Source organism: Apibacter sp. B3706, assembly GCF_011082725.1.
Taxonomy (GTDB): domain Bacteria; phylum Bacteroidota; class Bacteroidia; order Flavobacteriales; family Weeksellaceae; genus Apibacter.
On the sequence record NZ_CP049715.1, the window covers coordinates 634,385 to 749,727 of the forward strand.

Annotated in this window: 98 protein-coding genes and 1 tRNA gene (2 of these 99 running past the window's edge); 62 read left to right on the forward strand and 37 right to left on the reverse strand. The window is 29.7% G+C overall.

The features are described 5' to 3' along the window. From G8C41_RS02830 to G8C41_RS02845, 4 genes are all read right to left on the reverse strand, one after another. A protein-coding gene (locus G8C41_RS02830) for a DNA topoisomerase IV subunit B (RefSeq protein WP_166006039.1) crosses the window boundary here: on the reverse strand, positions 1-488 show its 5' portion. Its footprint begins 1,351 nt before the window's first position; the window shows 488 of its 1,839 coding nt (coding positions 1-488); the start codon lies at positions 486-488; its stop codon lies beyond the left edge, outside the window. A 130-nt stretch (positions 489-618) separates the two neighbouring features. Next, positions 619-1,311, reverse strand: coding sequence for a hypothetical protein (locus G8C41_RS02835; RefSeq protein WP_160566561.1), 693 nt, complete (start codon positions 1,309-1,311; stop codon positions 619-621). Beyond that, positions 1,301-1,801, reverse strand: coding sequence for an RNA polymerase sigma factor (locus tag G8C41_RS02840; RefSeq protein ID WP_166006040.1), 501 nt, complete (start codon positions 1,799-1,801; stop codon positions 1,301-1,303). Before G8C41_RS02840 ends, G8C41_RS02835 begins: the two co-directional genes overlap by 11 nt. A gap of 68 nt (positions 1,802-1,869) precedes the next feature. After that, on the reverse strand, positions 1,870-3,258 hold the full coding sequence (locus G8C41_RS02845; RefSeq protein ID WP_166006041.1) for an FAD-binding oxidoreductase: 1,389 nt from the start codon (positions 3,256-3,258) through the stop codon (positions 1,870-1,872). Positions 3,259-3,351: 93 nt separating this feature from the next. Between G8C41_RS02845 and G8C41_RS02850 the strand changes: the two genes are divergently transcribed. Together G8C41_RS02850 and G8C41_RS02855 are read left to right on the forward strand one after the other, a co-directional pair. Beyond that, positions 3,352-4,341, forward strand: coding sequence for a FecCD family ABC transporter permease (locus tag G8C41_RS02850; protein WP_166006042.1), 990 nt, complete (start codon positions 3,352-3,354; stop codon positions 4,339-4,341). A 4-nt stretch (positions 4,342-4,345) separates the two neighbouring features. Further along, positions 4,346-5,338 carry an ABC transporter ATP-binding protein gene (locus G8C41_RS02855; RefSeq protein ID WP_166006043.1) on the forward strand — a complete coding sequence of 331 codons (993 nt, stop codon included), beginning with the start codon at positions 4,346-4,348 and terminating at the stop codon, positions 5,336-5,338. Between the two features lie 9 nt (positions 5,339-5,347). Here G8C41_RS02855 and G8C41_RS02860 read toward each other — a convergent pair whose 3' ends face one another. Continuing rightward, positions 5,348-6,883 carry an anaerobic C4-dicarboxylate transporter gene (locus tag G8C41_RS02860; protein ID WP_166006044.1) on the reverse strand — a complete coding sequence of 512 codons (1,536 nt, stop codon included), beginning with the start codon at positions 6,881-6,883 and terminating at the stop codon, positions 5,348-5,350. Positions 6,884-7,062: 179 nt separating this feature from the next. Continuing rightward, a complete protein-coding gene (locus tag G8C41_RS02865; RefSeq protein WP_166006045.1) occupies positions 7,063-8,238 on the reverse strand; it encodes a MalY/PatB family protein in 1,176 nt (391 codons plus the stop codon). A gap of 154 nt (positions 8,239-8,392) precedes the next feature. Here G8C41_RS02865 and G8C41_RS02870 point away from each other — a divergent pair, with 154 nt between their 5' ends. Further along, entirely contained in the window at positions 8,393-8,815 is a 423-nt protein-coding gene (locus G8C41_RS02870; protein ID WP_160566541.1) for a DUF4359 domain-containing protein, read from the forward strand. A gap of 163 nt (positions 8,816-8,978) precedes the next feature. Here G8C41_RS02870 and surE read toward each other — a convergent pair whose 3' ends face one another. Continuing rightward, the gene (gene surE, locus G8C41_RS02875) at positions 8,979-9,755 is read right to left on the reverse strand and encodes a 5'/3'-nucleotidase SurE (protein WP_166006046.1); all 777 of its coding nucleotides are present in this window, start codon (positions 9,753-9,755) and stop codon (positions 8,979-8,981) included. A gap of 108 nt (positions 9,756-9,863) precedes the next feature. On the opposite strand from surE, the gene G8C41_RS02880 reads away from it, so the two are divergent. From G8C41_RS02880 to G8C41_RS02945, 14 genes are all read left to right on the forward strand, one after another. Beyond that, positions 9,864-12,008 carry a carboxy terminal-processing peptidase gene (locus G8C41_RS02880; RefSeq protein ID WP_166006047.1) on the forward strand — a complete coding sequence of 715 codons (2,145 nt, stop codon included), beginning with the start codon at positions 9,864-9,866 and terminating at the stop codon, positions 12,006-12,008. A 106-nt stretch (positions 12,009-12,114) separates the two neighbouring features. Then, on the forward strand, positions 12,115-14,172 hold the full coding sequence (ppk1, locus tag G8C41_RS02885; RefSeq protein WP_166006048.1) for a polyphosphate kinase 1: 2,058 nt from the start codon (positions 12,115-12,117) through the stop codon (positions 14,170-14,172). Next, positions 14,169-15,056 carry an exopolyphosphatase gene (locus G8C41_RS02890; protein ID WP_166006049.1) on the forward strand — a complete coding sequence of 296 codons (888 nt, stop codon included), beginning with the start codon at positions 14,169-14,171 and terminating at the stop codon, positions 15,054-15,056. The genes ppk1 and G8C41_RS02890 overlap by 4 nt, the downstream gene beginning before the upstream one ends. 488 nt (positions 15,057-15,544) lie before the next feature. Then, positions 15,545-16,330: a polysaccharide biosynthesis/export family protein gene (locus G8C41_RS02895; protein WP_105297832.1), complete on the forward strand. Its 786-nt coding sequence runs from the start codon at positions 15,545-15,547 to the stop codon at positions 16,328-16,330. Between the two features lie 12 nt (positions 16,331-16,342). Beyond that, positions 16,343-18,739 carry a GumC family protein gene (locus G8C41_RS02900; RefSeq protein ID WP_166006050.1) on the forward strand — a complete coding sequence of 799 codons (2,397 nt, stop codon included), beginning with the start codon at positions 16,343-16,345 and terminating at the stop codon, positions 18,737-18,739. 155 nt (positions 18,740-18,894) lie between these two features. Next, positions 18,895-20,346 carry a polysaccharide biosynthesis protein gene (locus G8C41_RS02905; protein WP_166006051.1) on the forward strand — a complete coding sequence of 484 codons (1,452 nt, stop codon included), beginning with the start codon at positions 18,895-18,897 and terminating at the stop codon, positions 20,344-20,346. Positions 20,347-20,487: 141 nt separating this feature from the next. Further along, positions 20,488-21,375 (forward strand): beta-1,6-N-acetylglucosaminyltransferase, encoded by an 888-nt coding sequence (locus G8C41_RS02910; RefSeq protein WP_166006052.1) that lies wholly within the window; start codon positions 20,488-20,490, stop codon positions 21,373-21,375. A 422-nt stretch (positions 21,376-21,797) separates the two neighbouring features. Next, entirely contained in the window at positions 21,798-22,775 is a 978-nt protein-coding gene (locus tag G8C41_RS02915; protein ID WP_166006053.1) for a glycosyltransferase family 2 protein, read from the forward strand. Positions 22,776-22,789: 14 nt separating this feature from the next. Then, a complete protein-coding gene (locus G8C41_RS02920) occupies positions 22,790-23,653 on the forward strand; it encodes a glycosyltransferase family 2 protein (protein WP_105297827.1) in 864 nt (287 codons plus the stop codon). Positions 23,654-23,678: 25 nt separating this feature from the next. Beyond that, a complete protein-coding gene (locus tag G8C41_RS02925; RefSeq protein ID WP_166006054.1) occupies positions 23,679-24,500 on the forward strand; it encodes a glycosyltransferase family 2 protein in 822 nt (273 codons plus the stop codon). 239 nt (positions 24,501-24,739) lie between these two features. Continuing rightward, positions 24,740-25,894, forward strand: coding sequence for a hypothetical protein (locus G8C41_RS02930; protein WP_166006055.1), 1,155 nt, complete (start codon positions 24,740-24,742; stop codon positions 25,892-25,894). A 122-nt stretch (positions 25,895-26,016) separates the two neighbouring features. Further along, on the forward strand, positions 26,017-27,114 hold the full coding sequence (locus G8C41_RS02935; RefSeq protein ID WP_221411735.1) for a glycosyltransferase family 4 protein: 1,098 nt from the start codon (positions 26,017-26,019) through the stop codon (positions 27,112-27,114). Positions 27,115-27,163: 49 nt separating this feature from the next. Further along, positions 27,164-28,291, forward strand: coding sequence for a glycosyltransferase (locus tag G8C41_RS02940; RefSeq protein WP_105297823.1), 1,128 nt, complete (start codon positions 27,164-27,166; stop codon positions 28,289-28,291). Between the two features lie 24 nt (positions 28,292-28,315). After that, on the forward strand, positions 28,316-29,668 hold the full coding sequence (locus G8C41_RS02945) for an exopolysaccharide biosynthesis polyprenyl glycosylphosphotransferase (RefSeq protein WP_166006056.1): 1,353 nt from the start codon (positions 28,316-28,318) through the stop codon (positions 29,666-29,668). Between the two features lie 68 nt (positions 29,669-29,736). Here G8C41_RS02945 and G8C41_RS02950 read toward each other — a convergent pair whose 3' ends face one another. Together G8C41_RS02950 and rseP are read right to left on the reverse strand one after the other, a co-directional pair. After that, positions 29,737-30,975, reverse strand: a complete 1,239-nt coding sequence (locus G8C41_RS02950) for an OmpA family protein (protein WP_160566494.1) — start codon at positions 30,973-30,975, stop codon at positions 29,737-29,739. A 555-nt stretch (positions 30,976-31,530) separates the two neighbouring features. Next, positions 31,531-32,859, reverse strand: coding sequence for an RIP metalloprotease RseP (gene rseP, locus G8C41_RS02955; protein ID WP_166006057.1), 1,329 nt, complete (start codon positions 32,857-32,859; stop codon positions 31,531-31,533). Positions 32,860-32,969: 110 nt separating this feature from the next. Between rseP and G8C41_RS02960 the strand changes: the two genes are divergently transcribed. The 4 genes from G8C41_RS02960 to obgE all read left to right on the forward strand — a co-directional run bounded on the left by G8C41_RS02960 (position 32,970) and on the right by obgE (position 35,733). Next, positions 32,970-33,428, forward strand: coding sequence for a universal stress protein (locus G8C41_RS02960; protein ID WP_166006058.1), 459 nt, complete (start codon positions 32,970-32,972; stop codon positions 33,426-33,428). A gap of 103 nt (positions 33,429-33,531) precedes the next feature. After that, complete coding sequence (gene hpt / locus G8C41_RS02965; RefSeq protein ID WP_160543158.1) at positions 33,532-34,074, forward strand: hypoxanthine phosphoribosyltransferase; 543 nt, start codon at positions 33,532-33,534, stop codon at positions 34,072-34,074. 14 nt (positions 34,075-34,088) lie between these two features. Continuing rightward, positions 34,089-34,667 (forward strand): adenylate kinase, encoded by a 579-nt coding sequence (locus G8C41_RS02970; protein ID WP_160543157.1) that lies wholly within the window; start codon positions 34,089-34,091, stop codon positions 34,665-34,667. A gap of 79 nt (positions 34,668-34,746) precedes the next feature. Beyond that, complete coding sequence (gene obgE / locus G8C41_RS02975) at positions 34,747-35,733, forward strand: GTPase ObgE (protein ID WP_166006059.1); 987 nt, start codon at positions 34,747-34,749, stop codon at positions 35,731-35,733. Between the two features lie 110 nt (positions 35,734-35,843). Here the strand turns inward: obgE and G8C41_RS02980 are convergent, their stop codons facing one another. Then, the gene (locus G8C41_RS02980; protein WP_166006060.1) at positions 35,844-37,397 is read right to left on the reverse strand and encodes a Do family serine endopeptidase; all 1,554 of its coding nucleotides are present in this window, start codon (positions 37,395-37,397) and stop codon (positions 35,844-35,846) included. Positions 37,398-37,627: 230 nt separating this feature from the next. Here G8C41_RS02980 and pdxY point away from each other — a divergent pair, with 230 nt between their 5' ends. Further along, the gene (pdxY, locus tag G8C41_RS02985) at positions 37,628-38,488 is read left to right on the forward strand and encodes a pyridoxal kinase PdxY (protein WP_160566476.1); all 861 of its coding nucleotides are present in this window, start codon (positions 37,628-37,630) and stop codon (positions 38,486-38,488) included. A gap of 119 nt (positions 38,489-38,607) precedes the next feature. Here pdxY and G8C41_RS02990 read toward each other — a convergent pair whose 3' ends face one another. Next, positions 38,608-39,057 (reverse strand): MarR family winged helix-turn-helix transcriptional regulator, encoded by a 450-nt coding sequence (locus G8C41_RS02990; RefSeq protein WP_166006061.1) that lies wholly within the window; start codon positions 39,055-39,057, stop codon positions 38,608-38,610. 147 nt (positions 39,058-39,204) lie between these two features. Continuing rightward, complete coding sequence (locus tag G8C41_RS02995; protein ID WP_166006062.1) at positions 39,205-39,417, reverse strand: heavy-metal-associated domain-containing protein; 213 nt, start codon at positions 39,415-39,417, stop codon at positions 39,205-39,207. Positions 39,418-39,674: 257 nt separating this feature from the next. On the opposite strand from G8C41_RS02995, the gene G8C41_RS03000 reads away from it, so the two are divergent. Both G8C41_RS03000 and G8C41_RS03005 read left to right on the forward strand, forming a co-directional pair. Next, positions 39,675-40,493, forward strand: a complete 819-nt coding sequence (locus tag G8C41_RS03000) for a helix-turn-helix domain-containing protein (protein ID WP_166006063.1) — start codon at positions 39,675-39,677, stop codon at positions 40,491-40,493. 50 nt (positions 40,494-40,543) lie between these two features. Then, positions 40,544-41,389, forward strand: a complete 846-nt coding sequence (locus tag G8C41_RS03005; protein ID WP_255467012.1) for a carboxymuconolactone decarboxylase family protein — start codon at positions 40,544-40,546, stop codon at positions 41,387-41,389. 333 nt (positions 41,390-41,722) lie between these two features. On the opposite strand, the gene G8C41_RS03010 is transcribed toward G8C41_RS03005, so the two are convergent. Next, positions 41,723-46,771, reverse strand: a complete 5,049-nt coding sequence (locus G8C41_RS03010) for a T9SS type B sorting domain-containing protein (protein ID WP_166006064.1) — start codon at positions 46,769-46,771, stop codon at positions 41,723-41,725. Between the two features lie 410 nt (positions 46,772-47,181). Here G8C41_RS03010 and G8C41_RS03015 point away from each other — a divergent pair, with 410 nt between their 5' ends. Then, positions 47,182-48,381, forward strand: a complete 1,200-nt coding sequence (locus G8C41_RS03015) for a DegT/DnrJ/EryC1/StrS family aminotransferase (RefSeq protein WP_166006065.1) — start codon at positions 47,182-47,184, stop codon at positions 48,379-48,381. Positions 48,382-48,466: 85 nt separating this feature from the next. Here G8C41_RS03015 and G8C41_RS03020 read toward each other — a convergent pair whose 3' ends face one another. Both G8C41_RS03020 and G8C41_RS03025 read right to left on the reverse strand, forming a co-directional pair. Next, a complete protein-coding gene (locus G8C41_RS03020) occupies positions 48,467-48,781 on the reverse strand; it encodes a hypothetical protein (RefSeq protein WP_160556773.1) in 315 nt (104 codons plus the stop codon). A gap of 3 nt (positions 48,782-48,784) precedes the next feature. After that, positions 48,785-49,780 carry a cation diffusion facilitator family transporter gene (locus G8C41_RS03025; RefSeq protein WP_166006066.1) on the reverse strand — a complete coding sequence of 332 codons (996 nt, stop codon included), beginning with the start codon at positions 49,778-49,780 and terminating at the stop codon, positions 48,785-48,787. 246 nt (positions 49,781-50,026) lie between these two features. Here G8C41_RS03025 and G8C41_RS03030 point away from each other — a divergent pair, with 246 nt between their 5' ends. After that, the gene (locus G8C41_RS03030; RefSeq protein WP_160556771.1) at positions 50,027-51,373 is read left to right on the forward strand and encodes an MATE family efflux transporter; all 1,347 of its coding nucleotides are present in this window, start codon (positions 50,027-50,029) and stop codon (positions 51,371-51,373) included. Beyond that, positions 51,370-51,657, forward strand: a complete 288-nt coding sequence (locus G8C41_RS03035) for a hypothetical protein (protein WP_160543145.1) — start codon at positions 51,370-51,372, stop codon at positions 51,655-51,657. Before G8C41_RS03030 ends, G8C41_RS03035 begins: the two co-directional genes overlap by 4 nt. Before the next feature lie 18 nt (positions 51,658-51,675). On the opposite strand, the gene G8C41_RS03040 is transcribed toward G8C41_RS03035, so the two are convergent. Further along, the gene (locus tag G8C41_RS03040) at positions 51,676-51,960 is read right to left on the reverse strand and encodes a hypothetical protein (RefSeq protein ID WP_166006067.1); all 285 of its coding nucleotides are present in this window, start codon (positions 51,958-51,960) and stop codon (positions 51,676-51,678) included. Positions 51,961-52,104: 144 nt separating this feature from the next. Between G8C41_RS03040 and G8C41_RS03045 the strand changes: the two genes are divergently transcribed. The 3 genes from G8C41_RS03045 (at position 52,105) to G8C41_RS03055 (ending at position 57,465) form a co-directional block, all read left to right on the forward strand. Continuing rightward, a complete protein-coding gene (locus G8C41_RS03045; RefSeq protein WP_166006068.1) occupies positions 52,105-52,539 on the forward strand; it encodes a helix-turn-helix domain-containing protein in 435 nt (144 codons plus the stop codon). Positions 52,540-53,119: 580 nt separating this feature from the next. Next, entirely contained in the window at positions 53,120-54,790 is a 1,671-nt protein-coding gene (locus G8C41_RS03050; RefSeq protein WP_166006069.1) for a site-specific DNA-methyltransferase, read from the forward strand. A gap of 11 nt (positions 54,791-54,801) precedes the next feature. After that, positions 54,802-57,465, forward strand: coding sequence for a DEAD/DEAH box helicase (locus tag G8C41_RS03055; protein ID WP_166006070.1), 2,664 nt, complete (start codon positions 54,802-54,804; stop codon positions 57,463-57,465). Positions 57,466-58,431: 966 nt separating this feature from the next. Here the strand turns inward: G8C41_RS03055 and G8C41_RS03060 are convergent. The 5 genes from G8C41_RS03060 to G8C41_RS03080 form a co-directional block, all read right to left on the reverse strand. Beyond that, a tRNA-Met gene (locus G8C41_RS03060) sits at positions 58,432-58,507 on the reverse strand. Between the two features lie 395 nt (positions 58,508-58,902). Further along, positions 58,903-59,583, reverse strand: a complete 681-nt coding sequence (locus G8C41_RS03065) for a hypothetical protein (RefSeq protein WP_166006071.1) — start codon at positions 59,581-59,583, stop codon at positions 58,903-58,905. Between the two features lie 93 nt (positions 59,584-59,676). Continuing rightward, on the reverse strand, positions 59,677-60,693 hold the full coding sequence (lpxK, locus tag G8C41_RS03070; RefSeq protein ID WP_166006072.1) for a tetraacyldisaccharide 4'-kinase: 1,017 nt from the start codon (positions 60,691-60,693) through the stop codon (positions 59,677-59,679). A 28-nt stretch (positions 60,694-60,721) separates the two neighbouring features. After that, positions 60,722-61,747, reverse strand: coding sequence for a UDP-N-acetylmuramate dehydrogenase (murB, locus tag G8C41_RS03075; protein WP_166006073.1), 1,026 nt, complete (start codon positions 61,745-61,747; stop codon positions 60,722-60,724). Continuing rightward, positions 61,744-62,943: a pyridoxal phosphate-dependent aminotransferase gene (locus G8C41_RS03080; protein ID WP_160566432.1), complete on the reverse strand. Its 1,200-nt coding sequence runs from the start codon at positions 62,941-62,943 to the stop codon at positions 61,744-61,746. The genes murB and G8C41_RS03080 overlap by 4 nt, the downstream gene beginning before the upstream one ends. A 234-nt stretch (positions 62,944-63,177) precedes the next feature. Between G8C41_RS03080 and G8C41_RS03085 the strand changes: the two genes are divergently transcribed. The 3 genes from G8C41_RS03085 to G8C41_RS03095 all read left to right on the forward strand — a co-directional run bounded on the left by G8C41_RS03085 (position 63,178) and on the right by G8C41_RS03095 (position 64,249). Beyond that, complete coding sequence (locus G8C41_RS03085) at positions 63,178-63,459, forward strand: YtxH domain-containing protein (protein ID WP_160543134.1); 282 nt, start codon at positions 63,178-63,180, stop codon at positions 63,457-63,459. Positions 63,460-63,528: 69 nt separating this feature from the next. After that, positions 63,529-63,867, forward strand: coding sequence for a phage holin family protein (locus G8C41_RS03090; RefSeq protein WP_160543133.1), 339 nt, complete (start codon positions 63,529-63,531; stop codon positions 63,865-63,867). After that, positions 63,854-64,249: a hypothetical protein gene (locus G8C41_RS03095; protein WP_166006074.1), complete on the forward strand. Its 396-nt coding sequence runs from the start codon at positions 63,854-63,856 to the stop codon at positions 64,247-64,249. The genes G8C41_RS03090 and G8C41_RS03095 overlap by 14 nt, the downstream gene beginning before the upstream one ends. Before the next feature lie 105 nt (positions 64,250-64,354). On the opposite strand, the gene G8C41_RS03100 is transcribed toward G8C41_RS03095, so the two are convergent. From G8C41_RS03100 to G8C41_RS03120, 5 genes are all read right to left on the reverse strand, one after another. Then, complete coding sequence (locus G8C41_RS03100; protein WP_105297795.1) at positions 64,355-64,627, reverse strand: HU family DNA-binding protein; 273 nt, start codon at positions 64,625-64,627, stop codon at positions 64,355-64,357. A 153-nt stretch (positions 64,628-64,780) separates the two neighbouring features. After that, positions 64,781-65,836, reverse strand: coding sequence for a diphosphomevalonate/mevalonate 3,5-bisphosphate decarboxylase family protein (locus tag G8C41_RS03105; RefSeq protein ID WP_166006075.1), 1,056 nt, complete (start codon positions 65,834-65,836; stop codon positions 64,781-64,783). Then, complete coding sequence (locus G8C41_RS03110; protein WP_166006076.1) at positions 65,829-66,842, reverse strand: SDR family oxidoreductase; 1,014 nt, start codon at positions 66,840-66,842, stop codon at positions 65,829-65,831. Before G8C41_RS03110 ends, G8C41_RS03105 begins: the two co-directional genes overlap by 8 nt. A 240-nt stretch (positions 66,843-67,082) precedes the next feature. Further along, positions 67,083-68,087, reverse strand: coding sequence for an acyltransferase family protein (locus G8C41_RS03115; protein WP_160566418.1), 1,005 nt, complete (start codon positions 68,085-68,087; stop codon positions 67,083-67,085). A gap of 248 nt (positions 68,088-68,335) precedes the next feature. After that, entirely contained in the window at positions 68,336-68,896 is a 561-nt protein-coding gene (locus tag G8C41_RS03120; protein ID WP_166006077.1) for a helix-turn-helix domain-containing protein, read from the reverse strand. A gap of 131 nt (positions 68,897-69,027) precedes the next feature. Here G8C41_RS03120 and rpe point away from each other — a divergent pair, with 131 nt between their 5' ends. From rpe to G8C41_RS03155, 7 genes are all read left to right on the forward strand, one after another. Continuing rightward, positions 69,028-69,681: a ribulose-phosphate 3-epimerase gene (rpe, locus tag G8C41_RS03125; protein ID WP_105297791.1), complete on the forward strand. Its 654-nt coding sequence runs from the start codon at positions 69,028-69,030 to the stop codon at positions 69,679-69,681. Positions 69,682-69,698: 17 nt separating this feature from the next. Next, on the forward strand, positions 69,699-70,577 hold the full coding sequence (locus G8C41_RS03130) for a diacylglycerol/lipid kinase family protein (protein ID WP_160566409.1): 879 nt from the start codon (positions 69,699-69,701) through the stop codon (positions 70,575-70,577). Between the two features lie 316 nt (positions 70,578-70,893). After that, positions 70,894-73,656, forward strand: coding sequence for a 2-oxoglutarate dehydrogenase E1 component (locus tag G8C41_RS03135; RefSeq protein WP_166006078.1), 2,763 nt, complete (start codon positions 70,894-70,896; stop codon positions 73,654-73,656). A gap of 28 nt (positions 73,657-73,684) precedes the next feature. Beyond that, positions 73,685-74,905: a 2-oxoglutarate dehydrogenase complex dihydrolipoyllysine-residue succinyltransferase gene (odhB, locus tag G8C41_RS03140; protein ID WP_166006079.1), complete on the forward strand. Its 1,221-nt coding sequence runs from the start codon at positions 73,685-73,687 to the stop codon at positions 74,903-74,905. 98 nt (positions 74,906-75,003) lie between these two features. Next, positions 75,004-76,314, forward strand: coding sequence for a S28 family serine protease (locus G8C41_RS03145; protein WP_166006080.1), 1,311 nt, complete (start codon positions 75,004-75,006; stop codon positions 76,312-76,314). A gap of 318 nt (positions 76,315-76,632) precedes the next feature. Continuing rightward, on the forward strand, positions 76,633-77,457 hold the full coding sequence (locus G8C41_RS03150) for a lysophospholipid acyltransferase family protein (protein ID WP_160543121.1): 825 nt from the start codon (positions 76,633-76,635) through the stop codon (positions 77,455-77,457). A gap of 86 nt (positions 77,458-77,543) precedes the next feature. Beyond that, complete coding sequence (locus G8C41_RS03155; protein ID WP_166006081.1) at positions 77,544-78,890, forward strand: UDP-N-acetylmuramate--L-alanine ligase; 1,347 nt, start codon at positions 77,544-77,546, stop codon at positions 78,888-78,890. Between the two features lie 63 nt (positions 78,891-78,953). Here G8C41_RS03155 and G8C41_RS03160 read toward each other — a convergent pair whose 3' ends face one another. From G8C41_RS03160 to G8C41_RS03195, 8 genes are all read right to left on the reverse strand, one after another. Beyond that, entirely contained in the window at positions 78,954-79,475 is a 522-nt protein-coding gene (locus tag G8C41_RS03160) for an NAD(P)H-dependent oxidoreductase (RefSeq protein ID WP_166006082.1), read from the reverse strand. Between the two features lie 304 nt (positions 79,476-79,779). Continuing rightward, on the reverse strand, positions 79,780-81,432 hold the full coding sequence (recN, locus tag G8C41_RS03165) for a DNA repair protein RecN (RefSeq protein WP_166006083.1): 1,653 nt from the start codon (positions 81,430-81,432) through the stop codon (positions 79,780-79,782). Positions 81,433-81,438: 6 nt separating this feature from the next. Then, the gene (locus tag G8C41_RS03170) at positions 81,439-82,347 is read right to left on the reverse strand and encodes a DUF4835 family protein (protein ID WP_166006084.1); all 909 of its coding nucleotides are present in this window, start codon (positions 82,345-82,347) and stop codon (positions 81,439-81,441) included. 3 nt (positions 82,348-82,350) lie between these two features. Beyond that, the gene (coaBC, locus tag G8C41_RS03175; protein ID WP_166006085.1) at positions 82,351-83,559 is read right to left on the reverse strand and encodes a bifunctional phosphopantothenoylcysteine decarboxylase/phosphopantothenate--cysteine ligase CoaBC; all 1,209 of its coding nucleotides are present in this window, start codon (positions 83,557-83,559) and stop codon (positions 82,351-82,353) included. Between the two features lie 15 nt (positions 83,560-83,574). Next, complete coding sequence (locus G8C41_RS03180; protein ID WP_166006086.1) at positions 83,575-83,892, reverse strand: DNA-directed RNA polymerase subunit omega; 318 nt, start codon at positions 83,890-83,892, stop codon at positions 83,575-83,577. 21 nt (positions 83,893-83,913) lie between these two features. Beyond that, positions 83,914-84,795: an outer membrane protein assembly factor BamD gene (locus tag G8C41_RS03185; protein WP_105297779.1), complete on the reverse strand. Its 882-nt coding sequence runs from the start codon at positions 84,793-84,795 to the stop codon at positions 83,914-83,916. 120 nt (positions 84,796-84,915) lie between these two features. After that, a complete protein-coding gene (dapA, locus tag G8C41_RS03190) occupies positions 84,916-85,803 on the reverse strand; it encodes a 4-hydroxy-tetrahydrodipicolinate synthase (RefSeq protein ID WP_166006087.1) in 888 nt (295 codons plus the stop codon). Positions 85,804-85,917: 114 nt separating this feature from the next. Beyond that, positions 85,918-86,952, reverse strand: coding sequence for an acyl-CoA reductase (locus tag G8C41_RS03195; RefSeq protein WP_166006088.1), 1,035 nt, complete (start codon positions 86,950-86,952; stop codon positions 85,918-85,920). Positions 86,953-87,017: 65 nt separating this feature from the next. On the opposite strand from G8C41_RS03195, the gene G8C41_RS03200 reads away from it, so the two are divergent. From G8C41_RS03200 to G8C41_RS03215, 4 genes are all read left to right on the forward strand, one after another. After that, on the forward strand, positions 87,018-87,368 hold the full coding sequence (locus tag G8C41_RS03200) for a 4Fe-4S dicluster domain-containing protein (RefSeq protein ID WP_105297776.1): 351 nt from the start codon (positions 87,018-87,020) through the stop codon (positions 87,366-87,368). Positions 87,369-87,429: 61 nt separating this feature from the next. Further along, positions 87,430-88,494, forward strand: a complete 1,065-nt coding sequence (gene serC, locus G8C41_RS03205) for a 3-phosphoserine/phosphohydroxythreonine transaminase (protein ID WP_166006089.1) — start codon at positions 87,430-87,432, stop codon at positions 88,492-88,494. Between the two features lie 22 nt (positions 88,495-88,516). Beyond that, positions 88,517-89,470, forward strand: a complete 954-nt coding sequence (locus G8C41_RS03210; protein WP_166006090.1) for a D-2-hydroxyacid dehydrogenase — start codon at positions 88,517-88,519, stop codon at positions 89,468-89,470. A gap of 63 nt (positions 89,471-89,533) precedes the next feature. Continuing rightward, complete coding sequence (locus tag G8C41_RS03215) at positions 89,534-90,784, forward strand: DUF1015 domain-containing protein (protein WP_166006091.1); 1,251 nt, start codon at positions 89,534-89,536, stop codon at positions 90,782-90,784. Between the two features lie 79 nt (positions 90,785-90,863). Here G8C41_RS03215 and G8C41_RS03220 read toward each other — a convergent pair whose 3' ends face one another. The 3 genes from G8C41_RS03220 to G8C41_RS03230 all read right to left on the reverse strand — a co-directional run bounded on the left by G8C41_RS03220 (position 90,864) and on the right by G8C41_RS03230 (position 93,991). Beyond that, on the reverse strand, positions 90,864-91,484 hold the full coding sequence (locus tag G8C41_RS03220; protein ID WP_105297772.1) for a DUF4230 domain-containing protein: 621 nt from the start codon (positions 91,482-91,484) through the stop codon (positions 90,864-90,866). A gap of 133 nt (positions 91,485-91,617) precedes the next feature. Then, positions 91,618-92,175, reverse strand: coding sequence for a hypothetical protein (locus G8C41_RS03225; protein ID WP_105297771.1), 558 nt, complete (start codon positions 92,173-92,175; stop codon positions 91,618-91,620). Positions 92,176-92,446: 271 nt separating this feature from the next. After that, positions 92,447-93,991 carry a bifunctional response regulator/alkaline phosphatase family protein gene (locus G8C41_RS03230; protein ID WP_160543106.1) on the reverse strand — a complete coding sequence of 515 codons (1,545 nt, stop codon included), beginning with the start codon at positions 93,989-93,991 and terminating at the stop codon, positions 92,447-92,449. A 57-nt stretch (positions 93,992-94,048) separates the two neighbouring features. On the opposite strand from G8C41_RS03230, the gene G8C41_RS03235 reads away from it, so the two are divergent. From G8C41_RS03235 to G8C41_RS03320, 18 genes are all read left to right on the forward strand, one after another. Next, positions 94,049-95,278 carry an HD domain-containing protein gene (locus G8C41_RS03235; protein WP_166006092.1) on the forward strand — a complete coding sequence of 410 codons (1,230 nt, stop codon included), beginning with the start codon at positions 94,049-94,051 and terminating at the stop codon, positions 95,276-95,278. Between the two features lie 41 nt (positions 95,279-95,319). Then, positions 95,320-96,339, forward strand: a complete 1,020-nt coding sequence (gene lpxD / locus G8C41_RS03240) for a UDP-3-O-(3-hydroxymyristoyl)glucosamine N-acyltransferase (RefSeq protein WP_166006093.1) — start codon at positions 95,320-95,322, stop codon at positions 96,337-96,339. 25 nt (positions 96,340-96,364) lie between these two features. Then, positions 96,365-97,768, forward strand: a complete 1,404-nt coding sequence (locus tag G8C41_RS03245; protein WP_166006094.1) for a bifunctional UDP-3-O-[3-hydroxymyristoyl] N-acetylglucosamine deacetylase/3-hydroxyacyl-ACP dehydratase — start codon at positions 96,365-96,367, stop codon at positions 97,766-97,768. 4 nt (positions 97,769-97,772) lie between these two features. Beyond that, positions 97,773-98,561 carry an acyl-ACP--UDP-N-acetylglucosamine O-acyltransferase gene (lpxA, locus tag G8C41_RS03250; protein ID WP_105297766.1) on the forward strand — a complete coding sequence of 263 codons (789 nt, stop codon included), beginning with the start codon at positions 97,773-97,775 and terminating at the stop codon, positions 98,559-98,561. A 33-nt stretch (positions 98,562-98,594) separates the two neighbouring features. Continuing rightward, on the forward strand, positions 98,595-99,161 hold the full coding sequence (gene efp, locus G8C41_RS03255; RefSeq protein ID WP_105297765.1) for an elongation factor P: 567 nt from the start codon (positions 98,595-98,597) through the stop codon (positions 99,159-99,161). A gap of 49 nt (positions 99,162-99,210) precedes the next feature. Then, positions 99,211-100,122, forward strand: coding sequence for a UDP-3-O-(3-hydroxymyristoyl)glucosamine N-acyltransferase (locus G8C41_RS03260; RefSeq protein ID WP_166006095.1), 912 nt, complete (start codon positions 99,211-99,213; stop codon positions 100,120-100,122). A gap of 35 nt (positions 100,123-100,157) precedes the next feature. After that, entirely contained in the window at positions 100,158-101,030 is an 873-nt protein-coding gene (gene sucD, locus G8C41_RS03265) for a succinate--CoA ligase subunit alpha (RefSeq protein WP_166006096.1), read from the forward strand. Between the two features lie 40 nt (positions 101,031-101,070). After that, the gene (locus G8C41_RS03270; RefSeq protein ID WP_166006097.1) at positions 101,071-101,652 is read left to right on the forward strand and encodes a porin family protein; all 582 of its coding nucleotides are present in this window, start codon (positions 101,071-101,073) and stop codon (positions 101,650-101,652) included. A 611-nt stretch (positions 101,653-102,263) separates the two neighbouring features. Continuing rightward, positions 102,264-102,485: a DUF2795 domain-containing protein gene (locus G8C41_RS03275; RefSeq protein ID WP_055424695.1), complete on the forward strand. Its 222-nt coding sequence runs from the start codon at positions 102,264-102,266 to the stop codon at positions 102,483-102,485. Between the two features lie 97 nt (positions 102,486-102,582). Further along, positions 102,583-105,915 (forward strand): preprotein translocase subunit SecA, encoded by a 3,333-nt coding sequence (gene secA / locus G8C41_RS03280; protein WP_166006098.1) that lies wholly within the window; start codon positions 102,583-102,585, stop codon positions 105,913-105,915. Between the two features lie 94 nt (positions 105,916-106,009). Then, positions 106,010-106,879 carry a peptide chain release factor N(5)-glutamine methyltransferase gene (gene prmC, locus G8C41_RS03285; protein WP_166006099.1) on the forward strand — a complete coding sequence of 290 codons (870 nt, stop codon included), beginning with the start codon at positions 106,010-106,012 and terminating at the stop codon, positions 106,877-106,879. Positions 106,880-107,224: 345 nt separating this feature from the next. Then, positions 107,225-108,823, forward strand: coding sequence for a bacillithiol biosynthesis cysteine-adding enzyme BshC (gene bshC, locus G8C41_RS03290; protein WP_166006100.1), 1,599 nt, complete (start codon positions 107,225-107,227; stop codon positions 108,821-108,823). 36 nt (positions 108,824-108,859) lie between these two features. Further along, on the forward strand, positions 108,860-110,593 hold the full coding sequence (locus tag G8C41_RS03295) for a LysM peptidoglycan-binding domain-containing protein (protein ID WP_166006101.1): 1,734 nt from the start codon (positions 108,860-108,862) through the stop codon (positions 110,591-110,593). A gap of 56 nt (positions 110,594-110,649) precedes the next feature. Beyond that, positions 110,650-111,537 (forward strand): ACP S-malonyltransferase, encoded by an 888-nt coding sequence (gene fabD, locus G8C41_RS03300; protein ID WP_166006102.1) that lies wholly within the window; start codon positions 110,650-110,652, stop codon positions 111,535-111,537. A gap of 374 nt (positions 111,538-111,911) precedes the next feature. Beyond that, complete coding sequence (locus G8C41_RS03305; RefSeq protein WP_105297756.1) at positions 111,912-112,607, forward strand: ABC transporter ATP-binding protein; 696 nt, start codon at positions 111,912-111,914, stop codon at positions 112,605-112,607. Positions 112,608-112,617: 10 nt separating this feature from the next. Further along, on the forward strand, positions 112,618-113,847 hold the full coding sequence (locus G8C41_RS03310; RefSeq protein ID WP_160566341.1) for an ABC transporter permease: 1,230 nt from the start codon (positions 112,618-112,620) through the stop codon (positions 113,845-113,847). Between the two features lie 31 nt (positions 113,848-113,878). Further along, positions 113,879-115,129, forward strand: a complete 1,251-nt coding sequence (locus tag G8C41_RS03315; protein WP_160543213.1) for an ABC transporter permease — start codon at positions 113,879-113,881, stop codon at positions 115,127-115,129. Positions 115,130-115,322: 193 nt separating this feature from the next. After that, positions 115,323-115,343: the 5' portion of a valine--tRNA ligase gene (locus G8C41_RS03320; RefSeq protein WP_166006103.1), read on the forward strand. Its footprint extends 2,598 nt past the window's final position; 21 of the gene's 2,619 nt are visible here — the first part of the coding sequence; the start codon lies at positions 115,323-115,325; its stop codon lies beyond the right edge, outside the window.

A 115,343-nucleotide genomic window follows, 5' to 3' on the forward strand; every position in this document is an offset into this window, starting at 1 on the left:
TCGGTACCTTTTCTTTCTTTGGATTCTGTTTCAGGGCTTTCGTATGTCAGTACACCTTTTGAAAATTCAGCATATCGTGAAACTCCGTCGCGTATGGATTTAACCTTAAAATAGGAGGATAACGCATTTACGGCTTTTGTACCCACTCCATTCAATCCAACGGATTTTTTAAAGGCTCTGGAATCATATTTTCCTCCCGTATTCATTTTAGAAACGGCATCAACCATTTTTCCTAAAGGAATACCTCTTCCGTAATCTCGTATTTTTATGATGGTATTATCAAGGGAAAGATCAATTTTTTTTCCTGCTCCCATAACATATTCATCGATAGAATTATCGATTATTTCTTTTAAGAGAATATAGATACCATCATCCGGGGAAGATCCGTCACCTAATTTTCCAATATACATTCCCGGACGGATACGAATATGCTCTTGCCATTCAAGAGTTTTTATGTTATCCTCGGTATATTGAGTACTTTGATTCATCTACTTCCAACTAAATATGTGCAAAAATACGATTTTTCATTTATAAAAAAAATCATACACAAATAGTATATTGTATATGATTTTGTAATAGGGTAGACTTTTTGTCTACCTCTTGTGTTTTTAAAATAAATTATTGATTGTCTTTTTCCAATTTTTTAATTTCGTTTAAATTTTTCTTTAATTTTTTTAGTAATATTCCATAAATTAATAAATAGTAGGCAATAATTATTAAAAATAAAATTATGCAAATGATAATAAAAACAAATATATTTTCAGGATAAGAGAAATTAAGTCTTATTTGATCAATATTTAAAATATCTGTAGAATTGAATCCTCGTCCCAATCTTTTTCCATACATAAATTCATAAAAGCCGGTTAAAATAAGTATTAATACACCCAGCAAAATATTAATACAAATGAACCAATTAACGCTTTTTCTAAATCTTAATATATTATTGATTAAATCTTTGGTTGAATATAGGAGATTGATTTTTTTATAGCATCTGTAAAAATAAAATATAAATCCAATGGAAGTTATAAGATTAAAATAGATGAGCAATCTGCTAATGTGGTAATTACGAATGTAAACTTTTAGAGCTTCCCCTCCCAAATTGGGCATAATAAGGTTCATATCCGCTGCTGTAAACAGTAGAGAAGTCATTAAAATTATAAATTCAATAACACTTATAATTACAATGTATTTTACATTATTACGCGATTTTTTATTAAGCATCAATAGTAATTCTGCCTGAGAATATTGATTGGTCTCACTTTGCTTTTGCCAAGATTTTTTTAGACTGTCTATATCCAATTCATTCTTCATTTTTGTTCATTATTTCTTTTAATTTGGTTTTCACGCGATTCATCTTTACCCGAGCATTAACTTCTGTAATACCCAAAGTCTCGGAAATTTCTCTGTAAGATAAATCTTCTAAATATAGCAACACTAAAGCTCGTTCTATTTCAGAAAGTTTTTTGATAGCCTCATAAAGCTTGTTGATTTGTTCTTGCTTTTCACTAAAATCATCATTTTCAGATATTTTATATAAAGTGTTATCAATTTCTTGGGTATTGATGGTTTTAGTTGATTTTCTAAAAAGAGTGATAGCCGTGTTTAGTGCAACTCTATACATCCAAGTAGTGAATTTAGAATTTCCTTGGAAACTTTTATAGGATTTCCAAAGTTGTAATAGAATTTCTTGAAATAAATCTTGAGAATCTTCATCATTGTTTGTATAAATTCGGCAAACTTTATGAATGATTCCCTGATTTTTTTCAATTAATTTCGAAAATTCTAATTCGATTTTTTTCACAGGTTTAGTTATTAAATTATAAGTAATTACATTAAAAATTTTGTTACTTAAATAGAATTTGGATTATTTTAATCGGGGATTAATTTTCCAGGATTCATAATATTTTTAGGGTCAAGGGCTTTTTTTATGTTTTTTTGGATTTGCAAATTAGCCTTTGAAAAAACTATAGGCAAGAATGTTTTTTGAAGCAATCCAATGCCATGTTCACCTGAAATTGTTCCACCAAGAGAATGGATATACTCAAATAATTCATAAAGCATAGCGTGGATAACCGGATTATTATACGAATTTTTATATTTCGGATGATTGAATCTAATGTGTAGATTTCCATCTCCTGCATGACCGTAACAAACTACTTTACATTCATTTTTTTCAGCTAATTGATGAGCAAATTTTATCAAATTAGGTAATTCAGCTCTTGGTACAACCGTATCTTCTTCAATAGTATACCCGTTTGATTTTACAATTTCAGCAACTTTTCTTCTTAGTTCCCATAAACGGTTTTTATCTGTTTCATTGTCGGCAAAGTAAATTTCTTCTGTCGGAAACGATTCAACAACCGCTATGGTTTGTTCAAGTAATGGTAATAATTCTTCTTGAGAATTTCCGTCGAAATTTATTAATAGATGAGCTTGTACATTTTCCTGTAAAATAATAGAATTTTCATCTAAATGCAATAAGGTTTGTTCCAAAGCATTTCTTTCCATAAGTTCAAGTGAACAGGGTAGTAAACCGCTTTTAAAAATTTCCGTTACAGCCTTTGCCGAATCCTCTAAATTGTGGAAAGGAATAAGCAAAGTTATATCGGTTTTGGGTTTTGTAAGAACTTTTAAAACGGCTTTGGTAACTATACCTAATGTACCTTCACTACCAATAAACAATTGGGTTAAATTATACCCTGTTGAATTTTTTAGCGTATTAGCACCTGTCCATATAATTTCTCCATTGGGGAGAACTACTTCTAAATTCAATACGGAAACAGAAGTGACTCCGTATTTCACCGCTCGTAATCCTCCTGCATTGGTAGCAATATTTCCTCCTATATAGGAACTGCCCCAACTCGAAGGATCGGGACCATAAAATAAACCGTGCGGTTCTAAGGCTTGTTGAAGTTGATAATTGATAACTCCTGCTTCAACAACAGCCTGGTAGTTCTGAATATCGATTTCAATAATTTTATTAAGTCTTTCCATGGATAAAACAATTCCTCCATGTATAGGTAAAGCTCCTCCCATTAGTCCGGTACCCCCGGATCTAGTTGTGATAGGTATCGTCTTTTCATTGCAGAATTTAACTATTTGAGAAATTTCTTCCGAATTTTCAGGTTTAACAACCAACAAAGGTTTAAAACTTAAATTTTCGGTATGATCATAAGAATAAAATTCAAGACTTTGTTCATCGTAGAAACAATGTTCAGGTCCTAATAATTCAACAAAAAAATCAATATATTCAGGCATAAAGTTAAAATTCAATGCAAAAATACTAATTTGATAACAGAATTTACTAGATTATTCACTACAAATGGTCGAGTAGTTTTTATATTTGTATTTATGTTTTCAAAAAGATTTATACTACTTATAGTTTTACTTTTTTTAAGTTGTATATTCTTATTTCTTATTAATTTATTGACCGGATTTGAAAATATTTCTTTATACGATCTTTTTTTTACTCAAGAAGAAACTAAAAAGTTAATTATATCGTATCGATTTTACAGGGCGGTAGCTGTAGTATTAGCAGGGATATCATTACCCGTTAGTGGATTTTTACTTCAAGAACTTTTTAAAAATCCTTTAGCAGAACCTTCCGTCTTAGGAATTACATCTGCTTCAGCTTTAGCTGTAGCATTGCTTATTTTTTTAGGTGGAGGACTATTCTTTCTTCAATACCAATGGCTAGAAGGTTGGTTACTTATCATAAGTGCTTTTACAGGTGCCTTGCTTACTTCACTCCTATTATTGTTTATATCCAAAGAAATTAAGAATATTTCAACATTTATTATTATTGGTTTTCTTTTATCCTCTTTTTGTGGGTCATTAATCAGTACTTTACAATTTTACTCACAATCTGAATCTCTGAAACAATACGTATATTGGTCTTTTGGTTCATTTGAAGGATTATCCGGAAATCAAATTTCAGTTTTTACAATTTGCACGATACTGGGACTATTTCCGGCTTTTATGTCGGTAAAAAAATTAATAGGTTATCTCATGGGAGAGGAGTATGCAAAGGTTTTAGGAGTGAATATGGCGAAGCTTAAAATTAATATTCTGATAGCCGTCTGCTTACTCACGGGAAGTACAACCGCTATGCTTGGACCGATTGTATTTGTAGGTATTATTATTCCGCATTTTTGCAGACAAATTTGGAATCCTGCCGCACTTTGGACTCAAATTAATTTAAATATTTTGATAGGCAGCGTATTTATGTTATTGGTAAGCCTTATTATGAGTTATACGCAATTGCCTGTAAATATACTTTCCTCTTTGATTGGTGTGCCAACAATATTATTTATAATTTTAAAAGACAGATTTAAAAATTAACCCTTTGGAAACAAACAGTAATTCTATACTTGAATTTCATAATCTATCCATAGGTTATCAATCGCCGGTTCTCTCAGGGATGAATGCTACCATGAAAAAGGGAGAAATTATACTTTTGACTGGAAAAAATGGAAGTGGAAAGACTACCTTATTAAAATCCATTTATGGTGAACTTCCTCTGCTTGAGGGCTCAATAAAAATTAAGGGTAAAAATATTTCTGAAATCTCACCCCTAGAAACAGGAAAATATCTAGCGGTAGTTCTTTCTCAAATCGCTGTCAGCCCCTCTCTACGGGTTTTTGATTTAGTGGCTTTAGGTAGATATCCTTATAAAAAATGGTATCAGAGTCTTACAAAAAAAGAGATTGAAGCTATTGACGATATACTGCACCTGTTGAATCTTAGCCAATATAGAGAATATAATATAACTAAACTTTCGGATGGTAATCTTCAAAAGGTGATGATTGCCAGAGCTTTAGTTCAAAATTGTCCAATATTAATTTTAGATGAACCTACCTCACATTTAGATATAGCTAATAAATTAGAAATCATGAATGTAATTAAAATGTATGCCCACGATCAGGATAAATCTATTTTATTTACTTCTCATGATTTATCCTTAGGCCTTGCTATAGCAGACCGATTATGGTTTATAAAAGATGATTTGTTACATACAGGTTTTACAGAAGATGTTGCTAACAGATACAACTTATATGATTATTTTGTAAACGATGCGATACGTTTTGATTATCAAGCCAATGAATATAATTTTTTCAATTCTCATACTTCTAAAACAGTACGAGTAATTTCCAATTCTCAATCTGCATACTGGTTAAAAAAAGCTTTGGTAAAAAATAATTTTGTTATTTCCGATCAAGCATCCATTCAGATTTTAGAAAAAGATTCCGTATTTTATCTTCTTGATAAGAATCAAAATGAATATAGTTTTATATCCATAGAAACACTTATCAATTTCTTGAGATTAAAAAATAGTTAATCATTTAATTTAATTAACTACGTAATAGGATAAAAATAAAGCAATGGCTGTAGCTGAAATTACACCGATTAAACCCGGTATCATAAAACTGTGATTAAGAATATATTTTCCGATATGGGTTGTTCCTGTTCTATCAAAATTTATGGTCGCTAAATCCGATGGATAAAAAGCAAAAAAGAAGTAAGCATAAGATGCAGGGATACATCCGATTAAAATGGATACAGGTATATGTAGCATAAATCCAATGGGCATCATAACTAATATTGTGGCTGCTTGACTTTTTAAAAACATAGACACACAGAACATGGCTATGGCAAATGTCCAGGGACGTTCTTTCACCATATCACTTATTAAAGATAATAAGTAGGATTCATTATTTTTTATTACGGTTTCACTCATCCAAGCTATTCCAAAAATCATAATTACAGCAATCATTCCCGCATTAAAAACCTTAGTATCCGATATAGATTTAGCTTTAACTCCGGTTATTAAGACAATAATAGCACCAACTCCTAACATGATAAATTGCAATACGCTGGTCATTGGAATGGTTTTACCGTTATTTTTTGGTAAAATTGAATCCGGGAATAAAGCAATTAAGATGATAAATAGGATGCCAATAAAGAATAAGCTTAGTGATATTTTAGCATCTTTTGAAGGTTTAGTACTTTCAGATCTTTCTAAATCGCCTACTATATAGGCTTTCATATCAGGATCTTCCATTTTCTTTAAAAATGCAGGATCTTTATCGAGATCTTTTCCTCTGTTTAAACTCCAAGTTGCAGCTAACATCACCCCTAAAAAACAAGAAGGAGCGGTAACTAATAAAATGTCAATTAAGTTTATGGTAACTCCGGCTTTATAGGCTACACCGATCATAGCTGCTGTTGCTGCTGCTATAGGACTGGCTGTAATTCCCATTTGACTGGCTATCGAAGCTACCGCCATAGGTCGTTCGGGTCTAATTTTTTGTTTAAAAGACACATCGTAAATAACCGGTAATAATGGATATACAGCATGACCGGTTCCTACAAGCATGGTTAAAAAGAAAGTGGATAAAGGAGCTAAATAGACAATATATTTTGGATTTTTACGTAAAATTCTTTCCGCAAAACTCACCAACATACCGAGTGCACCGGTGGCCTCTAAGGTTGAGGAAGCAGTAACTACGGCAAGTATTATAAGCATTACATCAATGGGAGGTAATCCGGGAGAATCCCTGAATAATAAAACTAATATGGCCACTCCAAATCCCCCTAATAAACCTAAGGAAACTCCTCCTTTTTTTATACCAAAATAAATAACGATTAATAATAACCCTAGTTGTGTGATAAATTTTAAAGGTGCGTTATTTTCATTGGTTGCATTCGAATTAGAAATGGTTTCTTTTTTAGTTTCCTCTGATTTTATTTTATTAGAATTCGAAGAAGCTTTTTGATTTACCTGAGTTGTTGAGGCAGTTGCAAGTAAACTTACATTCTGAGATTTAATAAATATTGGCGTGAATAAGATGAAAGTTAACAATATAATATAAATGTTTTTCATATAACTCCTTTTTCAAGGATAAAACTAGATAATTTATCATTTTTTATTTATATGATTTTTAACATGTATATATATAATATAATCTAACATGCTGATAATGTGATCGAAAAGTAAAAAGTTAACTACTAATTTATTTTAATTATAAATAAGTTAATGATTAGTTAAAATAATAAACCTAATTATAATTGACTGACAGCATCTGATAATTGTTTTAAAGCAACTTCAAGTACAGATCGAGGACATCCGACGTTCATCCTCATAAATCCTGTACCTTCCTTACCAAACATAGCTCCATCATTTAATGCTAAACGAGCTTTCTCTATAAAAAACCAATTCAATTCTTTTTGAGATAATTTTAATTCTCTGCAATCCAGCCATATAAGAAAAGATGCTTCCGGTATGATTACTTTGATTTTAGAACAGTTTGATTTTAGGAATTGGTCTACATATTTAGTATTTTCTTCAATATACCTTTTTAATTGATTCATCCATTCTTCCCCTTTTTCATACGCAATTTGTATGGCCAGATAGGCAAATATACTTCCTTGATTCAATTCATTGCTAACCAAATATTTATGATAACGCTCTCTTAAATTTTTGTTTTTAATAATGGAGTAGGAGGTAACCAAACCGGCTATATTGAACGTTTTTGAAGGGGCACTTAGGGTGATGCTGTTTAGTTCTGCTTCTTCTGAAACTGTTGCAAAAGGAACATGCTTATTTCCAAATAGAACTAAGTCAGAGTGTATCTCATCCGAGATAACCAGAACTTTATTTTTATAGCAAATTTCAGCAAGTTTTTTCAATTCATTTCGACTCCAAACTCTGCCTCCGGGATTGTGGGGATTTGAGAGTAATAAAATTTTACATTTGGTAGTCATTAATTTTTCCAAACCCTCAAAATCCATTCTGTATTGATCTCCTTCTAAAAGTAAGGGGTTGGTTACCACTTCTCTGTCATGTAATTGGGTTATAATGCGAAAAGGATGATAAACGGGCGGTTGAATTATAATTTGGTCTCCTTTTTCTGAAAAGACATCTATAGCAAAAGCAATTCCTTTGACTACTCCGGGTAAATAACTAATTTCTTCTTTGCTTACTTTCCATTGATGTTGTTTCCATTGCCAATTACAGATTGATTGATAGTATTCATTGGAAACATAAGGATATCCAAAAATTCCGTTCTTTGACCTTTCAACCATAGCATCAACAAGTTCCTTTGGAGATTGAAAATCCATATCTGCAACCCAAAGAGGGATAAGATCATCTCTTCCAAATCTTTCTTTAAGTACTCCAAATTTAAGTGAATCTGTATTTTTTCTATCTATGATTTGATCAAAATTATAATTGCCCATTTCCGAATAATATTTACACAAAAATATGAGTTTTATTTAAATGAATGAGGTGATTTTTTATATAAAATTTTATATTACTGTTTTGTTATTCAGAACAATAAAATAGTTTTATATAATTTTTAGTTTACCTTTACAAGTGTTAATTTTAAAAATTATGAAATTAAGGTATTTATTTATTTTTGTTATTATACTACTGAATGGTAGTCTTTTTTTTACTAATCCGGACAAAGAAATGCACCAAGCATTTATTAAAGATAAATTAACGTCCATTATCGATCAGAAAATGGGGGATGAACTAAATGAAAACAAAGATCCTAATCTTAAATTTCTAGCTGAATTTAGTAAGAATATTATTCCCGTTATCAGTGATAAGATCGTTACTTACATGATGGATACTCATATACGAAGAGAAAATTATTATCTGTTTTCTACCATTCAAATCTTATATCATGATCAATGGAAAACTATTGGATTAGGTATATTCGATAAAATATTCTTATTTCCTAAAGTAGAGGAAGAAATACAAAAAGTTGATTTTAAGAAAGAATTTAATAAACTATTGCAAAATAATCCTTAATATCAATATAATCTTAAATAGTTTAAGAGAAAAACTTAATATAGAAGCTATTTTTTATTATTCAATATAGCAAAAAGAATTATCCCCGAAATTGCAAAAATACATATACCGATAACAACTATCATTTGAAATATTTCTTTTTTAAAGTTGATTTAAAATTATGTTATTTTATTTCAAAATTCCATTGTTTAATTTTTTCCATAAAATGGTAAGCTGTTAAATCAAATTGAACGGGAACTATACTTATAAAATTATTATCTAATGCCCATTCGTCCGTGTCATCTCCCTTATCTGAATTGCACCAATTACCTGTCATCCAATAATAAGTTTTGCCTTTAGGATCAATCCGACGGTCAAACTCTTCGTCCCAATGAGCATTTGCCTGTCTGCAAATTTTAATTCCTTTAATATCTTTTTCTTCGGCTTTAGGAATATTTACGTTGAGAACGACCCCTTCCGGTAATCCATACTTTAAAATATTTTCACATATAGATTTTATATGTTTTCTGGCTGCTTTGAAATTTGCAGTATAAGAAAAATCGCATAGAGAAAAACCAACGGAAGGAATTCCTTCAATACCTCCCTCAATGGCAGCAGACATCGTTCCGGAGTAAATTACATTAATTGAGGAATTGGAACCGTGATTAATTCCGGAGACACAGATGTCCGGTTTTCGAGGTAATAATTGATCAATGGCTAATTTCACACAATCTACAGGAGTACCGCTACAAGCCCATTCTCTGCGGGTATCATTTTCAATATACATTTTTTCTGCACGAATAGTGGAATGAATGGTTACTGCATGTCCCATTCCACTTTGAGGCTTATCCGGAGCAACAACATATACTTCACCGATTTCATTCATAATATCAATCAACTCACGTATTCCCGGAGCATTGATTCCGTCGTCATTGGTAACTAAGATTAAAGGCTTTTCCATAGGATTTCAATGAAATTTAAAATTTATAACAAAACTAAGATTTTTCCTTGTAAAAATATAGTATCTTTGAATTTATTTTTTAAAATTACAAATAATATACGTAAACCGATGCTTAATTTAAAAAAGACCTGGATATTTTTATCGCTATGTTCCATGAGCCTGTTAGTGTTTTGTTTTAATGCTTCTTCTCATGCCGACAATGAAAGAGAGATAATTAAAAGAGTTAGAGAAACACTACTTTTTACAAGCTATGCGCCTAAAAATTTAGATGTGTCTTATTCAAGGGATGTTTTTAAAAAATATATGGAAGACTTAGATCCGTTTAAAAGATATTTTCTGGATTCTGATATGGATGAGTTTTCTGAATACAGAGATAAAATGAGTGATATGTTTATTAATAATGATGTTTCATTTTATCATTTAACTATCGATAGGTTGTATAAAAGAATTGATGAAACGGAACAATATGTTAATGATATTTTCAGTCAGCCAATTAGCTTTTCTAATGATGATTATTTTTATTCTGATGATAAAAAAAGAAAATTCCCAAAAAATAAAGATCAGGCAAAACAGTATTGGAAATCATACATTAAATATAGAATACTACAGGAAATATTTAATACTCAAAACGTAAAAGATAGCATAAATACTAGTGATTCCATAAAAACGGATTCGATCAGTAAAAAAGTTACTAAAAAAATCGAAAAGCCTAAAACAAAAGAAGAAATAGAAGCAGATGCCGTAAAAAAAGTTAAAGAAAACTTGTCAGAATACTTTAGACAAATAAAATTAAGAAAAAAATCTGATCTATTTTCCATATTTGTCAATGCATATACGGAAGTTTTTGACATTCACACTACCTACTTTTCACCTAAAGATAAAGAAAATTTTAACAGCTCTATAAGTGGTAAAATTATAGGAATTGGTGCAACATTACAAGATGTTAAAGGGTATCCTACGATCAGGGAACTAGTAATTGGTGGTCCGGCTTGGAAATCTAAAGAAATTGAGGCAGGAGATAAAATAATTAAAGTACAACAAGGTAAAAATGGTAATCCGGTAAGTGTAGTAGGAATGTTATTAGATGATGCTATCCGATTAATAAGAGGTGAAGAAAAAACTACGGTAGTATTAACTTTAGAGAAAAAGGACGGAAGTACCAAAACGGTAACTTTGGTAAGAGAAGAAATTGAAATTCAGGAAACCTTTGTTAGAAGCGCGATTATAACGGATGAAAAAGGTAATAAATTCGGTATATTGTATTTGCCAGAATTTTATGTGAATCTAGAGAGTAACAGTAAAGGCAGAGATTGTTCCGATGATATCAAAAGAGAAATTAATGAATTAAAAAAGCAAGGAATTACCGGTTTGATTATGGACGTAAGAAACAACGGGGGTGGATCATTGTCTGAGGTGGTTGATATAACCGGATTATTTGTAGGAAAGGGGCCCGTAGTTCAAGTGAAAGATTCCAGCGGAAAAATAAAAGTATTAGACAGCAAAGAAAAAGATATTGTTTGGGATGGGCCTTTAATTCTTATGACCAATGAACTTTCAGCGTCAGCGTCAGAAATACTGGCTGGAGCCATGCAAGATTATCATAGGGCTGTGGTTGTCGGACCTTCTCAAACATATGGTAAAGGAACGGTACAAACCATCTTTCCTTTGGATCGATTTGGTATGAAAGACGATAAGTTCGGAGCCTTAAAGGTAACTATTCAAAAATTTTATAGGATAAACGGAAGTTCAACTCAGTTGAAAGGGGTAAATTCCGATATAGTTATTCCCGGTATTTTTTCCTATTCTGATATCTTTGAAAAGTCTCAAGAATATGCTTTACCGTGGGATCAGATATCTCCAACAAATTATTCTACCTGGAAAGGTACACCTAAAATAGATTATGAATATCTTAAAGCAAGAAGTGCAGAAAGATTAAAAGGCAGTACCTATGTTTCGTCTATAGAGAAAGCAGGTAAATGGACAAAAGAATTGGAAAAGATTACTAAAATCCCGCTAAAGTATGATAAGTTCATGCAGGAAATGAATAAAAGAAGGGATCAAAGTAAAGTATATGAAAAGGAAACTAATTTTGATGCAAAAATAAAAGTAGAGGCTCCGGCTTACGAGTTAGTCAAGTTTAAAGAAGATACTGTCCTTAAAGCAAAACGTGAAGATTGGTACAAAGGAATGAAAAAAGATTTTAACCTTAGAGAATCTGTCAATGTTTTAAATGATATTATTAATAAAAAATAATTGAACAATAGCAAAAACAATCCATAAAAACTTATGGATTGTTTTTTTTTAACCCATTTGAAAATAGAATAAATTTTTTTAGATTTAATTATAATAAATTTTAGTCATGGATAGATCTAATTTTCGATATATCAATAGGGAAATAAGTTGGCTTAAATTCAACTCTCGAGTACTTCAAGAGGCAATGGATAAGAAAAATCCTTTATTAGAAAGACTTCGTTTTTTAGGAATATATTCTAACAATTTAGATGAATTTTATAAAGTTAGGTATGCTTATATAGCTCGAATGGTTCAATTCAACAGAAAATATAATAATATTGTTGAGAGTCAAGAAGATGTAAATTTATTGGAAGAGATTAATATGACAGTTGCTCATCAGCAAGAAAAATATGATAAATTGTATGAACAAATAATTAAAGAGCTGGCTAAAGAAAAAACTTTATTAGTTGATGATAAGACCTTACCCGAGAGCTTGAAACCTTTCGTTCAAGATTTTTTTGAAAATAAATTAAGTCATAATTTAACTATATTATATTGGAAAGAGGGAGATAAAACAATCAACCTTAGAGATAATGTTTTTTATTTAATAGTAACCATGACTAAAAAAAATGGAAATCAACAATATGCACTTATTGAAGTTCCTTCGGACAGATTTTCGCGTTTTTTAGTCTTACCTGATATTAATGATAAACATTATGTAATATTTCTTGAAGATATTATTAGATATCATTTAAAAGATATCTTTCAATTTTTTAAATTCGAGACCATCGAGGGTAAATCCATAAAATTAACAAAAGATGCAGATCTGTCCATTGATAACGATGTGCAAGTCAGTTATGTAGATAGTATAGCAGTGGCCTTAAAAGAAAGATTAAAAGGATTACCGGTCCGCTTAGTATACGATAAAACTATTGATCCTAAAACGCTCAGGTTTTTAAAGAAAATGTTTGATCTTGATGAATACGATAGTTTAGCACCCGGAGGAAAATATCATAATAAAAAAGATTTTATGAAATTTCCTACCTTAGGACGACAAGATCTGGAATATAAAAAAATAGAACCTGTTATACCTAAAATTTTAAAAGGAGAAAAAAACTATTTTAAGGCTTTTGCCAAAGAAGATACTTTACTTTATGCTCCGTATTATGATTATTCTGTTTTTTTGAAATTTTTAAGAGGAGCGGCTATCGATCCAAAAGTAAAAAAAATAAAAATAACCATATACAGGGTTGCCAGTGACTCTCAAGTTCTAAGTGCCATACTCAATGCTGCAAGGAATGGAAAAGAGGTAACGGCAGTTTTAGAATTAAGGGCAAGATTTGATGAAGCTCATAATATAAAATGGTCGAAGCAATTACAAGATGAAGGAGTCAAGGTAATTTTTGGAGTTCCCGGATTAAAAGTCCATTCAAAAATTGGAATTGTAGAAAGAGAACCTCAACGAGGTGCAGCAACTAAATATGCATTTATTTCAACAGGAAATTTTCATGAAGGTACCGCACGATTGTATACGGATTTCACTCTTTTCACAGCTAATGAAGCAATAGTAAAACAAGTGGACCAAGTTTTTGATTTTTTTAATGCCAATTATTTGGTAAAACATTATAAAGATATTGCAGTAAGCCCTTGGGGAATACGTCGAAAAATTATACAAGGTATTGAACGGGAAATAAACAATAAAAAAAACGGATTACCCGCGCAAATTAATATTAAAGTTAATAGTGTATGTGATAAAGAAATTATTGATTATTTATATGAAGCCAGTAAAATGGGAGTGGAAGTTCGAATGGTCGTACGGGGCATTTGTTCTATAATCCCTCAAGTTCCCGGTTTAAGTGATCATATAAAAATAATTAGTGTTGTGGATAAATTTTTAGAACATCCGCGAGTGTATTGGTTTAAGAATGGAGGTGATGACCTCATTTATATTTCATCGGCGGATATTATGGCAAGAAATCTTGATCATAGAGTAGAAGTTGCATGTCCTATTATTAGTACAAAAAATAAACAGGAGATTATGAAAATTTTCGAACTGGGTTTTAACGATAATGTCAAAGGACGTTTAATACAAGAAGGATTTGAGGAACCCTACCAAAAAAACAGAAAAAAGAAAAATCGTTCTCAAGAAACTATATATCAATATATTAAAGAGTTAAATAAATGATGAATATTTTAACCTATGCTGCTATAGATATTGGTTCTAATGCAGTACGACTACTAATAAATACCATTTATGAAACTAAAGAAACTGTAACATTTAATAAGACCAGTTTAGTTCGTGTTCCTATAAGATTGGGACAGGATGTTTTTACAGATAAGAAAATATCTAAAAAAACTATGGTGCGGTTAAATGATGCAATGACAGCTTATAGCTTATTGATGAAAGTTTATAATGTGGATGAGTATAGAGCATTTGCAACCTCTGCTATGCGAGAAGCATCAAATTCCAAAGATGTTATCAATTATATAAAAGACAAAAGTGGAATTAAAATAGATATCATCTCCGGAGAAGAAGAAGCAAAGATCATTTTTAGTTCGGAACTTAAAAATTTTTTGTATTCCGATAATTATTATTTATTCGTAGATGTTGGAGGGGGCAGTACGGAAATATCCCTATTAAATAAAGGTAAAGTTCTTCATAGTCAATCTTTTCCTATAGGAACCGTTAGATTATTAGATAAAAAGGTGGATGAAAATTATCTAACAAATGTTGTTAAACCCTGGGTGACTAAAATAACAAAAGGGAAATCCGTAGATGTAATAGGATCAGGAGGAAATATAAATTTTGTATTTAAAAATTCAGGAAAAAAAGAAGGTAAATTTCTTTCGGCTTCTTATATACATCATCAGTACGAACTATATAAAGGCATTTCTTATGAGGAAAGAATTGAAAAATTTAATATGAAACCGGATAGGGCTGATGTAATTGTTCCGGCATTATTAATATATAATTCGATCATGAAATTTGCACATTCCACACGAATTCATGTTCCAAAAATCGGTGCTGCTGATGGAATGATTAATTTAATGTATAAAAATAATCGTTGAAATTTAAAATAAATTATATTAAGTTCAATATTTGTATAATATTTATACTAATATTATTTTAAAAAAAATAATTTCTTTATAAATCATAAATAAATATATAATTCATTAATTTTTTTATATTAATAATATATATACTGTAATTTTTGCTATAATTTGTAAATTAATTTACTATTTACTGTAATTATTTTTATATAAATTAAATTTTTATTGTTAAAATGATTTAATTTAAGTTGTGAAAAAAAATAAAATGAATTATTTAAAGCCGTTAATATTTTGAAAATATGATTAAAATAGTTTAATTTTGTAAATTAAAATAAAATTTTAAAATTAAATAGTGAACAACCTATAAGATGATCTTTTATATACTTTTAAGAGATTGAATAATGAAATTATTAAATAAAGATTATGATTAGGTGATTTAAATATTTTGAAATAAAGACTTTTTAATTTTTAATAAATTTTGAAGTTTAAAACTAATAAATAAACTAATGAAAAAAACTAGATCTTATATTATTCCTTTAGTTATTATGATTATAATTTTTAGTTTAATGTCTTGTGCATCTAAAAAAAAACTATATTATTTTCAAGGAAGTGAAACCACGTTAAATGAAGTATATAAATATACGCCAACCTTAAAACCAGATGATTTACTTGTAATAACAATTTCAGCATTAGATTTAGAATCAACACTTCCATTTAATCAACAAAATCCATACAACTCTACTACATCCAGCTCTGAAAATATGACCTCTACTAATCCGAGATTGAAAACCTATTTGATTGATGAAAACGGTGAAATAGATTTTCCGGTTTTAGGAAAATTAAAATTAGGAGGCTTAACCCGATCTCAGGCTATGGATTTTATGAGAGAAAAACTAAGAGTTTATATAAAAGAACCTTCTGTCAATATTCATATTTCTAATTTTAGAATTACAGTATTAGGTGAGGTATCAAAACCGGGAACCTATACACTGTCTAATGAAAAAATTACCATTTTAGAAGCCTTAGGTTTAGCAGGCGATTTAACTATTTATGGAAAAAGAAAAGATATAATAGTGATTCGAGATAAGGATGGAAATAAAACTTTCACGCACGTTGATTTAACAACCAATGAAATTTTTAGATCTCCGGTATATTATCTATCTCAAAATGATGTGATTTATGTTCATCCGAATGGAGCAAAAACTAACTCCTCTGCATATAGTGCTACAAATTCTGTCTTTATATCTTTGGCAGGTATTATATTATCTGTGATTTCAATTATTACTCGTTAAATAATTAATATAATGAAAAAAAATCAGAAAAATTTATATTTAGAAAATGATGAGGATTTAGATATAAAAGAGTTAACCTATCGTTATTTAAAATACTGGAAATGGATTGTTTTATCGATTATATTAGCTATTATATTAGGTAAAGTATATTTAAATTTTACTCCAAAAAAATATTTATCTGAATCTAAAATTTTAATAAATGTTGGAAGTCATGATAATTTTACTTTATCAGGATTATCTGAAATATCTGATTTATCAGAATTATCAAAAAGTAATATAAATGATTGGATTGAAATGTTAAAATCTCGTCGTTTATTGTCAAAAGTAATTGATAAATTAGATCTTAATGTACAATATTATGAGAATAATAGATTTATATCAAAACAAATATATAAGAAGGATGCTAACATTTATATAAAGTTCGTTGATGAAAAATCAAAATATTTAATAGATAAATCAGTAAATCTTGAAGTAAATATTTTTGATAATAAAAAATTTATTTGTAAAGATGTTGATACTGACATCGAATTTGAAGGAAATTTTGGACAACCTGTTAAATTTCCTTTTGGTAATATCATATTTTATCGCAATTTATTGTCATCCAATGATGATAAAACGATTATATCCATTAGGCCGATTATAGATGTTACATTAGAATATATTAATTCATTGGAAGTAGAAAATATTTCCAAAAATGGTAATATTATTAATTTGGGAATGCAAAGTATTTTGCCTGAAAATGCTAATAATATAATTGATCTATTAGTTTTACAACTTCAAGAAGATATAAAAGATGATAAAAATAAGATAGGACAAAATACTGTATCATTTATTAATGATAGATTATCATTAATATCAAAAGATCTAGGTATTACAGATGATAATATGGAAAAGTATAAATCTGGTAAAAGAATTTTTAATGTAGAGACCGAAGGAATAAAAGATGTTCAAGAATCTTCGAGAATAGAAGAACAAATAAAACAGTTTTCAATACAATTAAGTTTGATTGATTATATGGAAAAATTTATTTCAAATAATAATAGTTCTTTATTACCATCAAATATTGGACTTACTGATGCATCTCTTATTTCCTCTACACAAGAATTTAATAAATTAATATTAGAAAGGGATAATTTGTTAAAAAGTTCAACACCGGAAAATCCTATAGTTAAAAATTTAGATCTACAAATTCGTGATTATAATAATAATTTAAGAAATAGTTTAAAAAATTATAAAAATACTACAAGCATAGCCATTAAGAACTTGCAAAAGCAAATGGGACATGTTTCAAATAAAATCACAGAATTGCCTTCTAAAGAAAGGGGTTTTAGAGATATTTTTCGAAAGCAGCAAACTATTGAGGCATTATATCTATTATTACTTAAAAAACGTGAAGAAACGGAGATTGCAACGGCATCCACACCCAATGTAGTGAAAGTAGTAGATAAAGCTTTTTATTATAATGATCCAATTTATCCTAAGTCGTCAATTATTTTATTACTATCTTCAATTATAGGTTTTATAATTCCTGTGGGAATTTTATATATCTGCTTCTTTTTTGATGATAAAGTAAAATCTAAAAAAGATATTGAAAAAGTTATTTCAAATATTCCATTTATAGGATATGTTCCTAAAGCAGAATCTAATGTAGTTGATATTCAAAGCATAAATTCATCTTCTGCAGAGGCTTTTAGGATATTGCGTACAAATATTAATTTTTTACTTCCTGAAATACAGTTTCAATCGAAATGTATTTACATTACATCTACTATTAGTGGAGAAGGTAAAACCTTTACTGCTATAAATTTGGCATATACATTAGCGTTAACTAACAAAAAAGTGTTATTGATAGAAGCTGATATTCGTAAACCTAAAGTCAGAGAAAATTTAGGTATTAAAGAAAAATTGGAAGGTATTACTGATTTCTTGTCGGAAAATATCACTATCGATGATTTATACAGTAAAATTACCTCAATTTCTTATAATAATGAATCCACAACTACTACAAAAATAGACATACTTCCTTCCGGTAAAATATCACCAAATCCTTCAGAATTATTGATGAATGGAAAATTTTCTGAAATAATTGATTTTGGTCGTTTACATTATGATTATATTATTGTTGATACAGCTCCGGTAGGGGTGGTAACGGATACCTTATTGATAAATAATCAGGCTGATCTATTGTTATATCTTATAAGGGTTAATTATTTGCAAAAGAATATGTTGGATATTTTAGTGCAATTGCAAAAAGAAGGTAAATTAAATCTTCATAAAACAGCTATTTTAATTAACACTGTAGATTCAAAAGAAGGTTATGGTTATGGACAAAATTATAAATACGGTTATAGTGATTCCAAAAAATCTTGGTTTAAAAAATTTTTTAAAAACTATATATCACAATCTTAAATTATTAATATCAAAAAGATAAATGTATGTAATTTATTTAAAATCATTTCATAAAACTTAAACTACAGCTAAAATTAACTAACTACTTATTTATGTCTAATAATAAACGTATATTAAAAAATACGCTTTTTCTCTACATCCGGATGATATTCACTATGGGAGTGAACTTATATTCTTCTCGTATAATCTTAGATACATTGGGTATTGAGGATTATGGGATATATAATATTGTAGCAGGAGTAATTGTAATGTTTGGTTTTTTGAATGCATCCATGAGTGGTGCAACGTCAAGATTTATAACCTTTGAACTTGGGAAAGGTAATAGGGATAGTTTATTAAAAACTTTTACTGCCTCTTTAACTGTACATATTATTATAGCAGGAATCATATTTATTTTAGGGGAAACTTTTGGTTTATGGTGGATGAATAATAAATTAGTTATTAGTCCAACTAAACTATATGCTGCACAATGTGTATATCAATTTTCAATTATAACCACTATAATTAGTATTGTTCAAGTACCATATAATGCAATGATTATAGCCTATGAAAAAATGAATATATACGCATTTATAGAAACTTTTAATAGTTTATTGAAGCTTATAATTATTCTATTATTAAATATTATTAACTATGATAAATTAATTTTATATGCTTTCTTAGTAATGTGCGTATCAGCTATCATTACTGTAATCTATAGAATATATTGTATAAATATTATAGGCCCATTTAAATTTAGATTTAAATGGCACAAGGAAGTTATTTTACCCATGTTAAATTTTTCCTCCTGGGATTTATATGGAAATATGAGTGTAATTGTAAAAACACAAGGTGTAAATATGCTTTTTAATTTATTTTTTGGGGTATTAGTTAATGCTGCTTATGGAATAGCTAATCAAGTTCAAGGTGCCATAAATAGTTTTTCCGGCAGCTTTTTGTCGGCGGTGCGTCCGCAAGTTGTAAAATATTATGCTTCTGAAGATTTAGAAAAAATGAAAAATTTAATGAATAATTCATCAAAATTTGCTTTTATTTTAATGTATATTTTAGAACTTCCTTTTATATTAGAATGTAATTTTATTCTAAATCTTTGGTTGAAAAAGGTTCCTAATTATGCCCTAATTTTTACTCAATTAAATTTAATACCAAGTTTAATATACACTTTATGTTCGCCTATGGTTTTTGCCATTCATGCAACAGGAAAAATAAAAAGTTTAAGTTTTATTACTGGAACTATTTATTTATTAGTCATTCCCTTTTCGTATCTTTTTTTTAAATTGGGATATTCGCCTATAATTTCGTATATAATAAATATCATTTTAATGATGTTTATTTACTTTGCAGTAACCATAATTTTGCAACAGTTATTACCTCAACTTTCTTATGGTATTATATCTTTAAAAAATGCAATTTTATCTTTGATTATGGTTGTAATTTCTTCAATAATTCTAAATTACTTTCACAACTGTTTTCCGGAAGGATGGATTCGATTAATTTCAACCTGTTTATTATCAGTACTAATAATCCCTTTATTGAGTTATTTTGTATTATTTGATAAGAATATAAGAAAAAAAATAATAAAATTAATTATAAATAAAATTTTTTAAATGAGAATGAAACTGTTGTTTATTTATCTATAAGTATATTTAAAACTGTAAATCATCTTTAATAACTCAAAAATTAATTATATAAATAACATTTAATTTTAAATTATGGACTTTTATTTAATGTTTAAATAAAAAATTTACATGAAACAAGCTATATTAATTATTGGATATAAATCTATTGATAATATAATTAGAATTATAAATTATTTTGATGATAATTTTCAGTTTTATATTCACATAGATAAAAAAAGTAAGGCCGACTTAACAGCTCTTTATGCCATTAAGAATAAAAATGTTAATATTTATAAAGAATATAAAGTTTATTGGGGTGGAGTATCTATAGTTAAGGTTACATTACAATTGGTCAAAAAAGCTTTAGAGAATAAGGATAATACATATTTCCATTTAATTAGTGAGCAAGATTTTCCAATAAAACCCGTACAATATTTTTATAAATTAGCTGAAGAGAATAAGAATTATTTAGATTATAAAGAATTACCTATTAAAGTATGGGATGGAAATGGGGGATTTGATCGTATTTATTACTACAATTTTTATGATAAAGTAAATGCTAGAAATTTTGGTATTGGTAGATTGCTTAGAAACATTGTCTACATTCAAAAAGCTATGGGAATAAAAAGAAAATATTCTCCACTTTTGCCTAAATTATTTGGAGGAAGCAATTGGTGGAGTCTTACAAGGGAAGTTTTGCAATATGTTATAAAAGCAAGTGAAAACAATTCTTTGTTAGATCGAATGAAGTATACGTTTGCATCCGATGAAATATATTTTCAAACCGTATTAATTAATTCCCCCTATTTTAAAGATATTATTAATCAAAATCTAAGATACATCGATTGGGAATTTAGGGATGGAAATTCACCAGCATTTTTGGATATAAGTGATTTCGATAAACTGATTTTATCGGATAATATTTTTGCCAGGAAATTTAATGAAAATTCAAACGAATTAATAACTAAATTATTAAAAATAAATAAGTGCGATATTAGTATTATAGAAAATAAATAAAATATTAAAGTTTACGTGTTTTAGTTATTTATATTTCTGAAATAAAAGTCTTATTAAGGGGGTAATGTTTGTGTTTTTATAACAAAAAAATTAATTAGATAAAATAATAATAAGTATTTAAATTTTTATTCAATTGTGGATGAAATGTTGTATAGATAAATCGATAAGCTTATGATACAATTTTTCAATTTTACGATAATTGTTTTTTAGAATACATAGTTAAATTTTAAGGTATAATAAAATTAAAAATTCTTAATTTCTTAAAGGATGATATAAAGTAAATAAATTAATGCAAAATTTTAAAGGATAGTCATTTTATTAGTTAGTATGTGTTACGTATAGCCTTATTTATTATAAGGATTTTTAACTATTTTATCTTTATTTTTCTTAGTTTATTTATTATAAAATGATTTAAACAAAAAATGAATTCACTAGTATCAATAATTATTCCTGTTTATAATGTAGAAGAGTATTTGGATGAATGTTTAAATTCAGCAATTACACAAACGTATTCTAACATTGAAATAATAATTGTTAATGATGGATCAACTGATCGTAGTACAGATATTATAGGCAAATATAAAAAGAAAGATAATAGGATAAAAGTTTTTTCTATTAATAATAGTGGGCAAGGTAAAGCAAGAAATATTGGTATCAATAATTCTTTAGGGAAATATATTTATTTTTTAGATTCAGACGACTTTATTGAGAAGCAAACAATAGAAATTTTACTAAATTCTATTCAATCAAATCATATTTGTATTTTTAATGCTATTTCATTTCTTCATGATTCCGGGAAAATTGTTTCTCAAAAATATTTTAACATTAGTAATGAGGCGATAAAAAACAATATTCAAAAAGGAAAGCAAATTGAATATTTAAAAGATTTTATTTCTCCGTGTTTAAAATTATATTCTAAAAAATTTATTCAAAACAATAAAATTTATTTTCCTGAAGGGATTTATGGAGAGGACGTTGAATTCTGGTTAAGGTGCATTGTATCTACTAACAAAATAAATTATGTAAACTACTATGGATATCACAGAAGATATAGAAAGAATTCAACTATGACCGGAGGTAGTATAAAAAATTTAAAAGATAGAATAGATTCTATTGATGGCTTATTAAGTATCGATTCGGATTCAGATCAACTTAAAAAATTTATCACACATTATCTTTTGGATGTTTGGTACCAAGCATATCAGAAAAATAATAAAAATTTAGTGGAATATGCAATAAATAAATTTTCAGAAAATAAAATAAAAAAAATATTTAAAAAGGAAAGAATTTTATATAAAATAAGATATTATTTATTTAAAAAACCTATGAGTAGTAATTATTTAATAAGTGTTTATTTAGATAAATTTTTAGTTAAATTAATAAAATATACTAATCTATAGACTAAATTCATCATATGATAAATTATACAATAATTATACCTCATAAAAACAGTAGTAAATTACTTAAACAATGTTTAAATTCAATTCCGGAAAGAGAAGATATTCAAATCATAATTGTTGATGATAATAGTGATGATCTTGAAATAAAAAAAATTCAAGAAATTAATAAAAAAAACACTGAGGTATATTTTACTAAAGAAGGAAAAGGAGCAGGGTATGCAAGAAATATAGGGTTATCTTATGTAAAAGGTAAATGGATATTATTTGCAGATGCAGATGATTTCTTTAATTCAGATTTTATTACAATTATTAGCAAATATTTAGAAACAGATAATGATATCATATATTTTTCGGCAACTAGTATAGATATTGATACTGGAAAAAAATCAGATAGAAATAAAAATTTAGTTGAGTCTCTAAATGAATATGTAAATAGTATTGAAAAAAATAGAGATATTTTAATATTTAAAAATTGGGAACCATGGAGTAAAATGTTTAATAAAAATTTTATCCAAAAAAATAATTTAAGATTTGAAGAAGTTAAGGTAGGAAACGATGCATTATTTGTAATTAATGCCGGAAGATTAGCTGATAAAATATGTGTTGATACCAGTTCAATATATTGTGTTACTTATAATAAAAAAAGTTTATCTTTTAATCAAAATTTGTTTGATGAACGATTCATGTCAAAAATTAGAATTAATAATTATTTGACAAAATTAAATAAAGATAAATATAAATTATCTTTAGGTGCAGATATTGTTGGTTCATGTCGTTATGGATTAAAAAAAATTTTAAGTGTTATTATAATAGCTAAAAAAAATAATAATAAAGTATTTCTTACAACAATTAGATCAATAATTGGTAAATTATTATGATTATTTAAATTAATAAACTAAAACTATGAAAATTTCTCTAATTACAGCTACATTAGGTAGAGTAGATGAAATTAAAATACTTTTAAATTCTCTTAAAGCTCAAACGTATACTAATTTCGAAATAATAATTATTGATCAAAATGAGCATTTATTAGTTAAAAATATTGTCGATAAATTTGAAACATTACATATTAAATACATAAGAAGTAACATTAAAGGTCTTTCATATAATCGTAATCTTGGTATAAAATTAAGTCAAGGAAATATAGTAGCTTTTCCGGATGATGATTGTTACTATGATAAAAACGTCTTAATGGAAGTTAATAATGCTTTTGAGTCTAATCAAAACTTAAAATTATGCGCATTTCCTGTTTTTGATACTATTAACACTGATATGTGTTATCTAAGTAAAAAAGGCCAAGCAATTAATAGATATGAACTATATAAATATTGTATTTCAATAAATTTTTTTCTAAAAAAAAATCCAAATATTTATTTTGATGAAAGATTAGGAGTAGGAACATATTTTTCTTCAGGTGAAGAAACTGATTTTTTGCTATCAAATTTAAAAAAACAAGATTTAGGAATATTTATTAAAAATTCGTCGATTTATCATATTTATAATAAACAAACATTATCAGCAGACAGAGCTTATAAATATGGTTTAGGATTTGGAGCTCTATTTAAAAAAGAAATTTATCTCAGAAAAAATTTATCATTTATCTTTATTTATTGGTATTATATAGTAAGATCAATAATAGGAATACTAATTATTCCTTCCAAATCTAATATATATTTCAATACTTTAAAAGGTCGAATATTAGGTTTTCTAAAATTTAAAATATGATAAGTAAAATTTTTGAATAATATTAATATAATATTTAACAAAACTAACTTTATTTGAATAGTATACACTCGTTAAACTACCTAACTTATGAACTTTAATATTTATTTAAATATAAATTATTATAGAAATAAAATATTTTTCAAAAAAGTCAAAATTTTAATTTAAATTTTCATAATGAGTTTGAGGATTTAATTTAATTTAAAAATAATTTTAATCTTAATTCTATAATAAATTAAAAAATGTATTATTTAAAAAAAATTTATATAATATTAATTATAATTTTTTTAATAATATTTCCAAAAGGAGGTTTCAAATTTGGAGACATTCCAATAACTTGGGGGTATGTATTGTTAATAATTTCAATTCCACTTTGTATATTAGGTAAAATAAGATTTATAAACAAAAATAGATATTATGTATTTATTTTAACATTGCCATTTATTATTTATTCATTTATAATATTAATATTGAGAATGGAGAAAATTGATTTAGCTTATACTTTATCATTTTGTCTAAGCATATTAATTTTACCATTTGTTTTTTTAATTTTATATGATAATATTTTAGATAGTGATATGTTTAATAAAACTTTTCCAAGAATATTTTTTTGGGGAATTAGGATTGTGATTATTTTCGGTTTATTGCTTTTTTTCTGTAAATTATGTTACGGTATTAATATTGAAATTCCTTATCTTACAGTAAATATAGATGATAATATGGAAGATAAAAACAATAATAGATCAGGTATATCAAAACTATATTCAACATATAATAATGGAAATTTGTATGGAATATGTATGATAATATTGGCACCTTTGTTTTTTAAATATGAAAAAAATAATATATATCGCTGTTTGTTTTTTATTTCTCTATTTTTGACTTTATCAAGAACTATTTGGATTGGGATAATTATCTATTTTATTATTTATATTTTTAAAAACTTTATAAAAGGTAAAAATATAATGATTATACTCCTTATTGTTATAAGTTTAATAATTGGTTTCCCCTATTTATTAAGATTTATGAATAAGGATATAAGTTTTATAATGGATAGTAATTTAGGAGGAAGAAGATATCAACTCAATTTTTTGAAGGACGCTTCGTTATTTGGACATGGCTCCTTTAAAGGTATCGTTGAAATTGTTTACCTCTCAATAATTGATATTTTTGGAGTTATTGGTCTATTATTATTTATACTATATCTAGCATCACCTATAATTGTTTATAAAATAAAAAAAAATAATAGTAATCTGTACTGGGGATTAATATTATATTCAATACTGTGTTTATCTGATGGGGCAATTTTATTAATTCCTGTTATGTCATTTTATTGGTTCATATCTTCTTATATGTTCAAAAATACAGAAACAGATATAGAAATAGATGGCTCATGAACTCTATATAAACTATTAAATGATGGAAATATTTTTTCAATAGAATTATTAAAAATATAATGTCGTTGAAAATTAATATAAACAACTTAATTATATGCGATTAAATTAGTAATGTTTATAATATGAGAAAATTGTTATGTATAGACTGTAGAATGATTTCAAATTCAGGAATAGGTCGATATATTTCAGAAATATTACCTTATATTATTGATAAATTTAAGGAAGAGGTAGTATTATTAGGCAAAAAAGAAGAATTACAGCAATATAATACACCCATTTTAGAGTTTAATGCACCAATATATTCTATTCAAGAACAATTAAAATATAGTAGAATTATACCTAAATCTAAGTTATTTTGGTCCCCACATTTTAATATTCCTTTATTTCCTATACACTCAGAAAAAAGAATCACAACCATACATGATGCTTACCATTTAGCCTATTATAAAAATCTATCTCTATTTCAAAAGATATATGCAAAAACTGTTATCAACGCTGCTTTAAAAAAATCAGATAAAATTATCACAGTATCTAATTTTTCTAAGAAAGAGCTCTTACAGTATACTCATTCAATATATAAAGATAAAATTGAAGTAATATATAATGGTATCTCAGATAAGAAATCAGATGAAAATAATAAAAATGTGAGTGTAATTCCTTACCCTTATATTTTGTATGTAGGAAATATAAAACCTCATAAAAATTTGGAAAATGCTCTTGAGGCATATGCTCTTTTTTTAAAAAAACATTCCGAAATTACGACTAAGCCATTATTTAAAATTGTTGGGAAAAAAGACGGATTTATAAACGGAAGTCAAGATCGATTAAAAAAAATACTTGATAATAATCCCGTGTTAAATGAATTTGTTGTTTTTACAGGCTTTGTTTCGGACATAGAATTAAATAAATTATATTCAGAAGCTTTAGCTTTCATATTTCCGTCTAAGTATGAAGGATTTGGTTTACCCCTTTTGGAGGCTATGAGAGCAAATTGTCCTGTTCTAGCATCTAATATTCCACCTATTAGAGAAATTTGTGGAGATAGTGTACTATATTTTGATCCGGAATCAATTAACGATATTTCTGAAAAAATAAGTTTGATATATTTTTCAAAAGATCTACGAAAAGAACTTATTAATAAAGGAGATCGAATATATAAAAAGTATTTATGGGAAGCATCAGCTAAAAAACATTTAAATATTATTATGCAATTATTATAAATTTTTTATATATTGCGGTTGCTAACAACTAGATATTCATTGTTTTTATATGAACAAAGCATTGATCCACGATTGGTATTGTACTATAGGTGGAGGCGAAATAGTAGTAAAAGCTCTCAATGAAATATGGAGCGATTTTGATCTTTTTTCTTTAATAGATACTTTTGATGAAACTAAAAGAAAAGAAATATTAAATGGCAAAAAGGTTACCACCAGTTTTATACAGAAATTACCCACAGCCAAAAGAAATCATAGAAAATTCTTGCAATTTTATCCTAAAGCCATTGAGCAGCTTGATGTAAGTAAATATGATTTGATTATTAGTTCTTCTTCTTCGTCAGCAAAAGGTGTGCTTACTTCCAGTAACCAATTGCATATATGTTATTGCCATTCGCCGGCAAGATATGCTTGGGATTTATATCACCAATATTTATTTGAATCAGGACTTACTCATGGTTTGAAAGGATTATATGCAAAATATGTACTTCATGAATTCAGAATATGGGATGTAATTTCATCCAATAGAGTAGATCATTTTATAGCCAATTCAAATTATATAGCGAAAAGAATTAAAAAAATCTATAACAGAGATTCTGTAGTTATCTATCCCCCGATTGATACGGATTACTTTAGCTATTACGATAAAAAAGAAGATTTTTATTTAGCTGCTTCAAGAATGGTTCCTTACAAAAAGATGGATTTAATAGTGGAAACATTCAATAACATGCCGAATAAAAAATTAGTTGTTATAGGAGACGGACCGGATTATAAGAAAATAAAAAAACTCGCTAAATCTAATATTGAACTAAAAGGATTTGTTTCGAACGAAAAATTAAGATTTTATCTACAAAGAGCTAAAGGGTTTGTGTTTGCAGCCGATGAGGACTTTGGCATGCTGCCTGTTGAAGCTCAATCATGTGGAACTCCTGTCATAGCATTGGCAAGAGGAGGAACTCTTGAAACAGTCATACCCCGAGTAACTGGAATATTTTTTAAAAATCATAGTGTTGAAAATTTAAAATCTGCTATAGAAGAATTTTCTGAAATTGAATTTAACTATAAAATAATAAGAGATCATGCATTAAATTTTTCTAAAGAAAAATTTAAAAATAAAATTAAAAGTTTTGTACTTGAAAAATATAAAGAATTTCAAAATACAAAACTATCTGAATATTAAGAAAACTGCAAAAAAAATTTTGTAATGAATCCCTATAAATCATTTATACCAGTGATTCAATTTCTAATTGATATTTTAATAATTATATATTGGTTCTTTTATTTTTTAAAAATACAATATGAAACACTAGGTGATAAATGGGATGTTGTATTATTAATAGAAAATCATTATAAAGCATTATTCCTATTAATTATAAGTTGGTATTTTATTTCAGAAAAAACCGGATTATATAAATTAAAAAAGAGCAATCTTTTAGAATCAATAAGAAAAGTTTTAGTACAGGCAATTATATTTACACTTATAGTATTTACTGTTTCAGAATTAAAAAGTAAATATTTATTTAATAACGATATAACATTGCTGTATAACATTTCAATATTTATATGCATTTCTATTCATCATATTATCGCAGATCAATTTCAAAATAAGAAATTTTCAAGGGTTGTATTTATAGACTCTAATAATAATACAAACAATGTTATAAAGCAATTTTTTCATGGTGAAAAGTTGTATAATTATGGGAACTTTGTTAAAGTTCCCCGAGAAAAAAATCAATATAAATACGATTTTGATAAATTAGACTCATTTATAAGAGATCATAACATACACATTTTATTTTTTTCATTAAACGGAGAATTAAGTAAAGAAGTTGAGGATGCCATTATCAAATTTTCAGAAAGTAAATTTTTGATTTATATTATTCCGGATATATCCTATGAGTTCTATAATAATTCAATCATAAGCTATTACGGAACATTTCCTATATATATTTATAGAAAAAAATCAAATATATTTAATAAAATTCTAAAAAGATTATTTGACGTAGCGTTTTCACTATTTTTTATCACATTTGTATTAAGTTGGTTATTACCAATATTAGCCTTAATTATAAAAATTACATCTAAAGGACCAATTATTTATAAACAAGAAAGAATAGGATTAAATGGAAAACCATTTAAAATAATGAAGTTTAGATCAATGTATGTTGATGCGGAATATAGTGGACCAAAATTGGCTACAAATTCAGACCCGAGAATAACATCTGTTGGTAAAATTATGCGAAAATACCGCATTGATGAATTTCCGCAATTTATTAATGTATTAAAGGGTGAAATGTCTATGGTAGGTCCACGTCCGGAAAGAAAATTTTTTATAGATAAAATAATAAAATTAAATCCCAATTATAAAAAATTACATAAAGTAAAGCCCGGTATAACATCCATAGGGCAAGTATATTTTGGCTATGCCGAAACAGTAGAAGAAATGTCACAACGTTTAAAATATGATTTATTGTATCTTCAAAATGAAAATTTCTTTTTTGATTTAAAAATCATTTACTTAACAATAATTGTTATGATTCAAGGTAAAGGCAAATAATTGATTGAAATAAGAAAAGCTAATCATTATATTACTAATGATTAGCTAAATTAAATTAAAATTAAAATCTAATTAGAATCAACTAGCGTTATTATAACTACACGGTTCCATTGATTTTTAGGATATGGTTGAACGGTATCACCTTTGCCAAAAGTAATTATGCGATTAGGTGATATACCATAATCTTTAATTAGCTTATTTTCAACCGCTTTTGCTCTCTTAATAGATAGAATTTCATTGAATTTAGGTGAGCCGGTGTTTTTGTCTGCTAATCCAACAATTTCAACTTTTAAGTCTTTATTCTTTTTTAATAAATCAGCGATATCATATATAACAGCTTCTTGTCTAGGTTTTATTAAACTACTATTAATATCGAAAGGTATTGAATAAGGATTGTTTTTAATTATAAATTCTTTAGAATAAATAGTATCAGGTTTCTTATTTCTGGCAATTTCTAATTCTCTAATTAAATTTTTATTCTCCCTAGCTAATGAATCTATTTGTTTAGATAATTTGCTTAATAATATTTCATCAATGTTGTTTTCGGGTTTATTGATAATTAGTGTGTCGCAACTTATTTTATCAAATTTTTGTTTACGACTTAAACCTATAATTAATCCGACATTTATGGAACCAATACAATCCCAGTCCTGTTTTTTATATGATTTTACCCACTTTCTTTGATATTGAGCATCATTAAATTTGGATTGGACCACTTGACCGGATATGTCGAAGCTTATAGCTAATTTTTCATTAATCCTAAAAGTATTAAGCAAACCAAGAACAATAACCGGTGAATTATTGTCTATGGCATTTCTATCCGTACCAATACCGGCTCCGGCATACGTAATTAAATTATATAATCTATCATTTTTATATCCGTAAAATAAATTTGAAAAATTAAACATAGCATCAGCATGTACTGTGATATAGTATCCGCGTGACATGTGATGTATTTTACTTGGGTCAAGAGTATTTAGATCAATAGGTTCACCGTTAATATCGAACACGGGTTTACCATTAACATTAAAAGTATGTTTTTTTCCTCCCTGAAATGTCAATCTTGCACCTATAATGGGAGAAAACCATTTTCCGGTATTTAATGTAGCTGCCCAGTTAAGTCTTTCAATAAAATTAGCTTCTTTATGTTGTTTACCTCCAAAATATACACCGGTTCCGCCACCAAAATTTAAAAACCAGTTATCCCAAAAATTGTTAAAAACAATTTTTTGATTAGTCAGAGATTCCTGAGATAATAAATAAACTGAATGTAGGGATAAAAAAAGAATTAAAAATATCTTTTTCATGTAAAAAAACATAAATATTTTTCAAATATAATATTAAAGTATTTTTATAAAAAGAATTATTATAAAAATAAATTAATTTCATAATAAAGATTAATAAAAAATAAAATTTATTATTTTTTTAAATTAATAGATATAAAATAAAATTTTTGTGTTTTTTGTATGATAATTCTGTTTTATTTAATTACTTTATTAGATATATAAGCTACTACTTAATAACTAGAATAAGATTAGGAAAAAAATCGAAAAATAATTTTATCCATATTTATTGTAACATAAAATGTTTAACACTTAAAATCGAATTAAAATTATTTTTAGATTTTAAATTTTTATTACTCTTAATATTATTGAGAAGAGAAGATTAATTTTTTATTAAAAGGATATTCACAGCTATAGATCGTGTCTAAATTTAAATAATTCAGAAAATTATTAATTAAAAAGGTTGCATTGAAAATTATGCAACCTTTATATAAGTAAAGTTTAATTAAATTTATTTTATGAATTGGAATTGTTTCAATAAAAACATGAAATATTAATATTGACGGTAAATTAAATTAATTATTTGTTTATAATACTTTGTATAATATTCCATATATCATTTCCAAATACCAAAATCATTAATCCAAGAAGGATAAATATACCCACCATTTGGACCTTTTCCATTGTCTTATCACTTAATTTACGACCGGTAATCATTTCAGCAATGGTAAATAAAGCATGACCTCCGTCTAAACCTGGAATCGGTAATAGATTTAAAAACGCAAGCCATATAGAAAACATAGCGGTAAAACTCCAAAATTGTCCCCAATCCCATTCAGGTGAAAATGCTTTATATAATCGTAAAGGACCGCTTACTTGTTTATAAGCTTCTGTTTTTGGATTAATAATAAGTTTAAATTGTTTTATTTGAACCAATAACATTTCCCAAGACAATACCGGCGCCCTTTTAAAGGCATCCATAAAATTATATTTTTTATATGCAGTTGCATTTTTTAAATTCGAAGCACTAGGAACAAAACCTAAAATGGCGCTATCTGGAACAAAAAGTTTTTCATTTATATTTTGTCCGTTTCGATATATCCCTAAAGTTACACTGTCATTTTTATGTTTAGAAAGTTCTAATCTAAATTCATCAATATACTTAATAGGTTGCTTGTTGAAACTAGTTATAACATCTCCTTTTTTAAGATATTTTGAAGCAAGTGAATTAGGTAAAATCGAATCAACATCGGCAATTATTCTCGGAGAAATAAAGCCTCTGCCTTCCTGTTTTAAAACATCCCTTTTTTCTTCAGGGAGAAGGTTAAATTTAATAATTTTTCCATCGCGCTTAACCGTTACATGATCACCGAATAAAAGAGAAACAGGTAAATAATTAAAAGTTGGAATCTCTTTATTATCAACTTCTAATATAATATCACCATCTTTAAATCCCAATTTTTTTCCTACATCAGAAAATGCATATCCGTCTTTTAATTGATCCGTATTAATAGTTTGTTCACCGGTAGTCATTAAAATTCCGGCATATATAATGATAGCCAATAGGATATTCACAAAAATTCCGGCAAGCATAATAATTAAACGTTGCCAAGACGGTTTAGAACGAAATTCCCAAGGCTGAGGTGGACTTTTCATTTGCTCAGTATCCATGCTTTCATCAATCATGCCTGCTATTTTAACATATCCCCCTAACGGCAACCAACCAATACCATATTCAGTATCACCTATTTTCTTTTTGAATAAAGAAAACCATGGATCAAAGAATAAATAAAATTTTTCAACCTTTGTCTTAAAATATTTCGCCGCTAAAAAGTGTCCTGCTTCATGAAAGACAACTAAAATAGATAAACATAATAATAACTGGGCAATTTGGATAAATATATGCATATTCAAAATAAAACTTAGTTTGCAAAAGTAAGAAAATTTATTCTATTGAAATTTTATGATAAAAATAAAAATATTCATTAACTTTAAGCTGTATAATAAAATATTAGGTTATGAAAACAATGATAGTCCCTGTAGATTTTTCAGCAACTACCAAATATATTTTGAAAGAAGCTGTGATCTATGCCAAAGCTACCGGAAGTAAAATGTGCCTTTTACATGTTGCCAGTTTAGATTTAGGTTTTATTATAGGGGATATCGGTTTTCAATATCTTCCGGAATTGGAGGAAGCAGGTATGAAGGAAGAAACCAGACAATTGGTAGAATATGAAAAATCAATAAAAGAACAAGGCATTGAAGTTGAAATTGTTATAAAACAAGGAACTCCTGCAGATATAATTTTGAAAGAAGCAGAATCCAGAAAAGCTAATCTCATCATTATGGGGTCTCATGGAAGAGGTTTACTTATGGAAGCAATCCTTGGCAGTGTTTCAAAAAACGTTATTAATAAATCTAAAGTACCCATTCTTATAGTTCCTCCCAATCAACATCAACATCATCATGAAAATTAATCTTTTATGATGGTTCATTTATCTAACATTAAAAATTATATACTTCAAACTTTGATATTTAGTCAATATCATTATATTTGCGGCATAGTAAAGATAGTTATATATGGAAGAAATTAAGATTCTGGATAAAACTTTTACCCCTTTTATATCTTCGGAAGAAATAGACCATTCCATACAAAGGATGACCAATACTTTGTATGAAGAATACAAAGACACCGTCCCCGTTTTTATAGGGGTGCTCAACGGAGTTATTATGTTTTTCAGTGATTTTTTAAAAAATTATAAAGGCAACTGTGAAATAGGTTTCCTTCAGTTGTCTTCATACAAAAGTGGAATGCAAAGTTCAGGAACCGTTGATTTAATTACAGATATGACTGTAGACATCACAAACCGAGATATAGTAATACTTGAAGATATTATTGATACCGGTAACACCTTGGAATACCTTTATAAATTACTTGAAGTAAAACCGGTGAGAAGCATTAAAATTGCAACTTTGTTTTTTAAACCGGATGTTTATAAAAAGGATCTAAATATAGATTTAATAGGAATGAATATACCTAATAAATTTGTTATAGGGTATGGGTTGGATTATAATGGTTTAGGAAGGAATTTTAAAGACTTATACCAATTAAAAGGAGAATAAACAGAATTTCAAATATGAATATAATTGTTTTATTTGGCCCTCCCGGGAGTGGAAAAGGGACTCAAGCAAAAATTTTAGCAGAAAAGTTTCACTTAGAACACATTTCCACCGGAGACTTATTCAGATATAATATAAAGAATAATACCAAATTAGGTCAAGAGGCTCAAACCTATATAAATCATGGAAAATTAGTGCCGGATGAACTTACAACAGAAATGTTGATAGATGAACTTAAAAGAAATTCAAACAAAAAAGGGTTTATCTTAGATGGGTATCCAAGAACTAAAAGCCAAGCAGAAGCCCTTGATGAATTATTGGATTCTATATTTCAAACCCGAGTAGATGTAACGTTAGCCCTTTATGTAGAAGATGAAATTCTAGTTAAAAGAATTTTAAAAAGAAGTGAAGAAAGCGGTCGTTCAGATGATGCAGATGAAAGCATAATTCGTAACAGAATTAAAGAATATTATGAAAAAACAGCCGTTGTTTCGAACTATTATAAGGAACAACATAAACTGGTTGAATTAGATGGAGAGGGAAGTATTGAAGATATAACCGCAGAACTGTCTAAAGAAATAGAAAAGTTTGTATAAAAAATACATGTAACACATACAAATAAAAGGATTATTATGAAAAATGATAATCCTTTTTTTATAAAAAAATAAAAGATATATGCAGTCGAATTTTGTTGATTATGTTAAAATTTTTTGTAAAAGCGGACACGGAGGCGCCGGTTCTGCACACCTTCACAGAGCAAAATATATCCCTAAAGGTGGTCCTGATGGAGGTGATGGAGGAAGAGGAGGACATATAATTTTACGTGGTAATGCTCAACTATGGACCCTTTTGGCTTTAAAATATTCCAAACACAATAAAGCAGAAAACGGTAAACCCGGAGGAAAACAAGAATTAACCGGAGCTAATGGAGCGGATTTGTATATAGAGGTTCCCGTAGGAACTATCGCTAAAGATGAAAGCGGAACTATTGTTGGAGAAATAACTAAAGATAAAGAAGAGATAATTTTACTTGAAGGAGGAAAAGGAGGGTTAGGAAATTCACACTTTAAGTCATCAACCAATCAAACTCCGCGATATGCTCAACCCGGATTGCCCGGTAAGGAAGGTAATTTTATTTTGGAATTAAAATTATTAGGTGATGTGGGATTGGTAGGTTTTCCAAATGCAGGAAAATCAACATTATTGTCTGCATTAACCTCTGCAAAACCGAAAATAGCCGATTATGCTTTTACCACCTTAGTACCTAATTTAGGAATCGTTAAATACAGGGATTTTCAATCTTTCGTAATTGCCGATATTCCGGGTATTATTGAAGGAGCATCCGAAGGAAAAGGTTTAGGATATAAATTTCTAAGACATATAGAAAGAAATTCAATTTTATTGTTTTTGATTCCGGCTGATGCAAAAGATTATTACCAAGAATATAAAATTCTGTTAAATGAGCTTAATAAATATAATCCGGAATTAAATGATAAAGATCGAGTAATTGCAATTTCAAAATCAGATTTACTGGATAAAGAATTGGAGGATGAAATAAGGAAGACTTTTCCTGAAAATTTCAAATTGTTATTTATTTCTGCCGTAACCGGCGAAAATTTAATTCAATTAAAAGACGAACTTTGGAAATTATTACATCAGTAATAATTTATGTTTAATAAAAACATTATATAAAAAAGAATTGCAACTTTTTAATAAATTTAAAAAGTTGCAATTCAAACTACTAATTAATTATATATCAATAACTACATTTCTTATTCCATTTTAAATCCTCTACGATAGATTCTACCATAAGGATCTACATATCTAACAGAAACCGTTCCTTTATAATTTTTTAATATTTTTTCAATGTCTTTTTCACTATTAACAGGCTTATCGTTTACTTCCATTAAAATATATCCTTCACCAATGCCTGCTAATTTCAATTTTCCGTTAGAATCAATTCTGGTTACAACAATACCGGATTCTAAACCGTAATTAACCTTTTGGTCATCAGTCAATTCTTGAAATTCAGCACCCAACTTTTCGGCAACACTTAAATCGTTTTTCGTTTTAACTGAAGTCCCCCCTTTAGCATCTTTAATTCTAACATTGAAAGATTTGTACGAATCATCTCGTATAACGGTAACCTTCACTTGGTCACCCGGTCTTTTCTCACCAATAACTCCCGAAAGAGTAGGGAAGTTCTTAATATTTGTTCCGTCAATTTGCTTGATAATATCTCCTTTTTTCAAGCCGGCATCTTTTGCTCCTCCGTCATTTTGAATATCAGTGATAAGTACACCTTCTTGTGATTTATAGTTGGTTTTATTTTGAGAATTATATTGTTTAACTGCAGAATCATCACTTAAGTCAAGAGCACCAATACCCAAATAACCCCGTTGAACCAAACCGTATTTGCGAATATCTTCCACAACTTTTTTAGCTATGTTGGAAGGAACAGCAAAACTGTACCCTTCAAATGTTCCGGTTCCGGAATGAGAAGCAATTGCTGTATTAATACCAATTAAATCACCGTTGGCGTTTACTAAAGCACCTCCACTATTCCCGGGATTTACTGCCGCATCGGTTTGAATAAAAGATTCAATAGGACTTCTGGAATTGGAACGCAAGAGATCTAAACTACGGCCTTTGGCTGAAATGATTCCCGCTGTTACTGTTGAAGTTAATCCAAATGGATTTCCTACAGCTAATACCCATTCACCAATTCTCACATTATCGGAATTATAGAAATTTAAAAAGCTGAGCCCTTTTTCATCAATTTTTAACAGAGCAATATCTGAATTAATATCCGTTCCGACTAAAGTGGCTGTATATGTTTTTTGATTATTAAGTGTAATTTCTATTTTATCAGCTCCATCAATCACGTGGTTATTAGTAACAATATAACCATCACTAGAAATAATTACTCCCGAACCTAAACCGTTTGGAGAATCTTTTGGATTTTGTTGTTGTCTTTGTTGCCCTTGAGAATTAAAAGGATCTCCAAAAAAGAAATCAAACGGATCTAAGGATCTGCGTTGTTGCTGCTGCACATAGGAAGAATAACATTTTACACTCACTACTGCATTCACGGTTTTTTCTGCTGCGATGGTTAAATCGGGAGGATTTAATCCAACTACGCTATTGGTAGAAGCTGAAGTAAAATAAGCTTTTTCGTTATGAGTAGGATTTTTAAATATTTCAAAATCATTTAAATTCGTATTTTTTGATATGGAGGTAACTGCACCTGCAGAAATTAATCCCCCTATCGCACCTACTAAAATATAAGAACCTATTTTTTTAATTTCAAACTTATTTTTTTTCATAGTACAATTTAATTTAAATAAATACTGGATTTTTTTATTTCAAAAGTAATACCAAATTTCAATTATTTTGTTGCTTTAACGGTTTTTAACAAGAAATTAATCTTCTTTTATATGGTTTATTAATTATTTCACTTTTCATATTGAGAAATGAACATACTGAACAATTCTTTATAAATTACTACTAATTGCCAATAAAGTTTATAAATTTGTAACTAATAATTATAAAACTAATGAAAAATATTTTATCCATCCAATCTCATGTAGTGTATGGCCACGCAGGAAACAGTGCAGCAGAATTTCCCATGCAGCGTTGCGGCGTTAGAGTATGGTCATTAAATACGGTGCAATTTTCCAATCATACACAATATGGACAATGGACGGGTGAAGTAATGACAGCCAAACATTTATTGGATATTGTTCAAGGAATCGACAACATCCATCAGTTGAAAAAATGCGATGCAGTTTTAAACGGATACATCGGTTCTCCCGAACAAGGAAAATCAATTTTGGAAATAGTTAAAAAGGTTAAAAATGAAAATCCAAATGCCGTTTATTTTTGTGACCCCGTTATGGGACATCCTGAAAAAGGCTGTATTGTAGCTCCCGGAGTATCGGAATTTTTTAAAAATGAAGCGATGGGAGTAAGTGACATTATGGCACCTAACTTATTAGAGTTGGAAATTTTAACCGATCAAACCATTACTTCAGTTGCAGATGTAGTTTCTGCAGTTGATGTAATTCACAGTAAAGGGGTAAAAACTGTATTAGTTAAACACTTAAGCAGGGCAGGCTATCGTTCAGATAAATTTGAGATGTTATTGTCTACTTCAGAAGGGAAATGGCATATATCAAGACCTTTAGTAGATTTTGGTGTTCGTCAACCGGTTGGAGTAGGGGATCTTACTTCCGGTTTATTACTGACCCATATGTTACTGGGGAAAAATTATAAAGAAGTATTAGAACATACGACTGCTGCTGTTTATGCCGTTATGCTGGAAACTCATAGACAAGGAGAGTATGAATTGCAATTGGTAGCAGCACAAGATGAAATTGTAAATCCGACTCAAATGTTTGAGGCAGTAAAATTATAATTGATAGTTTAAGTAAGCTATTACTTAAAAACGCATATCTTTTTTACCGCAAATTTTAAATTTCAAAAAGCATAGTTGTGAAGAATAAACTTTTTATATAAAAAGTTTATAAAGCATTTCTATATATTAGATTCATTAATATTTTTCTGGATAATCTTAAGAATAGTAAATAAATCATTAAGTTGTTTTTCAGTTAGTCCTTTGGCTACTTCTTTCGCATATTGCTTTGCTATGTCTTTGGCATTATGTAAAAGTGTAATTCCTTGCTCAGTAATTAATATAATTTTTTTCCGACGATCTTTTTCTGCATTGACTCTGCTTACCAAATTTTTTTTTTCTAAAATGTCAATGGATCGGGTGATGGCAGAATTATCTCTGTGTATTTTTTCTGATATTTTCTGCATGGATATTCCTGTAGAATGTTCCGTTAATAAATCTAAAATAATAAATTGTTCGGGAGTAATGTCTAACTTATTGGTAGAAAATTTTTTATTTAATAGATTCCTGTGCAGATTTTCTGTATAACTTAATTGGTAACCGATCGAATTTTCTTTTTCAGAGTTAGTCATTGATATCCGAATTATATTTTATTTATATATAAATTTTTAAAATGCAAAGGTAATTAATATTATTATAGGATTAGAGAACAAAAAGAAGATAACAATAAAAAGAACCCTTAAAAAAATAAAGGTTCTTTTAACAATTTTATTAAAAAATTAAATTTTCTCAATGGTAAATCCGGCTTTTTTTACTGCATTGACAACCTCTTCTTCCGTAGCACCGTCTAAGTCTACAGACAAGATCTTATCCGGATTAGAAGTGTCAACTTCCCATTTTGAAATACCTTCCACTTTAGATAAAAACGGAGTTACTGCTTTTACACAACCTCCACAATCTATATTAGTTTTAAATTTTAATTCATTTTTCATATTTATTTTTCAAATTTATTTGATATCTCAAATTTACTCTATAATTAATGAAAGTAAATTATATAATTATGGAAACTTTTTATATAAAGTATATTTGATACTAATCAATAATACAAATTTTACTGTCAACAAATTATATAATTCCATTACAGAGAAAAGGAAACTTTAGGTTTTCAAACCAGTTTCTAAATTCAGTATCAGAAATTTAAAAAATATATTTCTATTATATCACTCGCAATATATATTATCTTTGTTATATGTTAAAAGAATATTCAATAGCAAATATCTTAGGAGTACCGAATCATTTCATTTCGTATTATGTGGGAACATTCGAAGGAACAGAAGATCCGGATATTGAATGGCCTCATCGACATTCCTTCTATTCTTTGGTTTGGTTTACTCATGGAAGCGGATTTTATGTAGTCGATTTTCAAGAATATCCCATAAAACCCAACCGTATTTTTCTTGTAAATACTAAACAGATACATAATTGGGAATATTCTTCTGACAGCAAAGGGTATATTTTGATGGTGGATGCTTGCCTGGGATTGGAATTGGGTATTAATAATCATAGGGCATTTGTCGATGTTCCAACTTCATATATACATATAATGGAAAGCTGTTTTATGAACTTTATTCATGAATTTGGATTGAAAGATGAAGTAGCCGATGCAACTATAAAATTAGGAATTCCCTATCTCTATTCCATACTTAACAGATTATCATTTAAAAAAGAAACAAACTTTCATCATACTCTTTTAGACGATTTAAAAATGGTAATTTTTGAAGAAAATTTTAAAACATCATCCATTGAATATTACGCTGAAAAATTGAAAGTTACAACTCAAGAATTAAATGAAATTTGTAAACAATACAAAGGCATTTCTTCCAAACAATATATTATAGATCTTAAAATTACAGAGGCCAAACGATTATTACTATTTAGCGAGTATAATGTTAACGAGATAGCTTATAAATTAGGTTTTGAAGATCCCTCTTATTTTTCACGTATTTTCAAAAAGAAAACAGATTTCTCTCCTTCAACCTTTTTGGAAAAGTACCTAAAACAGAAATAAAAGTCCTATCTGTAGAGTGCTGATCTCCGGTACCTTTGCTTAAAAACAAAATGAAAAAATTACTTACCGTTTTAGTGGTATTTATATTAACATTAAATAGTTATGCGCAAATGGAAAAATCAGAACGTTACCAAAAAGGTTGGGAAAAATTAAAAGAAATTGATGGAGAAGCCGGAATCAGAACTGTTGAAAGCTTAAAAGATATTTCACCGGAATTAAGTAGATTTATTATTGAATATTCATTTGGAGAAGTCTATAGTTTAAAAGCGCTGGATAATAAATCAAAAGAAATAGCGGCCATCTCATCTCTCATGGCACAGGGAGCCATACCTCAATTAAAAGTCCATTTACATGGAGCCTTACAAGTAGGTTGTTCCATAAATGAAATAAAAGAGGTTATTTTGCAAATGTCGGTATATTGTGGATTTCCAAAATGTATTAATGGAATGAATGCATTTAGAGAGGTCCTTAAAGAAAGAAAAGAAAAAGGAATAAAAGATGAAGAAGGTAAAAAGGCTTCTAAAAATGAGACAGACCGATATAAGTTAGGAGCTGATTATTTAGCCATGTTGAAGAAAGAACAAGAAGGTATTCTGAAAAAGGCGTATCGAGACATTTCACCGGAGTTGGTTAATTTTGTTATTGAATATGGATATGGAGATATTTTTTCAAGAGATAATTTAGATAAAAAATATAGACAAATTGCCACCATAGCAGCTTTAGCAACATTGGGAAATGCACAATCTCAATTAAATTTTCATATAAAAGGAGCATTGAATATAGGTTTAACTCCAGATCAAATCAAAGAGGTAATGCTACTTATGACAGTCTATGCAGGATTTCCTGCTTCTATAAACGGAATAAATATTCTTAAAGAAGTTGTTTATAACAAATAAGATACACTTTAAATGCTATATTTTATTAATTACACACACCAAGTCTTAAAAATTTAAATGAAAATAGTTTAAATTTTAATCTTAACAACCGCTAAGCCTTCTGATTGTTTAATTCATTCAGAATGGCTTACTTTTAAATTACCAATTCTCAAATTTTTATAATGCCCTCGACTCTAAACTTTGTATTCCTTAGTCTTCTCAAAAAATTTTATAAGTAAAGACGGAGCTAAAACATAAAAAAATACAGACATATAATCGCTGCTCAAAAAATTGAATACGTATATGCCTGTACGTGTTTTAAAGATAAAAATTTATATGAGAACTATTTATTCATTAATCAACATGATTATTATGGTTTCTTACAACGATCCATCCGGTAAATTGTCTTCCGTCAGCAATATCAATAACATACCAATAGGAAGTAGTAGGTAATGGTCTGCCCAAATAATATCCATTCCATACAAAGCATGAATTAGAACTTTGTGAAAATACTACTTTACCATATCTGTCAAAAATTTTGATATGAGAAGGATGTGAGTCGAAATTTTCCAAGCCGCATAATCTCCATGCATCATTAAGATTGTCTCCATTGGGAGTTATCACATTATTTATCTTAAATAAAACTCCTTTCTTTTCAGGTGAATAACAACCGTTTGCCAATGATCTTACATAGAAAGTATATATCCCCGGTTTTAGATTATAAAATGTATTATGGGATTGCCAATTTTTATTATCCATAGAATATTCCAAAGGAGCATCCCCTTCGGCAATTACCGTTATATAATCATTACCTTCCTTTAAATCTGTAATTCTCGTTTTAGCATATTCGGTTACATGAGTGGTATATGTATACTTACAACCGTTTTTACCGGTAATGGTTACCGTATAAATACCTGCTTTATATATGGTTATTGTATGTTTATCATATCCTTTTACTCCGGTATTCCATTCGTAAAAATCCTCAGGATTTTTTGTATCCGCTACTAGTTCAAGAGTTCCATTCGGACAAATTTTTAGGTTCTTTTGTAATGTACTTACAGGAATCGGTAAAACCTTAAGATTTATTACACTTAGAGCCGGACAGTAATCGGGAGATGAAACTCGGACGTATACTTGGTCCTTAAAAGGTACAATGTTTTTATAATTATAAGGATCTACAATAGGATTGGTTTGATTTTTAGCATCGTTTAAAGTGCTGAAATATTCAAAAGTAGCCTTTGGATCTTTGGTTATGGATGAGTTTATAGTAGTGATATTGAAAAATGTTAATCCATCAAAGTCATCATCACAACTTTCAATTTCCATGGATTGAGTTGATACCTTAATTTTATCTTTTGTGTACAAGGTCACAGTTCTGATTGAGCTGCACCCGTATTTATTGGTTGCTTTCAGGACTATTTTTTCATTAAAGCTTTTTACTGTGTATTGATGTATATTTTTGATCTTATTGATGTCTTTAACAGCATCTTCCTGAGAATGATAATAGGAAAATGTATACCCGTCGGGATTAAAAATTACGGTATAGCGAAGATCATCTAAATCTACTTTATATATATCGTCAAAATCTGTATCACAAACTAAATATTTAGCATTAATAAGTTTAGGAAGAGGTTCTAAATTAACTTCTAAATATCTAACCGTATAACAACCGGTAGAAGGATTATCCATCCGTACCCATACATAATCTTTTGCTAAGGTAACAGAATAACGTTCAGGATTTTTTATGAGCGTATGGCTGTCTCTATTATTAGCTCCTTCCTCGGTTTTGTAATAATTAATAGTTAAATTTTGGCCCGAGGTAATTAAAACATCAGATATATAGTTGGTTAAATTAACATATTCTTGCATATCTGATCCCTCATCGCAAATATGTATTTTTTTATTTTGAGCTAACACTTTTTCTGCACTTTTAAAAGTGAGCTTTGCAATGGAAAAACATCCTGAAGAATTCGTAATTCTTACATAAATAGTAGTAGGAAATGGTTGAATGACGTATTCTTTTGTATTGGAAATACTAAATTTATCAGTATACGCATTTTCATATGAAGTATAATATGAGTATTGATAATTTGATCGGGAAGTTGTAACTAAATCTTCTTCATATAAGGTTAAATCTACAATTTCCGTATCATCGGCATTATTATCGCATATTTCAACAATTTTATCTTTAACTACAGGTGAAGATTGTAACGTAAAACCTAATTTTTGAATGATCTGGCATTCCTTACCTGAAGAGATTTTAACATATAGTTGCGTTGAATTTTTTATAGTATGTTTTATAATAGTATTAATGTTGTTTAAAGCATCTTGTTCATTTAAATAATAGGAGAAAGTAAAACTTTGCGGATTGGTAACTATATGAGAGTTTAATTCACTTAAAATTACTTCTTCCTCATTATCATTACTAAAGTCACAGATATCCAAGTTATATTTTAAAACAATAGGAAAAGGATTTAACTTTATTTTTAAAGGCTTTATTTCACAACATTTTGATTTTTTGTTGGTAAAACGAACATATAGTGTAGTAGTGTTGTATAAGGCGAATGCAGTAGGATCTAAAATTTTTTCATTATTGTTTTGATTTTGAGCTCCTTCAGCCGTTAAATAAAAATCTACCGAAACTCGTTTCGTATCTACTCCGCTTTCTGCAATCACCGGAATTAAATTTACTATTTTGTTATGGCTATTGTCTGTATCACAAACCTCAATAGTTTTCAAATCAGGAACTGTTACCGATTCCAATAAACGTATTTCTACAGGAATAATACTTGGACAACTGTTTTCATAATTAGTTCTAACATATACTTTATTATTACTTATACTTATAGGATAGGGTTCTATAGCAGAAATCGGATTTAATTCTTTGAAAGCATCCTGTTCAGATTTGTAGAATTGAACAGAACTGTAATCGGCTAAGCCTAAAAAATTGATTAAATCGTTCAAATAATAAATTTCATTTCCATCATTACCTCTATCGCATAATGAAATTTTTTGTGTTTCAGATACCTCTAAAGATTTTAATAAGAGATTAATCATATAGAAATATTTGCATCCATCATCAACATTAACTTTGACATAAATGGTTTTGGGTCCGGTGATGATAGTTTCAGTTACCGGATTAATTTCATTGTTATAGTCATCCAATGTTTCATAAAATGCGATTGAAGATGGTGGATATCCGGCAAGAAAAATAGGTCTTAACGTATTAAGGTTAAAATTAACTTTACCTGAATTATTAATATCGCAAACATTATAAGATGGCCTTTTTTCAATTTTATCTCTAATCTCCAATTTTATTTCTCGAATAAAATCGCATTTAATCTTTTTATCATAAAAACGAACATAAATAATTGAAAATGGATAATTGACTTTAAAATTTTCTAAATCAGTAATTAGCAGCAAACTATCTTTATCTATAGCTCCTTGCCAGGTAGTGTACATTCCATAAAGATCTATATCGTGTTCTTTTTTCATTAAATAATAATAGTCTAAAAGATTCACCTTTATATCTTGGGAATTATCATCACACACGTATTTATGTAAGTTTTCTACTAAAGACTTTTTAAAAGTAAAAGTTAACGATGATATAGAAGAGCAATAGCCCGGACTTGAAATGGTTATAAAAATTTTCTCTCCATTGGTCACATAATAATTATTAGGATTTACTATAGGATTTATATTTTGTAAAGCATCAGATTCGGAAGTAAAATAACTAAAAGAAAGATTATCATATCCCGTAATCGAGGCTTCATAGGATCTCAAATTATAAATTTCTCGTCCTTTTAAATCTTCATTACAAAGTATAATTTCTTGAGGATTGGAAACAATCGTTTTTTGAAATTTGAAAGTTACAGGAATGATAGAAAAACAATCTTCAAAGTCTTTATTACTGGCTTTTGCATAAACGGTTACCGCAGAAGAAAGCGAAAGGGTACTAATGGGATGATTTCCGTTTAAAGCATTAGTATAGGAATCATAAAAATCAAGGTTCATCCATTCTTCATATCCATTGATTTGATTCGTATAATTGTTTAAATATATTATTTCAGAATCCTGATCACCATTACCGCAAATAATAATAGGTTCCATTTCTTTTAGGGAAGGTTTTCTTTTCATGTGAATAGAAATCACCGAGGTCGCATAACAATCTTTACCCTTTGAAGCTCGTAAATAAAAGGAATTTGAATTAGAGGTAATCGGATAGGAATTTAAACCCATCAAAGGATATTGTCCTGAATGGGCATCTTCTATATTCTGATGTAAAGTGGTAATGACATCGGGAGCAGATTCAGAAGCTTCTTTCATCAATTCTTCTAAATTGATAACTTCATTTGGAGTTATACCTTCAAAACATTTATTTACCTGTATATCTTTCACTTTTGGAAAGTCAGAGGCGAAAATAATTTGGAATTCATCATTTAGGGTAATCGGAGTACAACCGGCATAGGATACGTTCACATAATAAGTTGTTGAATTTTTCGGATTAACTTCCGATGAAGGAAGAAGGGTTTGATCAGCATCTTTCCATTCAATTTTAGGAACAGTAGGAGTACCTTGCGGAGCAAATCTCCATGCTTCATGATAGGCTTCCCAGATTCCTGTATTTCTTTGATCGGGTGAAACTCCTTCAGATCCATCAGAATTAGTGATTCCGATAAGTGCTCTTTTTTCATTTCCTATATCACAAGTTAACGGTTTCTCTTTTACATAGACTTCGATAACATTAGTAGTTTCATAAAGTATTATTTGCACGGTCGATTTTGAGTCTTCGCAACCGAAATGATTCATATTATAATAATTTATGATTGTTTTTCGGAAAGGAATCATCCCTGTCGTATACATGGTAATTTTACCGCAATCACGAGTACATCCAAATACATCACTATCATTGGTCATATCATGATAAGCCCCAAATATGGTATTATGCATTAAATTAGGATCGGGGATAGATCCTGCAATGGCATAAGGACATTCAGTTCCCGCATATTGGGTATCAAAACAGATGACTCCGTTATCACCTAAAATAATAGAGTTAAAAGTATTACCGTAAAAACAGAAATTAAAAGGGAGTTCTTGTGCGTTGCTCCATTTATCATCACTGTCAATGATAACTTCTTGACCTTCAGAGAATGTTCCCACCGGATTAAAAGGAATAGAGGTTACAGCATAGGAAGACGTGTTTTTTAGTTCCGGATATTCAGCCTTCAGTAAAATTTTATGGTTTTCGTTGAATTTATAATTACAATCAATGGTAACAGGACTTTTCAGGTTATTATGATCTTTTATCGTCACCGAAGGGCTTGTCATAATTTGGGCAGGAATTGAATTAAAAATTCCTAAGAATAATAAAATGAAAAAACGGTATGGAGCCTGTGTGCTCATGTACTTTTTTAATGTTAATGTTAGTTTAACAAAGTTAACAATTATTAACATTTAATTTTATATAATTTTAAATATTTTTTCAAATAAAATAAATTATTATGAATAAAAATCAATAATATTTAAATATTTAATAAATTTTATGCAATAAAATTATATATATTATAATTTTACAAAATGAGTTAATATAATAGTTGGTATTTTTTATTTCTAATAGGGAAAATATAAAATCTTGATTACTATTTTTTACCTTTATAAACGGGAGTTCAGCTCCAAAATTTGTAAATAATCTATAGTGAAATAGTTCAGGTATTAACTTTTTTTTATTTGTTTTTATAAAGATTCTTTTCAGTCAATTTGTTACCTTTGTTTAACATTTTTAACAAAAAAAATAATATAAAAATAGTTTTATTATGCCAGGATATGAGCTTTGGGGTGAAGAAGAAAAAAAACACCTGAACGATGTTATTGAAAGTGGTATTCTTATGCGTTATAACTTTGAATCCGCAAGGAATAATCATTGGAAGGCAAAAGAGTTTGAACAGGCCATTCAAAAAAGAATGCATGTAAGTCATGCACAACTTACCAGTAGTGGTACAAGTGCTTTATTAACGGCTTTGAATGCTGCAGGAGTTGGAGCGGGAGATGAAGTGATACTACCTACCTTTACCTTTGTGGCCAGTTTCGAAGCGGTATTAAGCGTGGGAGCCGTTCCTGTTTTGGTTGACATTGACGACACGTTAACCTTAGATCCCAAAGCTGTAGAAAAAGCCATATCTTCCCGAACCAAAGTAATAATGCCTGTACACATGTGTGGAGCTATGGCAGATATTTCCGCATTGAAAGAATTGGCAAAAAAATATAAATTATTATTGATTGAAGATGCATGTCAAGCATTTGGAGGAACTTATAGAGGTAAATATTTGGGAACTATAGGGGATTTAGGATGCTTTTCATTTGACTTTGTTAAAACCGTAACTTGTGGAGAAGGAGGAGCCGTAGTAACCAATAAGGATGAGTACTATGTACATGCCGATCAATATACGGATCACGGACATGATCATATCGGAAATAATAGAGGCGCGGAAAATCATCCGTATTTAGGATTAAATTACAGAATTTCTGAGTTACACGCCGCTGTAGGTCTTGCTCAATTTGAAAAATTAGATCAAATACTTTCCATACAACGTAAAAATAAAAAAGTATTGAAAGATGCGTTGAAGGAAGTAGAGGGAGTAAATTTCAGACGAGTACCGGATGAAGCGGGAGATAATGCTTCTTTTTTAAGTATATTTTTACCAAACCAAGAATTAGCAAAAAAAGTATCGCTTGAATTAAGCAGCAAAGGTATAGGCAATGCTTATTGGTATGATAACAATTGGCATTATATCAGAAAATGGGATCATTTGAAATTACTGAAATCGTTAGCCCCTCTTTATAAAGAGCACAAAGAATTGTTACCAAATTATGCGAATGCAGATTATTCACAATCAGATGATATTATCAGCAAAACGGTAACCATTCCTATTTCCTTATTGTGGAATGATGAAGAATTAGCTAAAAAAGCAGAAATTATAAAATCTGCCGTTTCAAGCATTTTAACTAAAAAATAAAATTAGAATATATTTTTAAAAATAGAAAAGCTGCTTTCTAATCAGGAAGCAGCTTTTTATTTTAGTGTAATTTTAATTGTTAGATCTATTGAGAAAATTCATTCGTTAAAGCTTTGCTTCTATAAAAGCCCAAAATAATAAATATAACGCCAAAGAAAACTATTTTAAATAAGGAGAAAGAATAATTTTTCCACATTAAGTTGATCCAATTTGAAAAAGGAATTTCCCCTGAGAATAAGAATTTAGAAGTATAATGATTATCTACAAAACAATGAAGTATAAAATCTACTAACACCATTACGAGAGAAAATACTAAAGTAAAGATAATGATATATCCAATTTTTCCTAAAGACTTAAAAATAGTTTCTTCAATACGTAAATAATTTTTTTTCTTACTCATATTTTATTTATCTAATTTATGGCGTTTGTCAATCTCAATAATTTCTTTTGTCCACAAAACCTCCTTATCAAAAAGATATTTACGATAAGGGCAATTGGTTTTTGTACAAATTTTGCATGAAATAGATTCACAGCAATCATCAACGTGAACAAACATTTCAAAACTGTTGCCAAAGTTATCAATAATTATCTTTTTAAGCGCATCTAATTCTTTATGAGCTTCCCTCACATTAAAATACCAGGGCAAGGTTAAATGACAGTCCAGATGTAAGCTGCTTCCGTATTTTATAAACCGTACATTATGAATGTCAATCCAATTTGGATTTCTGTTCTTATTTAAAGTTTCAACTAATTGAACGATCAATTCTTCATCGGCTTCATCCATAATTCCCGCATAGGATTTACGAATAATTTTAACCCCGGTAAAAATAATAATCAAAGCAAAAATCAGGGCTATCACGCTATCCATCCAATATATTTTAAAAAAATACATGACAAAAAGACCCAGTACAAGTCCTAAGGTGGAATACGTATCTGATTTTAGATGCTCTCCTCCTGAAATTAAAGCCAAAGATTTATTTTTCTTACCTTTTTTAATGGCGGCAACTCCCATAATATAGTTCACCAGTCCGGTCACGGCAATTAAAAGAATTCCAAAGTCCAGTTTGCGTATTTCATGAACGTTGAAAACATTAAGTACCGATTCATAAATAATTAGCACACCGGCTACGGTAATAAGACTTCCTTCAATCCCGGCCGAAATAAATTCAATTTTACCGTGTCCGTAAGGATGGTCTCTGTCTTTGGGTTTGGAAGATAGGTAAAGGCTGTATAAAGAAAATAATCCGGCAGCAACATTAATAATACTTTCCAACGTATCGGTTAAAATTGCTATGGAATGGGTAAGCTGCCAGGCAATAACTTTAATAATAAATAAAGCTGTTCCGACAATAACCACAATTTTCTGAAAAAAATAATTTTCTTTTGCAGGGGTATTCATGTATTAGTGTATTACATTTATAATGGCGAATGCCTGGCAGTGCAAAGGTACATCTTTTGTTTCATTAATACTGATATTATTCTTGAATTTTTAAAAGTTGACTTCTATATAATACAAAATGCCATTGATACAATAGATTTTATTCTATAAAATTAAATTATTATAGATTTTTAGTATAAAGATACAGAAAGCCTGGTAATTGAATTTCTGTTAATTCACTATCTTTGCAGGCTCTAATAAAATCAAATGGATTTAAAAGGACATTTTAAAGCAAATATTAAATTAGCATTACCTGTTGTAATTACTCAATTGGGACAAGTTTCCGTGAATTTTATTGATATTATTATTATAGCAAACTTAGGAGAAAGAGCCGTGGCCTCATCCTCTTTGGCAACCAGTTTATTTTTCATTTTCTTGGTTTTCCTGTTAGGGTTTTCTTATTCCATGTCGCCTCTTATATCTTCATCTGTTGCCAATGGAAACACAGACCGAGTGAAAAAAATATTCACTCACGGAATGGTTTTGAATGTATCTTTGGCCTTAGGGGTCATTCTTTTACTTGAGTTGTGCTCTCCTTTGATGTACAAAGCCGGACAAGATGTATCCGTAATTCCCGACGCAATTACTTTTCTTAATATAAGCGCATGGAGTTTATTGCCTTTAATGATTTTTCAATCTTACAGACAATTTTCTGAAGGTATTTCCATGACTATTTTAGTTACCATCGCAACCATTATATCTAATATTGTAAATGTAATCTTGAATTTCGGATTGATTTACGGATATTGGGGATTGCCGGAAATGGGATTGCAAGGTTCTGCAACGGCAACTTTAATAGCGCGCATTTTAATGATGTGTATTATTATAGTGGTTTTATATACCAACAAAAAATCATTATTTTATTTAAAAGGGGTAAAATGGAAAAATTTTCAAGCGGCCTATTTTCGTAAGCTTATATCCATAGGGTTGCCTTCTTCATTACAGTCTTTATTTGAAATAAGTTCGTTTGCCCTTGCTGCATTTATTGCAGGAATGCACAGTTATTTAGATACTTCCGCCCATTCGGTAACATCCAATTTGGCCTCTATAACCTTTCAAGTTTGTACCGGTTTTGGTGTGGCAGCAACTGTTAGAGTAGCCGGATATTATGGAGTTAAAAATATGGCAGATCTAAAAAAAGCAGGGATGGCAAATATTTATTTGGTTGTCGGTTTTATGACGATATGCGGTATACTTTTTATCATTTTTAAAGATCAACTTCCGTTAATATTTTTTGATAAAAGTAAAACCGAAGTTATTGCTATTGCTTCACGATTAGTGATTTTAACGGCATTATTTCAAATTTTTGACGGTATACAAGTGGTAAGCTTAGGCTGTTTACGAGCCATGAGAGATGTGAAAATTCCGACCCTTATTTGTTTTATAGCGTATATTATCTTAGCTATTCCCATAGGATACTATTTATGCATCCAACAAAAATTGGGAGCTGTGGGAACCTGGATCGGTTTGTGTATTGGGTTAGGATTTGCTGCCGTTATGTTGTTATGGCGTTTTCATATTCTTACGAAAGATAAAAAGAAATTTAACCATTGATTTTACTTTATTTAGAAAATAGTTCTAAATTACTTTCTATTAAAAGGGAAGAGGCTTTACCTGCATTAAAATCGCAAGTACTCGAAATTTTTTCTAAAATAAATTCGATTGAAAATGCCGTTTTAGGTTTGTTTGTAGATGCTTCAATGGAGATTAGAATTCAATCGTACAATAAATATATTTGGAAAGTTGAGGTCATGGATTTGCTTAACTATAAAATGTTTTTGTATTATTATTCAACCCAAAGGGTGCAACAACTAATTCAAGATATTTTTAAAGTATAATTACATATTTAAATTTCGTTAGTCTTCGACTAATACCTTATCTAAAAATTCAAATTCGAGATGTGGAAGAAGTTTTTTTATTAATTCCAAAAGGTTATAAATATCAATCCGTATTTCTTCTTCTTCCTTTGAACTTTGGTTTTCCAAAGAAAACAAATGCGTTTGACAACTATTTAGCATTGAAAGAATAGTAAAACCTAAATGTTTATAACTTCCGATACCTGCATATTCACTGTGTTTAGCGTGATCTTTCTTTAAATCATCAATCAAATCTTGTATGTGTTTATAAGGCTTGTGTTTCATATTTTAATTATATTTATACAAGCAAAGTAACAATACCTAGATAAGATAAATAATTATAAAATGTTAATTCGCACAACAACCGAAGAATATCTTATTTAATTCGTATAATTTTATATTTTTGTAAACAGATAAACGAAACAAACCATGAATGCTGATATTAGCTCTAAAAAAGTACATCACGGAAGAAATATAAAGAGATTGCGCGAAATGTTAGGCGTTAAACAAGATGCTTTAGCCGTTGAATTACATATAACGCAAGCAGGAGTATCTAAATTGGAAGCCAAAGAAGAAATTGAAAAAGAAACTCTTGAAAAAATCGCTCAAATTCTTAAAATTCCCGTAGAGGCGATTGAAAATTTCAATGATGAAGGCGCTTTGAATTTTATTGCAAATACATTTCACAGTCAAGATTTAAGTGATAATTCTATAGGTCATCAATTCACATTTAACTTTAATCCGATTGATAAAATCGTAGAACTTTATACCGAAAAAGAAGATCTTTTTAGAGAAAAACAAGAGCTCTATGAACGCATGATTCAAGAAAAAAATGAGTTGATTGAGAGATTATTGAATAAATAGTTTGTTTTAGGCAGCTAAAATAATCAAGATATTGGTTTATTATTAATCCAGTCATTAATAAAAAAAACATATAATATATATTGACTGGATAAGCAATATTTGTTTCTTATAATAAGTTAATGAATTATTTTAATTATTAATTTTTACAAAATTTATTCTGAAAGTATATTGTTAAACAGAATATTATATATTTATTAAATTGTTTACTTTTATTTCTAAAATAATTTAAATAATTGAATTTCCATTCTATTTTTTTTCATTTAACATAGTTAAATATTTTGTTTATTCTCTTTATAAAACCTTCTTTACTTTTATCTTTTAAAGTTATACTAACGGATAATTTTCCAAATTTTTGCTCATTGATATAATATTTTAGTTTAAAAATAAGATAAATAACTAACTCTAAACAAAAAATTAGAAATATTTTAAATACAAATATTTGCAGTAATTTAATCCATATACATTAAATAAGAAATAAAAATCGATTAAAAAATAAAAATTAATATAATAAATTTGTTAATTTATATTGTATACAAAAGTCTATATTTTTTATCTTTGCCCTAGATAAAAAATTAGATAAATGCCTACACTTCATTGGATAGGAAAAGAGAAAGTAATTAATCATCATCAGGAAGTACCTTTTAGGATACTGGAAAAGCAATATACCTATACAAACGGTACACAAACAGAAGAGAAAGAGAAAACCAGCGAAAATAAAATTATACACGGCGATAACCTCGAAGCCTTAAAAAGTTTACTTCCTGAGTACGAAGGAAAAATAAAATGTATTTATATAGATCCTCCGTACAATACCGGAAACGAAGGCTGGGTGTATAACGACAACGTAAACGATCCTAAAATAAAAAAATGGTTAGGGCAGGTAGTAGGTAAGGAAAGCGAAGACTTAAGCCGGCACGATAAGTGGCTTTGTATGATGTATCCCCGGTTAAAACTATTACATAAATTATTAGCTGACGATGGGGCTATTTTTATTTCCATTGACGATAACGAACAGTCAAACCTAAAATTAATCTGTGATGAAATTTTTGGAAAGAATAATTATTTAGGATTAATTACACGTAAGCAAAGTAGTGGTTCAAAAAATGATACAGGAAATAATAAAATTATAACAACTACAGATTATATTTTACCGTATAAAAAAAATAATTTTACATTTAGATCTTATCAAATTAAAAATAGTAAAAAATTTAAATTAAAAGATAGTATTGGATTTTACAGTATTCGTGCTCTAGAAATGCAAGGGGGAGATGATACATTAGTAAAAAGAAGTAAGATGGGGTATTCTATTTATTATAATGAAGAATATAATAAAATAGACTTAAAATTTGACTATAATTTGGAAAGAAGTACTGTTTATGAGAATGAAGATTTAGAATTAATAGCAAAAGGATATAAATGTTATAGACCTAGAAAAAGAGGTAATGAATATGGGAGATGGAGATGGGGTTATGATACTTTTATTGAAAGATTTAGGAGTAATTTAGTTCATTTTGAAAAAAAAAGAGTGTATATGAAAGAACGAGAGATAGATTTTGTAAACAAATACCCAGAGGCACTACTCGAAGAATTTTTAAATACTCAAGGTACTAATGAATTAAAAGATATTTTTAAACAGAAATTATTTGATTTTCCTAAACCATCAGAATTAATAAAATTTATACTTACTGTATCAACAGATAAAAACTCCATTATTTTAGACTCCTTTGCAGGTTCAGGAACCACGGCTCATGCCGTTTTAAATCTTAATAAACAAGACGGAGGCAACCGCAAGTTTATTTTGGTAGAAATGGAAGACTATGCAGAAAGTATTACCGCCGAAAGGGTAAAACGGGTAATTTCCGGCTATGGAGAAGGAAATAAAGCGGTGGAGGGCACCGAAGGAGATTTTTCTTATTACGAACTAGGTAAACCGCTCTTTTTAGAAGAAAATATATTAAATGAAGAAGTAGGAGAAGATAAAATCAGGGAATATATTTGGTATTCCGAGGTAAAAACTCCTTACCAAAAACAGGAAGAAAATTATCTGTTAGGAAAACAATACCAAACGGCGTATTATTTTTATTACGATAAAGAAAAGCTTACCACACTTGATGAGAACTTTTTGCGCACCCTGAAAACGAAGGCAGAACAATATATTATTTATGCAGATAACTGCTTACTCGATGCCGATTTTATGAACAAACATTCCCTTATATTTAAAAAAATACCCCGGGATATTACCCGTTTTTAAGGATAACCTTTATGGAATTAAAACCCTACCAACAAAAAGTAATAACCGATTTAGAAAACTATTTGAGTTATCTGGAAGAATGTAGCTCTCCGGCACAGGCATTTAATGAATACTGGAAAGATAAACTGGGAGAATATACCGTAAAATTAGACGGTTCTACCACCGGAAAGCGACCGTATAAAGATAACATTCCCGGAGCGGCTCATATTGCGATAAAAGTACCTACTGCCGGCGGAAAAACCTTTATTGCCTGTAATGCCTTAAAAAGTATTAACACTTATTTTAACAAAGGAAATCCAAAGGCCGTGGTTTGGCTGGTACCCTGGTCTAACCTGTTGCAACAAACGGTGGGTAATTTATCCAACTCTTCTCATCCGTACCGCCAAAAACTCAATACTCTCTTTAACGGAAGAGTAGAGGTATACGGAAAAGAGCAACTATTGCAGGGAGCTAATTTTAATCCTTCCTCAGCACTGGAGCAATTAAATATTTTTATTTTCAATTTTAGCAGTTTACGAATAAATAAAGCCAACAAGGAAGATCGTAAAATATATCAGGAAAACGGTGCCTTAGAATCCTTTGCCGACACTCTTATTGATGAAGAAGTAGTATTGGAAGGAACCGACAGAACGGCTCTGATTAATGTAATAAGAAGCCTTAATCCCGTCGTAATAGTAGATGAAAGTCATAATGCAGAAAGCGATTTAAGCGTGGAAATGCTAAACAATTTAAACCCTTCTCTGGTATTGGATTTAACTGCAACCCCCAAATCGAACAGTAATATTATCAGTTTTGTAAATGCAGTAGAGCTGAAAAAAGAACACATGGTAAAACTTCCGGTGATTGTGTACAATCACAACCGGAAAGAAGAGGTGATTAGCAGTGCCTTACATTTACAACGACAATTAGAATTACTGGCACAAGAAGAAGAAAAACAGAAGGGCAAATACATACGCCCGATTATTTTATTTCAGGCCCAATCCAATATTAAAGGAAAAGATAATACCACTTTTCAGAATATAAAAGAAAAACTAATTCGCTTAGGTATACCAGAAGAACAAATCAAAATAAAAGTCAGCGGAATAGATGAACTAAAAGGAATAGACTTAACTTCCAAAGAATGTCCGGTGCGGTACATTATTACTATTAATGCATTAAAAGAAGGTTGGGATTGTCCCAATGCCTATATTTTAGCCTCATTGGCAGATAAATCTTCCGCAGTAGATGTTGAACAGATTTTAGGGCGTATTTTACGTCAACCCTATGTAACTCAACACTCGGAAAATCTCCTAAACCTTTCCTTTGTTCTTACGGCTTCTGCTAAATTTAAAGAAACACTGGATAAAATTGTGAAAGGATTGCAAGATTCCGGCTTTAGTAAAGATGATTATTATGCAACTGATACCCAACAAGAAGAAGAGCTTACAGACAATGATATTTTAAAGCAGGAATTGCTTTCTGTTGATACACCGGAAACCACCTCTTCAGATGATGATTTTGCAATTGAAAAAATAGAGTATATCCCGTTAAATGATAACGGAATTGTTTCGAAAGTAACAGATAATAGTATTGTTCAGCAAATAACCGAAAAAGCGATAATTGAAGGAAAAGAGTTTGAACAAAAACTTGCAATTACCGATGAAGACGATGACACCTATCTTATACAAGCAATGGGAGGAACAATGAAAACCTATAAAATAAATGAAGAATATACTGACGGTAATATGAAATTACCTCAGTTTTTTAAAAAATCTCCAGTAGAAGATTTGAATGCAATTCTTTTTAAAGAATTGAAAGAAAATGAAATTTTTCTTAGTAAAAACAGTCTTTTAGAAGGATTTGTCTTAGCCACTCAGGATACACAGATTGACTTTAAAATCTCTGCCGATATTTATAAAACAGATATAGATGAACGAACAGGAACCGTTAAAACGGAAAAAATAGTAACCCGGGGAAAAGAATTGTTACTCAACGCCATACTCAACACTCCGAAAGAAGGACAAATAAGACAGATAAGTAGCTTAATAGTTAGAAAACTGGGAGATCAGAGCCCTATCTCTCAGCAGGATTTAACCAAATATGTAAACAAAATTTTTGAAAATCTTACCAATACGGAACAAATTAGAGATATAGTTACTAACGTATATATATACATAGCAAAAATAAAAGAAAAAATAAATAAATTAACCGATGTCTATTCCCGGGAAAGTTTTAACCGATTACTAGATACCAACCATATTATCACTAAAGAAAGTTGGAGTTTTCCTAAGCAGGTAAACCTGGTAGAACCTAGCAGTCCAATCATTAAATCCTTATATGAACAGGAAGAGAAAATGAATCAGTCAGAACATAAACTCATTATGGAAGTAGCCGCTTTAGAAAATGTAAAGTTCTGGCATCGGAATTTAGAGCGAAAGAAAGGTTTTTTTCTGAACGGATATAACAAAAACCATTACCCGGATTTTATCATTTGTACCGAAAAGAATAATCTGATTTTATTAGAAGTAAAAGGAGATCATTTAAATAATGAAGATAGTAAAAATAAAAATTTATTAGGTAAAAAATGGGCTGAAAAAGCAGGTGAAAAATATAAGTATTTTATGGCTTTCGAATCAGTTCAAGTACCAGATACTTATACTTTCAGAACAATTACTGAAGTAATAAAAAGTTTATAATAAAAAGTAAACGTAAAACCTGAAAACTAAAATCTATGAAAGAATCAGCATCTATACTCAAATCACGTAATCAATTTGTTATTCCAATATACCAACGTATTTATAACTAAATATTGGAACATTGTCAAGATTTATTTAAAAATATTTTAAGTATTGGATGATAATATACCAGTTGACACTTTATGGAGTTTGTGATCTATTTTCAGGAAAGCATTCTTGCCATTTCGAATATATCCCAATTGCAAATAATAGATGGTCAACAGCGATTTACTAATGTTTCAATACTTTTTGCAGCTCTGCCAATTTATCAAAGAGAATAAGACTTATATAGAAAATACTTCTTATAAAATACCTACAAAACTATTATGTGTTTTATAATGATGAAGAAAATGAATAACGATTTAAATTATTACTTATAAAAAAGGATAAGTAAACTTATTTAAACAATATAAAAGGAATAGATCTTTTCGAAAATTATTCACTTTGTTTACTGGAAAATTTATAAGTTTTAAAAAAGAGATTAATTTTATAAATATAGTACAAAATTATAATGGCTTTTTATTCTTACTTATCGTGAATATAGCCTTAGAATAAAACTAAGACAATCGCCAGCTTATTTTTGAAAGCCTGATTTTATAAGAAATTATATATTTATTGAGCGTGAAATAGTTAAACAAAACCATTTATGCAATAAATATTGGTTTCCCATAGAGCAAAGTTACGGGATTAAGTAAATATTATTAACCTTTATACCGAAAAAGAAGATCTTTACAAAGAAAATATTTACAAGAAAAAGAGATTATTTATAATATTCCAACTTCTTAACATAGATAAAAAAATATTTGTTCATAAAATATAACATTTTTTTTATACTATTATAAATATGTTTTGTAGTAGTTCGAAAATAAAATTAGAAAATTCATAAACAAAAAAAGAGAATCAATATGCTTGATTCTCTTTTAAACTTGGTAGCGGGAACAGGACTCGAACCTGTGGCCTTCGGGTTATGAGCCCGACGAGCTACCTACTGCTCCATCCCGCGGTGTTTGTGAGTGCAAATATACAACAAATTTGTTACAATGCAAGTTTTATTTAAAAATTTTCAGGTAAAAAGTGAATTTTTTACAATTAAAATAGAATTTATCTTAATAAAATAGATAGTCTGCATCAAAAATAGCTGAGTTAAAAGTAACTCTATCAACCCTTTATACATATAAGAATTGAAAACGTCAGATAACTTATTTAAAAAAAGATTTAGTAGAAAAGATTGATAAATTTATAATTACGTTTAGGTATTAATCAATAATGAACGATGGAGGCATTTAATTTTTAAGACTTTGCAATTAAAATCAAAATGTCAATAAATCAAATAAGAATATAATTTTAAAATATCTCGATTTTATATTTTATACATTAATAAAAGAAACAGAATTTGTTCTACAAAGACTTTTGCAAAGCCTCAAACTCATCCCATCGATCTGTTGCAGCCAGTTCAGCCAGTTGCGGCCAATGGTTTGGATTGTGTATACGATAAGAAGCTCCTTCATAAAGCTCAAGAATATTTTTCAATGAATCTACAGATTGTTGAGAAAGTTGTTCCCAAGTATAAATGCCGCTTTCATTTAAAAAGAATTCAATACGTTCACCAATACCTTCAATAATTTTTAAATCATCTTTTTTAATGGGCGTATTTTCTTTATTTTCTTCATCAACAATACCGTTTTCAGAAGCAGAGAGGGTAGAGGTGTTTTCAAGCGTCTCTATGGGTCTTCTTCTGATTTTTCCACCGGTATATAAAACCTTCATGGTTTCAATTTTATCAATATGCGTGGCAATTTCATTTTTTAATTGCTCATTCTCTTTTTCAATATCCGTAAAATATTTTTCCTCTTTTTTACCAAACAATAAACCTATAAAATAAAAAAGAAAAGCTGTGATCAATAAAGGTACGAATACCACAGAAACAGCTTTAAAAAAAGCCTTAGTATTCGGGTCATTATTGCTTAAATTTAATTTGCTTAAATCCAGATTTTCAATCCATATATACCAATAACTTGCCCCTAAAATCCATATTATTCCTGTAATAAGAAAAACCCAAAATAATATCTTTTTATTCATGTAAAGGTAATTTAATGTTAAAATTTTGTGATAAAGATAAGGAAATCCATTCAAATATAGATAAATATCTATTTCAAAGATGAGTACCTCTCATTATCCAGCGAATTTCGTTAGTAATTTTTTAAACTCTTCCGGTCTGTCTAATTTAATATTAATAGGAAGATAAAAAAGAATATCTTGCAGTTGTTGAAAATGTTTTAACCGCATAAAGTCTTTTTCAGTAGTTAAAATGACTGCTTTACCATCTAATTTTTGATAAGCTTTTTCAATTTCAACGATATCCGCTTCCGAAAAATTATGATGATCTTTAAATTGTAAATGAGTAACCGATGAAAATTTACTTTCCGCAAATTCCAATATATCCTGATATTTAGCTATTCCTGTTACTAATAAGATCTGATAAGAAAGCAGATCATCAATAGGTAAAGTTAAAGTAGAAGAGATCACCTGTTTTTTATATATGATCGTTGAAAAAAACAAAGATTGATAGGGTTGTAATTTTAATTTTCTTTCAATGGTCTTTTTATTTTCTTCATCTAAATTTTCGGGACATTTGGTAACAACAACTATTTGTGCCCTTCTAGCACCGTATCTGCCTTCACGTAAATGTCCAACAGGTAAAATATGATCGTCATAATAGGGATGACTGTAATCTGTTAAAAGAATATTCAATCCCGCCTTTACATACCGATGTTGAAAAGCATCATCCAAAATAAAAAGATCAGGATTAAAATCTTTGATAAGATTGTCGATTCCATGGGCTCTTTTTTCGTCTACTCCTACAATTATTTTGTTTTTAAAACGTAAAAAAAATTGCATGGGTTCATCACCAATATCTTCATAACTGGTAGTATAATTTGCAAAATGGAAACCTTTGGATTTCCTTCCATAGCCTCGGCTCAAAACACCGATAAGATGAGTATCTTTCAACAATCCGATTAAATATATAACGAAAGGTGATTTACCCGTTCCTCCAACGCTTAAATTTCCTACCGTGATAATCGGTTTTTTATAACTTTTTGAATGTAAAAGTCCCCAATCAAAAAATTTATTTCTAATATAAGTAACCAGCCAATACAGACCGGCAAAGGGATAAAGGAATATCTTCATATTTTAATAAGGAGGCAAAAATATAAATTTATAAGATGATATTTACTTCTCGTTCTAATTGAATATTAAAAATTTTATTAACATCTTCAATTATAGAGTTTGATAGTGATAAAATTTCTTCTCCGTCAGCATTATGCAGATTAACTAACACCAACGGTTGTTTTTCGTGCACACCCACGTTTCCGATTTTTTGGCCTTTCCAACCGGCTTTTTCAATTAACCAAGCAGCAGGAATCTTAACCCAAGTATCGGAAATGGTATAAAAAGGTATATTTGGGTAATTTTCTTGAATTTTAGTTAATTGATCGATCGTTATAATCGGATTTTTAAAAAAGCTTCCTGCATTTCCCAAAAGTGCGGGATCAGGAAGTTTACGTTTACGGGTAGCTATAATTTGATTTCTTACGTCTAGCAAAGAGGGTTCAGAAATATTTTTTTTAATAAGTTCTTCTTTTATATCTCCATATGAGAGTTTAAGTTTATGTTTTTTAGTGGTTAATCGAAAAGTAACTTCAATAATGGCATATTTATTTTTTCCTTCATTCTTAAAAAAAGATTCTCTATATCCGAATTTACAATCTTCAGAAGAAAAAATCTCTATTTCACGGGATTTTAGATTAAGAGCTTTCAGTTGATAAAAACAATCTTTCATTTCAACTCCATAAGCACCGATATTCTGGATAGGAGAGGTTCCAACATTTCCCGGAATAAAAGATAAATTTTCCAATCCTCCGTAATTTTTATCTACACAATAGCTCACAAAAGAATCCCAATTTTCTCCGGCCATAGCAGATACGAATACATGATTCTCATCGTTACCCGGCCTTTCTTGAATTCCCTTTAATTTAATTTGTATAACTAATCCGTGAAAAGCTTTTGTAAATAAAATATTGCTTCCTCCCCCTATAAATAATACAGGTAAATTTTGATTCTCAGAAAAATTTAAAGACTCGTTGAGCTCTTCGAGTGTAGATATTTCCGTAAAAAAATTACAAAGCGCAGGTACTTGAAAAGTCGTAAATTTTTTTATATCCTTATTCTCCTGAACTATCATTGAAGTGAATTATATTTTTCTAAACCTTTTTTTATAATTTTTATGGATTGGGCAATGTCATCTTTATTGATTACATAAGCAAGTCTAACCTGTTTTTTGCCATGTTCATGGTTGGAGTAAAAACCTTGTGCAGGGGTAAGCATAACCGTACCGTTTTCATATTCAAAGTCTTTTAACATCCATAAACAAAAATCCTCAGCATTATCAACCGGCAATTCTACAGTGCAATAAAAAGATCCTTTGGGATTGGGACAAATTACCCCCGGGATTTCATTAAGTAATTTTACCAATAAGTCCCGTCTTTCCGAATATTCTTTTCTTACGTTTTCAATGTACGACAGAGGTTGTTTATGTGCGGCATTGGCAATAATCTGTCCAATTAAAGATGGACTCAAACGAGCTTGGGCGAATTTTAAGGCTATTTCCAAAAATTTTGTATTTCTGGTAACTAAAAAACCGCAACGGATTCCACAAAGGCTGTAACGTTTGGATTCGGAATCTACAACTATCACATTGTCTTTAAGTTCAGGAAAATCTAATACGGAATGAAATGGTAAACCATCGTATACATATTCTCTGTATACCTCATCGGATATAAGAAATATATCGTGTTTAATTGCAATATCTGCCAATTTTTGCAATTCCTCTCTTGAATAAAGGTAACCGGTGGGATTACTTGGATTGGTAATGAGAATTGCACGGGTTTTGGGTGTAATTAGTTCTTCGAATTTTTCAATATCGGGTAATGAAAATCCGTTGTCAATAGTTGAAACAATGGGAACTATAGTAACACCAATAGATTCTGCAAAACTATAATAATTTGCATAAAACGGCTCAGGAACGATAATTTCATCTCCATGATCGCATAAGCAACTTAAAGAAAATGAAAGGGCTTCAGACCCCCCGTTGGTAATAATAAAATTGTCTCTGGTTAAGTCATTGAATCCTAACGAGTGATAATAATCTTTTAGTGTTTCTCTATAATCAAATTTTCCTTCAGAAGGAGTATACGCATAAATATCAATATCAATATTTTTTAAAACATCGATGGAAGTTTGCGGGGATTTGATATCCGGCTGCCCGATATTCAAATGGTATACTTGTAACCCTTTTTCCTTTGCTTTAACTGCATAAGGAGCTAGTTTCCTAATAGGAGACTCAGGCATATTTAAACCTCGTGAAGAGAACTTTGGCATAATTTTTTATGTTGTTTTGGAAATTACAAATTTATTGAGTAAATTTGTTTAAGGCAACAAAATTAAAAATAAGTTTTAAATTTTTAATTATTATAGTTTAAGCATATTGTATAAATAGTAAATTTATTTAAATGTTTAGCTAAATAATTGATAATCTTAGTTGTTTTTTCTTGTCTTAAGTAAAGTGCGAAAATTCTAAAAATAACATTATAATAATATTTAATAGTAATTAGTATGGGAAATAAAAATGCTCAAAATGTTTTAACCGGTATGGTATTAGGAGCTGTTGCCGGATTTCTTGCCGGTGTGTTAATTGCTCCTGATAAAGGTAAAAACACCCGTAAAAAAATAAAAAGAAAAGCAGAAGATTTAGGGGAAAGTCTTAAGGATTCTTATCATAAATATAAAGATGAATTGAAGGAGGGATATGATAAGTACAAAAAAGAGTTTAACAGAAAAAAAGATGAGACAATTGATCATCTCGCGGAGGAATACGATGAGTTGACCAAAAAATAATTACTGAAAATTTAAAAGAGTCTGTTTTAATGACTCTTTTTTAATTTTATCACTATATTTTAATAACTTATGTTAGGTTTTGTAAAAAAATATATCAATAATAGAATCGAACTTCTTAAATTGGAATTGACTGAGACTATTTCCGGTTTGTTGAGCATAGTAATTTTCATCATTATTGTTTTCAGCTTAGGAATGATGTTCTTATTTTTAGCCAGTATTGCTCTGGGAGTAATGCTTGGAACTCATTTTAATAATATGGGATTAGGCATTTTAATTATTTCTTGTATCTATCTCATCATTTTTATGATTCTTCTTTCCAATTATTCGAAAATCAAAAAATTTATTGAGAGGAAAATTATTGAATTACATTTAAATGTAAAAGAAAATGAACTTAATGACAAAAACTAACGGAAGATATACGTACGAAGATTTTTTATTACGTAAACGTGTATTAAAAGATGAGATTTCTGATATGGAGAATAAACTCTCTTTTAGTCATTTACCTGAAACCTTAGGTTTAGTTAATGATAATGTAAGAGACAAAGCATTTTCCTTTGTTTCTAATTCAAATCTCTTAAAGATGCTAATTAATTTTGGAATAGGTTTCGGAACTGAAAAAGTAATTTCAAGGTTTGTAAATAAGAAATCTTTATCAGGGAAATTGATCATGTTAGCTTCTTCTTATGTTGTTCCTATGGTCATTTCTAAAGGTAAGAATATTTTATCAACTATACGTAATAGAAATGAAGTTAAAGCTCTGAGGAATTTTAATGAAGATGACGAAATTTAGAAATTAGTATTTTTTTAAATACGTGTCAAATTCATTACAAAATAAATAAAAAGGCTGTTATCATAACAGCCTTTAATTTTTTTAAACTTAATTAATTTAGTCTATCTAGTTAACTGCAGTGGATAATTCTGCACCTGCTTTAAATTTAGCAACTTTCTTAGCAGGAATTTTAATCTTAGCTTTTGTCTGAGGATTAATTCCTTCTCTTGCACTTCTTTTAGAAACAGAAAAAGTTCCAAAACCTACAAGAGTAACTTTGTCTCCTTTTTTTAATGCTTTGGTTACATTATTCAAAAATGAATCTAAAGCTTTTTTTGCTGCTGCTTTAGTAATATCAGCATCAGCTGCAATTGCATCAATTAATTCTGATTTGTTCATGATGATTTAATTTTAATAAGGTTATTTATCTTAATTTAACAAAGGTAATATTTTGTTTGATATATACAAGCAAATTCCCTCTTTTTTTCGTTCTTATAAAGAAGACTTTACATTTTTTTGTAAAGATTTAAACTGTTTTTTTATACCTTATGTTTAAAATAAAACCCGATCTAATATTATATTTCCATTTTCAGTATATTTAATAAGATCATTTTTTATAAAACTGGTAATCAGACCTTTTTCTCTTTCAGGATAAAGTAGATGTATATTAGCTCCGGCATCCAAAGTAAAATATAATTGAGCGTTAGAATCATGTCTGAATTTCCAAATTTTATCAATGATCGCCAATGTGTTTGGCTTAATTAAAATATAGGGTGGGGTAGAAGTCATCATCATGGCATGAAGTGTCAATGCTTCATGTTCAACTATTTTACCAAATTGTTCCCAATCTCCGGATTGAATCAAATCGCAAACTTCAGATAAATTTTTATTTGCTTCTTGGAAGCGTGTGGATGCATAGGGATGTCCTTTCATTAAACTATGGCCAACGGAGCTGCTTACTTGTTTAGATCCTTCATGGACCAATAAAATGGTATCTTGAATTTCTTTAAATATAGGAGCTATTTCATAGGGAAAAGGAATAGCATATAAATCGGAACTGAAAGGTATATTTGGACTCTTTCCCCATATAGCCAATCCCTTGTAAATTGATCTGCATGCACTTCCGGAACCTAATCTAGCCAAAAAAGAAGCTTTTCTTAACGTAAACTCTTCAGAATTTTTCTCTCCCAATAATTCGCTCATATTCATAAGACATAAGGCCAAAGCACCAAATCCGGATGCAGATGAAGCAATTCCACTACTGTGAGGAAAAGAATTTTTTGTATGTATGGTGTATGAATATTGGTCAATGAATGGTAAATATTTTTTTATAGATAGAAAATAGGTATGAATTTTTGCTGCGAAATTTTCTTGAATTTGGTCTTCCAGATATACTTTTATTGAAAAGTTGTCAGTTTTTTGAAATTGGATTGAAGTTTCCGTAAAACTTTCGGTAAGTGTGTAACTTATGGATGGATTAGCAGGTAATTGTAAATCATATTTACCCCAATATTTAACTAATGCTATATTCGAACTGCATTTAGCGTTCACTTCTCCATTTTCTATATTTTTATACGTTTCAGATGGAATAAAATTTTCCTCAGTCATTACTTAATTTTTTATATTGTAGATAATTTTTAGCGTGAAATTTTAACGAATCTTGAATAGGTATGAAGGCATACGATAATAATTTTTTTATCTTGTCGTTGGAATAGGTGTTTTGAGAAGTCAATGCTAAATAAACAGGCTTACTTAACGTTTTTTTACCGGGTAAAAACCGAGACAATACGGATATCCTTTTTAACAATGAATTAGATATTTTAACAGGAGGTTTCCTATTCAATTCTTTTCTTAACAGGCACATGAGGTTTTTATACGATATGTTGTCTGCTGTTAATATAAATTTTTCATTACTTATTGAAGGATCATCCATAAGTCGTATACAAATATCAGCGACATCCGAAGCATCAATACATCCGGTGATCCCCGAAGTATAATAGGCTCGATCTGCATATGCCTGATCGTAGAGTAATCCATTGCCTCGTTTCCAATTTCCGGAACCTAAAACGATACCCGGATATACAACTAACACATGTAATCCTTCTTGAGAACCTCTCCACACTTCCATTTCAGCTCCGTATTTCGAGCACGCATAGGAAGAATGATTGAATTTAAAATTCCACTCAGCATTTTCATTAATTGAGGAATCTTCTAAATTGGGGTCTAAGGTAGCAATTGAACTTATATAACAAAATTTATCTATTTTATGATTAATAGATAAATTAACCATATTTTGAGTTCCTTCAATATTTATCTTGCGTAATTCTTTTTTATCTTTTTCATCAAAACTAACCTTTCCGGCAACATGATATACTTTTGTTACACCTATAAAAGCTTCTTCCAGGGAAATAATATCAAGAATATCCCCTTTAATCCATTGTAAAGAATCATATAATTTGTTAAATCTTTCCGGTTCGTATAATTTAAACAAGTTGAAAACTTCTTGTTTAGAATCTTCCGATCTATATAAAGCTTTAACTTGCTCACCTTTTTCGGCTAACTTTAATAAAAGATAGCTTCCTACTAAGCCCGTACCTCCTGTAACTAATATCATAATGGATTGCTAAATTACAGCTTTTTAATTTTATTTATTAGTGAAATTAGCTTAAGTTTTGAAAATATAAAGTAGTTAGTTTGAATAAAAAAAATAAGCTTATTATTTATCAAATACACAATTTAACAAATTAAATAATATACAAATGAATTGCTTATTAATAAATTATCTCTAAAAGTATGAGTATTTTAAAAAAAGGGTGAATAACAAAAAAAATGCCTGTATTAAACAGGCATTTTTTTATTTTTTTTGAAAAAACATTATTGGACTCATCCAATATTGGATCGGTTTTGTTTCCGATAAGTATAAACTTATAAAGGTTATAACCATTGATAGTGGAAAATCAAAAAGAATCGGGTAGGTAATATCTAAAGGAGGAAGTAAATACATTCGGATACCTGCTATTGTAAAAATAACACAAGGATGCACCAAAAATATTCCCAACGAATATTTACCTAATTTATAAAATCGATCAGTTGCTAAATTTATTACGCAAGTAATACTTATCATACTAATTAAATAGAAAGATGCTCTATATAAAAATCCCTGTAAAAGAGTCGGATAAGTACTTTTATAAGATCCTTCCCCAAAAGTAGCCATCACAAAATAAAAAAGGTTTTTATAAAAGAATAAACCGGTGAATATGGCTAATAAAATAACAACGGGTATAATAGGATTAACTTTTCTGATTTTATTGAACATTTGTTCATTGCAATAATAACCTAAAACAAAGTACGGAAAGAAGGTTATTACTCTGAAGGCATTTAACTGGATATCTATAAAGCCAAACAGTAAAGGTATAATTAGTGAAAGACTAAACACTAATGGGAATTTTAAGTTAAACTTAGCAATATAGTAAACAAGTAGTCTCCAAACTAATAGACCAACCACATACCAAAGCCCTCCATAAGGAAGAATGAAAATCGAAATAATTTTTTGAATAATATTAAATTGATCTGCAGGAAGGGTTACTGCTTGTACGGTTATGAAAGGGATGGAATAAGTTAGCTGTGCGGCTAAGTAGGTGAGTCCTAAAGATTTAAATGACTTGGTGTATTTGTCCCACGTAATGTTTTTTGAAAAATAGCCGGATATAAATATAAAAAGAGGCATGGTAAAAGTAGAGAGAAAGCTAACTAAAACAGCTGTTCCTCTATCTTTGTAAAGGTTTTCGGTAGTATGAGCATATACTACAAAACAAACTAATATAAATTTCAAAGAGTCAAAGGTCTTATTCCTGTTCATTGTTAAAAAGCAATTAAATTAACGATGACAAAACTATAAATATAATAGTAAAAGTCCAAATTAATAAGTATATTATAAAAAATTTTATTTCATGTCTAAAATTTTATATGAAATTGAATAAAAATAGATAAATATCATAAATTTAATATCTTATAACCATAAACTTTAATAAATCATTTTATATTTATATACTAAAATAATATAATATTTAAATAAATAAATTAATATATAATAAGAAATGGAAAATATTATATTATTTTATCTATACTTTTTCTTGTTTTTATTTTTTGAGCTTTAAATTGAGAGGGTGTTAGTCCGGTTACTTTTTTAAATTGCGCAGAAAGGTGAGCTACACTGCTGTATCCCAGTTTATAAGAGATTTCTGATAAATTCAATTCCTCATAAGACAATAATTCTTTTACGGTTTCAATTTTTTGAAGAATGATATAATGTTCAATGGTAATGCCTTCAGAAGAAGAAAAAAGTTTGCTTAAATAGGAATAGTCTTTGTTTATTTTTTGGGATAAAAATTCAGAATAAGTTATCGATGGTGCTGTATGTTCTCGAATCTGTGAAATTAACAGAGATTTAATCTTTTCAATTATTTTTTGATTTGAATCACTAATAAGCTCGAAGCCCAGTTTTTCTAATTTATCACTAAAAATATGCTCCTTTTCTTTGCTCAATTCCTCATTTAAAATAACCATTCCAAGCCTAACAGTAACCGGCTTAATATGAATTTCTTTTAAAATTTCCTCGACCGCAAAAATACAGCGATCACAAACCATATTTTTAATATATAAATTCATAAATGAAATTTTATACAAATGTAATGCCTAAATTCTTCGTGTAAAGTGATGGATAGTAAGTCGCACTCATTTTTTCGGCTAAATTTCAATATCGATTAGTAAATAGTTTTTTATAAATTTGTATAAAAAAAATGGCACTACTAGCACCTTCCATCCTTTCGGCAAACTTTGGGAATTTAGATAAAGATATAGAAATGATCAATTCGAGCGAAGCCGATTGGTTTCATATAGATATCATGGATGGAGTATTTGTCCCTAATATTTCTTTCGGATTTCCGGTTTTAGAAGCTGTTAATAAAAAAGCTAAAAAAATCAAAGATGCTCATTTAATGATTGTAAATCCGAGTCAATATTTTCAAACTTTTAAAAATTTAGGTATAGATTATATTACGGTTCATTATGAAGCCTGTATCCATTTACACCGGACTATTCAGGAAATTAAAAATTTAGGTATGAAAGCCGGAGTGGCCTTAAATCCGCATACCAATATAAATTTATTGGATGATACTATCCAAGATTTGGATTTAGTGTTAGTAATGACTGTAAATCCCGGGTTTGGAGGACAAAAATTTATTGAAAACTCATATAAAAAAATAGCCTCTTGTAAGGATTTAATTATCCAAAAAAATTCACAAGCATTAATACAAGTTGACGGAGGAGTAAGTCTCGAAAATGCTAAAAAGCTAACTGATGTCGGAGCCGATGTATTGGTTGCCGGAAGTAGCATTTTCAATGCGAAAGATCCCATACAAATGATCAAAGATTTAAAAAATAGTACCAACTAAGTTCATAACCCATTAAAATGAAAGACAAAAAAATTCATTTTATAGTTAATCCTATTTCAGGTAAAGGATTAGGTAAGAAAGTAAAAAATAGGATTGAAGAACTTTTTGCAGACTATGATAAAGAAATCAAAGTAACAAGAAAAAAAGATGATGGATATAAATTTGCATTGCAATCCATTAAAGAAGGAGCCGACATTATTGTAAGTTGTGGAGGTGACGGAACACTTAATGAAGTAGCTACTGCCTTACTTAATAAAGAAATCCCCTTAGCAATCGTTCCTATAGGTTCCGGAAATGGATTGGCCAGACATTTACATATTCCTCTTACTTATGAAAAAGCTCTACAATCGTTGAAAACTTCCCAACATACTAGTAAAAAAATTGATTGTGGAAAGATTAATAATATATATTTCTTCAGTAATGCAGGTATAGGATTTGATGCACATACTGTGAAAGAATATGCTCATCAAAAGAAAAGACAGTTAGCAGGATATGTTAAAAGTGCTATCGTAAGTGTTTTTAAATATAAGCCCATTCAGATTGATATGCATTCAGAAACGAAAAACTTCAAGGGAAAAGCCATGATGCTGAATATTTCTAACAGTAATTGCTTAGGATACGGGTTTTCCATTTCGCCAAAAGCTTCTTTGCAGGACGGTAAATTTGATGTTAATTTGATAACTGAATGTTCCTGGGGAGCATTTGGTTTAATCGGTATGGGATATTTATTAAATACTAATTTCGGAAGTAAGAAGAAAATATTTTTTAAATCCAATCAATTAGAAATTGAATTTGATGGAAAATATTTGCAAATTGATGGAGAATATATACCCACCAATGCTAAAAAACTAACAGTTTCCTTATTACCTCAATCACTTAAAGTTTTAGTAGCTTAAATATATAACCTATAAATTAATATTCTTTAAGTTGCTTAATGTCATTTTTAAAATATAGATAAAATCTGGAAATGTTAAAATTATAGCATAACTAAAATTAGGATGAATAGGGTAGTTAATGAGGAATTTATATAGAATGTTAATGTATCAAAGCACATACAAGCTAAAAATAAGAATCTTATTTTAAAAAAATAATTGATCACTTGCTACCAATAAATTTATAATATAAAAAATATTTACTTTGAAGATATTATCAAAATCAGTAGATTTGAACCTATACAGTAAATAAAATATACCCGTTAAAGCAAAAAATAAAATGGACCAATTTTCATTTTTAAATGCAATCAATTCAGAATACATAGATGAGTTGTATCAAAAATATTTGAAATTTCCCGATAGCATAGAACCCAGCTGGAGAAGTTTTTTTCAAGGATTTGATTTTGCCCGAAAATCCTACAATGAAACATCAGAATATAATCAATATAGTGAAAAGGACTTTTCAAATGCAAAAGGAATTTCTGAAGATATTATAAGAGAATTTAAGATAATAAATTTAATAAACGGGTATCGAACAAGAGGGCATTTATTTACTAAAACCAATCCGGTCAGGCAAAGAAGAACCTATACTCCCGATTTAAGCATAGAAAATTTCGGACTTAGTGAGTCAGATTTATCCGTACCTGTCAACGGTAAAATTATAGGAATAGAAGGAGAATATACTTTAAAAGAAATAATAGATATCCTTAATAAAGAATATTGCAGTTCTATTGGAATTGAATACATATATATTAGAAAACCCGAAGAAATCCGTTGGATTCAAAATTGGATAAAGCAAAATTTTAATCAGCCCGTATTAGATGTAGAAGAGAAGAAAAGAATATTAAAAAAGCTTTCACATGCCGTTGCCTTTGAAAATTTCTTACATACGAAATTTGTCGGGCAAAAAAGATTTTCATTAGAAGGTGGAGAAACTTTAATTCCTGCTTTAGATGAAATAATTAACCATTCCTCAGAATTAGGAGTAGAAGAAATCGTTATCGGGATGGCCCATAGAGGAAGATTGAATGTTTTAGCCAATATATTTAATAAATCGTATTCGCAAATATTTAATGAGTTTGAGGGTAAAGATTATTCAGAAACGATTTTTTCAGGAGATGTAAAATATCATTTAGGATCTTGTAATAATTATAAAACTAAAAAAGGTAAAACCGTTAAAATAAGTTTAGCTCCCAATCCGTCGCATTTGGAAACCGTTGATGCCATAGTGGAAGGAATTGCGAGAGCAAAAACAGATCACGAATATCAAGAAGATTACGGTAAAGTCATGCCTATACTAATCCATGGAGATGCAGCCATTGCCGCTCAAGGAATCGTATATGAAGTAATTCAAATGATGAATTTGGACGGCTATAAAACCGGTGGAACCATTCATATTGTAATCAATAATCAGGTAGGATTTACTACCAACTATTTAGACGCACGTTCCAGCACCTACTGTACAGACATAGCTAAAACGGTTTTATGTCCGGTATTGCATGTAAATGCAGATGATGCGGAAGCAGTTATCCATGCAGTACGATTTGCTTCGGATTACAGGAATACCTTTAATAAAGATGTTTTTATTGACCTTTTAGGTTATAGAAAATATGGACATAATGAGGGCGATGAACCTCGTTTTACACAGCCTCAATTATATAAAATAATTGAAAATCATCCGAATCCCAGAGAAATATATCGAGCAAAACTTGAAAAAGATGATATCATTACGCAAAAAATGGTGGCTGACGATGACGAAGAATACAGAAAGTTACTGGATAAAAATTTGGAAGATTCCAAAGAAATGGAACAAGCGACCGTTGAATTATTCATGCAGCAAGAATGGAAAGATTTTGAAAGAGTAGGAGCTGCCGAACTTTTAACACCCATAGATACAACCTTTCCATTGGAAAACTTGCGTACCATAGCGCATCAAATTACGGAAATACCGGAAGGAAAAAACCTCTTTAATAAAACCAAACGTTTATTGAAACAAAGGCGGGATATGATTGATGTTACCCAAACCATAGATTGGGGGATGGCAGAATTATTGGCTTACGGTTCGCTGTTAACGGAAGGACATCATGTCCGATTATCCGGAGAGGATGTTGAACGAGGAACTTTTTCACACCGCCATGCAGTTATTAAAACGGAAGACACAGAAGAAGAAATCATCTTATTAAACAGCTTGAATACCAAAGCTAAATTCTATGTTTATAATTCCCTGCTGTCAGAATATGGAGTTTTAGGATTTGAATATGGATATGCCATGACTTCTCCTTTCTCGCTTACAATTTGGGAAGCCCAATTTGGAGATTTTGCCAACGGAGCACAAATTGTAATTGATCAATATATTTCTGCTGCTGAAGATAAATGGAAAATGCAAAACGGATTGGTTATGTTACTTCCGCATGGTTTTGAAGGACAAGGAGCAGAACATTCTTCGGCAAGGATCGAACGATTCTTATCTCTTTGTGCCAATGGAAATATGTATGTAGTAAATGCAACTACTCCGTCGAATTTATTTCATTCTTTAAGGCGACAATTGAAAACTGATTATAGGAAACCATTGATTGTTTTTTCTCCTAAAAGTTTACTAAGACACCCTCAAGTAGTGTCTACCCTGGAAGAACTAGCAGAAGGTGCCTTTGAAGAGGTAATCGATGATTCAAAAGCAACTAATATTGAAAAAATAACTCGTGTCGTTTTATGTTCAGGTAAATTATTCTATGAATTAGATAAGAAAAGAGAAGAACTAAAAGAGGAACGAGTGGCGTTGGTACGTATAGAACAGCTATATCCTTTACATTGGGATAAAATCCGACAAATATTACAAAAGTATTCTTTTCAAAAAGAGTTAATTTGGGCACAAGAAGAACCCGAAAATATGGGAGCTTGGTGGTACATACTCAAAGAATTTAGAAAATTCAATATTGAAGGTATTTATACATCCGAAAGCGGTTCTCCTTCACCGGGCTCACACAAACGATACGATAAAATACAAAAAAAATTAATCAATTCTGTGTTTGAAAATATAAAATAAACCATTAAAAAATAAAATATTTGAACTTATGATACTTGAAATGAAAGTTCCCTCTCCCGGGGAATCAATAACAGAAGTAGAAATTTCAACCTGGTTGGTTAAAGAGGGAGATTATGTTGTAAAAGATCAGGCTATAGCGGAAATAGACAGCGATAAAGCCACTTTAGACCTTCCGGCAGAAGCTTCCGGCAAAATATCTTTGAAGGCTCAAGAGGGAGATACAGTTCAGGTAGGACATATTATATGTTTAATTGACACGGATGCTGTAAATCCAATTCATGATAAAAAAGAAATAGTAACCAACGAAGCAGAAACAACTGTTTCTACTCATACATCGGAAAATTCTCAAGAAAGACCCGCCGATTCATATGTAAAAGGAACTTGTTCACCCGCAGCCAGAAAAATAATTAAAGAAAAAAATATTTCTCCCGAAGATATTCAAGGAACCGGTAAAAATGGAAGAATAACAAAAAATGATGCCTTACAAGCAGTTCCATCTCTTGGTAATTCTACAGGAAATGGAGTCAGAACGTACCAATCAGTTAAATTATCGGCGCTTAGAAGAAAAGTAGCCGAAAGATTGGTAACCGTAAAAAATCAAACCGCCATGTTAACTACTTTTAATGAAGTGGACATGAGTGAAATTTATCGTATAAGGAATGAATATAAAGAGGCATTTAAAAATAAACACAATGTGAATTTAGGATTTATGTCTTTTTTTACCCTTGCTGTTGTAAGAGCATTGCAACTGTTTCCTGATGTTAACTCTATGATTGACGGTGAGAATAAAATAACCTATGATTTTCAAGACATAAGCATAGCTGTGTCCGGACCTAAAGGATTAATGGTTCCTGTGCTTAGAAATGCGGAAACCATGACATTTAGAGGAGTAGAGCACAATATAAAGATCCTTGCGGAAAAAGTGAGAGACGGAAGAATTACCGTGGATGAAATGACCGGAGGAACATTTACCATTACCAACGGTGGGGTTTTTGGTTCTATGTTATCTACCCCGATCATCAATCCACCACAAAGTGCAATTCTTGGAATGCACAACATAATTGAGCGGCCTATCGCAAAAAATAAACAAATTGTTATTGCTCCCATGATGTATGTTGCCCTTTCTTATGATCATAGAATTATCGATGGTAAAGAATCGGTTAGCTTTTTAGTGGCTGTGAAAGAAGCACTTGAAAATCCATTGGAACTATTGATGAATAATAACATAAATAAAGCATTAGAATTATAAAAATCTATACAACCGCTTATAGCGGTTTTTTTTATGAACCAAAAACGTTTTTATACTAAGATTAAATCTTTAAAATAAAGCATATATAATATTTTAATATGAAAAGAATACTCTTTGTCTTTACTCTATTATTTTCATTTCTTATTTTATCAGCTCAAGAGTCAGACAGAAAAAAACTGGAAGAATTTCTTTCGAAACAACAAGATATAACTTATGAAAGGATTGAAACTTATAAAGGAGGACCTTTACAATATAAGTTACAAATTAAACAACCTTTAGATTGGTCGGATACCTATGCCGGTTATTTTAATCAACAAGTCATTTTGACTCATACAGGCTTTGATCGGCCTATGCTCATGGAAACGCAAGGGTATGGGATGTATGATGTTAAAAATGAATTGCAGCAAATCTTAAATTCTAACGATTTAAATATTGAACATCGATATTTTGGAACTTCAATACCCGACTCTTCAATATTTAACTGGAAGTATTTGACTCTTTATAATGCAGCTCATGATTTACACCATATAAATACTATTTTTAAAAAAATATACGGTAAAAAATGGATCAGTACGGGTATAAGCAAAGGAGGGCAAACAACTATATATTATCGATATTTTTTTCCTGAAGATGTAGATGTCTCCGTTCCATATGTGGCTCCGATAAATTATTCTTTGGAAGATTCGCGAATATATAGTTTTTTAAACTCGGTGGGATCGGAAACTTGCAGAAAGAAAATTAAAGATTTTCAACTGTTTATGCTGAAAAATGAAAAGGAAGCTTTAAAATATGTACAAGCCTATTCTGATATAAAAGGTCTTACCTATAAATATTTGGGATCCCTAGGCAAAGCATTTGAATATACGGTATTGGAATATCCTTTTTCATTTTGGCAATGGGGATATTCTTGTGATTCCATTCCTCAGTCAAACGAGGTTGCGAAGGGAGTGGATTATCTTATAAAAGCCGTTGATATAAGTTTTTTTAGTGATCAGGAAATTAAGCAATATGCGCCACATTATTATCAAGCAGCCTTAGAAATGGGATATTACGGATATGATATTTCACCATTTAAAAATTATTTAAACTATTTTACTGAAAATCCTTTAGCAACATTTCCTCCTAAAGAAGCAGGAAAAATCACGTATAGTCCGAAACTCACTAAAAAATTAGAAAAATGGTTAGATACTCAGGGTACTAATTTTATATATATTTATGGGGAATTGGACACATGGAGCGCTACCAAAGTTATCCCTTCTTTAAAAACTAATTCCCTTAAATTGGAACTTCCCGGAGCAAACCATGTTTCAGCAAGAATCGCAAACATGGATCAAGTGATGAGAAATCAGTTGAGCGATTCCTTATATCAGTGGATAGGGATTAGACCTAATTATAGTTTATTAAATTAATTATTTTATATTTTTAAAAAGAAGTAACTAATAAATTTATTAAAATATAAATAGGAAACTAAATTTAAATTTTTATTTTATCTTGGAATAGAATTTGTATTTAAATGATTTAATTGTAGTATATTTCTTTTTTTTAATAAAAATAGAGATAAATACAGGGTTAATCAAAAATACTTTCGTTTTAATTAATATTTAATTAACAAGAATTCTATATATAAATTATAATTTTGTGTAATCATTAATTTACTAATAATACGGATTGAATTAATTATAAATTTAAAAGTAATAAATTTACAATTTTAAAACCTGGGTGTAAAAATGGAAAAAGGAAAGAAGAAGAATAGAATATTTAGAGATGCGTTTGGCCATTGGTTTATCTTAAAAAGATTTCTTATATTCACCTTTGGGGTTATATCATATAATAGATTCAACGGATTTAATAAATTAAAGCTTAAAGGAACTGAAAACCTGTTAAAGCTTCCCGATACCAATGTATTGTTCGTATCCAATCATCAAACCTATTTTGCGGATGTATTTGCCATGTATCATGTATTTTGTGCCGTAAAGCACGGATATATTGACACCATTAAAAATCCTGTTTATCTTTTAGATCCGAAAGTAGATTTATATTATGTGGCGGCAAAAGAAACCATGAATAAGGGATTATTAGCCAAATTATTTTCTTTAGCAGGAGCAATTACTGTTAAAAGAACTTGGAGAGATGCAGGAAAAGATGTCAATCGAAAAGTTGATATGAATGAAATAGATAATATTTTGCAAGCATTGGATAGCGGATGGGTAGTTACCTTTCCACAAGGTACGGTAACTCCTTGGTCACCCGGTCGGAGAGGAGCGGCAAAAATTATCAAAAAAAATAAACCCATTGTAATACCTGTTGTAATTGATGGATTCAGAAGAGCTTTTGATCGTAAAGGATTACTCGTTAAAAAAAGGGGAGTAGAACCCAAAATGACATTTAAAGCTCCTTTAGACATCGATTATGAGAACGAAGATTCAAATGAAATTTTAGCTAAAATCATGATAGCTATAGAACAAGATCCAAGTTTTTTAAAAGTCAAATCGGTTGAGGAACTGGAAGCAGAAAGGGAAGAAGAAAAGACCCGATCATTTTTTGAACTATAATTTATTACAGAGATAAAAAAAGGCAGTCGTATTTAGCTGTCTTTTTTAGTTTAAAAAAGTATCTTTGTTCTGAAAAATATCGGTAAATGAAAATACATTTTATAGCGATAGGTGGAAGTGCCATGCATAATTTGGCTTTGGCCTTGGCTCAAAAAGGCTACACTGTTACAGGTTCTGATGATGCAATTTTTGAACCCTCCCTCTCAAGATTAAAAAAACAAGGTATAGCACCCAATTCATTGGGGTGGTTTCCCGACAAGATTACATCGGATATAGATGCAGTAATTTTGGGAATGCATGCTCATTCGGATAATCCCGAACTTCAAAAAGCAAAAGAATTAAATTTAAAAATTTATTCATATCCTGAATTTCTGTACGAACAATCTAAAAATAAAACCCGAGTAGTTATCGCAGGTTCTCACGGTAAAACCACGATAACCTCTATGGTTCTTCATGTACTTAAGTATCATCAGGTAGATGTTGATTATATGGTTGGTGCTCAGTTGGAAGGATTTTATACCATGGTGAAGCTCACAGATACTAATGAATTTATGATTTTAGAAGGGGATGAGTATTTATCTTCACCGATCGATTTACGTTCAAAATTTCTTTTGTATCAACCTAATATAGCTTTACTCAGCGGGATCGCCTGGGATCATATTAATGTGTTTCCAACTTTTGAATCTTATAAGCAACCCTTCCTTTCTTTTGTAAATACGATAAGTCAAGGAGGTGCTTTAATTTATAATGAAGAAGATAAAGAAGTTGTAGAGGTAGTAGAACAATCGAGTAACTATCTGAAAAAGTTTCCTTATCATACACCCAATTATGTAATTAAAGATGAAAAAGTATATCTTCAAACTTCTGAAGGAGAATTACAATTGTCGTTATTTGGTAGACATAACCTTTTGAATTTAGAGGGAGCGCGATTGGTTTGTAATCAAATAGGTATACAAAATGAAGCGTTTTATGAAGCAATACTATCATTTAAAGGTGCTTCACGAAGATTGGAAAAAATATACGAAACAAATGAATATATAGTATATAAAGATTTTGCACATGCACCTTCTAAAGTAATGGCAACGGTCAAAGCGGTTAAAGAAAATTTTTCCAATAAACGACTGGTAGCTTGTTTAGAACTCCATACATATAGTTCACTAAACCCTGAATTTTTAAAACAATACAAAAACACATTAGACAAAGCTGATGAAGCACTTGTTTTTTATAGTGAAGATGCTTTAAAAATCAAAAGAATGGAACCAATTTCAAAAGAACTAATTATAAATTCTTTCGAAAAAAATAAATTACAAGTCTTTACAGATCCTGTTATATTAGAGAACTATTTAATAGAAATCGATAAAAATAACAGTATTTTTTTAATGATGAGCTCCGGAAATTACAGCGGAATAAATTTGGACTCAATTTTTAAATAAAAACAAAATATACTAAATCATAAAAATCTTTCTTTTAGGAAAGATTTTTTTATGCGATGAATTTTATAAGCCTTTTATAAAGGATATATATTCGTCTATGCTTTTATCCAAAGTACCATTATCAGCTGCATAATAAGAATTATACAACATATAATATCCCCTAAAATTCGAACTAACATAGGCTGCCGTGAGTTTAATAGGCAAAATTAAATCTTCCAAATTCAGATTTTTATTATCTTTAAGATCGTCTTCATTTATACCGGCAGACAACGCTAATGCTATTTTTTTATCTTTTAATTTATCCCCTTTAGATCCATAGGCCCAGCCATAAGTAAATACCTCATCGATCCATCGTTTTATTAAACCGGGTACATTAAACCAATATATTGGATATTGTAAAATTAAGTTTTCATGGTTTTCAATTAACTTTTGTTCTTTTTGAACATCAATTTTATAATCCGGATATTCATAGCAAAGATTATGAACTGTAAAATCTTTCGGATATTTTTTTAATTCTTCTGACCATCTTTTATGAATTATCGATTGATCTAAATTGGGGTGACCATTAATAATTAATGTTTTCATTTTTTTTAATTTGATTATAGTTTTTATAAATTATATATTGTAATCATTGTAAATATATTAATTTAAAATCAAATTTAATATAATTATGAATCAATATTTGCTAAAAAATAAATAGTGGAATAATTTAGATTTCAATAATTATTAGTACTTAACCAGTATAAATAAATGTAATTTGAAAAATAAAGAAGTATAAATGATTATACTTAGAATAGTGTATATTTTAAACTTTTGAATAAAAAAGGGAATCAGACTATATTTTTAGTAAGTAAGGATTAATTCAAAATGTGACTAAAAAAACTTGAAATTATTTCAATAATTCAATAGCTTGTTTTCTTGCGTTTTCCGTAATATCAGAACCGCTTATTAACTGAGCAATTTCCTCAATCCTTTCCTCATGATTCAGTAAACGTATTTGAGTTTGTGTTTCCCCCGATTTTTCCGTTTTTTCGACCTTAAATTGACTGTTTCCTTTTGCCGCGACTTGAGGCAAATGAGTAATGGCAATTAATTGCATGGTTGAAGCCATTTGCTGCATTAATTTTCCCATTTCATTAGCAATACGTCCTGAAACCCCCGTATCAATTTCATCAAGAATTAAAGTAGGTAATGCTTCTTTCTCAGACATAATTTTTTTTATTGCTAACATTACGCGTGATCGTTCACCTCCCGATATGGCTTTAGCTATAGGCTGTAAGGACATGCCGGCATTAGCGGAAAATAAAATATTGACGATATCTGTACCGTTTGCCGTAAATTGATCTGTTTTTTGTATGGAAATTTCAATTTTAGATTTTTCCATTCCTAAATGTGAAAGTATAGTGAGTATTTTGTTTTCTAATTCAGGAACATGTGTCTTTCTTTTAGTATGAAGATCCTGAGCCCATTTAGTTAGTTCTGAAGAAAGTGTTTTAATAGTATCTTGACAGGCTTGGATTTGATTTTCCAAATTCATCAAATCAGAGGTATCTTTAGATAAAGAATCTCTAATTTGTTTTAATTCCTCTATAGTGGTTACTTTATGCTTCGCATATAAAGAATGAATTAAATCAACTTTTTGAGTAAGATCTTCATAACGCAGCGGATTGAAGTCTAATCTTTCAAGGAAAAACTCGGATTCTGCCGATATATCTTGTAATTCCAACTTAATGCTGCTGATTCTTTCAGATAATTTCATTAAATCCGTTGAATACTGCGAGCCTTTATCCATGCGCGAAGATACTTCACGTAATTGATTTAAAATCCCTATCTCATCATTATCTAAGATTTGTTTAACTTCAGTTAAGATTTGAGCTAAATATTCTGAATTTTTCAATAAATTCAGTTCATTTTCCATTTCAACAAAATTGATGGAATCTAATTGAGCCGTATTTAACTCTTCTAATAAATAGTTTTTATAATCAACTTCTTCATTACCTAAAAGTAATTTATCCTTTAACGAGGTAAGCCTCGAATTTTCAAATACGTATTTTTGATAAACATTTTGATACTTTTTCAAATCTAAAGTTGCACCGGAATAAGTATCCAATATATGTAATTGATATTTTTCATTCATCAGATCCGAAGTATCAAATTGAGAATGAATATCAATAAGTTTTTCAGTTAGCGAATGTAATACAGATAGGGTAACCGGAGTATCATTAATGAAAGCTCTAGATTTACCTGAAGGTAAAATTTCTCTTCTAATAATAGTAATAGGATCGAAATCCAATTCATTTTGAATAAAAAAGTCAGAAAATAGTTCGCGATCAAGAGTGAATTCCGCTTCAACAAAGCATTTTTCATCAGCATTTTTCAAAGATTTGTAATCTGCCCTCTCGCCTAAAACTAATTTTAATGCTCCCAGAATTATAGATTTACCGGCACCGGTTTCGCCTGTAACAGTTATCATACCGGAAGGAAAGTTAATATCCAGGATATCTATCAACGCATAATTACGAATTGATAAATGAGATAGCATAAATTTCTAATTTTTAATTTTATTCCAGTATTCGTTACTGTTGATTGGATTGATTTTTTGTAACAGAGTTTTCAATTCTGAAATGTTCATTGAAGTAACCGGAGTTCCGCCAGAAAATATATTGGCTATTTCTTCACGTTTTGCAGTTAAGAAAAGATCTAAAGGATAAAACTGATAATTGGAAGAATATTCATTTAATTTCATTAAATAAGTAGCAATGTGAGTTTTAGCTTGTAATTCATTAGAAGACATTACATCTAATCCTAAACGATGATAATTATAAGAAATATTTCTTAACATTTTTGCTTTATCATTTATTAGATCGGAAATAAGAGATCCTCGGGTTCTAGGACCGTCAAAAGTATTCCACCCGTTGTATCCTTGATTAATGGAATTATCTGCAATTTTTTGAGCTTTATCAAAGTATTCATTTCCTCCATATCGTGAAAATGTGTCTGCGTCATATCCTAAGATCATATAAATATAATAGGCAATAACATCAGTTAAATTTTTTCCGCTGAATCGGGATTCATTAAATACTAAATTTTCGGATTCAAGATAATTAAAGGTAAAATCGGTATCTTGATAATTTAACACCGGTGTGATATAAGAAGAATTATAAACCGGTCTGCTGGATTGAATTAATAAGGTAGCTTTAAATTTATCTGTTGAAATTCGTTCCTCAATAATAATTCCGAACGAACATTTAATACGTTCCTGAACAGATAATTTTTTACCCTGAACCCAATCCGTATTGTTGATAAATTCTTTTAAATCTTTTTTCAAGGTAGTAAAAACTTGATTGTTTGATCCTTGAACTTTACTGAAATCGATATTAACATCAGCCAATAATTGTTGGCAAGCAGCAAACAAAGGTAAAAATAGCAATAGAGTAATTAAAGATATATGTTTCATAAATCAGGTTTTAATTCTTTCATGAATAGATTTTAAAATATTTTCAGCAACTTTTTCTTTGGTTTGAAGATCAAAATACTCTATACCTCCCTTGTTATCTAAAATAGTTATTTTATTGGTATCGTAAGAAAACCCTGCGCCTTTATCCTGTAAAGAATTTAAAACAATCATATTCAAATTCTTTTTGTTCAATTTAGTAAGAGCATTTTCTTCTTCATTATTCGTTTCAAGAGCAAATCCCACTAAAAATTGGTTACTTTTGGTTTTACCTAACTCTAAAAGTATATCTTTATTTTTTAATAAGGGTAAAGAAAATGATTCTTCATTTTTCTTAATTTTAGTTTTAGATACAGTTTCTGGTCTATAATCGGCTACAGCTGCGGCCATAATAACAATATCTGTACTCTGATAATGTTCCGTTACTTTTTGATACATTTCTTCAGAAGACATAACATCTATTCTTTTAATAGAAGAACAATGAGAGAGTTTTTGACAAGTAGGACCAGATACTAAGGTAACTTCAGCCCCTAATTTTTCGGCTGCTTTAGCTATTTCAAAACCCATTTTACCTGAAGAATGATTGCCAATAAAACGTACCGGATCAATAGGTTCATAGGTAGGACCGGCAGTAATCAATAGTTTCTTTTTATAAAAAATTAACTCTTTTCGTATATAATTTTCAATAAAGTCTAAAATTTCTTCCGGCTCTGCCATCCTTCCTTCACCTTCCAATCCACTGGCAAGTTCGCCCTTATTTGGAGGTATTAAAATATCTCCTTTTTGTTGAAGTTTCTTAATGTTTTCCTGATTGTATGGATTTTTATACATATCCAAATCCATTGCAGGAGCAAAAAAAACTGTGTTTTTTGCTGACAAATAGGTTGCTAAGGCTAAATTATCAGCTTCGGCACTAGCCATTTTAGACAATGTATTGGAGGTAGCAGGTGCTACCACCAAATAATCGGCATGTAAAGCTAAATCTACATGGTTGTTCCATTCTCCGGTGTTACCTTCAAAAAATTGAGTATATACCGGTTTTTTGGAAAGAGTCGATAAAGTTAAGGGAGTAATAAAATTATGAGCCTTGGGGGTCATAATTACCTGCACTACACAACCTCTTTTCATGAAAAGCCTTACAAGGGAAGCAGTTTTATAAGCAGCTATGCCACCTGTAATAATTAAAACGATCTTTTTCCCTTCTAAAACCGACATTTGAAAAAATGGATATTAGGAGTCTGTTTTTCTAAAATAAACTTCGTTATCTAACCATTCTTGAATGGCAATTAACGTTGGTTTAGGTAATCTTTCGTAATATTTAGAAACTTCGATTTGTTCTCTGTTTTCGAATACTTCATCTAGAGAATCGCTATTAGAAGCAAATTCATCTAATTTTTGGTTTAAATCATTTTTAATAAAGGTATTGATTTGTTCAGCTCTTTTACCTATGATTACTATAGCTTCATAAATGTTACCTACTTTACTTTCAATTTGTTGTCTGTTGAAAGTAATGGTTGTGTTGGGTGCATTTAATTCTTTTAAATTCATATTTTGATGGTGTATAATTAGTTAACTTATTTTATTTTTTCGCTCTTTTTCTGCTGATTTTAGTTTATCTTCTGATTGATCTTTTGCTTCATTAATGCTTTTTTCTTTGTTCTGATATACAATTCTGGCATTTTCCAATCGATTATTCAATCTTTTAGCTTCGTCTAAATATTCAGATTTTGGAAATAATTTGCAAAAGTTGTTATATGAATTAACCGCATCATTAATCCGTTCATTTTGCAATCTATGAATGGAATTAACTGCTAATTCAGTTTTTGCTCTTAAAGAATAAATTAAGATATCTTCACGCAATTTAGTATCCGGAAAATCGCTTAATACATTATCAAAAGAAATAATAGCGGCTTTATATTCTGTTACTTTATATAAAGTTTTAGCATTTTCAAAGGCTTTCTTTTCCAACTTTCTTGTCAAATCGTCCATCATTCGATTGCATTCTGCAATCTTATCCGAGTTTGGATACGTATCAATATAGAGTTGTAATTCTTTTAACGCATCACGAGTATTCGTTTGATCCAAATTATAATCAGGAGAGTCTGCATAATAACAATAAGCAGCCATAAATGCAGCTTCATCTGCTCTTGAATCTTTAGGATACGACATTACAAAATTTTTAAACTGATGAGCCGCAAGTCTGTAGTTTTTATCCAGGTAGTTTAAATAAGCTGTTCGATAAGAAACTTCAGGAGCTTCATCTGTTCCTACTATAAATTTGTTTGCATACTCGTATAAGCTAATGGCTTGAGAATATTTTTTTCTTTGTTCATATTCTTCAGCAACCTTTAATATCAAGTCTTTATCAGTACTTTTCAAAGCTTGATTTAATCTTCTCTCACAACTAATTAAAAGGAGAAATGACAAACCTAGTAGAGGTATTTTTTTCATCTAACTACAAAATTACATCTTTTTATAATTTAAAACAAATAAATAACATTTATTGATATAAATGATACCTAAAAGTAAACAGCTAATAAATAGGTCGATAAACCCTTATTGCAATAAAATTTAAGCTAAGATGGATAGGTTTTCTAATTCTTTTTCTATTTTTTCAATGAGATTAGAAGACGCAGGAGTTAATGGTAAACGCGTATAGGGTTTACAAATTCCTTTAAGAGATAATAATGCTTTTATACCGGAAGGGTTACCTTCAGCAAAGATAAGTTCAAACAGTTTTTTAATTTTATAATGAATTTTATAAGCATCATCGACTTTCCTTTCTAATGCCAGTTGTATCATCTGAGAAACTTCATGGGGAAGAGCTTGACCTAAAACAGATATAACTCCCAAACCACCTGCTAATACCATAGGTAAAGCCAATTCATCATCTCCGGAAATCACCATAAAATCAGATGGTTTATCTTTAATAATTTGTGTGGATTGTAAAAAGTTTGGGCTTGCTTCTTTAATTCCTAAAATATTTGGGCAGTCTTGAGCTAATCGAAGGGTTGTTGCAGCTTCAATGTTAGAGCCCGTTCTACCGGGAACATTATATAGTAGTATAGGTTTGTTGCTGTTTTCTGCTATGCTTTTATAGTGAAGATAAATTCCTTCTTGGGAAGGTTTATTGTAATAAGGAGAAACGGAAAGTATTGCCGTAAAATCTTCCAGATCGGTTGTACGAACTTGATGTAATATATCTGCCGTATTATTTCCCCCTATACCCAAAACCAAAGGTAATCTCTTGTTGTTACTCTTTTTTACGCAATCAATTACCTGTTTTTTTTCTTCTGAGTTTAAAGTAGCATTTTCGGCAGTAGTACCCAAAATTACTAGGTAGTTGGTACCGCCTTCAATATTGTAATTTACTAATTTTTCTAAGGATGGAAAATCAACCGTCCCATCTTCGCAAAAAGGTGTAATCAAAGCCACACCTAATCCTTGTAATGATTTCATAAGAGTAACAATTTTGTCTTTATACTATAAAAAGTAAAAATACTATTAATTATTGAAATATGTAAAAAAATGAATGATAGATATAACTATTTTATGGCCTTAAAAATAAGCATCTTACAAATTCGATAAGAAGTCTAAAGTATCAACGCCATCTGCATAATCATCTATTTTAGGATTTTGAGCCTGTCCGGGAGATACTGTTTTAAATTGTTGATAAGGTTGGGCACTCACTACGCATTGTAGAGAATCTGCATGCTGAGAGATAAATTTTTCAAGTTCTGAGTCATCCGAATACGTACTGTAATATAGAGTGCCTATAGGACTAAATAAATTCCGAGATTCTTTCAATAGTATAAAGTTATTATCCCAAAACAGTTCTTGATTCATTAGATAAATCGCTTTATTATAATCGTAATTATTCGAATATTTGGTATGATTAATACAATCTTGATAGGAAATAAAAACTTCGAAGAGTTTATTAATATCATAATTTTCAGGAATGAAAAGTTGAGTAACACTTCTGCATCCTAAACCAAAATAAGAAAATACATCATCTGCCAGGCCGTGCAAATCTTCTTTCGATTCATTCCCGTTAAGTATAGCGATTGAAGTTCTATTTTTACGTATTATATGCGGTATATCTTTAAAATAATATTCAAAATATCTGGCAGTATTGGTAGTACCGGTAGTAATAACCGCATCACAAGGAGGAAGTTTATCTACCCATTCAAATTCCAATTCTTCACAAAATTCTTTCCATAAGTTAAGTATAAAAGGGATAAGAACAGCGTCTTTAGATGATAATTTTATTTTTGCCTGATGCCCTGCCAGCAAAGTACTGATACAGTCGTGAAAACCAACCATTGGTATATTACCCGCTAATACCAATCCAACTGTTTTAGATTCTTCGGATTTTATTGTATAGTTAGATAACCATTGGGTTAGTATTTCTTCAGTAAGAACATTATCCCAATAAGTCAAAACCGAAAGAATGCTGTTTTCAGTAAACCAAGGGTTTTTTATCTCAGCATGAGAGATACTATTTTTAAATTCGGAATATGTTGGGGATTCCGCCCGGTTTTTAGTAAGAAATTGATCTAAAATATTTCTTACAGCAGCTAACGACTTTATTCTTTGATTTAAACTCATTTTTACTTATGATAAATGTGAAAAAAATTGTATAATTTTGCACAAAAGTAAATTAAAATTAAATAATGGCTATAAAAATTACGGATGAATGTATAAATTGTGGAGCTTGTGAGCCGGAATGTCCTAATAATGCAATATATGAAGGAGCTGTTGACTGGAAACTGTCTGAAGGAACAGGTTTAACCGGTATGGTAGTTACGAAAAGTGGTCTTTCAATTGATGCGGATGCTCCTCAAAAACCTATATCTGACGATATTTATTATATAGTTGCTGACAAATGTACAGAATGCGTAGGGTTTCATGAAGAACCCCAGTGTGCTGCTGTATGTCCTGTCGATTGTTGTGTTCCGGATGATGCTCATGTTGAAAGTAATGAAGAACTACACGCTAAAAAAGATTTTTTACATCCTTCTTAAAAGAAGTTGTACGCATTTACTTTATTTCTCAATAAGATAAAAACATTATATTTATTAAATAATGAAAAAATATAACTTTAGTGCAGGACCTTCTACTTTACCGGAAGAAGTTATTCAACAAGCCTCTCAGGCTGTATTGGATTTTAATAATAACGGGATCTCTTTAATTGAAATATCTCATAGAAGTAAAGATTTTATAGCTATCATGGAAGAAGCTAGATCGCTAGCTAAGAAATTAATGAAGTTGGATGATAATCATGAAGTTTTATATTTACAAGGAGGAGCCAGTTTGCAATTTTCAATGGTTCCCTATAATCTGCTTAAGTCGAAAGCGGCTTATGTTGACAGCGGAAATTTTGCATCTATGGCAATTAAAGAAGCAGAAAAAATCGGTAATATAGAGGTTGTTGCTTCATCTAAACAAGATAAATATACCTATATTCCTAAAGATTATGTGGTACCCTCTGATGCTGATTACTTACATATAACCACCAATAATACGGTATACGGAACAGAAATAAAAACATTTCCTGATACTGATATACCTTTAGTATGTGATATGTCATCGGATATTTTAAGCAGGAACATAGATTATAATAAATTTGCTGTATTGTATGCAGGTGCTCAAAAAAATCTTGGTCCGGCAGGAGTTACCCTGGTTGTTGTGGATAAAAGATTATTGGGAAAAACAGGAAGAAATTTACCTTCTTATTTAGATTATGAAGTTCATATTGCCAAAGAAAGTATGGCTAATACTCCACCCGTTTTTGCAGTGTATACCACCTTATTAAATTTACGCTGGTTAGAGAAACAAGGAGGAACAGAAGGCATTGAGAAAAAAAATAAAGAAAAGGCGGAATTGTTATATAATGAAATCGATCGAAATCCGTTATTTAGAGGTGTTTGTGTGAAAGAAGACAGATCGCCTATGAATGTATGTTTCTTTTTGAACGATGAAGAAAAACATAAAGCCCGATTTGATCAAATGTGGAAAGATGCAAATATTGTAGGTGTGGGAGGATACAGAACAGTAGGAGGATACAGAGCCAGCATTTACAATGCCATGCCTTTAGAGGGGGTGCAAGTGTTAGTTAATGTTATGAAAGAACTTGAAAAAACCGCTTAAAAATTAATTTAAAAGTATTACAATGAAAATATTACCTAACGATGGCATTTCTTTATCTGCGATCGAATTTTTAGAAAAAGAAGGACATGAAGTATTAAACCATAAAGTAGCTCAAGAACAATTAGCTAACTTTATAAATGATAACAACATTGACGTATTATTAGTTAGAAGTGCTACTCAGGTACGAAAAGAACTGATAGATCAGTGTCCGTCAATAAAAATTATTGGTAGAGGAGGAGTAGGCATGGACAATATAGATGTACAATATGCCAAAGAAAAAGGAATTCATGTAATTAATACTCCGGCTGCATCTTCCAGATCTGTCGCAGAATTGGTATTTGCACATATGTTTAGCCTATACAGATATTTGCAAGATTCTAATCGTAACATGCCTTTGGAAGGAGACACGAATTTTGCAGCATTAAAAAAGTCTTATTCAGGAGCTATGGAGCTTGGAGGTAAAACTCTAGGGGTTATCGGTTTCGGACGAATCGGGGTGGAAGTTATCAAAATAGGATTGAGTTTAGGAATGAAAATATTGGTTTCTGATGTAAATGACATCACAAAAACAATTACATTGGATTTCTATGACGGTCAACAAGTTCATTTTGAAATATCTACAGTTCCTATGGAAGAAGTCATTAAAAATTCTGATGTTATTTCTGTACATATACCTAAACAAAATAAATATGTAATAGGAGAAGCTGAACTAAATAAAATGAAGCCTAATGCAATTATTGTGAATGCTTCAAGAGGGGGTATTATCGATGAAGTTGCCTTAATTAATGCCTTAAATGAAGATAAAATATTCGGAGCAGCATTAGATGTTTTTGAAAAAGAACCTAAACCGGAAATTACTTTATTAATGAACCCTAAACTATCTTTATCTCCACATATAGGAGGAAATACCAAAGAAGCTCAAGAAAGGGTAGGTATGGAATTAGCTGATCAAATTATTGAATTAGCAAAAAAATAGTATTGTAAACAATATACATTAAAAATTTTATTTAGTTCTTACATTGTTCTTAAATGGTCTTATATGTTAAGTTTTAAACCTTTTAAAGGAATACATGCTAAAGAGGAAGATATCAAAGATTTTCCCATGTATTCGCCGGATATATATTCTGATGAGCAAATAAGAATGAAACTAAGAGGCAAAACTCCTTCTTATATCGATCTTATTAAACCGATTTTTTTCAAAGGAGAAAGTCCTTTGGAAAATCGTTTAAAAAAGATAAGAAAAAGGTATGAGGATTATGTGAAAGACAATTTGCTTGATCATGATCCTGCCTCATTTTATATTTATGAGCAGAAAAAAAAGTCCGGAGAAACCTTTAGAGGAGTTATAGGATTAATCTCTGTGGATGATTTTAAAGGAAAAAATATAAAAGTACCTTCACCTACTAATGAAACGAAAGTCAATGGATTTACCCAATTTTTAGATACCACCTATTTGCAAACTAATCCGATATTACTTTGTTATGAATCCAATTCCAAAATAGAGATATTAATGGATTTAGAAATGAAAAGTAAACCGTTTATCCATTTTGTGGATGAAATGGAGGTTTCACATAGATTATGGAAAATAGATAACCGATTAAAGTTATCACAATTTAAAGACGTTGTTTCCAATTTGCCGTCTTTATATTTAGCCGATGGATATTACCGGTTGATGGGAGCTATAAAACACTCAGACAAGATTAAAGATAAGAGTAAAACTAAAAATTTCTTATTTGACCAAAACCATCAAGTATTATCTTTATTAGTTTCAGGTCAAAACTTAAAAATTATAGAATATAATAGATTAATAAAATCACTAAACGGGTTAACAAAAAAAGATATTTTCTCAAAACTGGAAGAACATTTTACTATTAATTATAAAGGAAAAGAACCCTATTTTCCCTCACATAAACATCATATAAGCATGTACATGGACGGAGAGTTTTTTGGTTTATACATTAAACATGAATTTAGGGGAATGAAGGAAGGATTAGGTACTATTGATACGTATTTATTTAATACCTTTATCTTAGAAAGGATTTTTAATATAATGGATTCCAAGCAAGAAATGAATTTAGTATCTTATATAAAAGGATCCAACGGTATTGAAGGGATAAAAAAAATAAAAGAAGAAGTAGATACGGGTGATTTTACTATAGGATTTGGTTTTTATCCTCCTTCATTTTCCGACTTACAAAAAGTATTGGAATTAGGAGAAAAATTACCCGATAAAATCACCTATATTGAACCTAAATTTCCTACGGGTATGATTATGGTAAACATGAAATAAATAAATAATAATAAATTATTATAATCAAAATTCATATCCATTAGTCGATGGATAAAATTTTGTAATTATCAAAACTCAATTAATCTTTCATTGATTGTATTTGACCGGCATAAGGGGTGTCATCAATAATTTTCCAATTATTTAGTTTTACCATGTTATACAATTCTTTCAGATTGGAAATTAACTGTTTTTTAGCTAAAGATTGTATATTAGATTTTTGAACTTCTTTAGTTATATCTTTTTTCCCTTCTTCCATTACTTCATTAAGTTCAGATTTTGAAAAATCATTTAAAAAACCGGTTTCCATATTATAAATTTCAACATCGGGATATACATGTAATTCGGGATCGGGTATTGACAAAATATGTACTGTTTTATGAGCTGAATCTACCTCAATTTTCATCTTTTTCATATCATACGTTACTTGAGCCATGGCAGTAATGTACAATACAATATTTTTATTTAGAAAATCAAAATATTTAGGATTAAAATTATTATACTTTTTAGTCTTAAATGAAGAATAATTTTGTTCAATAACAATCATTTTATTCAAACGCTGAATTTCATGATTTATAATTCTGGTTTCAGATTTTACATTTTCTTTACCCGATTGTCTTAAAATAAATATAAATAGTAATAAACCTAAGATTAAAAATACTATGGATATAAAATATTTTTTTAAAAATTTAAGGATTATCATTATATATTTTTTAGTGTTAATAATAGTGCATAAATCATGCAAAAAGATAATAAAATAAAAATAGTTTAAGGCGTGAATGGAATAATTTTTATATAGGATTTTTATTTGATTTAAACAATAGTATATTAATATACTATTGTTTAAATTCTTTTCCGGTAAGAATTTTGTATAAATCTAATTCCAGGGATTCTTTTGGAGATTCAACTATTCTACCAATTTCTATATCGCTGCGTTTAGGGTTATGATTGGCTTTATAGAGTATAAAAGTTGGTATACTAACTATATTCTTTTGATTTTGTTCGCCATACAAACTCTCTTTTTTACGATTTAAAGCATAAAGTTTTAATTTTCTTTGAGGATAATTGGTTACATCCAGGATTTTTAAAAATCGAGGAAGTTGCTCATGAGTGTCGCTGCACCAAGTTCCAAAATATATTTCAATTTTATATATTTTTATTTTATTTTTTATTTTATTTATAACATTACGATCAGGAACATAGGAATTATATTCGTCTGTATACCATGAATTAAAATCAGATTGTTTCAAGGCATCTCTAGTTATTTGACCAAATAAAATGGTTTCTCCTTCCGGATCGGTTAGCTTTTTATTAACAATCATTTTATCGGATGTTCTACAACTTATAAGTATAGTTAAAATAAATATAAAAATAAGGGATTGTTTAAACTTCATATAAATATAATTTTGGTAAATATACAAATCTCCGTCTATTATCTTTAAAAGAATAGTTCAAACATTTAATATAACATAATTTCACAAAATTTAACTTACAAATACCAATAGTATAAAATACAAAATTTAAGTATTTAATTATATAGTATCAAGCGTTAAAATGAAGAATTAAAGATAATGCTTACTAGTTTATCATAAATAATTAAATATATGTTCTTGTGTTAAATGTTGTTAGTTTAAGCAACTGTGTTTAGATGGAATATTTAATTGTTTATTCCAAAACAGCTATAGGAATAATCATTTCCTCAAGTGAAATCCCACCATGCTGGTAGGTATCTTTATAGTAATTAACATAATGGTTATAATTTTTTGGATAAGCAAAAAATTTGTTTTCTTTAGCAAAAATATATTTTGAGTTTAAATTAACTTTTGGTAAAAAATAATCCTCAGGATCACTCACGGCAAAAACATCTTTTTCATCATATTGTAAGTTTTTTCCTAATTTATATCTAAGATTGGTGGATGATTCTTTATCGCCAATTACTTTACTAGGTTTTTTCACATAAATGGTACCATGATCGGTTGTAATGATCAATTTAAACCCTTCTTCCGCGGCGGATTGAATTATTTTTAATAAGCTTGAATTTTCAAACCAAGTATAAGTCAAGGATCGGAATGTTTTGTCATCCCTGATTAACTCATTGACAATATTATTGTTGGTTTTCGCGTGAGAAAGAATATCTATAAAGTTATAAACGATAGTGATAAAATCTGCATTACTGCTGTGATGTTTAAATTCATCTGAAATTTTTTTCTCAAATTCAGCATTTAAAATTTTAAAATATTTATTTCTAATATTTTTTAGCCCTAAACGCTGAAGCTGAGCTGTTAATAATTCACTCTCATATTGATTTTTATGTTCTTCATCATTCTCGCCTATCCAATATTGAGGAAATTTTTTTTCAATCTCTAAAGGTAGTAATCCGGCAAAAAAAGAATTTCTTGCATATTGAGTAGCTGAAGGAAGAATGCTAAAATAGGATTTCTCAGTTACAGAATTAAAATACTTAGAAAATAATGGTTCAATAATTTTCCATTGATCATAACGCAAATTATCGATCATTAAGAGCAAAACCTTTTTATGTTTGTTAATAACCGGTCTAACGACATCATTGAATGCAGTATGAGACATGATCGGTTTTTGTTCAGAATGCAACCAATCATGATAATTATTTTCTATAAACTTTGCAAACAAACTATTTGCTTCATCCTTTTGATTGCTTAAAATAGCACTCATTTCAACATCGGAAAGTTTATCAAAACTAATATCCCATTGAATAAGTTTTAAATAAAGTTGAATCCAATCTTCATACGATTGAGCATACATTAAGTCCATTGAAATCTTTCGAAATTCCTGTTGATAATTTTGAACCGTTTTTTTCTCGATTATCTCATCACTTTTAAGTATTTTCTTTAAACTTATTAATACTTGATTGGGATTAACAGGCTTAAGGATATAATCTGTGATTTTTTCGCCTATGGCTTCTTCCATAATATCTTCAGCTTCATTTTTCGTTACCATAATTACAGGTAAATTCGATTTTATTTCCTTTATCTTTTGTAGAGCTTCTAAACCGCCAATACCGGGCATATTTTCATCAAGCAGAACTGCGTCAAAATTGTTTATGGGAATCAGTTCTAAGGCCTCAGCTGCATTGTTGACATAAATAACCTCATATCCTTTGTTTTTTAAAAAAATTATATGAGGTTCCAAAAGTTCTATTTCGTCATCAATCCATAATATTTTTTTACCCATGCTTATATAGTTATTTATTTACATTAATTTTGCATTAATGTACAAAAAATATGCCTATTGGAAAAAATAAATAAGAGGAAAATTTTTAATGATCCGGTATTAGGATTTGTTTCCATATCCGATGAATTACTATTTGATATAATTGAACATCCCTATTTTCAGAGGTTACGACGGATATCTCAAACAGGCTTAAGCTATTATGTTTATCCCGGTTCTACGCATTCGAGATTTCTTCATGCCTTAGGATGTATCAACTTGATGCAAATTACCCATAAAGTCCTGAAAGATAAAGGCGTTAAAATTTCAAAAGAAGAAGAAAGAGCTTCTTTAATAGCTATATTATTACATGACATAGGACATGGACCCTTTTCCCATGCACTAGAATCAACATTATTGGAAGGAATACATCACGAAAAACTTTCAATCACTTTTATGAAATTATTTAATGAGGAATTTAATAATGAATTATCATTAGCAATTGATATTTTTTTAAATAAATATCCTCGTAAATTTTTCCATCAGTTAATTTCAAGTCAAATAGATTTAGATCGATTGGATTATCTAAAAAGAGATAGTTTCTTTACCGGAGTTTCTGAAGGTAACGTAAATTCAGAAAGGATTATAACTATGATGAATGTAGTTAATGATGAATTAGTAATTGATGGTAAAGGAATCTATTCTATAGAGAAATACTTGACATCAAGAATGTTTATGTATTGGCAGGTATATTTCCATAAAACATCGGTAACAGCCGAAATATATTTAATTGAAGCTTTAAAAAGAGCCAAACAATTGGTAAAAAAAGGTAAAAATGTCCCTTCATCCGATGTGTTGCAATATTTTTTGGAAAAATCTGACTTTGTTGAAATTAATAAAATGGACTTGGAGAAATTTGCTCAGCTTGATGATTCTGATGTAATTTCAGCCTTGAAATTATGGCAGTCTCATGAAGACAAAACATTGAGTTTATTAAGTCAATTCATTATTCAAAGAAAATTACCCTTATCACTTATAATTTCAGAACCTATTTCAAATGAAAAAGTACAACAAATAAAAAATGAAGTTAAAAAATTATATTCCATAGAAGATGCAGGGTATTTTGTACACCAAAAAGAGTTAAGTGTATTAGCATACAACGATACCAAAGACCCGATCAAATTACTTTTAAAAAATGGGAAAATTTTGGAATTACAAAAAGCAGATAATCAAGTCTTAGTTAAAGATTTAAGAAAGAAAATAACTCGTTATCATTTATGTATACCCAGAGAAATTAGTGGTGTTAAATAAAGATTTTTATAATCATAATAAAATGTTTACATTTGCCAATCATGGAATTTAGCGCTGAACAAGTAGCAAATTTAGTAAATGGGGTTATAAAAGGTAACCCACAGGAAAAAGTATCTTATATATCTAAAATAGAAGATGGTAAGCCCGGTACCATAACCTTTTTAGGAGGAGAAAAATATCAGGAATATTTAAAAGATACTAAAGCTTCTATTGTTATTATATCAAAAGAACTATTACCGAAGGACATTTCCAATTTACCAACTATTATTGTTGTGGAAAATGCATATTCAGCTTTCAATAAATTATTGACTATTTATAATGAGATGAAAATAAAAAAACAGGGTATTGAAAGTCCTGTATTTATATCTCAATCTGCAAATTTATCGGAAGATGTTTATGTAGGGGCATTTGCTTATATATCAAATCATGTAAAAATAGGTAACAATACTAAAATTTACCCTCAGGTATTCATAGGTGAAAATGTTAGTATTGGAGATAATTGTTACTTAGGTCCCGGAGTTAAAATTTATGATGATTGTGTAATAGGAAATAATTGTTCTATTCATGCAGGAACTATAATAGGAGGAGACGGTTTTGGATTTCAGCCAACAAGCGAAGGATACGAAAAAGTACCCCAATTAGGTAATGTTATTATTGAAGATAATGTAGAAGTAGGATCTAATTGTTCTATTGATCGAGCCACCATAGGATCAACAATTATCAAAAAAGGAGTTAAATTAGATAATTTAATACAAGTAGCACATAATGTAGTAATTGGAGAACATACAGTTATAGCAGCTCAAGCAGGTATAGCAGGTTCTTCAAAATTAGGAAAATGGAGTATGATCGGTGGGCAGGTAGGAATTTCCGGACATCTAAATGTAGGAAATAGAGTTATAGTTCAAGCACAAAGCGGGATAACTAATGATGTAGAAGATGACCAAAGACTATTCGGTTCTCCTGCAATACAATATTTAAAATATCAAAAAAGTTTTATATACTTTAAAAAACTTCCTGAAATAGTCAATAGATTAGAGAAGTTAGAAAAAGGTAAAAAGTAAATCTTTAACTAGTAATTTATATAAAATGTCAGATAAGCAAAAGACACTTAAACAGGAGTTTACATTAAAAGGAAAAGGTTTGCATACAGGTAAAGAAGTTGTCATGACAATTAAACCTGCACCTGTAAACACAGGATTTATTTTTGTTAGGGTGGATTTGGAAGGGCAACCTACTATTGAAGCTGATGCAACCTATGTGACTTCTACTGAAAGAGGTACCGTTTTAGAAAAAAAAGGAGTAAAAATACATACTTGTGAACATGTATTAGCTGCATTAACCGGAATGGATTTGGACAATGCATACATTGAGATGGATAGTTCAGAACCTCCTATTATGGATGGCTCATCTAAATTTTTTGTAGAAGCTATTGAAGTAGCGGGTGTAGTTGAACAAGAAGCAAACAGAGAATACTTCACAATAAAAGAAATAATTTCTTACACAGATCCGGAAACAGGTTCAGAGATTACTGCAATACCTTCCGATCACTTTGAAGTAGCTACTATGGTTGATTTTGGTACGAAAGTATTGGGGACACAAAATGCTACCATGAAAAGTATTCAAGATTTTAAATCTGATTTTGCCAATGCCAGGACCTTCAGTTTTCTTCATGAACTGGAAACTTTATTAGACTCCGGATTAATAAAAGGCGGAGATATTAATAATGCCATTGTTTATGTAGATAAAGAACTTTCCCCGGATACCCTGGATAAACTAAAAGTTGTATTTAATCAACCGGAAGTAAGTGTAAGACCTAACGGAATATTAGATAACGTGACCTTATACTATCCAAATGAAGCAGCCAGACATAAATTATTAGATGTCATTGGTGATTTAACCTTAGTAGGGGTTCGATTAAAAGCTAAAATCATAGCTACCAAGCCCGGACACCATTGCAATACACAGTTCGCAAAAAAATTAAATAAATTATATAAATTATTTAAAAGAAAAAATATACCGGAAATTGATTTGCAAAAAGAACCGGTATACGATATAAAAGATATCATGAGAATGCTTCCCCATCGTCCTCCATTTTTATTGGTGGATAAAATAATGGAAGTTGATGATAAACATATAATCGGAGTTAAAAACGTAACTATCAATGAACCTTTTTTTGTAGGTCACTTTCCTAATGAACCTGTTATGCCGGGAGTATTACAAATTGAAGCTATGGCTCAAACAGGAGGTATTTTTGTGCTCGAAAATGTAGATGATCCTCAAAATTACTCTACCTACTTGATTAAATTAGATAATGTAAAGCACAAAAGAAAGGTGATACCCGGAGATACCTTAATTTTTAAAATTGACTTATTAGAACCTATACGAAGAGGAATTGTACATATGCAAGGATATGGATACTGTAATGGACATATGGTTGTTGAAGCAGAAATGATGGCTCAAGTAGCGAAAACCAAAGAAGAGAAGGAGTAGAAAAATGATTCAACCATTAGCTTTTGTACATTCCGATGCAAAAATTGCAAAGAATGTTGTTATTGAACCATTTTCATCTATTTATAAAGATGTTGAAATTGGAGAAGGAACATGGATAGGCTCTAATGTTATTATCATGGAGGGAGCTCGAATTGGAAAAAATTGTAAAATATTTCCCGGAGCAGTAATTTCAGCAGAACCTCAAGATTTAAAATATAAAGGTGAAAAATCCTTAACGATTATAGGAGATAATACTGTACTGAGAGAATGCGTAACTGTAAGTAGAGGTACTTCAGATAAAATGAAAACAGTTATAGGCGAAAATTGTCTGATAATGGCTTACTCCCATATCGCACATGATTGCGAAGTAGGGAATAATTGTATATTCTCTAATAATACCACCTTGGCAGGACACATAACTGTAGGAGATTACGTTGTAATGGCAGGAATGACAGCCGTACATCAATTTTGTTCCATTGGTAATCATGCATTTGTAACCGGAGGATCACTTGTAAGGAAAGATATTCCCCCTTTTGTAAAAGTTGCCAGGGATCCATTGTCCTATGTTGGTATTAATTCTGTAGGACTAAGAAGGAGAGGTTTCAGTTCCGATAAAATTGCGGAAATACAAAACATTTATCGAGTTATTTTTCAAAACAAATTGAATATCACACAGGCCTTATCAGTAGTAGAAGCTGAATTTGAGGCCACCCCTGAAAGAGATGAAATCATCCAATTTATACAATCAAGTATGAGGGGGGTAATGAGAGGATTTAACGCTCAAGGATTATAAAAATAGTAGTAAAAAAATTTAAATTATATACATATGGCTGGAATGGGAGATATAAAAAAGGGACTTTGTATCAATTTTAATGATGACATCTATAAAGTAATTGAGTTTTTACATGTTAAACCGGGTAAAGGCCCTGCTTTTGTAAGAACTAAATTAAAATCTTTAACATCAGGAAAAGTTGTTGATAATACCTTTTCAGCAGGTAGTAAAATAGAAGATGTAAAAGTTATTACTCGCAAATATCAATATTTATATGATGACGATCATGGTTTTCATTTCATGAATAACGATGATTTTTCTCAAATTTATATAGATAAAAATTTGATTGAAAATGCTCAATTTATGAAAGCAGGAGAGGAGGTTATGATTATTCTTAAAGAAGAAGATGAAACACCATTGTCAGCAGAATTACCGGCAAGTGTTATCATGGAAGTAATAGAAGCAGAACCCGGCGTTAAAGGAAACACAGCTACCAATGCGCTTAAAAATGCAATCATTGAAACCGGAGCGAAGGTTTTAGTGCCCCTATTTATTGAGGCCGGTGAAAAAATAAAAATTAATACAGATGACGGCTCTTATATCGAAAGAGTAAAAGATTAGAAAAGATTAAATATATTCGTATATTTACCTATCATTTTTATTTAATATCATGAAATTTCCAAAATCATTTACACTAAAAAACATTGCATCAATTATAGGATGTGAATATATTGGAAAAGATGACTTTCCAATTTATGGAACTAACGAAATTCACCGCGTAAAAGAAGGAGAAATAGTTTTTGTAGACCATCCCAAATATTATGACAAAGCATTACGCAGCGAAGCAAGTGTAATTTTGATTAATAAAAAGGTTGAATGTCCGAAAAATAAAGCACTCCTTTTATCTGATGATCCTTTCAGAGATTTTAATAAAATCAATGATTATTTTGTAAAATTTACGCCTCAAAATAAGTTAATTTCAGATGACGTTCAAATTGGTACAAACACCGTTATACAACCGGGAGTTTACATTGGTAAACATGTAAAAATTGGCAATGATTGTGTGATTTTTCCAAATGTTACCATACATGATTATACTGAAATAGGTAATAATGTCGTTATACAATCAGGAACGGTACTTGGAGGTGATGGCTTTTATTATAAAAACCGCGGAAGTTATTATGATCGATTGAAATCCGTAGGTAATGTTATAATAGAAGATAATGTTGAAATTGGTTCGAATTGTACTATCGACCGAGGAGTTACAGCTTCTACCATTATCGGTGAAGGTTCAAAATTGGATAATCTCATACAAGTGGGACATGATACCATTATTGGAAGAAAATGCTTAATAGCATCTCAAGTAGGTATTGCCGGTTGTTGTAATATTCAAGATGAAGTGAGCATATGGGGACAAGCAGGATTTGCCTCTTCACTTACTGTGGGAGAAAAAGCTGTGATATTGGCACAATCGGGAGTTTCTAAAAATTTGGAAGCAGGAAAAACTTATTTTGGTTACCCTGCCGAAGAAGCTAAAAAGAAATTAAAAGAAATGGCTACACTCAAAAGATTAGCCAAATAAAAATTGAATTAATTATTCATCTTTAAATTATAGATATGTCTGTTTTGGTTGATAAAAATTCCAAAGTAATTGTTCAAGGATTTACAGGTAAAGAAGGTTCTTTTCATGCAGAACAAATGATTGAATACGGAACCCAAGTGGTTGGAGGAGTAACTCCGGGAAAAGGAGGAACTACCCATTTGGATAGACCTGTTTTCAATACAGTTAAGGATGCTATCGACCAGACAGGGGCTAATACCTCCATCATATTTGTTCCCCCTGCGTTTGCTTCAGATTCGATAATGGAAGCAGCACAAGCCGGAATAAAAGTTATTATATGCATTACAGAAGGTATTCCCGTTGAAGACATGGTTCAAGTTAAAAATTATCTTAAATCATACGATTGCACATTAATAGGCCCTAATTGTCCGGGAATTATATCAGCGGAAGAGGCAAAAGTTGGAATCATGCCCGGTTTTATTTTTAAAAAAGGAAAAGTCGGTATAGTTTCTAAATCAGGTACGCTAACCTATGAAGCTGCTGACCAAGTGGTTAAAGCCGGGTATGGGATTTCAACCGCAATTGGAATTGGTGGAGATCCTATCGTAGGAACATCTATTAAAGATGCCTTGCAACTACTTATCGAAGATAAAGATACAGAATGTATAGTTATGATAGGGGAAATTGGAGGTCAACTGGAAGTAGATGCGGCATTATGGTATAAATCAAATAATATAACCAAGCCTATTGTCGGATTTATTGCAGGAATTACTGCTCCTAAAGGAAGAACTATGGGTCATGCCGGGGCTATTGTTGGAGGAGAAAATGATACAGCACAATCAAAAATGAAAATTATGGCTGAATGCGGTATCCACGTTGTCAACTCTCCTGCAGATATAGGAAAAACGGTAGGCAAAATATTCGTTTAGGTATTTTTTGCACAGCAACAAACCAAAAAATTATATATTTATGAGAAAAAGCGTTCTTTTATTATTATTAATTCCGATTTTGTCTTATTCGCAAGTAAGATTTGGTGTAAGAGGAACACTTCAAAATACAAGTGTTTCCAATATACATAAAGAATCCAGCAGTAGAAATGCAGCATCTTTCGGTGTTTTAGCCCAAATTCAATTAGACTATTATAATCGGTTTTTCATACAGCCTGAGATATCATATTCCATGCAAGGGGAAAAAGATAAGATTAATCTGTCAGGAAATCAAACGAAGGCTAAATTTTTTCAAAATTATATAAACATACCGATTTATTTTAGGGCATATTTATCAGAATCCGAAAACGAATTTTTTGCAGAAGTTGGTCCTCAATTAGGAATATTAATATCCCAAAAAGATAAAGACTTAGAAAAAAAGCGATACGGATCCAACCCTAAGAATCTTGATACATCCATATCAGTAGGTTTAGGATATAGTATTGTTAGAAAATCAGAAATTTTCGTTCGTTATAATTACGGTTTTATGGATATTTATGATAAATTTTACCAAAAACAAAATACATCAGTAATTGCTTTAGGTTTTGCCTATATTTTTGATTAATTAAATATAAATAAAAATATATTTATGGGATTAATTTTGTTTAATCCCATTTTTTGTTATATACTTTCTGTGATTTTAAATTCTATAATTATAATATAATAGGTTTTACTATAAGTAAATTAAAACTATTAATCTACTATTTTAAATTTCATACCATTATAAAAACTAGACCTAAAATACCGACAGCTTTAAGTTTTATCTATGAAAAATTGTCAGTTATAATATATGACATTTGTGACAGAAAATTTTCAGCTATTATTTTTTTTAAAATTGCAACATTTTTTTTTAAAATATGTATTATTTAAACTAAAGGACACTTTTTATAAAAATAATATTAATATTTTTATTTATAACAGTACAATAATTTATATTTTAAATACAATAATTATCACTTTTATATATTGTCTGACCTATATAATAGTCAACTTGATAAAAATTATTGACGATAATAATCCAATAAACTAAGTGAACAAATTATCTCAAATACTATAATAATTAGATTATAAATTGAAACTATTTGTATTAAATAGAAATAAAAAATGGGATTAAAAAATTTGGCTTGAAGTTTGATGTGTGGAAGGAAAAATTAATCATAATATAAATTTTACCTTATGTATTGGACCTTAGAATTAGCGTCTTATTTAAGTGATGCGCCGTGGCCCGCCACAAAAGATGAATTAATTGATTATGCCATCAGAACCGGCGCCCCTTTGGAAGTAGTTGAAAATCTACAGGCAATTGAAGATGAGGGCGAGATTTACGATAGCATTGAAGAAATATGGGCGGATTATCCGACTGATGATGATTTCCTCTGGAACGAAGATGAATACTAATTTATAAGCCCTAGCTCGTTTAGGGCTTTACTTTTCATAGTTCATACTAAAAAAGCTTTTTTTTAGTACATTTGTACGTACAAATTAATTACATATAATGAATATATTAAATTCAGTCCTCAAATTATTTATTGGGGATAAACATAAAAAAGATCTTGCACAATTAAATAAATATCTGGACAAAATTAAAAAGGAAGAAGAAAGTATTTCTTCTTTATCTTTTGATGATCTAAGATTTAAAACCATTGAGTTTAAAGAAAAAATATCTCAAGCAACTTTTGATCTTAAAAATAAAATTGCAGAATTAAAAGAACAAACTCAAAATGTTGATAATATAGACGAAAAAGAGCGATTATACAGCGAGATTGAGAAATTTGAGAAGGAATCCTATGAAGTTGAAGAAAGAATATTGGAAGAAATACTTCCCCAAGCGTATGCTTTAATTAAAGAAACAGCCCGTCGATTTGCTGAAAACAACACTATTACCGTTACAGCCACCGATTTTGATAAAACATTGGCATTAACTAAAGAGTATGTTACCATTGAAGGAGATAAAGCCGTATGGAGAAATTATTGGAATGCGGCGGGTAAAGAAGTAAAATGGGACATGATTCATTATGATGTTCAGTATATAGGGGGAACGGTATTACATCAAGGAAAAATTGCTGAAATGGCAACCGGTGAGGGAAAAACGTTAGTAGGAACACTTCCTATGTATTTGAATGCTCTACCGGGACGTGGAGTTCATGTAGTAACAGTTAATGATTATTTAGCAAAACGGGACTCCGCATGGATGGCTCCTTTGTTTGAATTTCATGGATTAAAAGTAGATTGTATTGATAACCATCAACCCAATTCTGAATCTCGAAGACAAGCTTATCTTGCTGATATTACTTACGGAACTAATAATGAATTTGGATTCGATTATTTACGTGACAATATGGCAAATTCTCCAAATGACTTAGTTCAAAGAGAACTTAATTATGCCATTGTCGATGAGGTAGATTCCGTTCTAGTAGATGATGCACGTACGCCATTAATTATATCCGGTCCGGTACCTCAAGGAGATAAACAAGAATATCAGGAATTAAAACCGGTTGTTGAAACCATTTTTACGGCTCAAAAAAATGAAATTTCAAAATTATTTCAGGAAGCAAAACAATTAATAGCTTCAGGAGATAAAAAAGAAGGAGGTTATAAATTATATCAAGTATATAGAGGATTACCTAAACATAAGCCTTTAATTAAATACCTTTCAGAAGAAGGGAACAAAGCTATTTTGTTAAAAGCAGAAGCTTATTTTATATCGGATAATAACCGAATGATGCCTGAGGCAGATAAAGATTTATATTTTTCAATTGATGAAAAAAATAATCAGGTGGAACTTACCGATAAAGGAATTGAATTTTTGTCAAAAGGAAATTCCGATCCTAACTTTTTTGTATTAGAAGATTTAGGAACTGTATTTGCCGATATTGAAAATAAAAACTTATCCAAAGAAGAAGAACATAAAGAAAAAGAAGAATTCTTACGATACTTTGCTATCAAATCCGAACGTATTCATTCTTTAAGTCAGTTGCTCAAGGCATATACTTTGTTTGAGAAAGATGTAGAATATGTTGTAATTGACGGACAAGTTAAAATTGTTGACGAACAGACCGGACGTATTATGGAAGGGCGTCGTTATTCTGATGGATTGCATCAAGCTTTAGAAGCTAAAGAAAATGTAAAAGTCGAAGCAGCAACACAAACATTTGCTACAATTACTTTACAGAATTACTTTAGAATGTATAATAAATTGGCAGGTATGACCGGTACTGCCGAAACGGAAGCCGGAGAATTTTGGGAAATATATAAATTAGATGTAGTGGTTATTCCTACCAACAAACCTGTAATTAGAAACGACCAACAAGATTTAGTTTATAAAACCAACAGAGAAAAATTCAATGCCGTTTTAAATGAGGTGATACGTTTATCTCAAGAAGATAAAAGACCGGTATTAGTGGGGACTACTTCTGTAGAAATTTCCGAATTATTAAGCAAAGCTTTAAAATTAAGAAAAATACCGCATAATGTATTGAATGCAAAATTACATAAAAAAGAAGCAGACATTGTTGCAGAAGCGGGAAATCCGGGAGTAGTAACTATTGCTACCAATATGGCAGGAAGGGGTACCGACATTAAGTTGACGGATGAAGTTAAAGCCGCAGGAGGGTTAGCTATTATTGGTACGGAAAGACACGATTCTAGACGGGTAGACAGACAGTTAAGAGGTCGTGCCGGTCGTCAGGGAGATCCGGGATCTTCTCAATTCTATGTTTCTCTAGAGGATAATTTAATGCGTTTATTCGGTTCTGATCGAATAGCTAAAATGATGGATCGATTAGGGCATAAGGAAGGAGATGTAATTCAACATTCTATGATCACTAACTCTATTGAAAGAGCTCAGAAAAAAGTTGAAGAAAATAACTTTGGAATTCGTAAAAGATTGTTGGAATATGACGATGTAATGAATAAACAAAGGGAAGTAATTTACAGCAGACGTAAAAATGCTCTTTTTGGTGAGAAGTTAAGTATCGATATCGCTAACATGATTTATGATACTGCTGCTTTATTAGTAAGAGACAATAAACAAGATAAAAACTATAAAAATTTTGAGTTTGAGTTAGCAACAGTGTTTGCTATGGATACTCCTGTAGATGAAGCAGAGTTTAACAGATTATCTGAAAAAGAACTTGTTGATAAAGTTTTTGAACAAGCAGAAGCTTATTATAAAGAAAAATTAGAAAATACGGCACAACAGTTGTATCCTATCATATCTAACGTCTTTTTAGCAAGAGGAAACACATTTAAAAATATTTCCGTTCCTTTTACTGACGGTACAAAAGTATTAAATGTAACCACCAATTTAGAAGATGCTTACAATTCTGAAGGAAAAGCTTTATTAAAAGACTTTGAAAAAGGAATTACTTTAGCATTAATAGATGAAAATTGGAAAGAACATTTAAGAGAGATGGATGAATTAAGAAAGTCTGTACAATCTGCCGTTTACGAACAAAAAGATCCGTTGGTTATTTATAAACAAGAATCCTTTGCTTTATTTAGGGATATGTTAGATAAAACCAATAAAGAAATTATATCTTTCTTGTTCAAAGGAGGTTTACCATCTGAACCTGAAGAATCAAAAATAGAACAAGCTCGTGAAGTAAAACAAAAAGTAGTTGAGAGCAGAGAATTTGTTGAAAACGATGAAAAACAGACTCAAGAAAAGCCGGTTTCCGAACCATTACGTGTAAACAAGATCGGAAGAAATGAAATGGTACATGTGCGTAATTTGAGAACCGGAGAAGTTAAATCTTTGAAATTTAAACAAGCGCAAAGTCTTATAGAGGAGGGAAGTTGGATATTGGTTGATCAAGAGGATGAATAACCTCTAAAAAATATTATAACATTGAGCCGGAATAATAAAAAATTATTATTCCGGTTTTTTATAAAAAAAATTAAAACCTAAATGCATATTTAGCATGAAATCATTAGCAGAAATTAGAAACGAGTTTATTAAAAATCTTTCTTCGCAATATACACTTAAAGAAATAGATATTATTTTTTATGCGTTGGCAGAAACATATTTGCATAAAGATAAAATTACCTTAAAATTAGGATTGGATGAAATGCAAGAAGATTCTCAAATAAAGCCTACACTTTTTCAAACAGCCTTATTTCATTTAATTAGCGGTATGCCTTATCAATATGTGGTAGGTTATACGGAATTTTACGGCTGTAAAATTTCTGTAAATCCCCATGTGTTGATTCCCAGACCGGAAACAGAAGAATTGGTATCTTGGATTTGTAATGACTTTGAAAATAAAAATGAAGAGTTGAATATCATTGATTTATGTTCCGGAAGTGGATGTATTGCTATTGCATTAGCTAAAAACTTAAAAGCAAAAGTATCTGCTCTTGAAATTGACGAAAAGGCTATAAATTTGGCCAAAAAAAATGCAGAAAGCAATCAAGTACAGGTAGATTTTATACAGTCTGATTTACTTAATACGGGTCACCTAATAAAGAATACTGAAAAGTATGATATTATTGTATCCAATCCTCCCTACATCAGAGAATATGAAAAAGAAGGTATGGAGAGTAGGGTAGTCAATCATGAACCATCCAAGGCCTTGTTTGTACCGGACGATGATCCATTGGTTTTTTACAGGAGTATAATAGATTTTTCACTAAAAAACATGAAACCACAAGGAAGAATATATGTTGAAATTAATCAAGATTTAGGAGAAAAAACCAGACAACTGTTTTTGGAATACTTTAATTACGTAGAGTTAAAACAAGATATATCCGGTAATTTTAGGATGATTAAGGCTAAAGAGATAGCTTTTTAAATAAGTAAGTATATAGTGTGTAATTGTATTAAAAAAGTTAAAATATCTATTTTTGAAGTAGCATTTCATTTTCCATCAAAATTCATCATCGCAGGTTCTTAGTCAGCCAAAGTCATAGAACGTTCTTTTTCTTAAATAGTAAGATTAGATCTTCCTGCCTTTTCCAAACCTTACTTTTATAAGAATATAATGTTAATAATTAATATATATTAATATAGATAGTGTAAATGTTTGGCACAATTATTTTATTTACAGTAAATAAGGTTAAAAACTTAATCTTTGTCATTACTATTTAGATACAAAAGTGTAGTTTTTATCTGACAAAATTTATTGTAAATTTGAATTGTGAAAAATCAGATTAACATTGCCGATATTCCCGGAAATTCTCAATTAATTAAAGATTATATAACTAAGGAGGAAAAAATCGCATCTTTTTATGGAAGAAATTTATCACCTGAATCTTTACTTATACAGGCTAGAGAAAAAATTTCCAATTATAAACACAGGGAAAAGTTAATTGATGAATTGCAACGACAGTTAAAAAATTTACAATTGTCTGAAAAGCAAACAATCAATCTAAAAAATCTTAGTTTAGCGAATTCAATAACCATCACAACCGGGCATCAACTAAATTTAATGACCGGTCCGTTATATTTCATCTATAAAATTTTACAGGTAATAAAATTATGTGATACGATGAATGACAGACAAGAGGAATTTAAATTTATTCCAATTTTCTGGATGGCTACGGAAGATCATGATTTTGAGGAAATAAATCATTTTAATTTTAATAGAGAATTTATAAGTTGGAATGAGAAACATCATGATTATGTAGGTGAAATTTCAACCGGTGGATTAAAAACTGTCTTATCCGATTTTTATGAAGAATTGAAATATTATCCTTTTGGAAAGGAATTAAGAAAGATTATTGAAAAATCCTATTATACCGCGGATAATCTTTCAGATGCCACTCGAATTTTAGTTCATGAATTGTTTAAAGAATATGGTCTATTGTTTATAGATGGAAATACAGAATCTTTAAAAAAATTGTTTATACCGTTTATTAAAGATGATATCAAGGAAAAAAAATCTTTCCGAATCATTTCAAAAACAATCGAAAAATTAAAATCGAATCATTATAAAATACAAGTAAATCCAAGAAAAATTAATTTTTTTTATCATAAAAATAAAGAAAGAAACCGTATAGATGAAACCAATGGTAAATATTATATTTTAGGAAGCTGTAAAAATTTTAGTGAAGTTGAAATACTGGAAGAAATAGATAAACATCCCGAAAATTTCAGTCCCAATGCATTAATGAGACCGGTGTATCAGGAAGTCATATTGCCTAACGTTGCCTATATTGGTGGAAATGCAGAAATTGCATATTGGATGGAACTTAAAGATTATTTTTCTGAACAAAATATTCCTTTTCCTATATTGGTACCAAGAAATTCTTTTTTATTGATTAATGACAATCAAGAAAAAAGAATGAAAAGACTTTCTTTGAATATCAATCATTTATTTCTTCCTAAAGAACAAACTATTAATACCCTAGTAATTCAAAATTCATCCTATATATTTGATTTTGCAAAGTACGAAAGTCGTTTAAAAGTTATTTTCGATGATTTATTGAAAGAATCTGCCAATACAGATCCTAGTTGGAAAAATATGATTTTGGCTCAAAAGAAAAAGCAGCTCAATGGGTTGGAAAAAATAAACAAACGTTTTTATAAAGCAAATAGATTAAAACATAAAGAAATTGTTTACAATTTTGAAAAATTATATGAAGAATTATTTCCTGAAGGTAGTTGGCAGGAAAGGGTCTACAATTTTTCATTTTATTATGCCACAATGGGATCTGAATTTTTAGCTCGAATATATAATGAAATCAAAGAATTTCAAAATATTGTAACAGTATTTAATTTAGAAAAAGGGAAATAAATAATTTAATTACATTTGCAACAAAGTTATTTAGAAATGAAAAAGCAATTTAATACGCTGCTATTATTATTTATAAGTTCCTTGATGCTTTCGCAACAGCAAAAACATACTGTTATGGCGAAAGAAACGCTTTATGGGTTAAGTAAAAAATACAATGTTTCCATTGATGATTTAAAAAAAGTAAATCCTCAATTAAACAGCCGTACGCTTCAGATAGGGGAAATACTTAATATACCGGATAAAAAAGCTTCTTCTAAAGCGAATGAATATTTAACTTCCAACACTGCTAATAACACACAAAATATAGAAAATACACAAAACTTGGATTATTTTTATATTACCGTTGAGCCTAAACAAACGTTGTACGGATTAAGTAAAAAGTATCATACTACAATTAAAAGCATAATAGCCCTTAATCCGGCTATGGATAAGAACGGTCCCAAAATCGGTGAAATTTTAAAAATTCCTGCCAATTCCTCATTGGAAAATTCAAATGCTTATAATCATGTTTATAGTGATGATAAAAAGGATCAGGAAGAATTAAAAATAAATAATTCAGATTCAAAAGAAGAAATCAACATAAAAGATAAAAAAGAGTTAACTTCAGCAAAAGATGATCCAATAGAAACTAATAAAAAAGAAAATATTGAAAATCAGAATGATAAAGAATCTGATATCTTAAGTAAGAATAAATTACCTGAAAATGGTTTACAGAATGATGCTAAAGATCAATCATCAAGTCAAGCCGATAGTGAATTTAGAAAAGACGGAGTAAATGTGGTTTTATTTTTACCTTTCCATACCGGAGAATCTTCCGTTAATCCGGAAAGACGTATAGCTACTCAATTTTATTCTGGAGTCAAACTTGCACTGGATTCTTTGTCCAATAGAGGAAAAAGAGTTCATGTAAAAATATTTGACACAAGTAATGATAATAAATTCAGAGAAATTGTAAATACCTATGATTTTTCGAATACCAATCTTATAATAGGCCCTTTATTTAAATCGAACTTATTGACCCTAGCAGATAAAATTAAAAAAATTCCGATAATTTCTCCATTTTCTTCCAGCGATGACCTAGATGAACACGAAAATTTAATTTTATACAATACAAAAGATCAAATATTAGCTGAAAAAGTAACTGATGAAATGTTAAAAAAATATTCCAACGAAAAAATATATATAGTATATGATGAGGAACATTTTAAAACGGCTCAATTTATTCAATCATTAATTAAAGATAGAAAAAATAATGCTGAAGTAATTTTAACTAAAAATGCAGAAGATATTAAACCGGATCAGAATTTAGTTACTGAAGAATATAATAAAATTTATGCCCTATTAATTTCAAATCAAGATCCGGTAATAAATAAATATTTAGATACGATAACTAGTTTTGAAACTAATCAAGTACAACCTATTTCTTTATTTTACTCTTCTTTGTTTGATAATAAAAAATACGAAGAAAAACTTATAAATTTCGGATTGTTATATTTAGATACAAATTATGTAAATGAATTTGGTTTTAATGAACAAAAAATGATGAATTTATATAAGAAAAAATATTGTCATATGCCGGATAAATATGCTATTACCGGTTTTGATGTAACCTATGATATTTTGAGTCGTGTTGATGAAAAAGGGAATTTATCTAACGCAATTATGAAAGCTGAAAGTAAACAAGTCAGCAATAAATATTCTTTTAGAAGAATAAATAAAAATGGAGCTTGGGTTAATCAAGAAGCTAGAATTATTCAATTATTAAAATAACTTAGAACAAACAAAATTACATTTAACAATAAAATACTTAATATTAAAAAAAATTAATGAATTCATTAGTATTTCCCGGACAGGGTTCTCAGTTCCCAGGCATGGGAAAAGAAATATATGAGAGCAGAGCTGATATTAAAGAAATGATGAACTCTGCTAATGATATATTAGGGTTTAATATCATTGATATCATGTTTAAGGGAACCGAAGAACAACTAAAACAAACAAAAGTAACACAACCTGCAATTTTTATCTATTCCATCGCTTCTGCTAAAGTTAATGAAAATGCCCGAATTGAAATGGTAGCAGGGCATTCCTTAGGAGAATTTTCTGCATTAGTTGGAAATGGAGTCCTGTCTTTTGATAACGGTTTAAAATTAGTTTACGAAAGAGCCTTGGCGATGCAAGAAGCTTGTGAAGAAAATCCTTCTTCGATGGCAGCGGTTATAGGTTTAGATGATGAAACTGTCGAAAAGGTATGTCAGGAGATATCCTCTGAAAATAATATTGTAGTTCCGGCAAATTATAATTGTCCGGGGCAATTGGTTATATCAGGACACACAGAGGCAGTTAAACAAGCTTGTGAAACTTTAAAAGAAAAAGGGGCTAAAAGAGCAATTTTGCTGCCTGTTAGCGGGGCTTTCCATTCACCACTTATGAAAAGTGCCGAGAAAAGATTAGAAGAAGTTATTCTTAAAACTAAATTTAATACACCCAGTGTCCCAATATATCAGAATTATACTAGTAAAGCTGTTACCAATATTGAGAAAATAAAAGAAAATCTTATTAAACAATTGACCTCTCCGGTAAACTGGACAAAAATAATTCGTAACATGATACAAGATAATTGTTCGGTATTTACAGAAACCGGTCCGGGAAAGGTTTTACAAGGATTAATTAAAAAAATTGACAGTTCCGTTGAAGTTTCCTCACTTTCTAATTAAAAAAATTAAATAGAATACAAAAAAGAGATCTTATATTAAGATCTCTTTTTTTATGAAGAATATTTTTTAACGATAAATCATTAACTTTTTTTAAAACAAAAAGATTTTAAATCTTTATATTATCACCATTTAGAATATATGTATATAAAAATTTTTAAAACAGATTAAACAAAAATTCATTAAAGTTTTATACGGATATAATTAATTTGCTTTAGTAAAAGCTATAACTAACTAAACATTTAATTTAATTTATCGATCATTTTTAGTTTATATAGAATGTTAAACATATATTAAATAAACTGTTTCGATTTTGCGGTAATCTGTAACATTTAGTAGTTAAATTATACAAATTAGTAACTACAATTGCAAACGACATGATTTCATTGAAAAACATACATAAGTATTATGACATAGGTCATAATAAATTACATGTATTAAAAGGAATTAATCTGGAAATAGGAGAAGGAGAAATGGTTGCTATTATGGGATCTTCCGGATCAGGTAAATCTACCTTGTTAAATATTCTTGGAATATTGGATTACGCTGACGAAGGAGAATATCTATTAGATGGGGTTAAAATTGAAAAAGATTTAAGCGAATCAAAAGCAGCAGATTATAGAAATAAATTTTTAGGCTTTGTTTTCCAGTCCTTTAACTTGATAAGCTTTAAAAATGCTATGGAAAATGTCGCACTTCCTTTATATTATCAAAAAGTAAAACGTTCTCAAAGAAATTCCAGGGCCATGGAATATCTAAAAAGGGTAGGATTAGATGATAGAGCAGATCATATGCCTAATGAATTGTCGGGTGGACAAAAACAAAGGGTGGCAATTGCTCGCGCATTGGTAACACATCCTAAAGTTATTTTAGCCGATGAACCTACAGGAGCACTTGACAGTCAAACCACTTATGACGTAATAAAATTTTTACAAAAAATTAATAACGAAGGAAAAACTATTTTAATAGTTACACATGAACCCGATGTGGCGAAACAATGCAAAAGGGTAGTTCATTTAAAAGATGGTATAATTGAAAGGGATGAATTTATTAATCAAGAAGTTTTAGTATAATTTATTAACTATGTTTAATATAGATCGCTGGCAGGAAATATTTTATTCCATCAAGCAAAATAAATTAAGAACTTTTCTTTCGGGTTTTACAATATCATTAGGATTATTTATCTTCATTATACTTTTCGGTTTTGGAAATGGTTTAAAAAATGGCTTTTCACAAGCCTTCATATTGGATTCTTCCAGTACAATTAATATTATTCCGGGAAAAGCAACCGAAGCATATTTAGGTTTACAACAAAATAGGGATGTTACTCTTAAAAATGAAGATCTTGAACTTGTAAAGAAAGAATTTGATGAAAATTTAGAGTATAAAACAGCTACCATCACACAGCCTGAAAATGTTACTTACAGAACATCTTCAGGAATCTATACAGTTCAGGCAACTTACCCGGATAAGCAATATATAGAAAAAGCCATTATTACATCAGGACGTTTTTTAAATCAATCAGACATTATAAACAAAACTAAATTTGCCGTTATAGGTCGATTGGTAGAAAAAGATCTTTTTAAAAATGAAAAAGCCTTAGGTAAATATATAAATATAGGCGGAATCAATTATAAAGTTGTTGGTATATTCTACGATGAAGGAGGGGATAATGATGAAAGAATAATTTACATCCCTATATCCACTTTACAAAGTCTCAAAAAAAGTACAGATCATGTAAGCCAGATAGATGTTGCTTATTTATCGGACATGAAACCTAGCGTAGCTGTTAAATTAGGGGATGAGATTGAGAGAACTTTACGCTCCAAACTTAAAATTTCACCCACAGATAAAACCGGTTTGGTTATTCGAAACAGAGCCCAAAATATGGAAGATACCTACTCGTTTTTCACGGTGATTTCTTCTTTGGTTATGTTTATAGGATTTGGTACCATAATGGCCGGAATTATCGGTATTAGTAATATTATGGTTTATATTGTAAAAGAAAGAACAAAAGAAATAGGAATTAGAAAAGCCTTAGGAGCAAAACCATTCAGTATAGTTTGGCTTATCTTGCAAGAATCTATTTTCATTACAGTTATTTCCGGTATTTCAGGGGTTATTTTAGGTAGTCTGGCTCTTTATTTTATAGGTAATAATCTTTCCACCTATCTTATAGTAGATCCTTCGGTAAGTAAAGAATTATTAATTTTTGCAACGGTATCCTTAATAACTTTTGGTACGGTAGCAGGATTTATTCCGGCAAGAAAAGCTGCAAAAATAAAACCTATAGAAGCCTTAAGTTCAGATTAAACTATTTATTGAAATTTAATATCTTATACAAATGCAAATTTTAGATAGAGAAACATGGGTTGAAATTTACCATACTCTCAGCAAAAATAAGTTGCGCACCATTTTAACAATGATCGGTGTGGCATGGGGAATGTTTTTGTATGTATTTCTTTTAGGAGCTGCTAAAGGCGCTGAAAATGGTTTTTATAAAATATTTGACGGATATGCAACCAATAGTATATTTCTTTGGGGTGGATCTACAGGTGAACCCTATAAAGGATACCCGAGAGGAAGGGAGTTAGCTATACATTTGGATGATGTAGAATATTTGAAAAAACAAGTTCCTGAAATTGATTTTGTAGTACCTAGAAATGCTGCTTCCTCTGAACAAAGCGTTATAAACAGAAAAAATAAAAGTAAGAATTTCACCGTATTTGGTGATTTTGCTTCGGTATCCAAAGTTCAAAAGAAACAATTGATTACAGGAAGATTACTAAATGAAGAAGATGATGTTCAGAAAAAAAAGGTTGCGATAATCGGTAAAGAGGTTTATGAACAATTATTCAATAATAAAGAAAATGCTATAGGTGAATATATCAAAATTAACGGAATTTATTTTCAAGTAGTTGGAGTTTACAGAAATCCAAATTCAGGATTTTTACCGGAAGATGTGGTATATATTCCTTTTAATACCTATCAGAAAATCTACAATCAAGGAGATAAAGTAAATTGGATGGTAATTTCCATTAAACCACAATACAATGTTAATGTGGTCGAAGAAAAGATCAAAACAGCTTTAAGAAAAAAATACGATGTAGCACCCACAGATGAAAAGGCTTTCGGTGCTTGGAATTTTGCTGAGAACTTTAGAAAATTAACCAATTTCTTAAAAGGATTGCAAATACTTACTTGGTTTGTGGGAGGTTTAACCATTCTTGCCGGAGTAGTTGCTATTTCCAATATTTTATTAATAACGGTGAAAGAAAGAACCTTGGAAATAGGTATCCGAAGAGCTTTAGGAGCCAAACCGGGTGAGATAAGATCACAAATACTTATGGAAAGTGTGTTTTTAACTGTATTTTCCGGTCTACTCGGTTTTATATTAGGAGTATTACTTTTAATAGGAATGAGTTCATTTATGGGCGATGCCAATCCTAAATTTCCGTTCTATAATCCAACCGTAAATATTTGGAACGTATTAGCAGCCTTGTTTTTAATGGTAAGTTTAGGTTTGTTTATTGGACTTATACCGGCCCAAAGAGCAGTTCAAATAAAACCGATTGAGGCTTTGCGAACAGAATAATAGTCATATAAATTAGTTTAATTTTGGAAATTATGACTTTATCTAAAAAATCAGATAAGTGATAATACACAAAAGCAAATGCAATAGGATTTTCAAATTTTGAAAATCCTATTTTTATATCTAGTAATATAATTTTTTTAAAAAATTTTAATAAAATACTACCTTTGTAGTCATTCTCAAAAAATAAGAATACATGTCAGAAATTACAGCAAAA

Coding starts and splice junctions, on each gene's coding strand:
- G8C41_RS02880 (WP_166006047.1), top strand. CDS start 9,864: ATGCTTAATTTAAAAAAGACCTGGATATTTTTATCGCTATGTTCCATG.
- G8C41_RS02850 (WP_166006042.1), top strand. CDS start 3,352: ATGTTTTCAAAAAGATTTATACTACTTATAGTTTTACTTTTTTTAAGT.
- G8C41_RS03100 (WP_105297795.1), bottom strand. CDS start 64,627: ATGAACAAATCAGAATTAATTGATGCAATTGCAGCTGATGCTGATATT.
- G8C41_RS03210 (WP_166006090.1), top strand. CDS start 88,517: ATGAAAATATTACCTAACGATGGCATTTCTTTATCTGCGATCGAATTT.
- G8C41_RS02890 (WP_166006049.1), top strand. CDS start 14,169: ATGATGAATATTTTAACCTATGCTGCTATAGATATTGGTTCTAATGCA.
- G8C41_RS03110 (WP_166006076.1), bottom strand. CDS start 66,842: ATGATATTAGTTACAGGAGGTACGGGCTTAGTAGGAAGCTATCTTTTA.
- ppk1 (WP_166006048.1), top strand. CDS start 12,115: ATGGATAGATCTAATTTTCGATATATCAATAGGGAAATAAGTTGGCTT.
- G8C41_RS02915 (WP_166006053.1), top strand. CDS start 21,798: ATGAATTCACTAGTATCAATAATTATTCCTGTTTATAATGTAGAAGAG.
- G8C41_RS03115 (WP_160566418.1), bottom strand. CDS start 68,087: ATGAACAGGAATAAGACCTTTGACTCTTTGAAATTTATATTAGTTTGT.
- G8C41_RS03055 (WP_166006070.1), top strand. CDS start 54,802: ATGGAATTAAAACCCTACCAACAAAAAGTAATAACCGATTTAGAAAAC.
- G8C41_RS03030 (WP_160556771.1), top strand. CDS start 50,027: ATGGATTTAAAAGGACATTTTAAAGCAAATATTAAATTAGCATTACCT.
- G8C41_RS03135 (WP_166006078.1), top strand. CDS start 70,894: ATGGACCAATTTTCATTTTTAAATGCAATCAATTCAGAATACATAGAT.
- G8C41_RS02970 (WP_160543157.1), top strand. CDS start 34,089: ATGAATATAATTGTTTTATTTGGCCCTCCCGGGAGTGGAAAAGGGACT.
- G8C41_RS02860 (WP_166006044.1), bottom strand. CDS start 6,883: ATGAAAAACATTTATATTATATTGTTAACTTTCATCTTATTCACGCCA.
- coaBC (WP_166006085.1), bottom strand. CDS start 83,559: ATGTCGGTTTTAGAAGGGAAAAAGATCGTTTTAATTATTACAGGTGGC.
- lpxA (WP_105297766.1), top strand. CDS start 97,773: ATGATTCAACCATTAGCTTTTGTACATTCCGATGCAAAAATTGCAAAG.
- G8C41_RS02940 (WP_105297823.1), top strand. CDS start 27,164: ATGAACAAAGCATTGATCCACGATTGGTATTGTACTATAGGTGGAGGC.
- serC (WP_166006089.1), top strand. CDS start 87,430: ATGAAAAAATATAACTTTAGTGCAGGACCTTCTACTTTACCGGAAGAA.
- G8C41_RS03080 (WP_160566432.1), bottom strand. CDS start 62,943: ATGCCAAAGTTCTCTTCACGAGGTTTAAATATGCCTGAGTCTCCTATT.
- G8C41_RS02835 (WP_160566561.1), bottom strand. CDS start 1,311: ATGAAGAATGAATTGGATATAGACAGTCTAAAAAAATCTTGGCAAAAG.
- G8C41_RS03120 (WP_166006077.1), bottom strand. CDS start 68,896: ATGAATTTATATATTAAAAATATGGTTTGTGATCGCTGTATTTTTGCG.
- dapA (WP_166006087.1), bottom strand. CDS start 85,803: ATGAAATCATTACAAGGATTAGGTGTGGCTTTGATTACACCTTTTTGC.
- G8C41_RS03145 (WP_166006080.1), top strand. CDS start 75,004: ATGAAAAGAATACTCTTTGTCTTTACTCTATTATTTTCATTTCTTATT.
- G8C41_RS02845 (WP_166006041.1), bottom strand. CDS start 3,258: ATGCCTGAATATATTGATTTTTTTGTTGAATTATTAGGACCTGAACAT.
- G8C41_RS03195 (WP_166006088.1), bottom strand. CDS start 86,952: ATGAGTTTAAATCAAAGAATAAAGTCGTTAGCTGCTGTAAGAAATATT.
- odhB (WP_166006079.1), top strand. CDS start 73,685: ATGATACTTGAAATGAAAGTTCCCTCTCCCGGGGAATCAATAACAGAA.
- G8C41_RS02910 (WP_166006052.1), top strand. CDS start 20,488: ATGAAACAAGCTATATTAATTATTGGATATAAATCTATTGATAATATA.
- rpe (WP_105297791.1), top strand. CDS start 69,028: ATGGCACTACTAGCACCTTCCATCCTTTCGGCAAACTTTGGGAATTTA.
- G8C41_RS03025 (WP_166006066.1), bottom strand. CDS start 49,780: ATGAATACCCCTGCAAAAGAAAATTATTTTTTTCAGAAAATTGTGGTT.
- G8C41_RS03260 (WP_166006095.1), top strand. CDS start 99,211: ATGAAATTTCCAAAATCATTTACACTAAAAAACATTGCATCAATTATA.
- G8C41_RS03295 (WP_166006101.1), top strand. CDS start 108,860: ATGAAAAAGCAATTTAATACGCTGCTATTATTATTTATAAGTTCCTTG.
- secA (WP_166006098.1), top strand. CDS start 102,583: ATGAATATATTAAATTCAGTCCTCAAATTATTTATTGGGGATAAACAT.
- G8C41_RS03220 (WP_105297772.1), bottom strand. CDS start 91,484: ATGATAATCCTTAAATTTTTAAAAAAATATTTTATATCCATAGTATTT.
- G8C41_RS03130 (WP_160566409.1), top strand. CDS start 69,699: ATGAAAGACAAAAAAATTCATTTTATAGTTAATCCTATTTCAGGTAAA.
- surE (WP_166006046.1), bottom strand. CDS start 9,755: ATGGAAAAGCCTTTAATCTTAGTTACCAATGACGACGGAATCAATGCT.
- G8C41_RS03215 (WP_166006091.1), top strand. CDS start 89,534: ATGTTAAGTTTTAAACCTTTTAAAGGAATACATGCTAAAGAGGAAGAT.
- G8C41_RS03310 (WP_160566341.1), top strand. CDS start 112,618: ATGTTTAATATAGATCGCTGGCAGGAAATATTTTATTCCATCAAGCAA.
- G8C41_RS03050 (WP_166006069.1), top strand. CDS start 53,120: ATGCCTACACTTCATTGGATAGGAAAAGAGAAAGTAATTAATCATCAT.
- G8C41_RS03245 (WP_166006094.1), top strand. CDS start 96,365: ATGTCAGATAAGCAAAAGACACTTAAACAGGAGTTTACATTAAAAGGA.
- G8C41_RS02925 (WP_166006054.1), top strand. CDS start 23,679: ATGAAAATTTCTCTAATTACAGCTACATTAGGTAGAGTAGATGAAATT.
- G8C41_RS02870 (WP_160566541.1), top strand. CDS start 8,393: ATGAAATTAAGGTATTTATTTATTTTTGTTATTATACTACTGAATGGT.
- lpxK (WP_166006072.1), bottom strand. CDS start 60,693: ATGAAGATATTCCTTTATCCCTTTGCCGGTCTGTATTGGCTGGTTACT.
- G8C41_RS02995 (WP_166006062.1), bottom strand. CDS start 39,417: ATGAAAAATGAATTAAAATTTAAAACTAATATAGATTGTGGAGGTTGT.
- G8C41_RS03090 (WP_160543133.1), top strand. CDS start 63,529: ATGTTAGGTTTTGTAAAAAAATATATCAATAATAGAATCGAACTTCTT.
- G8C41_RS03150 (WP_160543121.1), top strand. CDS start 76,633: ATGGAAAAAGGAAAGAAGAAGAATAGAATATTTAGAGATGCGTTTGGC.
- rseP (WP_166006057.1), bottom strand. CDS start 32,859: ATGCATATATTTATCCAAATTGCCCAGTTATTATTATGTTTATCTATT.
- recN (WP_166006083.1), bottom strand. CDS start 81,432: ATGCTATCTCATTTATCAATTCGTAATTATGCGTTGATAGATATCCTG.
- obgE (WP_166006059.1), top strand. CDS start 34,747: ATGCAGTCGAATTTTGTTGATTATGTTAAAATTTTTTGTAAAAGCGGA.
- G8C41_RS02935 (WP_221411735.1), top strand. CDS start 26,017: ATGAGAAAATTGTTATGTATAGACTGTAGAATGATTTCAAATTCAGGA.
- G8C41_RS02930 (WP_166006055.1), top strand. CDS start 24,740: ATGTATTATTTAAAAAAAATTTATATAATATTAATTATAATTTTTTTA.
- G8C41_RS03155 (WP_166006081.1), top strand. CDS start 77,544: ATGAAAATACATTTTATAGCGATAGGTGGAAGTGCCATGCATAATTTG.
- G8C41_RS02900 (WP_166006050.1), top strand. CDS start 16,343: ATGAAAAAAAATCAGAAAAATTTATATTTAGAAAATGATGAGGATTTA.
- G8C41_RS03045 (WP_166006068.1), top strand. CDS start 52,105: ATGAATGCTGATATTAGCTCTAAAAAAGTACATCACGGAAGAAATATA.
- G8C41_RS03200 (WP_105297776.1), top strand. CDS start 87,018: ATGGCTATAAAAATTACGGATGAATGTATAAATTGTGGAGCTTGTGAG.
- lpxD (WP_166006093.1), top strand. CDS start 95,320: ATGGAATTTAGCGCTGAACAAGTAGCAAATTTAGTAAATGGGGTTATA.
- G8C41_RS02960 (WP_166006058.1), top strand. CDS start 32,970: ATGAAAACAATGATAGTCCCTGTAGATTTTTCAGCAACTACCAAATAT.
- G8C41_RS03005 (WP_255467012.1), top strand. CDS start 40,544: ATGAAAAAATTACTTACCGTTTTAGTGGTATTTATATTAACATTAAAT.
- G8C41_RS03275 (WP_055424695.1), top strand. CDS start 102,264: ATGTATTGGACCTTAGAATTAGCGTCTTATTTAAGTGATGCGCCGTGG.
- G8C41_RS02895 (WP_105297832.1), top strand. CDS start 15,545: ATGAAAAAAACTAGATCTTATATTATTCCTTTAGTTATTATGATTATA.
- G8C41_RS02920 (WP_105297827.1), top strand. CDS start 22,790: ATGATAAATTATACAATAATTATACCTCATAAAAACAGTAGTAAATTA.
- G8C41_RS02865 (WP_166006045.1), bottom strand. CDS start 8,238: ATGGGCAATTATAATTTTGATCAAATCATAGATAGAAAAAATACAGAT.
- G8C41_RS03020 (WP_160556773.1), bottom strand. CDS start 48,781: ATGAGTAAGAAAAAAAATTATTTACGTATTGAAGAAACTATTTTTAAG.
- pdxY (WP_160566476.1), top strand. CDS start 37,628: ATGAAAAATATTTTATCCATCCAATCTCATGTAGTGTATGGCCACGCA.
- G8C41_RS03225 (WP_105297771.1), bottom strand. CDS start 92,175: ATGAAGTTTAAACAATCCCTTATTTTTATATTTATTTTAACTATACTT.
- hpt (WP_160543158.1), top strand. CDS start 33,532: ATGGAAGAAATTAAGATTCTGGATAAAACTTTTACCCCTTTTATATCT.
- efp (WP_105297765.1), top strand. CDS start 98,595: ATGGCTGGAATGGGAGATATAAAAAAGGGACTTTGTATCAATTTTAAT.
- fabD (WP_166006102.1), top strand. CDS start 110,650: ATGAATTCATTAGTATTTCCCGGACAGGGTTCTCAGTTCCCAGGCATG.
- G8C41_RS02945 (WP_166006056.1), top strand. CDS start 28,316: ATGAATCCCTATAAATCATTTATACCAGTGATTCAATTTCTAATTGAT.
- G8C41_RS03085 (WP_160543134.1), top strand. CDS start 63,178: ATGGGAAATAAAAATGCTCAAAATGTTTTAACCGGTATGGTATTAGGA.
- G8C41_RS03015 (WP_166006065.1), top strand. CDS start 47,182: ATGCCAGGATATGAGCTTTGGGGTGAAGAAGAAAAAAAACACCTGAAC.
- prmC (WP_166006099.1), top strand. CDS start 106,010: ATGAAATCATTAGCAGAAATTAGAAACGAGTTTATTAAAAATCTTTCT.
- G8C41_RS03105 (WP_166006075.1), bottom strand. CDS start 65,836: ATGACTGAGGAAAATTTTATTCCATCTGAAACGTATAAAAATATAGAA.
- G8C41_RS03000 (WP_166006063.1), top strand. CDS start 39,675: ATGTTAAAAGAATATTCAATAGCAAATATCTTAGGAGTACCGAATCAT.
- G8C41_RS03270 (WP_166006097.1), top strand. CDS start 101,071: ATGAGAAAAAGCGTTCTTTTATTATTATTAATTCCGATTTTGTCTTAT.
- G8C41_RS03160 (WP_166006082.1), bottom strand. CDS start 79,475: ATGAAAACATTAATTATTAATGGTCACCCCAATTTAGATCAATCGATA.
- sucD (WP_166006096.1), top strand. CDS start 100,158: ATGTCTGTTTTGGTTGATAAAAATTCCAAAGTAATTGTTCAAGGATTT.
- G8C41_RS03315 (WP_160543213.1), top strand. CDS start 113,879: ATGCAAATTTTAGATAGAGAAACATGGGTTGAAATTTACCATACTCTC.
- G8C41_RS03305 (WP_105297756.1), top strand. CDS start 111,912: ATGATTTCATTGAAAAACATACATAAGTATTATGACATAGGTCATAAT.
- G8C41_RS03040 (WP_166006067.1), bottom strand. CDS start 51,960: ATGAAACACAAGCCTTATAAACACATACAAGATTTGATTGATGATTTA.
- G8C41_RS02950 (WP_160566494.1), bottom strand. CDS start 30,975: ATGAAAAAGATATTTTTAATTCTTTTTTTATCCCTACATTCAGTTTAT.
- G8C41_RS03010 (WP_166006064.1), bottom strand. CDS start 46,771: ATGAGCACACAGGCTCCATACCGTTTTTTCATTTTATTATTCTTAGGA.
- G8C41_RS02980 (WP_166006060.1), bottom strand. CDS start 37,397: ATGAAAAAAAATAAGTTTGAAATTAAAAAAATAGGTTCTTATATTTTA.
- G8C41_RS03065 (WP_166006071.1), bottom strand. CDS start 59,583: ATGAATAAAAAGATATTATTTTGGGTTTTTCTTATTACAGGAATAATA.
- G8C41_RS03180 (WP_166006086.1), bottom strand. CDS start 83,892: ATGAATTTAAAAGAATTAAATGCACCCAACACAACCATTACTTTCAAC.
- murB (WP_166006073.1), bottom strand. CDS start 61,747: ATGATAGTTCAGGAGAATAAGGATATAAAAAAATTTACGACTTTTCAA.
- G8C41_RS03095 (WP_166006074.1), top strand. CDS start 63,854: ATGACAAAAACTAACGGAAGATATACGTACGAAGATTTTTTATTACGT.
- G8C41_RS02905 (WP_166006051.1), top strand. CDS start 18,895: ATGGGAGTGAACTTATATTCTTCTCGTATAATCTTAGATACATTGGGT.
- G8C41_RS03170 (WP_166006084.1), bottom strand. CDS start 82,347: ATGAAACATATATCTTTAATTACTCTATTGCTATTTTTACCTTTGTTT.
- G8C41_RS03230 (WP_160543106.1), bottom strand. CDS start 93,991: ATGGGTAAAAAAATATTATGGATTGATGACGAAATAGAACTTTTGGAA.
- G8C41_RS02990 (WP_166006061.1), bottom strand. CDS start 39,057: ATGACTAACTCTGAAAAAGAAAATTCGATCGGTTACCAATTAAGTTAT.
- G8C41_RS03185 (WP_105297779.1), bottom strand. CDS start 84,795: ATGAAAAAAATACCTCTACTAGGTTTGTCATTTCTCCTTTTAATTAGT.